The organism is Thermodesulfobacteriota bacterium (assembly GCA_026415035.1).
Classification (GTDB): Bacteria; Desulfobacterota; BSN033; order BSN033; family UBA1163; genus RBG-16-49-23.
In genome coordinates, this window is sequence record JAOAHX010000002.1 from 57,672 (window position 1) to 164,751 (window position 107,080).

The following is a 107,080-nucleotide window of genomic DNA, read 5'->3' on the forward strand; positions in this document are numbered from 1 at the left end:
TTCCGCCCCCTTCTTGCGAGGGAAGTCCTTTCCAATTTTAAGCCAGAGGAGGCGACCTCCCTCCTTGAGGGCGCGTCTCAAGGGATGGATGCTGAGCAAGATGGACGAGAGCGTGATCACCCAGAGGACCAGACAGATCGGTCGGGTGAAAAAGGGAATGAGATCGCCATCGGTCAGGACGAGGCCCCGGCGGAGGTTTTTGTCGAGGAGGTCGCCCAAGATGATTCCCAAGACCAGCGGTGCCATCGGATATCTCATGCGACGGAGGATATATCCCAGGATCCCGAAACCGACCATCACCCATATGTCGAAGATGCGGTTCGTGATGGCATAGGACCCGACCGCACATAGCACAAAGACGATGGGCATGAGACGGGTCCTCGGAATGGCCAGCACCTTGAGGAGGATTTTTGTAAGTCCCACGCCATAGATGAGGATGGCCAGGGTGGCGAAGAAGACCATGGCCACCACCTGGTAGACGAACTGGGGGGACTCCACCATGATCAACGGGCCAGGCCGGAGGCCATGGATGAACATGGCGGCCAGGAGGACCGCGGCCGGGGCTGATCCAGGGATGGCCAAGGTGAGTGCTGGGATGATGGCCCCGGGCACGACGGCATTGTTACCGGTCTCGGCCGCCATCAGCCCTTCCAAAGACCCTTTTCCGAACTTCTCTCGTTCCTTGCTCTTCCGCCGGGCAGCGGCATAGGAGACCCATGCCCCGATATCCTCCCCGACCCCGGGGATGATCCCGATGAAGGTCCCGATCAGGCCGCTCCGGATGATCGTGCGCCAGTATCGGAGGACATCGCCGAGCTTTGGCAGGATGCTGTCTTTGGGAGCGGCGGCCACTTTGGCCGGGGGGTTATACATCACGTTCAAGACCTCGGAAAAACCAAAGGCGCCCACCATGGCCGGGATGAGGGCAAAGCCACCCAAGAGCTCGGTCGTGCCATAGGTGAAACGCTCATAGGCATGAATGCCCTCCTGTCCGACCATGGCCACGAGAAGCCCTAAAAAGCCGGCGATCCAACCTTTGATCGGGTCCTCGAGGGCAGTCAGGTGGCCGGAGATCACGATCCCGAAGATGGCCAGCCAGAAGAATTCGAAGGATTGAAATTTCAAAGCGTAATTCCCCAGCCAGGGGGCGATGGTGGCCAGGAAAAACATCCCGATGAGGCTTCCGAGAACCGAACCGGTCGTGGCCACCCCCATCGCCCGACCCGCCAATCCCTGCATCGCCAGGGGAAAGCCATCCAGTGTCGTGGCCGCATTGGCCGGGGTTCCGGGGATGTTGATGAGGATGGCGGTCCGACTCCCCCCATAGATGGCTCCCACATAGACGCAGATGAGGACCAGGATGGCGAGGTTTGCCGGAAGCTTGTAAGTCAGGGTCGTGATAAGGGCGATGCCCATGGTGGCCGTCAGCCCTGGAAGGGCGCCGATGAGGATTCCGAGGAGGGTGGCCCAGGCGATGTGCAGGAGTGCCGCAGGGGTTATAAATCCAGCGATCGCATTCAGGAAATTGACCAAGTTATCGATCATCGGCGTCGAACCCTTTTGCCAACCTCACGGCAGAGATACCAGAAAGAGGCGCTCGAAGATCAAGGTGATGGCGATGGATGAAAGGGTGGCGATGGCCAGGGCCGAAAAGAGGGTCCTCCCCTTTCTCCCGGCGTTGCCAACAGGCTCCCATTCGAAGAGGAGGATGAAGGTGAAGATGAAGAGTCCTGTGGCCAGAGGGTAAGGGAGCCTCCCGATCAATAGGAGGGCATAGATCAGGCTCAGGAGGCCGGTCAGGAGAAGACGTTTGTTCTCGGGAGCCTTCAATGTCTGTGATAAGCCCCGCATCGAAATGCTCAGACGATGTCCCCCCCTCAAGGCGGACCGCAAGGTTAAAACGGCCCCAAAGACGAAGAGGACCGATGCGAGAAAGGAGGGCACCAATCCTGGAACGCTCAAGGGGTGAACCTTCAGGTGTTCCAGCCGAGGCATCCGGCCGGCCTCAATGATCACATAGAGGCTTAGGCCCATCAGCAACAAACCTGTCACGAAGTCGGCCTTTGGCATCTCGATCCTAACCCCCTGATTGTGAAAGAGAGGAAGGGGCGAGGATCCGGAGAAACCCACCCCTTCCTTTTCCCGAAATCAGGGCCTTGGCATGCCCACCTCGTCCGGCCTGATCTTGGCCTTTCCTCCGTCGTAGAGGCCCCAGGCCGCATTGACGATGGATGGCCAGGCCTTTTTAAGGGCCTCTTCTCCATAGAAGGGGGCGACGATCTGACCTCGAAGCCGCGCAAATTCCCTCAACGATTTCGAGTGGGCCACCTTCTCCCGCCACACCTTGTTCATGGTCTCCACCACTTCCTTGGGGGCGCATTTCGGAATCCAGATGCCGAAGTAGATGGGGTCGGCCGCCACCTTGGGAAGCCATTTCGTTGCGGAAGGGACGGTTCCGTATCCATCGATCACCAGGTCTTCCGGGGTGAGGGAAGCCAAGGGTCGGAGCTTTTTGGCCCGGATCATCTCGATCTGTTCGCTGAGCAACTGCGTGGTGGCTATGGTCTCTCCTCCCACCGTGGCGATCACGGCAGGCGCGCCCCCGTCATAGCTGACCAGCTTGTAGTCTCCTCCGTTGGCTCGCTTGATGGCCTCGATGGCGGAGTGACCGGCCGAGGGAATTCCCGCGATCCCCACGGAGATCTTTTTGGGATCTTTCTTCATGAGGTCGAGAAATTCGGCAAAGTCTTTGATCGGTGCATTGGGATTAACAGAGACCAAGGTCGCATTGGCGCTGTTGAGATAGACATGCCAGTCCTGGACTTTGGTCTCAAGGGTACCGGTGATGATGTAAGTTCCCAGGTCCTTGATCGCTCCAGAGGCCCAGGTATAGCCATCGCAGGGGGCGTCGAGGACGCTCTTCGTTCCGATGGCGCCTCCCCCTCCGGGCTGATTCACCACGACGATCTTCTGTCCCAGGGCCTCTTCGAGGTCCCCGACGATGGAACGGACCGCTTGGTCTGTGGACCCTCCTGCTCCCCAGGGGACAATGATCCGGATCGGTTTGGTCGGTTTCCAGTCTTGGGCAGAGACCCCACCGAATCCGGCCATGACCCCGAGGATGATCAACCCGATGACCCACATCTTCCTTCTCATCCTTTGTTCCTCCTTTCCTCCTTAAGATTTTTTGGGAAGACTACCACATTCCATTTCTGGGTGTCAAAGACGTAAAAGGGGTGCTCGCTGCCTTCCCAAACTACCTCTGGCCGATCACCTCGTAGACCTGAACCGTGCTTTCCGTGTAGAGGGCCTTGATCTTTGGAGAGAGGGCTTGATGATCTGCCGACCCCCTCCAGGCCGCAGCGGTTTCGAGGGACTGGAATCGGATGGCCATCTGATACACGGACTCCTTTTCATGCTCTTTTAAGAGGGTGACCGATACGAACCCGGGCTGACGGGACATGGCCACGCTATATTCCTCTCTGAAAAGGGTTTCAAAATCCTTCTCTTTCCCGGGTATGACATGGAAGGTGACGTGCCGCTCGATCATCTTTTTCTCCTCTCGGGTTTCTTCTTCAGGTTTTTTCGAAGATCTCTGGTCGTCTGAATGGGATACCGGCCACCTCCATCGTCAGGGTGGGGTAGAGGATGGGACGGGTGATCATCTCCGGCCCCCTTGAGGTGGCGAGAATCGTGTCCTCGGATTTGGTTCCGGTGAGCGAAGGATTCCAGGTGAAGGCCTGATTCTCCTGGATGACGTCGGGTGTGCTGAAATGGGTCCGGTAGTCCCTGCCCGTGTAACCGATCGATCCCCCCTGGTGGTGGAGCCTCCATTCTTCAGGATAGCCCATTTCACGATAGGCCTCGATGCCTCTCTGAAGCACCTCCCGGGCCGGGATCCCCGGCCGGGTGTGGGCCATCATCGTGCAGTCGATGAAGACATTGGCATGATACTTCTCTTTCAACTCTTCCGGTGTTTTTCCGAAGTGGACGAACCGGGTCAGCGAGACGATGAGCCCCCACTTTCGGGCATTGACCGAAACCATCAAGATCTTTTCAATTTGTTTCTCGGTGGGGATGGGGTGACGAAACTTCGAAATCCTCTCGTCGGCGGCCGACATCAGGGTGATCGGGTCGATCCGATCCTTCCAGAGTTCCTGGCAAAGTCTTCCGACGACCTCGGACTCTTTTTCTCCCTGCCTCGTCTCCATCACGGTCTTCTCAAGGGCGAGGGAGACCTTCTCCCCGAGCCATCGGTACCGCTCCTGTTCTTCAGGGGTCAAGGAGTACCGAAGCCGGGCGATCTCCTCCGGGAGGACCGTCGCCTTCGGAAAAGGGGCATCGCTTCCAAGGGGGCCGTCTCCGACCAGGTCCTGGACGATCGAGACTTCCCGATCCTCATGCCAGGGGAAGGTTTTTACCTTGAACCCCTGCTCCTCCAGCCTCTCCTCTTCGATCATCCGGGGCGCCTCGATGTTGTTGGAGATGAGATATTTTGAATCATCCGTGATGAGAAGCGAGGTTGCCCCGAACTCGGTGGTGATCCCTACGAGGTTCAGACCGCCGCAGGTCATCCAGCAGAAATTGGCCTGCCGTTTGAGGAGCAGGCCCTTGAGTCCTCTCGATCTCAGAAATTCCCTTACCCGTCTCTCTTTCTCTAAGATTTCCTCTCTCAATCCCATGGGTCGCCTCTTCAGGGTGGAGTCTGAGAACCTCGGGGTTGGGAGAAGAGGGAGCGAGGAAATTGGCTCCCCCTTCCCAGATTTTCCGATCCCTTTTCGCAGTTATTGGGCCAGCACCTCTGCCCAGGTGGTGACGGTCCACTGCGTCTTGAAGAGCTCGTTGACGGCCTCCTTTGCCTTCTCCCGGAAGGAGGCGGCATCGGGAATGATCACCTGCATGCCAAACCTCTGGAGTTCGACCAGGAGGGCGGCCTCGCCTGTCTTGATCTTGTTGAGGGCCCACTCCTCGGCCTCCTTCCCTGCCCTCACGATAAGGTCCTGGTCGGCTTTGGGCAGTTTGTCGAAGAAGGGCTTGTGGATCAGAAGCCCTGCGGTCTGGACCAGGTGATTGGTGATGATCAGATGGCTCTGGACCTCGTAAAGCTTGAAAGAGTGGATCTGGGGGAGGTCTCCCTCGGAGGCCTCGGCTTTCCCTTCCTTCAAGGAATTGTAGAGTTCGGGCAAAGGAATTCCGATCGGATCCGCGCCGATGGCCTTCCAGACCGCCATCCAGCTCGGGATGGGCGGAAGCCTCAATTTCAGGTTGTAGACGTCGGCCGGCGTATAGATGGGCCGTTTGGCCGTGGTCTGCCTCAGCCCCCTGTAGATGGTTCCCAAGAATTTCAGATCGTTCTTTTCGAGCTGGGCCCTGGCCTCTTGTCCGAGCCGGCCGTTCCAGACCCTCATGTAGTGATCGAAATCCCTCATGACATAGGGGCCGGTGAAGAAATAGTACGGGGGGGCATAGTATTCGAGAAAGGCGGTGCCGTTGGACTGCATCTCGATTTCGCCGTTTCGGTTCATCCTGTTGATGTCGATTTCGCTCTTCGTGCCGGCATCGATCTTCACCTCGATCCGGCCCCCAGTTCCTTTCTCCACGATCTCTTTGAACTTTTCAGCCGCCTCGACGACGATGCCGCCTTTGAAGGGGCTGGCCAGACGGATCGTCGTCTTCTCCTGAGCCCTGACGATGGGAATCGCCTGGATGGCGAAGAGAAAGGCAAGGAGAGCGATGGCGAGAAAGACCGAAACCCATTTGATCGCTTTCATGTCGTTAACCCCCTTTCCTCTAAAAGATTATTTTTTGATCTCCTTGACCAGTTTCCCATAGAACTCGTGGTCCTGGGCCATCAGTTTCCCGAAGGCCTCCGGCCCGAGATAGGAGAGGTTGACCGCCATATCCTTGGCCGTCTTCTGGAAGGCAGGGTCCTCCATCCCGGCTTTGAAGGCGTCATGGAGCTTCTTGATCACATCGGGAGGTGTCCCCTTGGGTGCGGCCAGGCCTCGCCACATCCCCATCGCAAAGTCGATGCCCTGCTCCTTCACCGTGGGCACATCCGGGAACATTTCCAAGCGCTTCTCTGCAAAGAGGGCGATGATCCGGAGTTTTCCGGCCTTCACGTGCTCGATGCCCTCCGGAGGGGAGACCGAGACGGCGTTGATGTGGCCGCCTAAGATGGCCGTCACCGAAGGCCCTCCGCCGGAGAAGGGGATATGGTTGAATTTCACTCCCGCCGCCTTTTCAAAGGCGAGGGCGACCAGGTGAACTCCACCACCTGCCCCGGAATTCCCGACGGTGATCATGTTCGGATTCTTCTTCGCATAGTCCACCAGTTCCCGGACGTTCTTCCAGGGCATATCCGAGCGGATGAGAAACATCGAGGGATCGCTCACCACGTTGAGGATCGGTTCGAAATCCTTATAGGTGTAGGCCGTCGTCACCTGATGGGGAAGGATGGTCAGGGGAGTGACCGCGGCCGTGAGCGTATAACCATCGGGTTTGGCTTTGGCCCCCTCAGTGTAACCGACCGCGCTCCCGCCTCCGGGACGGTTGACGACCACCACTGGCTTTCCCAGATGTTTGGCTGCATAGGGCGCCAGGGCACGGAAGATGAGGTCTGTTGCACCCCCCGCAGCCCATGGGATGATGATCTGGACCTCTTTTTCAGGAAATCCCGCTGCCTGAAGGGGGAGGATCATCATCAGGGAGAAGGCAAGAATCAGGGTAAAAAACCTTTTTATCATGGCCGCACCTCCTTTTGCTTTGAACGAAAGACTTTCACCTCACAGGATTACCCCAACCAGAGCACTCAGGATTTCAACCTCACCTCCTTTCCTTTTCGAAAGGTTCTGAAAAGGGTCTTCACCAATGGAAAGGCGAGGAAAAGGGCCGTTGCGACGAGAAAGACGAGGGAGATCGGCCGCCGGGTAAAGATGGCGAAATCGCCGTGGGAGATCATCAGGGATTGCCGAAAGGCCACCTCCAGCCTCGGGCCGAGGACCAGGGCAAGCAGAAGGGGCGCTCCCTCGTAGGCCCATTTTCGCAGCAGAAACCCGATCGCCCCGAACAGGAGCATGACCCAGATGTCGGGGATGGAGTTGTTCACCGTATACATGCCCGTGAAACAGAAGAGGATGACCAGGGGAAGGAGGATCCTTTTCGGGATCCTCAAGATGTTGGCAAAAAGGGGCACAAAGGGCAGGTTCAGGATGAGGAGGATGAAGTTGCCGATATACATGCTGGCGACCACCCCCCAGAAGAGCTCCGGATGTTGGCTGAGGAGAAGGGGGCCCGGAGAGACCCCGTGAATCAAGAGGGCTCCGAGAAGGATGGCGGTCGGTGGAGCAAAGGGGATTCCGAGGACGAAGAGGGGGATGAAGGCCGATTGGCAGGCAGAGTTGTTTGCCGACTCGGGACCCGCCACCCCTTCGATGGCTCCCTGCCCGAAGGCTTCGGGGTGTTTCGAGAGTTTCCTTTCCACCATATAGGAAGAGTAGGTGGCGATGACGGGCGCGGGTCCCGGAACCAATCCGACTCCGAATCCGATTCCCGCTCCCCTGAGGATGGAGGCAATCGATTGTTTGAGGTCCTGAAGAGAGGGGTAAAGGTCTCTCAAACGGGGGACGATCACCTTCTGATCGAGGAGTTCCTGGGGTTGGTGGACGTTGGTGAGGACCTCGCCAATTCCGAAGAGCCCGATGGCCACGGCCACGAATTCGATCCCGCCCAAGAGATAGGCCGAACCGAAGGTGAACCTGGCATCTCCGGTGACAGGGTCGAGGCCAATGGTCCCGATGATCAGACCGATGGTGGCCATCATCAGGGCTTTAAGCAGAGACGTCCCCGTGACGTTGCTCAGGACGATGAAACCGAAGATCATCAGCGAGAAATACTCCGGAGGTCCAAAGGCCAGGGCGGCCTGGGCCAGGGGAGGGGCCAAAAAGACCAGCCCGAAAAGGCCCAATGTCCCGGCGATGAACGAGCCAATCGCGCAGATGGCCAGGGCAGGACCCGCCCTTCCTTTCTGGGCCATTTTATATCCATCGATACAGGTGATGACGGAGGCGGTCTCACCCGGCACGTTGAGCAGAATGGAGGTCGTTGACCCTCCATACATGGCCCCGTAATAGATGCCGGCCAGCATGATGATGGCAGAGGTGGGATTGAGGCTGAAGGTGGCAGGGATGAGGAGGGCGATCCCCGCGATCGGTCCGATGCCTGGCAGCACCCCGATCAGGGTCCCGACCACCGCACCGACCAGGCAGTAGAGGAGGTTATGGAGGGTGCCGGCAATGGTAAACCCCGTAGCGAGATGTTGGAGCGATTCGAGCATCTATTCTCCTCTGATCCTATGCTATGCCCTGGGCCTCCTCCTCATAGTCCGATCCATCCCTTTGGCATGGGGATCTTCAACCATTGGACGAAAAGAAGATAGGAGACACAGGCCGTCACCAACGACAGGAGGACGTTGAAGGTCCACCGTTTCATCCCGAGGATCCTGAGAAGGGCCATCATCAGAAGGAAGGCCGTGAGGGGATATCCCAACGGGTCGAAGAGGAGGATGGCCAACGCCATGGCTCCAAGAAAGAGGGTCATCTGCTTTGTGGCTACAGACCCTTTGGGTGGCGCCCCTTCGGCAGGGGGCGTTTTTCTCTGAAGAAGGATCTGCTTGGCAATGAAAGCCGAGGAGAGGGCCATCAGGAGAAGCCCTAAGCAGAGGGGAAAGAGACCTGTTCCCGCCATCCGGAAGGTCCCGATCGGCATCCTCAGCGAGAGAATGGTGGTGATGGCTCCGAACAGGAAAATGGCGATCCCTACGAGGATCTCGTCTTTTTTCAATCCGTTCCCCTTTCCCCTCTCCCCTTTCCCACCCAGAGGGTGAGAGGCTAATCCATCAAGGCTCCCCCATTGACATCGAGGATCTCGCCCGTGATAAAAGAGGCCTCTTCCGAGACCAAAAAGAGGACCGCCTCGGCCACATCCTCGGGTTTTCCGAGTCGGCCGAGGGGAATGGAGGCAATGATCTCCTTTCGCCTCTGCTCCGACCACTGGGCACTCATCTCGGTCTCAATGGCATGGGGAGCCACGCCATTGACGTTGATCCCATAGGGGGCCAACTGTCTTGCCAACGTCTTTGTGAGGGCATCGATGCCGGCCTTTGAGGGGCCATACCCAGGGGCTGAGGTGATGTCTCCCATCTTGCCCGCGATCGAAGAGATGTTGATGATCTTTCCACTCCCCTGTTGTTTCATCGTCTCGACGACGGCCTTGGAACAGTTAAACGTCCCCTTGAGATTGACCTCGATGACCCGATCCCAGTCCTCTTCGGTCACGGTATCGATCGTCCCCCTTCGGATGATCCCCGCATTATTGACGAGGATGTCGATCCGGCCTCCGAAGGCCCTCTTCACCTGCTCGACCATCTCCTTGACCTGACCACTTTTAGAGACGTCGCAGGGGACGGCGATGGCCTCGCCCCCTTTCTTCTCGATCTCTCCCTTCAGGGCCATGGCTCCGTCTCGGTCGAAATCGACGATGGCCACCCGGGCCCCCTCTCGGACGAAGGTGAGAACGATAGCCCTTCCGATGCCCCTTGCCCCGCCGGTGACGATCGAGACCCTGCCTTTCAATCTCATCTCTCAACCCTCAGTAGACCTTCCCGAAGACGAGATTTGGAAGAAAGAGGACAATCTGGGGGAAGAAGATGAGCATCAGATCGACCAGCAAGATGGCCGCGATGAACGGGATCGACTCTTTGATGTAATCCTCCAGCCGGCAATCGAGGATGGAACAGACCGTGTACATGGATACGCCGACAGGGGGCGTCACCAATCCCAAAACGATGACCAGCATAAAAATAATTCCGAAATGGACGGGGTCCACCCCGACCTGTCTCACCAGGGGAAGGAGAATGGCCGTAAAGAGGAGGATGATGACGACGCTTTCGATGAACATCCCCGCGATGAGAAGAGCGAGGACGATGACGATCAACAATAATTGAGGATGGCTGACGATCCCCAGCATAAATCCTGAAAAGAGGTCCCCGATCCTTTCATACGCGAGGCCGTAACCGAATATCCCCGAAAGGGCGATGATGAGCATGATTGAGCCGATGTCCACAATGGTGTACTCAAGGGTCCTCTTAAACTTCTCCCAGGTGAGCTCTCTGTAAAAGAAGGCGCCGATCAATAAGGCATACACCGCGGCAAAGGCGCCTGCTTCGGTCGGCGTGAAGAGGCCAAACCGGATCCCTCCGATCAGGGCGATGGGGAAGAGGAAGGCCCAAATGCTGTCGATCAACGCCAAGACCACCTCTTTAAGGGAGGGAGGCTCCCGTTCGGGGAGATACCCTCTCTTCTTCGAGGTGATCGATACGGTCACCATCAGAAAGGCCATCATCATGAGCCCCGGGATGATCCCGGCCGTAAAGAGCCGGCCGATGGAGACCTCTCCGATGGTCCCGTATAGGATCAATCCGATGCTGGGCGGGATGATAGGGGTGATACAGGCGGTAATGGTCGTCACGGCGCTCGTATAGCCTTTGGAAAAGCCCTTTTTGATCATCTCCGTTCCGAGGATGCGGGCCTCCATGGCGGCATCGGCTATGGCGGAACCGGAGACGCCGCCCATGAGGGTGCTGAGGACGACGTTGGTCTGGGCGAGGCCACCGCGCATATGGCCGGCAAGAACAAGGGCCAGCCTGATCAGTCGGTTCGTCAATCCTGTTTCGTTCATCAAATTTGCGGCGAAGATGAAGAGGGGGATGGCGAGGAGGGGGAAATTCTGGGTCTGGGAGATGGCAAGCTGGATCGGCATGGTGAAGGGCAGTTGGGGGTTCTGGAGGAAGAAGACCATTCCTGCGATGCCGATGGCAAAGGCGACGGGCATCCCCATCACCAGTAAAACGATGAACACGATAAAAACCCAGAGCATAGGACGGACCTCATCAAGGGGGTTAAAGGGTATTCCGAACCTTTCAGCACCTGTCAAGACGAAGGAGACACAGTGGCCTGGCCGGCGATTTTTCCCCTCAATTTGAGCAGGGTGGTGATTACCATCAACGCACCGCCTACCGGGACGCTGATCGTCACCCAGGTGTAGCTAAATCCGGGGATTCCTTGAAACTGTCTGAACCGGGTCGTATAGGAAAGCCACGCACCGAAACCGATGAGGGTCAAGAGAAAGAGGAGGATGATCGATAAATTCACCACCTCCATCAGACCTTTATACTTCACCGGCAGTTTGTTGATGAAGTAGTCCACGCTCATCAGCTTGTTCTGCCTCATGGCCACATCGGCACCGAGGAAGGTGCACCAGGCAAAGAGGCAGACTGCCAGATCCACGGACCAGTTGATGGGATACCCCATATACCGGGTGCAGGCGGCCACGAAAATGAGTGCCACGAAGACGATCAGAAAGACCTTGATGATAAAGACCTCGCCTTTACAGATGTACTCATAGACTTTTTTCATAGAACGTTCTCGCCGACAGGGAGCGCATGAACCGATTCTCCCGCATGGGGAGATTCCGGTCCATGCGCTTTGGAAGTCCTCTTTTACATCGTGGGGCCTTTACTTCCTGAATCCCATCTCCTTATGGACTTTCTCCTTGACATCGGCGATCTTCAAAACCTCGTAGGCCTTCTCTCCAGCCCTCCGGAAAGCGGCGATATCGACTTTATCCGATAGAACCATTCCTCGCTTGAGGAGATCCTCCTTCACGTTCTTTTCGTTATCGAGGATCGCCCTGGAGGTCTCCATCCCGGCCTTGTCACATTCTTCGACCAGGATTTTCTGGTAATCCGGGGGCAGCGCGTTGAACCACTTGGCGCTGACGACCTCGAAGTTGACCAGCATGATATGCCCGGTCTCGGTGATGTATTTGAGGACCTCATAGAACCTTCCGGCCGGGATGTTGTGATAGACCAACTCGACGCCATCGATCACCTTTTGCTGAAGGGCCGGATACATTTCCCGGAAGGGAAGGGCCACAGGGGTCGCACCGAGGGCGCGGACAGATTCCTGCCAGATGGGCGCAGGGGGAGTGCGGATACGGAGCCCTTTTAGATCTTCTGGGGAGCGAACGGGCTTGTTGGTGAAGAAGTGTCGGTAGCCCTGAACCCAGCTGAAGGATAAGACCTTTATGCCGAATTTATTGGCAAGCTCGTCCAGCCAGGCCTGGACCGTCGGCATCTTCCTCAACCTTTCCACCCCTCCGAGGGTTTCAACAAAATAGGGGCCGTTCATGACCGCGATTCCGGGGACGTACATGCCCATCCTCGCCGAGTCGGTATTCTGACCGATGTTGGCCCCGGCCCTGATCTGCTCCAGGATGTCTTCTTCCACGCCGAGTTGAGCGCTGTGAAAGACCTCGATTTTGAGACCGCCCTTGGTTTTCTCCTCCACGGCCTTTGCCCACTTCTGAAATCCTAAGTGATACGGTTCGGTCGGTCCAAGGACATGGTTAAATTTTAATGTGTATTTGGCCTGGCCGAGCGCAGGTGTTCCGGAACACATCACTCCCAGCACCAGACCCATCACCATCATCATGGATAACTTTTGAAGGCATTTCATCTCTCTTTCCTCCTTACGCTTAAAAAATCTTCTTCCCTCGCTCATCCTTCGGCTTTCTACCTGTCAATGGCCTATGGCACTTCATCTCCCTTCCCGATAACCCAGACGCTGGGAGATCTTCGATGCCGTTTCCATCACCTCCTTTTTTAGGACTTCCTGGGCCAGTTTTTTGGTGATCCGAAAGGCAGGCCCAGAGATGCTGATGGCGGCCACGGGGCGGCCGGTCCGGTCATAGATCGGAGCGCCGATACATCGCACCCCTTTTTCGTTTTCTTCGTTATCAATGGCGTATCCCTGACTCCGGACTATCTTCAGGTGATCCTTGAGCTGGGCGACATCGGTGATCGTGTTTTCAGTCCTCTTCTGGAGCTCTTTTCCCTTCAAGAACTGGTTCAGCTCTTCCTCGGAGAAGTGGGCGAGGAGGACTTTTCCAACGGCGCTGCTATGGGCCGGATTGCGAAGGCCGATGCGGGAGGCCATTTTCAAGCCGCTGGGATTGTGATCCCCTTCGACCTTTTCGATATAGACGACCTCGTTATGATCGAGGATCACCATGTGGATGGTCTCCTTGGTCTTTTCGGCCAGCTCTTTTAAAAAGGGTTCGGCCTCTTTTCTAAGGTCCAGTTGGTTTAAGAGGATATTTCCAAGTTCCACCAGTTTGAATCCCAGCAAGTAATATCGGGTCTTTTCGTCCTGACGGACATATCCGAGATAGGCCAGAGAGGAGAGGAGACGGTGGGTCGTCCCTTTGGGAAGGTTGACCTTCGAGGAGAGTTCTCCGAGGCTGATGCCTTGAGGATTCTGTCCCAAGATATCGAGGATCAGAGACATCCGTTCGATGCTCTGGACGAGATTGTTGGGCCGGGAACTTGGCTGGGATGCCATGGTCATTCCGTATTATGAAACTTAATTCCAAATTATGGTAACAGGCTTGCTTAGGGATGTCAAGCCCCCGATTGCGGAAGCTTCTCTTCGCTGCGGTTTTGATTTATTTTCGGGGAATGTGTTAGGAAAAGGGAGCGGAAGGAGATCGGGGTTTCAGGAATGAAAATACCTAAAGAGGAGGAAGGAGGATGAAGGCCTATAAGGTCCTGCTCTATGAGGATATGCGTGAAGAAGGCAAGGAAGTCCTGAGGGAGAAGGCCGAGATCGTCTTTGCCAAAAACCTCGACGAAGCTACCCTGGTCGAACAGGTCAAAGAGGTGGACGGGATCGTCATCCGGGCCAATGGGAAGGTGACCCGAACGATGATGGAGGCAGCTCCAAGGCTCAAGGTGATCGGAAGGCACGGCGTCGGTGTGGAGAATATCGATGTGGAGGCGGCCACTGAGAAGGGCATCTGGGTGGTGAACACGCCCGATGCCAACGACCTCTCTGTCGCAGAACACTTTTTCGGTCTGGCCCTGATGCTTTCGAAGATGCTGAAGAAAGGGGATCTCGCCTTGCGGGAAGGCCGGTGGGAGGCCCGCTATCAATATATCGGCCGAGAGCTCCACGGAAAGACGCTCGGAATCCTCGGCTTCGGGCGTATCGGAAAGTCGATCGGCCGCATCGCCTCCCAGGGGTTCAAGATGCGAGTCCTCTATTACGATGCCTTTCGGTTTGAGGAGGTGGAGCGGGAGATCGGGGCGGTGAAGGCCTCTCTGGAGGAGGTCATGTCCCGGTCGGATTTTATCTCCATCAACCTCCCCCTCGTCCCGGCGACGAGAGGCCTCGTCGGGGAGAAGGAATTGAGGATGATGAAACCCACCGCTTATATCCTCAATCTCGCCCGAGGCCCCATTTGGGATGAAAAGGCCCTCTATCGGGTCTTAAAAGAGGGGGCGATCGCGGGAGCCGCGGCCGATGTCTTCGAGGTCGAGCCCGCCTCGAAAGACCACCCCCTGCTCGAACTGGAGAATTTCATCGGAACGCCCCATATGGCCGCCCATACCGAAGAGGCCCTGAAGAAGATGAGCCTGGTGACAGAAGACATTTTGAGGGTTTTCGAAGGGAAAGAGCCCCTCCATCCGGTGAATCGTCCAAGACGATAGGCGATGTCCAGGCAGGATCGTCCGGGCCCCCTGTTTCGGCATCTCAAAAAGGCCTGCTTCATCCGCCGCCCCAACCGTTTCTTGGTCGAATGCCGCCTCGGAGGCCGGCCCGTCCGTGCCTTTCTGCCCAATCCAGGACGGCTCCAGGAGTTGCTCCTACCCGGACGCACGATCTACCTCACCGCAGATCCTAAAACCCCGCATCGAAGGACCCGTTATACCGCCGTGGCCGTCCTCAGGGAAGGCCATCCCATCCTCCTTCACACCCACAAGACGAACGAGGCGGCTCGCTTTCTTATCGAGGAAGGAAGGATTCCTGGCCTGAAGGGAGCCCGAATCCTCCGGTCTGAAGTACGGATGGGCCATAGCCGATTCGACTTTCTCCTGAAAAGGGGCCGGCAAGATATCCTCCTGGAGGTGAAATCCTGTACCCTCGTCGGAGAGAAGGTCGCCATGTTTCCGGACGCGGTGACCGAAAGGGGAGCCCGGCATCTCAAGGAGCTTGCGGCCCTTGCTGAGAGGGGGGCGGAGACGATCCTCCTCTTTCTCGTCCACTGGCCCTTTGCCAAACTCTTCCTGCCCGACTACCACACCGATCTCGAGTTTTCGAAGGTCTTGCTCGAGGTCCGCAGAAAGGTAAAGGTGATCCCTCTCTCGATCGGATGGCGGAGGGACCTCTCGTTATCGCCTGAAGTCCATCGGCTTCGAATTCCCTGGAGTCTCATCGAGCAGGAGGCCCAAGACCGAGGGAGTTATCTGCTCCTCCTTAAACTCAGGCGAGATAGAAAACTCTCGGTCGGGAGTCTCGGTCGCCTTCCTTTCAAAAAGGGTTTTTATCTCTATGTGGGCTCTGCGATGTCCCAGCTCAGCCGTAGGATCGAGAGGCATCGCCGTTTGCGGAAGAGGCACCGCTGGCATATCGACTTCCTCAGGGAAAAGGCCCATTTCTGTTCGGCCTTACCCATCCGGTCCTCGGCCCGCCTGGAGTGTGAGATCGCGCAAGCCTTGGGTAAGGTCTCCGAATGGACGGTTGAACGTTTTGGATGTAGCGACTGCTCCTGCCGGAGCCATCTCTTCGGGATGTCGGAGGATCCTCTCCGATCCGAGGCCTTCCAAAAAGTCCTCCAGCATTTCAGAATGGATCGCCTTTTTGCCCGATCTCGTGGCGCCTAAATCCACGCCTACATCCAAAGCAGGAGGGCCGAGAGGGTTAAATCAGCGGCAGGGGATCGGTCCAGGCGAGGCCTCGGAGGTCGCCCATCGAATCCCAATCGAGTTGGGGATAGGAGATCTCAGGTTCGATCCACAAGGTCGAGAGATGGAGATGCGGGGGAAGGCCACGGCGCGGATCGGTTGGGGCCAAGGTGGCGATGGGTTCTCCTGCCCTGAGGATCTGTCCCACCTTTAAAGAGGGGGACGGGATCGTGTGGCCATAGAGGGTGATCCATCTCAAACGGTCCGTCCTGAAACCGTGATGTTCCACGACCACGGTCCTTCCGATGAAATCGTCCATCACTTTCACGACGATCCCGTCATAGAGGACCGGTATCTTCGTGTTTTCCCGTAACGCGTGAAGGGATCCCTCACGATCCGTAAAGAGGCAAAGATCGATTCCCTCATGAGGCCTCTGGCGTCTGCCCCGGTCGCCCCACCATTTCTCCGTTGCCCTGAATAACATGCCGGGATAAAAGAACCACCTTTTAAAACCCAGGGCATCGAGTCCGTTCTCCCGGATCAGGCAAGCCGTAAAGGGCGATCTCTCGATCGCTCCTTTTGCGAGGGGATCACAAGAGATATCCTGATTTCTCACCGCTTTATACGTTCCCCTTTCCAGGGGATTGTTCCTCTCCAGGGCTCTTCTTCGCTCTCCACCGTTCCTTCGAGACGATCCCCTATCACCCGACCGACGAAGGTCATCAGGACATCGCTTCCTTGGAGCCTGGGTCGAATTCCGAAGGTCAGTCGGTCTCCCAGGAGATGGGGGTTCATCATGGGGAGCCTCTGCCCCAGGATCGTCAGGGTCCCGCCGATTTTTTGATATTTCTGATGGATGGTCAACAGGCCTTGGGCCTCTCCCCCGGGGAGGGGGAGGTTCAACCGCCATTCTCCTTTCACCGTGGCTGGGATGACCCAGTAGAAGACGAATCGGTCCCGGATCTGGAACCGGTCGTCCGGTTCCCAGTCGGCCATGTCAAAGGTGTAGGAGACGACCCGCGCGCCTGGCCGGAGTTCACGAAACAGTTTGGGCCGAAGCTGGTAATTCAGATCGTTGAGCAAATAAAGGGTGACGACGGTCGCCTCCCGGATATCGGCCTGGAAGAGGTCTCCCTCGATAAACCTGGTCCGCTCGGCTACCCCGGCAAACTCGGCATTCTCTCTGCTCTCCTTGATGCGCGCGGGGTCGATATCGATTCCGACTCCCCGGGCGCCGAATTTTTTGGCCGCCATGATCACGAAACGACCATCGCCGCATCCGAGGTCATAGACCACATCCTCCGGGGTCACCCCTGCCCTCCAAAGCATGGCCTCCACCACGTCCATGGGCGTCGGATCGAAGTGGACATCGGGTGGCCGGCTCTGGGAGGAAGCGGAGCATGGTAAGAAGCTGATCGCCAGTAGGAGAAAGAGGGATCCGTACCTCCAAAAGGCCATGGCTCTTCCTCAAGCTCTCTTCATCTCCTCTAAAACCGATTTGGAGGCGTTGTACATGAAACCGATGTCCGTGGAGCAGGCGAGTACGGTCATGCCCCTGGCTCGCCACTTCCTCACCAGTTCGGTGTTTCCGATGTGGATGCCCGAGGCCTTTCCCCTCTTTTTGGCAACATCGATCACCTTCTCGATGGCTTGCGAGATCGCCTCGGATCCCAGTTGATCGGGGATGCCCAAGGAGATGGAGAGGTCATTGGGACCGATCAACCCCACATCGATCCCCTCCGTACCGAGGATGGCCTCGACGTTCTCGATCGCCTCGCGGGTTTCGATCTGGGCGATGATGAGGGTATGTTCGTTGGCCTCCTTCATGAACTCGACCGCCTTGAGGGGCTTGTAATCGGTCTGTCCGGTCTGGGTGCCGAATCCCCTCTGGCCGATGGGCGTATATTTGCTGTACCGGACGATGGCCTCTGCCTGCTCTTTCGTCGAGGTCATCGGGACCATGATCCCTTCGGCTCCGGCATCGAGGACCCTGGAGATGAAGAACGACTCGAGGTGGGGAACACGGATAATGGGAGCGATCCTTGCGGATTTGGCCCCCCGGATGAGGTCGGCCACCGTTTCCATACCGTAGTTGCCGTGTTCCATATCGATGAGGACGAAGTCATAACCCACCGAAGCGAAGACCACTGGCGCCCCCGGGTCACGGGCCTGCCGGATCATCGTCCCGTAGACGCATTCTCCTGCCAATACCCTTTTTCTCAGACCTGCCCAGCTCATAAGTCCCTCCGGAAAGAAGTTCGAAATTGGAATATCGAAATTGGAAACGACATTGATGTTGTGTCCTTGCGAGGAGCATTGCGACGAAGCCATCTCAAGACAGGATTGCCACACCCTTCGGGTTCGCAATGACTAAAATCACGGTGATTTGGTTTGTATCGTCTCGGTCCTTCGAATTTGTTTCGCCATTCGGATTTCGTGCCTCCGAGTTCACTCCTTCAGAGGAGCCCCATCTTCTTTAAGATCTCCTTCAATTCCTCCTTGGCCTTGGGGCTGATCTCTCCCACAGGTGGGATGCCCACCCCGGCCTCGATCCCGATGAGGTTGAGGGCCTCTTTGATGACCACGGGAAAGGTGCCGAGGTCGAAGGCCAGCCTGAGAGGGGCGAGGCGGTACTGGGCGGCCAGGGCTCTTCGATGGTCCCCCGCCAGAAAGGCCTCGTAGATTTCCACGATGATCTTGGGGGCCACATTGGCGGTGGCCGCAATGGCGCCTTTCCCCCCATAACAGAGGGTTCCGTAGATCAGGGTATCCCGCCCGGCAAGGACCGAAAATTTCTCGTCGGTCCGCCGGATATATTCGGCCGTCAGGGTGAGATCGCCGGAGGAATCCTTGATGCCGACGATATTTTCGATCTGGGAGGCCCGGACCACAAAATCGGCAGAGAGGTTCACATTGGTTCGAGCCGGGTTGTTATAGAGCAAAACCGGAAGGCGGGTGGATTTTGCGATGGAGGAATAAAAATCCATCAATTCTGCCTCATTGGGTTTGATGAAGAAGGGGGTCAGGACAGAGACGGCCTGGACTCCTGCGGCCTCGGCCATCTGGGTCAAGGCCACCGCCTCACGGGTCGTGATCGCTCCGGTTCCGGCATAGACAGGGACGCGGCCCCGGGTTTCATCGACCACGATCTCGATGATCCTCTTCTTCTCTTCGAAGGTGAGGGCGTAGAACTCTCCCTGACTTCCCACGGGAAAGAGGCCGTGGACGCCCCCCTCGATCAGATAGTTGGTGAGTCTCCGGAGAGCCGATTCGTTGAGTTTTCCATCTTTAGTGATGGGTGTCACCATGGCTGGGATGATCCCTTTGGGTTGAAAGTCCATGTCTTCCTCCATCGTTAGGGTCCGAGTTCCGTCCCAGCCCCGACCTTTTTGAGGATGGGGAGGGTTAAAAGCCCGTCCGGTATTAAAACCACCCTCGCCTGGGGATTCTTCTTCAGTTCCCGGTCGAAAGCCTCCTGGAGGGTGGGAGCCGATTCGAGATACAACTCTTTTAACGTCTCCTCCGGAAGAAGGCAATCGGTCATCACGATCCTGGCCTGTTTCAGAATCCACGCCAAGATGAGGGCCTTCTGTTCACCAGGGGCGAAACCTTCCTCGCGGGAGATGGCGATGATGTCCTCTACGTCCTCAGCCCTTCTCATGATCTCGCAGTATCCTGGATGTCCGCAGCCGTCTTCACAGGGGGCCGGGATCAGGATGGCCCCTCCTTGGGTGACCACTGGTTCGGGACCGAAGACGACCACATTGGCGGCACGGGTGGCCTGGTAGAGGTCGAGCGATTTCGGGTAACTGACCCCGCTCACGACGATCTCGCCGGGATGTTCGATCTCGACCTCGTAGAGTCGGCGGGCCACCTTCACCCCTTCGTTAAAGGCCTCCACTGGATCTCCGGCCACGACCTTCACCACCTCTTTCTTCCCCGTCTGAACCACATTGACGATGAAGTGGAGCCCAAGGGCGTGGGCCGCTTCGGTGAGAAATCTTCGGAAGAGGTTTCCCTCGGTCACCCCGAGGCGGGTCTGCTCGAGCATCGGGTAATTGTGGGTGGCAGCGATGGTCTCCTCACCTGCCACGCCCACCGCGAGGCTCTTGACCCCCCCACTGTAACCGGCGAAGAGGTGCGTCTCGATGACGCCGGTAGAGATGCGGAGGTCGGCCTCGGCCACGATCCGATTGAAGAGGAGCGGAATTCCGCTCGGCGTTTTACCCAGGTGAACCAGGGCGTTAGGGTCGTAAGGGTTATGATTGACGAAGGGAATCTTATCGACGATCTCTCCGAACTTGTTGCGTAGCTCCTCGGGGGTGTTCGGACGATGCGTGCCCGTGGCGACGACCGCGGTGATATCCCTTCTTCGGATGCCCCCTCGTTCGAGTTCATGGAGGAGCAGGGGGAGGATCGTCTCTTCTGGAAGCTTGCGGGTGATGTCGGTGACGATGAGCGCGACCTTCTGCCCTGGCCTGGCCAGGTCCCGCAGGCCCGGAGTTCCGATCGGGCGGGAGAGGGCCTCCTCGACGGCCTTTTTGACATCGGCTACCGGCGTCATGGGCTTGGATTCCACCCATTGAACCGGGACGAAGTCCGGGATCTTCAGGTCAATGATCTTCTTCCCGCAGGGGATCGGGTAGCGTCTCATGCCTATTCCTTCTTAGGGAGAGGTGGGTCATGTTCGGTCAACTATGGGGCCCCTTTAGAGAAGGCCGGCGATGGCTTTGGAGAATTGACGGAGGTCCTCAAGGTCTTTTTGAATCGTCTCATCAAGGACCTGGTAATCGACCTTCCAGTACATGTGGACGAGTAAATTTCGGAAAACGGGCCATCTTTTGTAACTTCTCTGATAATTCCGAGGGAGGAGGCCAGCCTCTCCTAAGATCGCAAAGCAATCGGCGTAATCCTCTGGCACCCTTTTGAGATGCTTTGCGGCGATGTGGAAACACAAACCAAGGGCAGCTTCCATGGCCACCAGAAGACGATAAGCCCCGATATCCTTCAGGTCCTGGTCCTTCAAAAATTCTTCTTTCGATATTTTTTAATTCTTTCAAGACGGTCTAAGGACTCTTCGATTTCTTGACAACGGGTTTTCACCAACCCTACGTTCAGTTTCATGACCCAAAGGCCTCTTTGATTCCCCTATGAAGGAGGGGTTTGATATCGAGGTACTTCCGGATGGCGTCCTCCACGATGGAAACGCGGAGCGCCTCGTTTCGTTCCAACATCAAGATTCCCCGGACCACCTGGTAAACAAATGAGATGGGGGCGAAGTTTAAAACTCGGACATCCAAGGGGACCTTCACCTCCTTGCTCAGGGTCTGGCTCAACGCAAGACCGAAAGAGGTCGCCTCTTCCTGCCCAATCTCCGAAAGATAGATGCCGATATCGACGTCATGGAAAGGGAGATTTTCCGCAAAAGACCCATAGAGATAGGCAAAGGCAATTTCGGGGTAGCCGATCAGCAACTCCCTGAGCTGTTCGGTCATCCTTTCTCTTTGAATCGGGTTCGGGGAGAAGACTTTTCGTCCCATGTCCTCATCTCAATCCCCTCCATCCTCCTATCACAAAGGAGGACACTTGACAACGTAGGCATTCAAACCTTCATCGGCAGCTGCCCTCTCTCATTTACCATCTCCCTGATCCGTAGGAGGCGCTCGAATTTGGCATCGGGAGGGGTCGTGTCGCTCACGCTCAGGATGAACCGGTCTCCCGGGGCGATCTCCTCGAAGAGCCTGGCCATGAAATTCTCAAACGCTTCGTCCGACATCGCCGATTCGAGGAGGGCGATGGAGGGGATGCCGCCAAAGATCGTGACCTTTCCCTGAAAGGCCTTGCGTGCCTCCGAGAGCGTCACCTTGGTCATGGGGTGAGGGCAGAAGGCCTCTGCGACGTCGATGCCGCTTTCGCGGATCAGGTCAAGGAGCCCCTGATTCTCGCCGTCGCAATGAGAGAGAAGGAACTTCCCATGCCGGTGCAACACTTCGGAACATCGTTGAAGCGTGGGCAGAAGATGCTCCCGGAAGAAGGGCGGATAGGTGATCATCTCGTCGTAGTTGGCTCCGAAGTGGACGACCTCGGCTGGAGAGAGGGCATGGATCCGGATGAGCTGCTCGAAGTAGGGTTCCATGTCCTCGCTGAGCTGTCTCAACTCTTTCGGGTGATCGTAGAGTTCGAGAAAGAAGGCGGCGGGCTCGAAAAAATGTTTCAAGATAGGTGCATCGGAGAGGCCGAGGGGCTTGCCCAGGCCACGACGAGCCCCTTCTCTCCCACCTCTCTCTGATATTGGGAGAAGGATTCATAGGCGGGATGGACCTTGATGTTCTTGAAGATATATCCCACCACCTTGTAGTCCTCTGGACGCCTGATCACGTGCTTTGCGATCCAGGTCTGGGAGATGCCGTCCCGTCGCATCTTCTCGGTATAGACCATCTCGCAGGAGACCGATCCCAGCGGGGTGTGATAGAGGACGGTGATGGTTTCTCCCTCCCGTTTGACCTCGCGATCGACCCCTACGAGTTCGGGTCGGCAGGCCATCTCTCGCAACCGGTAGATTCCGAGTCCCCGGTCGATCGTATCCTCCGGTGAGCGGGTGTTTTGAAAATCTGGGATCACCTTATGATGGCCTCCGCCGATGTAATCGGCCACCTCCTCGAGGGAGGTCTCTTTTCCAAAAGGGGGGGGCAGGGTCCCTCGATAACGATGGGCATTAAACCAGAGATCGATCCTCGGCACCCAGGGGAGATGGTCGCTCCACTCGCCCCGGATGGCCCTTAGCATCCGCTCTCTCATGGTTAGCGGTTCTTTCCCTGCCAATGGTTTACCTTTAAAAAGAGGCGAGTCGTTCCCTTTCTCGGGGAACGACTCGCCCTCTTTCCTTCCTTCCGTCAATCTCATTCCAATTTGATATTGAATTCCTTGATCAACCTCCCGTAGTGCTCAAACCCTTCCTGGAGGAATTTGGCGAAGGCCTCGGGTCCTTGGTACAAGACCGGTTGTCCGATCTCCTGCATGCTCTTGATGAACTCCGGATCCTCGCAGACCTTCTTGAACCGCTCGGCAAGGTACCGGATGACCTCGGAAGGCGTCCCTTTGGGAGCGGCGACACCCTTCACCGAGCCGGCGGTGACGACGTTATACCCCAGTTCCTTCAGTGTCGGGGTTTCGGGAAGGGCGGGATCCCTCTCCTCCAATGCCACGGCGATCGGGATCAACCGTTTCGCCTTGATGTGGCTGATGATTTCAGAGGGATGGTTTCCTCCGGTATCGGTCTGCCCTCCGACGATGGCCGTCACCGCCTCGGCCCCACCCCTGAAGGGGACGGTCACGATTTTTAGGCCGGTGGCCTTCCCGATGGCCTGAAAGGTGATATCCACGGACCCGGCCCTTGTGGAGACCGAGGCCGTGACCTGATCCCTCTTCTTCCCCCACTCGACCAACTCTTTAAAGGTCTTGTATGGGGCGTCCCCCCGGACGACGACGACTACCGAGTGGATGGAGAGGCGGCAGACCGCGATCAGATCTTTGAAGGTGTCGTAAGGGAGTTTCTGAAAATGGGGGGTGACCAGATCGTGTCCGGACCCGTACCCGAGGTAGAGGGTATATCCATCGGGTTTGGAACGGACCACCCCTTCCGTTCCCGTGACCCCACCTCCACCGGGTTTGTTGACGACCACGAGGGGTTGATCGAAATATTTGGGGGCATATTTGGCCACCAGACGGGCCAATACGTCTGTAGAGCCGCCCGCTGCAAACGGAACGACCAGCTCGATCGGCTTGGAGGGAAATTTTTCCGCTGCCGATCCTACGCTGGAGAAGGCCAAAAGCGACGTTAACAAAAGGCTTAGAAAAATCTTCTTCATCTTCTTCCTCCTCCTCTTTTAAAAAATTGGATGTCTCATCCCTTGCCAAAGAAAACCTCTGATCCCTTCACCTCCTTTATTGGCCCGGATCCGTTTTCCCCTGGATCCTCCCTTTGGTCCATCTCCGACGCAAGACCCACCCGATCTGAAGCAGGATGAAGAGAATGAGAAAGCCCATCATGGCCCCCGAGATCGGACGCTTGAAGAAAATCCCGGGATTTCCGGCGGACATGAGCAGGGCTTGGCGGAGCGACCGCTCGAGGATTGGCCCCAAGACAAAGGCGAGGATGAGCGGTCCGGGTTCGAGCTCCACCTTCCTGAAGAAGTAGCCGATGACCCCGAAGAGGCCCATGACCCAGATATCGAAGACGGAGTTTCGGATGCTGTAGACCCCCACACAGCAGAAGAGGACGATGATGGGGGCAAGGATGGCATAGGGAACCCGCAGAAGCTGGGCCCACATTCCTACGAGGGGAAGGTTGAGGATGAGGAGCATCCCGTTCCCGATATACATCGAGGCCACCACGCCCCAGAAGACATCGGGCCTCTCGGTGATGAGAAAAGGCCCGGGTTGAACCCCCTGGATGAGGAGCGCGGCGAAGATCATGGCGATGGCCGCATTGCCGGGGATGCCGAGGGTGAGCAGGGGGATGAAGGAGGCGCTCGCTGCGGAGTTGTTTGCCGATTCAGGCCCAGCCACCCCTTGAATGGCACCCTTGCCAAACTCTTCGGGATGCTTGGAGACCTTCTTCTCCACCGCATAGGAGACGAGGGAGGAGATGACTGCGCCGCCTCCAGGCAGGATCCCGATGAAGAATCCGATCAACGATCCTCGAACGATGGCCCATTTCGATTCGGCCCAATCCTTGAGGCTCGGCCAGAGATGGGTGATCTTCTGGGTGACGACCTCTGTTTTCAGCTTCCGTTCGAGATTATAAAGGATCTCTCCGATGCCGAAGAGCCCCATGGCCAGCGTGACGAAGTCGATCCCCTCCTGGAGCATGAAGAGGCCGAAGGTGAACCGGATGGCCCCCGAAATGGGATCCAGTCCGATCGACCCGAGGAGCAGGCCCAAGACGATCATGATCAGCCCCTTCAGGACGGAACTTCCTCCGAGGAGGGTGGCGAGGAGAAGCCCTAAAAGGGTGAGGGAGAAATATTCGGGCGGTCCAAACTTCAAAGCAAACTCGGCCAAAGGCGGGGCGACGAAGGTGATCCCGATCACCCCGACCGTGCCCGCGATAAAGGAGCCGATGGCGGCGATCCCAAGGGCAGGACCTGCACGGCCTTTCTGGGCCATCTTGTAGCCGTCGATGCAGGTGACGACAGAGGCCGCCTCTCCCGGGATGTTGACCAGGATGGAGGTGGTCGATCCTCCGTACATGGCGCCGTAGAAGATCCCGGCCATCAGGATGATGGAGGTGACGGGAGAACCTATTTTGAAACTGAGGGGGAGGAGGAGGGAGATGGTGGCTGCAGGGCCAAGTCCTGGGAGGATCCCCACCACCGTCCCCAGGAAGGCTCCCAGGAAGGCAAAAGTGAGATTGGTGAGCGTGAGGGCGATTCCAAAGCCGTTGAACAATCCCTGAAAGGTTTCAAGAATCTCATTCATCCAACGGATCCTTAACCCGAAAAGAAACCCATGGGGAGTGGGACTTCCAGGAGCTTCCCGAAGATCAGGTAGAGAGAGGCGGTCACGGCGAACGATAACCCGATCACTCGAAACCAGCCGAGTTGTTCGATCACCTTCATCCAGGCCAGCAGAAAGAGGAAGGTCGTCAGGGGAAACCCCAGCCGTCCGATGGCCAAGGCATAGGAAAAGAGGATGAGGACGGCGAGCAAGGGCCGAAGCCAGGTCCGTTCCGGCCAGAAGGGCTTGGACCCCTTCCCCTTCCCGAGGCGGGTGAGGATCAAGATCGCGGAGAGGACGATCAAGGCGATGGAAAGACTGAAGGGAAGAAACCCCGAACCGGGATGCCGGAGGCTTCCCATCTTGAGTCCCACCGAGCTTAAGGCGGTCACCACGCCGATGACGAAGAGGACCGCGCCGGTCAGCCTATCCCACTTTTCGATCGTGCTCACCTCCCCGGTCAGGTGACGGTATTGTAAATTAAATTCGGAAGGGGCGTCAATATCGATGAAGTCCAATAAGATTGCTTTCGGGGATGAGGAAAAGTTGGAACAAGGGGGTCTATTCTAAGCGTAATTTAAGAGAAACATGGGGTTCAATCTTTCAGGGAAAAGAAGGGAATCCTAAGACCCATCAAATGGACCGGGCCAGCTCCCCTTCCCTTTTCCCCTTTTCCGTGTTACAAATCATTTCATCTCTGTAGGGGTACTGGAGGACCCAGTTAGGCTTACTTACTCCGAAATATCTTTGCCCCCGCCTTTGCTTCATTTCAACCCCCATGGCGACCATCACGATATTTATCCTTTTATTCTTCCTCCTCATATTGATGATTCTTTCCTTCATCGCATGGAGGAGGTGGCGCAGAGGGGTCTATTTTAAAAGGCTCGATCAAGAGGTGGAGCGGATGCGCCCCCTGATCGGGAAATTTATAGAAGAGCCGAATTTGCCCGTCCCGGTCGAATGGAAATCTTCGCCAAACACGGTGAAGTGGCAGGCCATTGAGAGAGTGCTTTTGCGTTTGAGAAACACGGCCCCGGCGGACCGACAGGCCTCGGTCGAAAGACTTTTTCATCATTTGGGGTATGCCGAATTTTATCAATCCCTTCTCAGCAAGGGAAACCGGTGGAAGCGCGCCCTTGCCGCGGAGCGATTGGGAGCCATGGGAGCCTCTGCGGCTTCCATCGAAGCCTTAATCCAAGCGTTGAGGGACCCTTCCAAAGAGGTACGGTCCATCGCCTTACGCTCTCTCGCCCAGATGGCTGATGAACGGTCGATCTCCTTTCTGGTGAAGGAACTTCCCCGGATGGTTCATCCTGAGACAGGGGTTTATCTGGCGACGCTCAAAAATGCTATGATTCGCATGGGTGAGTCGCTCCTTCCCGTCCTTTTGCCCCACCTGGAGACCGATGATCCCCACGTGCTCTGTTTGGTGGCGGATGGTTTGGGAGAGATCGGATCGAAGGAGGCGACTCCCTATCTGATCCGCCTCTTAACCCATCCTGACCCCGAAGTGAGGGCCAAAACGGCCAAGGCCATTGGAAAAATCCATGATCCTTCTGCCGTCCCTGCCCTCCTGGCGATGGACCGGGAACCGGTCTGGTACGTTCGGCTTCAGGTGTGCCATTCTCTTGGCCTCTTAGGAGATGAAAGGGGAATTGATTTCCTGAAGGATCGGCTCGTTGATGAGAGCTGGCAGGTCAGGGCTGCGGCTGCCGAGGCCCTCATTAAAATCGGTCCGCCCGCCCTTCCCTCCGTTGTCAGGATGCTCCAAGAAAACAAGGATCGCTATGCGAGAGAGCAGATCGCTGAGGAACTGCAGCGGTCCGGCATGGTTGAGGAGTTGATCCACTCCTTGGGGGATCCTGACGATCCTCTGTTAGATTTAAAACGAAGCCTGTTCATGGCTCTGGTCTCCTTGGGGATGACGAATTTCTTAAGATGGGTCAAGGAGAACCATCCTTCGGTGGGGGTTCGAAGGGAAGTCTCCCTTCTCTTAGAATCCGCTGAGTCTTCGGAGGGAAGCTCCCACAGGAGGACCGAATGAACCTCTCCACCCCTGACCTCTTCATCCCGATCCTCCTTGGGTTCAACTATTTTGTGATCTTCTATTTTGGGTTCGTCAACACCATCTATTTTGCCCTGCTCCTCCTCTCCCTCTTCACCGCTCTTCAACAATTGAGGAGGAGCCTCTTTGCGGGATATCAAGAAATGGCTTCCTCCCCGGTGACTCCTCCGGTCACCATTCTCGTGCCCGCCCACAATGAAGAGTTGACCATTGTGGATACGGTTCGTTCCCTGTTAAAATTAGATTATCCATCCTACGAAGTGATCGTCATCGACGATGGCTCGACCGATAAGACGTTGGAGCAACTCATCCGACATTACCATCTCTATCCTGTCGATCTGATCTACCGACCTGTCATTCCCACCGGGCCCGTCAGCGGTTTCTATATCAACCCGAGATATCCAAACCTCACCGTGATCCAGAAATCTTGGGGGGGGAAATCAGACGCCCTCAACGTGGGGATCAATCTGGCTCGAAGCCCCTACTTCTGTTCGATCGATGCGGATACGATTCTCGAGGGAGACGCTTTGCTAAAAATTATGAAGCCTTTTCTCGAATCGGAAACCTTGGTGGCCAGCGGGGGGATCATCCGCATCCTGGATGGATGCACCGTGGAGGATGGGAGAATTGTCACCATCGATCTGCCTCGGAAGGATATCTTGATTTTCCAGGTGGTGGAGTATCTTCGCTCCTTTCTCTTTGGGCGAACGGGGTGGAGCACCTTGGGCTGTCTCCTTGTGCTTTCGGGCGCTTTTTCGGTGTTTCAAAAAAAGGCGGTCCAAGAGGTGGGGGGGTATGCCAGGGACACCGTCACCGAGGACTTTGAATTAATCGTCCGCCTTCATCGGAGGCTGAGAGAGCGAAAACAGCCTTATCAGATCTCCTTTATTCCGGAACCGGCTGCCTGGACCCAAGTTCCGGATCGATATAGGATCCTGGCCCGGCAGCGACGGCGATGGCAGAGGGGGTTGGCGACGACCCTGTTCTCCAATCTGCGGATGTTCTTCAATCCCCGGTATGGAAAAATTGGACTGGTGGCCTTTCCGACGACTTTTTTCATAGAGCTTCTGGGCCCCGGGATCGAATTGCTGGGCTATGGCGTAGTCGCTCTCTCCTTCTATTTCAATTTGATCAATCTTCGGATGTTCTGGCTCTTCCTCCTTTTTGCCCTCCTTTATGGGGTGTTTCTCTCGGTGGGGGCCATCTTGATCGAAGAGATGACCTACCGAAGGTATCCCAAATGGAGCTCCCTCTTGAAATTGTTGGTCTATGCCGTGCTGGAGAATTTTGGGTATCGACAGCTCAACGCCTGGTGGCGGGTCCAGGCCCTCTTTCAACTTTTGTCCGGAAAGAATGGCTGGGGGAGAATCACCCGACGTCGATTTGCCAGGATTCGGTCGAGGAGGCCTGGGGGAAGATGAAGGCTCGGCAGGAAGACCTCGGGTTTTTGGCCCTGCGAAATGGGGATCATCAGGAGGCGATCAACCTCTTCCTGAGGGCCCTTGAAAGGGGGCCGAGCGCCGAGGCCTATTATGGACTGGGGATGGCCTATCGCCAATTGGACAATCGCCCCAAGGCCCTTTGGGCTTTTCACAAGGCCATCGAAATCGATCCCCATCATGCCAAGGCCTCCCATGCCCTCGAGCTTCTTGAGATCGGATCAGAGGAAGGGATCGAGCCCCCCGTTCCTCTCAAGGCGTTCAACGTCAGGACGTCTTCCGATTACCTTGAGAGGGAGGAGGGAGGACATTGGGAGAAGTTCTTCATCAAGGGGATCAACCTTGGGTTGGGGCTGCCCGGTTATTTCCCCGGCGAGTTTCCCATTGAAAAAGGCACCTACCTCAAGTGGTTCGAGAAGATTTACGAACTCGGCATCAACTCGATTCGCCTCTACACGCTCCACCCCCCTTCGTTCTACGAGGCCCTCTACCAATTTAACCGTCCCCTTCCGAAACTCCGTTTAATTCAAGGGATCTGGGTTGAATTGCCCCCTAAGAACGATTTTTTCGAGTCCTCGTATCTGGAGGAAGTCCAGGAGAACGTTCGGCACACGGTGGATGCCATTTATGGGAAGCTGACCCTTCCGGAGAAGAAGGGAAGGCCTTCCGGTCGTTATCGCTACGATGTCTCTTCTTTAACCCTTGCCTTTTTGTTTGGCCGAGAATGGGAACCCTGCGCGGTCAAGGGCTTTAACGAGAGACAAAAGAGGAGGTTCAAAAGCTATCGGGGGAGTTTTTTGGCCATTGAAGAGGGGACCCCCTTCGAGGCTTGGATCACCGAGATGGTGGATTATGTGCAGCATTATGAGAAGGAGAGACATGGCCTCTCCCATCCAGTCAGCGTAATCAACTGGCCTACCCTCGACCCCCTAATTCATCCGGCGGAATCCACTTATGAAGAGAACCTGGAATTTCAGGGGATCAAGGTCAATCGGGCCCTCTGCAACGAAAATGAAGACGAAGAGACCCTGGATCTGACGAAGATCAAGACGCTTCGGGGACCCGGGTTCTTCGCCACCTATCACATCTACCCCTATTACCCCGATTTCATGGTCAATGGATATCTCCAGGAAGGACATCCCTTTTTGGCCTACCTCCAACAGCTCAAAGCCTACCACGGCCGCCAACCCGTTCTCGTTGGAGAATTCGGCGTCCCGAGCAGCCGGATCAACGCCCATTGGCATCCCAGGGGATGGCATCAGGGGGGACACTCTGAAAGGCAACAGGGAGAGATCAACGGGACATTGATGAGGGCCATTTATCAGGCCAAGATGGCAGGGGGGATCCTGTTTTCCTGGTTTGACGAATGGTTTAAGAAAAATTGGCTTTTTCTCCCTTATTACGATCCTTCGGATCGAAAACCCTATTGGTACAACCTTCAGGACGCCGAAGAGAACTATGGCCTCCTCTCCGCCTATCCTGGTTACCCGAGAAAAAGGGTCCATCTCTCGGGGGATCGCGCAGATTGGCTTGAAGGCCTCCTGCTTTACGAAAAGCAGACGGACCAGATGGTGTTTAAATTTCATGACGGGTTTGACGAGGCCCGATATTTAAAGAGGGTGATGGCTCAACACGACGAAGGCTTCTTCTACCTCTTTATCGAGACCCAAGGCCCCGTCGATTTTACGAAGGCCCATTATCTGGTGGGGCTCGATACGATCGAGCCTGATCGAGGAGAATTTGGCCTCCCCCTTAACACCCTTGTGAGGCTTCCCATCGGACTGGAGTTTCTCATTCACCTTGCCGGCAAGGAGAAGAGCCGGATGCTCATCTCCAAAGATTACGATAAGTATCTCAACGAAGATCGAGGGGAGATTCTTCCTCAGAGATCCGACCAGGGAGAATGGGTCCTCATGCTTCATAAGAGCAACGCCCGGAGAATCAGCAAAGACGGGAAGAGGTTCTTCCCTGCCCGGGTCCATTTGACCTCTCTGTTGCGATACGGGAGTTTGGATCCCAAACACCCAGACTATGACTCCCTGGCGGATTTCTACTTCGTGGACAACAGGATCGAAATTCGTCTCCCCTGGAGCCTTCTCCTCTTCACGGATCCCAGTTCGCGTAGGGTGCTTTGGAAAGATGGAAATTCCCAATCGAAAAAGACGGAGGGCATCCATGTCCTGGTCTTTTCCTATCGGCCCCAGGGGGGTCACCTCTTCGCCCAACCTACCGGGCAGAGAACGAATCTCACCGATTCTTTGCCGGAACGGCTCCGGCGGGATGCGATGAAGGCCTATACGTGGGAGGAATGGGATAAGCCAACCTATCATACCGCCCTGAAGCCGGCTTACCATCAATATCAAAAATATTTGCTCAATATCCCAGAGAGGATCGAATGACCCTCACACGAAGAGACTTTCTGAAAGGAACCTTGGGGGCCTTCCTGATCTCTCCCGGGAGGGGACGGGACAGGGAGGTGCCTACGAAGAGGATCCCTGTTCTGCTCTATCACGACATCTCCAACTCGGTCAAAGACGACTACACCCTCTCCCCCGCTCAATTCGCTGCCCAGATGGAATGGCTCTATTCCGAGGGGTACCAGGCCCTCCTGTTTCGTGAGGTTCCCTCCCTGCCCGAAGAGCAGCTGGAGAGGAAGGTCGTGATCACCTTTGATGACGGATACGCCTCTTTTATCGATTACGCCTTCCCTTTGCTCCAGAGCTATCAGTTCAAAGCCATTTTGAACCCCATCGGCGCCCACGTAGGGACCTTTATTCCTATGGGAACCAACCGGCCCCTTCTCAGCTGGGATGAGTACCGATATCTCTTGAAAACCGGGCTGGTGGAACTGGGATGCCACACTTATGAACTCCATCATTCGAAAGGGGCCCTATCTGTATCGGCATCGAGGTTGGAGAGCGACCTGCAGCGATTCCAGGAGGTGGCCCAGCGGGAGACCGGCCGGAGGGTTCAAATCTTGGCCTGGCCTTACGGATATTTTGATCGACAGAGTGTCCGGGTCGCCAAGAAGGTGGGATTTCAGTATCTCCTAACCTCGGAGGAAGGGCTCTTTGAGAGGGCTTCAGGATGGGATCGGATTCCAAGATTAAATATAAATTATAAGCTCGACCTGGTCTCCTTTAAGCAATATCTTGGGAGGAAAGAACAGTGAAGAATAAAGGGTGGGTCATCGGGCTCCTCCTTCTCTGGAAGACCTCCCTCTGCGGGGCTGACACACCGGGGGAGGTGTCCGGGGAAGGACCCTACGGAAAAGGGATCGAAACCCATCCCCCGGTCCTAAGATCGTCCCAGGAGGACAGGGAAGGGGCGAGGCGCCATTACGAGTTGGGCCGGGCATGGGCAATTCGGGAAGATTTTAGAAAGGCAGGAGAAGAGTATCTCAAAGCCCTCTCCCTCCATCGGATGGGTTTCACGGAGGAGGAGAGATTCCAGATGGCCCTTCACCTCTCCTGGGGGGGGTATCTTAAAGAAGCGATGGATCTGCTCTCCGAGATCCTCCGAGCCAATCCCGACCATCTCGATGCAAGGATTCATTTGGCCCGCTGCCTCTCCTGGGCAGGACGATTCCGAGACGCCTTAAGAGAAGCCGATTCCGTCTTACAAAAATACCCTGCCCATCGAGAGGCCCGATTCATTCAGGCCAATGTGTGGAGATGGAGGGGAGAGTTTCGAAGGGCCATTTCTCTTTACCACGAGTTGTTGAGAGAGAAAGAGGACTTCGATATCCGCCTGGGGTTGACCTACGCCCTGCTGCTCCGGGGGGATCGGAAGGGAGCTCAAGAGAGCGCGTCCCTGTTGAGGCCCAATTACCCTTACCAGGAGAGGGAATTAGCAAAGATTCGGGAGGAGATCAGGAAAAGAACGGCTCCTTTCTTAGAAGGACGTTCTCAATTCTATAGCGATTCGGATCACAACCGACTGCTACGATTCGCCCTCTCCGGAGGGGGATGGATCGATTCTTGGGAGGTGGCCCTCCATCTGACGGAAACCCATGCCCGAGACAAGTTCAGGGACCACCAGAGCGAGGAGGTTTCTTTTAGCGTCTATTCGAAGCCCTTTGAATCCCTGAGGGTAGGAGGGGGAATGGGGGTTACGCAACTCCGTCATCGGGAGTCGGATCATTACTTGGCCGGCGGTCTCAACGTCGATGTGGATCTTTTCCGCGGGACGATCGGGGCGAGGGTTTCTCGTGCCGTATTGGTGGATACCGCCCAGTTAATCGAGAATCGAATCCGGGTCACTCAAGGGAGCTTACAATGCTCCCAGAACCTGGGAGAGGGTATTTCCTTCTATGGTAGCTACACTTATCGGGATTATTCGGACCGCAACCATTCCCACGATGTTCAGTTGATTCCCCGGTATATCCTCCTGCAGAAAGACCCGAGGTTTGTCCTGGGTTATCGCTTCAGGTATCTCGATTTCGAGAGGCAGACCCGAAGGGGGTACTTCGATCCGGATCGTTTCCTTTCCCATCAACTCTTGGTCACTTTGGGGTTTGAGGGAGATCGCTATGCCCTCCTTCTCGAACCATATGTGGGGTATCAATCCTTTCGGCGATACGGGACCCCGCATCACGATCTTATCGTTGGCGGAGCAGGGAACTTCCAGTATCGTATCGGAAAGAGGTTCGACCTCCTTTTGGCCACCGAGGCCGGAAACGACGCTTTGGGGGCCGCCTCGGGTTTCAAATATTATCAATTCACTTTAGGGTTAAAGGCTCATTTTTAGAGCCCAGGGCCTTTTCCTCCCTCTCCCAGATGATTTTAAAGGAAAGAAGGTCACGGACCTTTGATAAAAGCCTCGAGCTCTTTTCTCGAGGGCAAGGAGGGTTGGGCGCCCAGTTTGGTGGTGGCGAGGGCGCCAGCGGCGTTGGCAAACCTCAATGCCTCTCGGATCGATTCCCCTTCCGAGAGGGCGCAAGAGAGGCCTCCCAAGAAGGCATCGCCTGCGGCCGTCGTATCGACCGCCTTCACCTTGAAGGCCTTCATCCGGATTTCCTCTTTATCGTTCTTGAAGTAAAGGCCTTTTTGGCCCAGCGTGACCACCACATTCTTCACACCCATCCTCAATAATCTCTCGGCGATCTTCGGCAGGTCCTGATCGCTCCTCATCCTCATTCCAGCCAGGGCCTGGGCCTCCAGCTCGTTGGGCACGAGGTAGTCGATCTTGGCGAGGACCTCCCCTGAAAGCGGGTGGGCGGGGGAGGGGTTGAGTAGCGTGAGGAGGCCGTGAGTTTTGGCTATGTCCAGGCTCAGGGATACGACATCGAGAGGGACCTCCAGCTGAAGGACGAGGAGGCGTGCCTTCGGAAAAAAGGGGGTGCATCGCCTGATGTCTTCCACCGAGAGTTGGGCATTGGATCCCTGAAAGACGACGATCCTGTTCTCCCCTTTCGGGTCAAGCTCGATGAAGGCCATCCCCGTGGGGACCTTCCGGTCCAGAAAGATCGTCTTCGGGTCGAGACCCTTTTCGACCAGGTAGCGGCGATAGGCTTTTCCGTAATGGTCGTTGCCCAAGCGGGTGATCAGGGCGACCTCGGCGCCCAGCAGTTTTGCGGCGATGGCCTGATTGGCGCCCTTTCCGCCGAAGACGGTCGCAAGGCCCTCGGCCCGGAGGGTCTCTCCGGGGCGGTTAAAGCGGGGGACCCTCAGGATGAAGTCCACGTTCGAACTGCCGACGACGAGAACGAGGTTCGACATCCTCCCGCCTCCAAGGGGATCAAGGGTTCAACCTTGAGATGAAAAGGCTTAAAAACCGCTCTCTCTCCACTCCGAGACAGACCCCAAGCTCCGGCCCCTGTCTCCCTTCCGTGATCCTTCCCCAACCCTCTCCTTCTTCGGTTTGGACGCAGAGGCGGAGTTTTTCCTTTGTGGCCAGTCCGGGATCGATCACGACGCCGACCGCGAGGGGGTCGTGAAGGAAGACCCTCTCCCTGTTTCGGAACCTCCTGGCCTTGGGGTCGTAGCCCGTGGCCTCCATGAGGAACTGGGAGAAGGGAGTTCCAATGGGTCGGATCCTTTCCTCCATCGCCTCGGGGGTGAGAAAGACCTGGTGCGTGACATCGAGGGGAACCAACGTGGTCGGAATTCCCGATTCGAAAACAATTTGAGCGGCTACTGGATCGGAGTAGATATTGAATTCAGCAAAAGGGGTCACATTGCCCCGCGTCCGGACCGCCCCTCCCATGAGGACGATCTCTCGGAGAAGTTTCATCCCCTCCGGGTCCTTCTCCATTGCCAAAGCTAGGTTGGTGGGCGGTCCGATGGCGATGAGGGTCACTTCTCGAGGATGTCGCCGGGCCATACGGGTGAAGAGTTCGTCTGCAGGTCCGGGAAAGAGGCTCCACCACGTCTCGTCCCCTTTGAAGTCGAGCGTGGCCTCGCCCAATCCCGTCTTCCCGTGAACCGAATGGGCGTATAGGGCCCTGCCTTTCAGGGGGCGGTCCGCCCCCTTAGCGATGAGCGGTTTGTGATCCGGTCGGATCAGGGCGAGGACCTTCTGGATGTTTTCAAAGACCGCCTCCAGCGGGACGTTCCCGTTCACGCCGCTCACCGCTAAGACCTCCAGCTCAGGGGAATGGAAGGCGAGGATCAGGGCGAGGGCATCGTCCACGCCGACGTCACAGTCGATGATCACTTTCTTGGCCATCGGGCCTCCTCTGAAAAAAATTCCGGTCTCGGGCCCGCCCTTCAGGGATGGGGGGAGACCGAAATCTCCATGGGCTTTCCCTCCCGGAGGATCAAGAAGAGGATCCCTTTTCCCGATCCGGTCCGGGTCACGGCGTCATGGAGGTCCTGCAATCTCAGGATTTCCTGTTCATTCACCCGGAGGATCCTATCGCCAGGAAGCAGCCCTGCCTTTTCTGCGGGGCTATCGGGCAAGATCCGTTCGATGAGCACGCCCGGGGTTTCCGAGGCCTTAAGAACGAGGCCGATCCGCGGCCTCCTCTTCTCAGGTGCAGAAGGGTGGGTGAGCCAGAGATAGTCAGCCGGGGGGCGGGAGATTTGGGAGAACATCGGGTCCTTCTGGATCTCTTTGCCCCATTCTCTTAAGAGGATCGTCTTGTAGGGAAGAGGGGACCTCCGGAAGAACCGCTCGGGGATCCCGAACCGATAGATGATATGGCCGGCGCCAGCGATCACGACGATCGTCTTTCCCTCTCCCTCGGGAGAGCTTAGAAAGTTCGAGAGGGTTTCGGCCATCCCTTCATCCCAGAGGACCTGGGCAAGATAGAACCGTTCGAAATCTTTCGCCAGTCCGCCTTCGTGACCCCGGTAGATGGATTCGATGTAGCTGCGGTGGAGCGGGTGGCCAAGGTCCATCTCCGGAAGGCCCTTCCTCTCTTCTTCCGAAAGGCTATCGATTCCTCCCTGGGCGGCTTTCCTCACCAGTTCCCTCGGGACATTGAGGGCAAGGACCTTGAGACCCCGGTCCCTCGCCTCGTCGAGGAGGCCTTTGTAGAGCCGATAATCCATCCCCCACGTGGTCTCCCACTCTATCTGGCGGAGAAACTCCTCCTCGCTGAGAAGCCCCTTGGTCCACCGATCGAGGAGGGGTTGTTGGGGCCTCTGGAACATCTCCATGGCGATGACGACCGCTTTTCCCTGGTCCACAAGCGCCCGGATGATCCTCCTCTGGATCTGGTGATGCTCCATCTGATCGTGGGATTCTCCGGTGAAGATCACCCTTGCCCCTCGCAACTCTTCCATCAATTGCGGAAAGGAGAGCCTCCCGCCATCCGAGAGCCTGAAGATCTCCTCCGCATGAGGGGGAGGGGGGTTAAGCGAGATCTTCGCAACCCAGGAAGGGGGAGAGGGTTTCAAACAACTGAGAAAGAGGAGGGGAAGAAAGGCGGTGAGGAGAAGGCCCGGGGATTTCATTAAATTCATTATAACATCCTCGGATAGACCACGGGTAGTCGAAGGAGGAGGCCTCTCCTTGAAGGCCGAGGGGAATTATGATATCCATCTTTTGAAGTCGCCCTCGGAGGAGAGAAGGATATGAGAAAGGGGCTGTTCGTGATCGGATGGGTTTGCTTCATCCTCTTGGGAGGGGGGAGCTTTGCGATCGGTCAGACCCCTCCGGGCCCATCTGAAGGGGTTTCCCTACAGAGATCCCAGGAAACCGTCAGGGCTTTGACCGAGAGGATCGCGACCCTTGAAGCCACCCTCTCCCAACTTTACACCGAGGTGGAGGCGCTTCGCAACGCCTTGCGGAGCCTCCAGATCCGACCTCCCCTGACCTCTTATAAACTACCGCGGGAGGTGACCCTATGCGGGGAGAGGATCCCTCTCGAAGAGCGATCGGTCTGGGAAAATCTCGACCGGGAATTCCTCATCGCCCTCGACAACCACGCCCAGATCCTCCTTTGGATGAAACGGGCCAGGCGGTACTTCCCGTTGATCGAAAAACGGCTCAAGGAGATGAATCTTCCCAGCGATCTCAAGTATGTCACCATCGTTGAGAGCGCTCTCAGACCCTATGCGGTCTCCTCCGCCGGAGCGGCTGGGATTTGGCAATTCATTCCAACGACAGGGGAGAAGTATGGGATGAGAAGGACCAAGGGGCTTGACGAGCGATTCGATTTTTTCAAGGCCACCGAAGGGGCCTTGAATTATCTGAAGGCGCTCTATGAGGAGTTCGGAAGCTGGTCCCTAGCCTTGGCGGCCTACAATGCCGGGGAAAAACGGATACGACAGGAGATCGACCTTCAGAAAACCACCCGTTACTACTCTCTCGATCTCCCCCTTGAGACCGAACGATATGTCTACAAGATTGCGGTAGCCAAGCTGATCCTCTCCGATCCCGGAAGGTTCGGTTTCCATCTGGACGAGGAGGACCTCTATGAGCCTCTCCGTCTGGAGCGGGTCCAGATCGAGCTATCGCAACCTCTCCCCCTGATCGAAGTGGCCAAGGCCATCGGAGCTTCCTACAAAGAGGTCAAGGAGATGAACCTCCACTTTTCGGCGGAGTCCATTCCCACGGGTCACCACTTTCTCAATCTGCCCCAAGGGACCTCGGAGCGGTTCCTGGGCTTCTTCTCCCAGTGGCAAAAGGAGGTTCAAAGGAAATAGGCCCGTTGGTCGGGTTGAATTTCTTGGCGAAAAGGCCTATCCTTGTTTCCGGAGGTTGTCGTTCCGTGCCAGAGAAGGAGAAGATCCTGATCGTCGAAGACGAATCCCTCGTTCGGGATATGGTGGCCTCCTATGTGACCCAGTTGGGATTCGAAGCCGTTACGGTTCAAAACGGCCTGGAGGCATTGGAACGATTGAGACAGGAGGCCTTCACCATCTTGCTCACCGACATCAAGATGCCGGGGATGGACGGTTTTGGGTTGATGAGGGAGGTCCGATCGGAATTTCCGGAGATTCCCATCGTTGCCATGACAGGCCATGGGGCCTCCTACACCTTTACCGATGTGGTCGAAGCAGGGGCGACGGATTACCTGACCAAGCCCTTCACCCTGGATGAGCTCAGGGCCAAGTTGAATCGGTTGCTCCGGGAGAAGGGCCTTCTCCGAGAGTTGCGACAGAAGTCGATGGAATTGGAGAGGGCGAACGAAGACCTCAAGCGGCTTGACAACCTGAAATCCCTTTTTGTCTCGAGCGTCTCTCACGAGCTCCGGACCCCCCTCACCGTCATCAAGGAATTTATCTCCCTGATGCTCGAAGGACACGGGGGCCCCTTGACGGAGGACCAGAAGGAATATTTGGGGATCGCCCACAAGAATATATTGCGGCTGACGAACCTCATCGATACCCTCCTCGATTTTTCGAGAATCGAATCCGGCAAAGGCCTCCAGTTGAAATTTGAACCCGCCCGGCTGATCGAGGTGGTGGAAGATGCCTCGATGACGCTCGCCCATACCCTCGAAGAGAAGCGGATTGCCCTCGAGAACCGGATCGATCCGGAAATCCCCCTGGTGTTGATCGATCGGAACCGTCTGGTGGAGGTCTTCATCAACCTTCTCAACAACGGGATCAAGTTCACCCCGGCCGGGGGGAAGATCACGATCGATACGCGAGGGGTCACCGAAAGGCGGGACTATCTGAAGGTGGTGGTGAGCGATACGGGGATCGGGATTCCCCCGGAGGATCTGCCGCGGATCTTCGACCGATTTTACCAGGGCCAGACCGGGGTCTCCATGGGGTCGGGTCTGGGTCTGGCGATTACCAAAGAGATCATCGAGGGACATCGGGGGGCCATCCATGCGGAGAGCCGTCTGGGGAGCGGGACCAACATCGTCTTCACCCTTCCTCTCCTTCAGGTGGGCAACATTTTTCGGCTCTTGATCGAGCCGATGTTGAACGAGGCCGAGCGAGACGGGCTCTCCTTTTCGGTCATCCAGATCCGATTGTGGGATCCGAGGCTCAAGCGGGAGCTCCTGTTGAGTCACGAGGTCTTGGGGAGCGTCAAGTATGCCATCCAGAAGATGGTCCGGACGGTCGACATCGTCGTTCCCTTCTCAGGCCATCTCATCTACCTCTTCAGCTTCATCGACGATCGTCTGGCCAGGGAGATCGGTGAAAGGATCCAAGTCAAACTGACCCAAGGGGGATATCTCCCCAAGGGGGCGGAGGTCCAGTTTAAAACCTATTCTTTCCCCCAGGATGCCCTTTCGAAGGAGGACTTCCTCAAGGGCTGTCGGCACCTCATCAAGGCGGAGTGACCGGAGAGGTGAGCCTGGGGAAAGGGAACGAGGGATGCCACTCATCCCCAAGTCTTGAGGGGGCGACGATGCGGAACTTACTTTTGTGCTTGGGTTTCCTCTTCCTTCTCCTGTCCTGCGAGGGGAGGCCCTCCTCTGCCCCGAAGGAGCCGCCCGCCGGACCCCCGCCCAAGGTGGTGGTGGAGAAGGAGAAGGTGGAGAAGATCGAGCCGCTTCCTCCTGAGGTGAAGATCCGATTGAAGCGGGACGGTAAGGAGAATTACTCTTGGGAGATCACCGGCTCGGATGTCAACGAGATCCTCAAGATCAACGAGAGGCTGAAGAAGAGCTTGGGTGGGGAATCCCAGCGGTGAAGGTCGGACGGCGTCGAGGCCCACCCCTTGGCGTGATCCAACGGCCGTCGAAGGGCTTTCGATCCTCCACTCCCATAGAAGGAGGCGCTGAAGAAGGATGGATGCATTTTTGGATCAGTTCTTTAAAGATCTCCCTTTCGGGCTCGGGGTCGCATTGCTCGTCTTTCTCGGGATCCTGCTGGTCATCTGGCTGCTCCTCCCGCTCTGGGTCCTCTTCATTCAGTGGAATACCGCCAAAATCCGCGACGAGATTCGAAGGCTGGCCGATCTGATGGAAGAAGGAGCTTGGGATGTGCAGAGGAAACCTCTCTCGGGGCCGAAGGATTAGTCTCTGCCTCTGTTTGGGATGGCTTTTTTCAACCTCCCTCTCTTTTTCCGAGTCCCTTCCGAAGGTCCCTTTATACATCCATGGATGGGAAATATGGGTGGAAGTCGCCCGAAGGCCGGAAGAAAGGGCGAAGGGGTTGATGGGAAGAAGGCATCTGGGAGAGGATGAGGGGATGCTCTTCGTCTTTGAAGAAGAGGGGTACCATAGCTTCTGGATGAAGAATACGCTCATCCCGCTCAGCATCGCCTTCATCGACAAAGACGGGCGGGTCGTCAAGATCGCGGACATGGAACCCCTGACCCTGACGTCCCATACCCCGCCCAAGCCGATCCTCTATGCCCTTGAGATGAATCGGGGATGGTTCAAAAAGAGAGGGGTGAGGGTGGGGGATGTGGTGAGATTTTCGAATTAATCTTCCCCCAACCAGCAATAGAGGCAGAGCTTCTCCCGCGGGAGGCCGATGGCCTCCACCATGTCTTCGATCCTCTGGTATCTCAGCGTCGTGGCCCCGAGTTCCTTACGAATCCATTCGACCATCCGTTCATAGCTTTTCGATCGGGGGTCGGTGTACTCCCTCACGTCTTCCACCTCCCGGCCTTCGATCGCCTCAATGGCCTTCCGGGCGACCAGTTCTTTGGTGGAACGGGTCGACAGGGCGAACCGGCAGGGGAAGAGCAGGGGCGGACAGGCCGGTCGCACGTGGACCTCCCTGGCCCCCGAATCCCAGAGCTTTTTAATCGTATAGTTTTTCAGCTGGGTCCCCCTCACGATGGAGTCTTCGCAGAGGACGATCCGGTTTCCCTCGATCACCGACCGGACGGGGATGAGTTTCATCGTGGCGACCAGATCGCGGATCTCCTGGGAGGGAGGGGTGTAACTCCGTCCGTAACCGGGGGTGTATTTTACCAAAGGTCTGCGGAAGGGGAGACCCGATTCCATGGCATATCCGATGGCATGGCCCACCCCGGAATCGGGAACCCCTGCCACAAGGTCGGCCTCGATCTCGTCCCTTCGGGCCAGCGCCCTTCCACACCGCTCCCGGACGAGCTCCACGCTGATGCCTTCGTAAGCCGAAGCCGGATACCCGGTATAGATCCAAAGAAAGGCACAGACCCGCTGCCTCTTCTGGCCTTTCGATACCTCCTCGAGCCCAGATTTTCCGACGAAGACGACCTCCCCGGGGTCAAGATATTTTTTGATTTGAAACCCCAAGTTGAGGAAGGAGCAAGTTTCGGTGGCGATGGCATATTCCCCCTCCCTCTCTCCCACCACCAGAGGGGTGCGACCCAGCCGGTCGCGGGCCGCATAAATCCCCTCCCTCTTCAGGAGGAGGAGGGAGGCGGAGCCTTCGATCCGGTCATAGACGGCCTCGATCCCTTCCAGGAGGGTGCGCCCCCGAGTGATGAGCTTGGCAATCAATTCCACCGAATTGATGCCACCGCTTGACATCTCGCCGAAGGTCTCTCCCTCTTTCAGGAGTTCGGAGGCCAAATCCTTTACATTTTCGATGAGCCCTGCCATGACGATGGCGAAATGGCCAAATTTGGATCCGATGATCAGGGGCTGTGGATCTCGATCGCTGATCACCCCGATCCCCATGGTGCCCCTCATCTGTTTATAATCGTCATAAAATTTGGATTTGAACTGGCTCTTTCGGATATCGTGGATGGAACGATAGAACCGCCTGCCCAGGACGGCCATCCCCCCATATTCGGTTCCCATATGGGAATGATAATCGGTCCCGTAAAGGAGGGTGTCCGCGCAATGCCTCTTCATGATCACCCCGAAAACCCCGCTCATGCCTTTCCCTCAGAAGAAGGCCTCTTGAAGCTCCATGAAGCCCATAACCGAACCTTTTTCCGTTGTCAATGAGCGGAGACCCTCCGCCAATTCCCATCGCTCCGTTTCCAGATCCGATTTGATTTTTTCTCCGGAGAGATTAAAATGGGTCTTATAGGGAGGTTCACGGTTTCCAAGAGGGATGGACGAGGATGAGCGAGGTGCGTTTGACGGCCACGGTGAAGAAGGCGGGCTGAGCGGCCAAGATCGGTCCAGAGGATCTGGATCAGATCCTAAAGGCCTTGCCCCTTCCGAAGGATCCGAGGGTGCTCGTCGGATTGGAGACCTCGGACGATGCGGGGGTGTTCCAGTTGACCGAGGAGATCGCGCTGGTCCAGACCGCGGATTTCTTCACCCCCATTGTCGATGATCCCTTTGCCTTTGGCCAGATCGCCGTGGCCAATGCCTTGAGCGATGTCTATGCCATGGGCGGCACGCCTCTGACCGGGATGAACCTGGTGGCGTTTCCGATCAAAACGATGCCCTCTTCCGTTTTGAGAGAGATCCTCCTCGGGGGGCTATCCAAGATGAACGAGGCGGGTGTGGCCTTGGTGGGGGGGCATTCCATCGAGGACCCGGAGATCAAATACGGCCTGGCCGTTACGGGAACGATCGACCCCAGAAAGATTCTCACCAACGCCAAGGCCGAGGTCGGGGACCGTTTGGTCTTGACCAAACCCCTCGGCACAGGCATCATCGCCACGGCCCTCAAAGGGGGGATGGCCTCTGAGGAGGCGGTGAGGAAGATCATCCGGAGCATGAGCACGCTGAATCGAGAGGCTTCCGAAAGGATGATCCAGTTCGGGGCCCACGCCTGTACCGATATCACGGGGTTCGGTCTGATCGGCCATGCCCTCGAGATGGCCACCGCCAGCCGGGTCGGCCTCGTCCTCCGGTCCGAGGCGATCCCGGTCTTTCCGGAGGCCCTCGAATATGCCCGGTGTGGCCTCGTCCCTGGTGGGGCCCAAGCGAATCGGCAGTTCTTCTCTTGCAAGGTCGAAAAAGCAAGGGGTGTCTCGGAAATCCTCTTGGACCTCCTTTATGATCCCCAAACCTCCGGAGGGCTTCTCATCTCCCTCCCAGGGGATCAAGCAGAGGGGCTCATAAACGCATTGAAGACGCAAGGACACCTCGAGACGGCTCTCATCGGGGAGGTCGTGGCCGAGCCCGAGGGGAGGATCCTCCTCGTCTGATCTTGTGGAACCGCCCCTTTCCGCCTTATATTGAATTTAAACGGGCATTGAAAGGGAAGCCAAAAAGGGGAGTCGGTCGAGCCGAGTAACCCAAGAGGCGAAGCCCAGGGGGACGTGAGGATTATGGAAATCGAAGTCAAACTCTTCGCGACCTTGAGGGATTACCTTCCGAAGGGAAGCGGCAGGTTTTCGTGCCGGCTGGAGATCGACGGGCAGACGACGGTTCAGGACGTTTTGGATCGGTTGAAGATCCCCGAGGAGATTCCCAAAATCATCCTGGTCAATGGGGTCCACGGCAAGAAAGGGCAACTGTTGAAGGCAGGGGATGTGGTTTCGATCTTCCCTCCGGTGGCGGGCGGGTGATTTCTTCGGGGGAATCGGCCGGGAAGCCCTCAGCCCAGCCTTTCGAAACGACGTTATTGGCTGCCCTTTCCTTTAAGCTCCTCGATCTTCTTCTTCAGGCGTTCGGCCTGGTCCGCCTTGGGATTCAAGGTCAGCGCCTTCTCGTAGAACTGTCGCGCCTTTTCCCATCGACCCAATTTGAAATATCCATCTGCCAGATGTTCGGTGATGATGGGATCGTCCGGAGACAACTGGTTGGCCTTTTCCAACTCCATCACCGCACGTTCGTAATCCCCGAGCTTGAAATAGACCCACCCTAAACTGTCCGTGATGTAGCCGGTATTGGGTTTCAGGACCATGGCCCTTTCGATCATCCGAAGGGCCTCTTCCAGATGGATCTCCTTTTCGGCATAAGAATAGCCGAGGTAGTTGAGGGCATCGGCATGGTCGGGATCGAGGCGCAACACCTCCTTCATCTGGGCGACCATCTTCTCAAACTCTCCCATCTTGTCGTATAGGGCGCCCAGCTGATAGAGGAGGTCGATGTTCTCTGGATGATGGGAGAGCCCCCGTCGGATCGTTTCGAGGGCCTTGGTGAGCTGCTCCTCCTTTTCGTAAAGGGCGGAGAGGAGGAGATAGAGCTCCACGGCCTTGGGCTTGGCCTGGAGGGCCTCCTCCACCACCTGGATGGCCTCTTCCCCTCGCTTCTGTTTATTCAGGGCGTGGACGATGCTTCGCCGGGCGTCGACGAAGAATTCCGATTCGGGGGGGATCTTCTTGAGTTCTTGGACCGCAAGGTCGGTCATCCCCTGCTCTCCGTAGGCCACCCCCAAATAGTAACGGACCCGATCGTCCCCCGGGGTGGCGCCGAGGACGAATTGGAATTCGAGGATGGCCTGGTCCGGTTTTCCCTGTTCGAGATGGATGAGGCCGATCTTGGTCCGGAGATTGAGATCCCCCGCGCTCGATCTCTTGAGTTCTTGAAATTGGCTTAAGGCTTCGTCCAGTCTCCTCTCTTTAAGGTAGGTTTGGGCCAGCCGGTTCCTTGCCGGCTTGTGATCGGGGTGGAGGGCGAGGATCTTCTGGTAAACCTCTTGGGCCTTGGCGATTTCGTTACGGATCTCATAAACGATCCCGAGGTCCATCAGGGCGGGCAGGTATTGGGGGTCGACGGCCAGGGCCTTCAAGAGATACTCTTCTGCCTTTTCGAAGGATTTGACCTCGGCGTAGAGCCTGCCGAGAGAATAAAGCGCCATCAGGGAATTGGGTTCGAACGTGAGAAACTGGAGAAGCGAGTGGATCGCCTGGGGATAGTCCTGCTTCTCGGCATAGAGGGAGCTGAGGTAGAGATAACTTTCGCGATGGTGGGGGGCAAGCTCGGTTGCTTTTCGATAGGCCTCAATGGCAAGGTCCGTCTTCTTCATGGAGGCATAGACCCCGCCCAAGAGGAGATAGGCGGAGAGCTCTGAGGGGTTGAATCGGAGAGCGGCCTGACACTCTTCGATCGCCTCCTGCATCCATCCCTTGTAGATGTAGAGGGAGGCGAGCTCCACCCGGAGCGCGGGCTCCCTCTCATCATAGGCGATCGCCTTGCGGATCTCCTCGATGGCCTCCTCCAGTTTTCCCTCCTTGAACCTGAGCTGGGAAAGCAGAAAATGGTAGTAGGCGCGTGGCTTGGGAGAAATCGGTCGGGGTTGGGGAAGAACCTGTCCTTGAGGAGGGGAGGTGGGCTGAAGGGAGATCGCTTCCCTGCCGCCCGCACAGGACGAGAAGAAGACCATCCAGAGGGTCACGAGGACCCATTTGGCCGTCCCAGCTCTCATAGTCCCTTCATAACACCGTTTCGATAAGGCGTCAATCGGGCGGGGCCGAGGCATTCAGCCGGGGGCGTCGCTTCCGGGGGGACTTCAAGGGATCTCTCTTTTCAAATCGGTAGAGGGTCCGGGGGTTGACCTTCAAGATCTCCGCGGCCATCTTTTTGTTCCCTTGGGTTTGCTTCAGCACCTGGGTGATATACTCGGATTTGATCTCCTCGAGCGATTTCTGATGCTGGATCCCCCGGCGGATGAGACGGGAGGTCCCTTGGATGAGATCCGCGGGGAGATCTTGAGGGGTCAACACCTCCCCCTCCGCCATGATGACCGCCCTCTCGATCGCATTCTCGAGTTCCCGGACATTTCCAGGCCAGTCATGGTCCATGAGGAGGGCCATCGCTTCTTTCGAAATGCCTTTGAGGCCCTTTCCGGCCTCCTTCGCATAGCGTTCGAGAAAGTGATAGGCGAGCAGCGGGATGTCCTCCTTCCGGTCCTTCAAGTCAGGGAGGAAGATGGGGAAGACATGGAGACGGTAGAAGAGGTCTTCCCTGAACTCGCCCCGCTTCATTTTGGCCTCGAGGTTTTCGTTGGTGGCGGCGATGACGCGCACATCGACCTTGATCCTCTCGGCGCTTCCGATCTTCATCACCTCTTTTTCTTGGAGGACCCTCAACAGTTTCACCTGAACCGAAGGCAGGATCGTCGAGATCTCATCGAGAAAGAGGGTTCCTCCGTTGGCCTCCTCAAAAAGCCCCTTTTTGGTCTGGACCGCACCGGTGAAGGCCCCCTTGACGTGGCCGAAGAGCTCGCTCTCCACCAGGGTCTCGGGGATGGCCCCGCAGTTGAACGGGATCATGGGGCCTTGGGCCCTCGGACTGTTATAATGGATGGCTTTGGCCACCAGTTCTTTTCCGGTCCCGCTACCTCCGTAGAGGATCACCGTGCTGTTGCTCGGGGCCACTTTTTCGATGAGGGAGAAGACCTTCTGCATATTGGGGCTCTTCCCGATGATCTGGGAAAACTCAAACTTCTTTCTCACCTCCAATCGCAGGAGGCGGTTCTCTTGGAGGAGGCGGTTTTCCTGAAGGACTTTGGCGATGCGGAGCTGGAGGTCCCTCAGATCCACAGGCTTGGTGATGTAGTCGTTGGCGCCGGTTTTCATCGCCTCGACCGCCGTTTCGATCGATCCGTAAGCCGTCATCATGATGATGGGGATTTCGGGCCGGATCCCTTTGAGGACCCGGAGAAGTTCCATCCCGTCCATCTCTGGCATCATCAGGTCGGTGAGGATGAGGTCGAAGATTTCTTTGTCGACCTTTTCGAGGGCCTCCTGACCGTCTTTGGCCACCTCGACGGTGTATCCCGCCATCTGGGTTAAGCCCCTCTGAATGATCTCCCGGAGGAAGGCCTCGTCATCGACGACCAAGATCTTTAAGGGCTCCATGGTGTGTCTCTCACAAGATCCTTTTTAGCAAAAAAAGGAGGGGGAATCAACTGTTCCGGAGGCCCTTCCCTCCGACGAAGGGTTGACTCCCGCCGATTTTCTTATAAAATAAAAGGACATATGAAGGAAGAGCGGATCCTGATCGTAGACGATGAAGAGGTCATCTGCAACGTATTGGAGCGAAGGCTGATCAAGGAGGGCTACCTCTGTGTCACCGCCCATAACGGAAAGGAGGCCCTCAGCCGTTTCTATAAAGAGAATTTCTCCCTGATCATCTCCGACATCAAGATGCCCGAGATGAACGGGATCGAGCTGTTGCAGAAGGTGAAGGCCATCGATCCCAAGATGAAGATGATCATGGTGACGGCCTATCCGGAGATCGATCTGGCCGTCAATGCGATGAAATTAGGGGCCTACGATTTCATCATCAAGCCGGCCGACCTCGATTTGATCGTGATGAGCGTGAGAAAGGCCCTTGAAAGCAAGCGGCTCGAAGAGGAGATCGAGGCCTATCAGAACCGACTGGAAGAACTGGTCGAGGAGCGGACCCTCAAGCTCCAGCAGGCCTACCGGACCCTGAAAAAGGCCCATCTCGATTCGGTCAAGGTCCTGGCCGAGGCGATCGATGCCAAAGACCCCTACACCCGGGGCCATTCCGACCGCGTGAAACGGATGAGCCTCGCCATTGCCCGGCACTTGGGATTTTCAGAGGTCCGTCTCGAAGCCCTGGAGTACGGCGCCCTGCTTCACGATATCGGGAAGATCGGGATCAAGGACGAGGTCCTTCAGAAACAGGGGCCCCTCACCGAGGAGGAATACGAGTATATCCGGGAGCATCCGCTGATCGGGGTGAAGATCGTCGAGGGCGTCGAATTCTTCAAGGACAAGATCCCCATGATCCGGCACCACCATGAATTTTACGACGGGAGCGGGTATCCGGATGGACTTCGGGGAGAAGAGATCCCTCTCGAGGCGAGGATCATCAGCCTGCCGGATGCCTTCGACGCCATGACCAGCGTTCGCCCCCATCGCGGGGTGATGCCCCTCCAGGATGTCCTTGCGGAGCTGGAACGCTGGAAGGGCAAACAGTTCGACCCCCTGGTTCTGGAGATCTTCCTCTGCGAGAAGATCTACAAGATTTGAGAGCCTTTTCCGCGACCGGAAGATGCCAGCCAATCTCACCCCTCAATATTTGGAAGCCGAGGCCAAGTTCAAGCAGGCCAAGTCGATCCCGGAGAAGATTAAGGCCCTTGAGGTGATGCTGGCGGTCATCCCAAAGCACAAGGGGACGGAGAAGCTTCGGGGACAACTCCGGGCGAAGATGGCCAAGCTTAAAGAGGAGCTCCACAAGAAACCCGCCGTCAGCAGGGCCGAGCAGGCCTTTAACGTGAAGAAGGAAGGGGCGGCCCAGGTCGTCCTGCTCGGCCTGCCCAATGCGGGAAAATCGACCCTCTTCACCCATCTCACCCACGCCCCCTCCGAGGTCGCCGATTATCCCTTCACGACCCAGAGACCGATCCCAGGGATGATGCGGTTTGAGAACATCCAGATTCAGTTGGTCGACACCCCGCCTCTTCAGCTCGACCGGGTGGAGCCGGGATTCCCCAACCTCGTTCGGAGCGCGGATGGCCTCCTCTTTGTCCTCGACCTGACCGATGATCCGGTCTTCCAGATGGAGGTGATCCTCGAGGAGCTCGGCCGGATGCGGGTCGTGGCGGCCGACCGGCAACCCCCAAGCCCCCTGGAGTTAGGTTGGGTGTTCAAGCGGGGGATCCTCATCGGAAACAAGGCCGATCTCGGGGCCGCCGCCGAGGGATACCGCTCGCTCCGAGACCGTTTCGAACGGGACTGGCTGATCCTTCCGGTCTCGGCCAAGATGGAGATGAATTTCGAGGAGCTGAAGAAGGAGCTCTATCGCCGCCTCGACATCCTCCGAGTCTACACCAAGGCCCCGGGCAAGGATCCCGACCTGACCGAACCCGTCATCCTGAAAAAGGGGAGCACGATCGAAGACGTCGCCCTTTCCATCCACAAGGATTTTGCAGCCAAACTGAGGTATGCCCGGGTCTGGGGATCGGGGAAATTCGATGGCCAGATGGTGAAACGGGACTATGAGGTGTGCGAGGGCGATGTGATCGAGTTACACATCTAAACTCCAAGGTCTCCTCCCGAGGGGGAATCCGGAGGAAGAAGACCATTTGATGACGAGAAGAGATCTTTTAAGATGGATGAGAGGGCTTCCTCTCTTCCTTGGTTTTCCCTTTTCTCTCCAGAAGGTCGTGGCCTCCTCGGCCTTTCCAGAGAAGGAGAAGAGGGTTTCCATCGCAGAACATTTCTCCGGAGAGGAGCTTTATTATGAAATCGGGTTCTGGCTCTTTAAAAAGGCGGCCTGGGGGAGGTTGAGCTTCAGAGAGACGGAGAAGAAAGGGCGCTATCTGGCCACCCTTCAGGGGGAGACCATGGGGGTGATGGGGTTGGCCACCGGGTACAGGGTCGATACCTACCGTTCCCTGATGGAGGAGGTGGAGGGCGGGAGACGCCTTCGGGCGATCTCTTTCGAGGAGGACGTTCGGATCGGAGAGAGGTTGAGAAGGCGAACCCACCTTTTCGATTATCAGAGGAGGAAATGGATCCGGATCAGGAGGAAGAAGGACGGGACCCTTGTCAAAACGGAAGAGGAAATCCCTCAGGGGCAACACTATGATGACTTTTTGACCGCCTCTTATAATTTCAGATTCGGGGTTTACGGAGAGATTGAGAGGGGCAAAAGGTTCACCGTCCCGACCTTTCCGAAAAAGGGGGCCTCCCGTTATGAGGTGGTGGTCGCCGGTCGAGAGGAGGAGGAGAGGCGGAGGAAGGCTGAAAAGAACAGGGAGGGGAAGGAGTACTATGTGACCCTTGCCCTCGATCCTGAAATCACCCATTCGAAGGAAGGGATCGTCGAGGGGTGGCTCTCGAAAGACCTCTATCCGGTCGAGGGGAAGATCCGGGATGTGATCCTCTTTGGAGACGTTACGGGGAGGCTCACCCACAAAACGCGGGTCCCTTGAGGGTTTCTGGGGAGGAGAGCCCCGAGGCCTTCAGGCCCGCCCTTCGAACTGGGAAACAGGGCCATGGATACTTCGTCACGCTACTTCCGGATTCGGAGAAAAGACATTGCCTATTTTAAATTCATCATCGAATCACACGAGGGGATGGCCGTCGTGAGGACCCTCGATCCCGGGCAGGCGATCGTGGAATTGATGATCGCCCCGGGTTGGGAAGAGGACGTCGAGAGGGTCCTGGGAGGTTTGGCCAAGGAGATAGCGATCGAACCTCTGCCTCCCTTTATCGAGACTCGAACCTTTTCGGAACGTAAGGTTGGAGGTGGCCTGGAGGGGAACGATGCTTAGCCCTGACCTTCCCTTTGAAAAAATCTTGAAAGAGTCGCTGAGGCATGGAGGGGACTTTGCCGACCTCTATTACGAACAGACTTATTCAGTGGCCATCATCTGCGAGGAGGACCGGATTGAGAAGATGATCTCGGGACATGACGTCGGGGTCGGGCTTCGGGTCCTCTTCGACCAAAGGACCTTTTACGGTTTTACCAACCGCCTTCAAGAGGAGGACCTCCTCCATCTGGCCCGGGTGGTCCACCGGGCCATTCAGGAAGACCGGGCAGGGGGCCTCTACCCCCTGCTCCATCCCGCAGGGCCCTCCCTCTCGGCCCCCTCTTTTCCTCCCTCCGTTTCAACCGTTCAAAAGGACCCGAGGTCGGTGGTCGTGGAAGAGAAGGTGGCGATGGTCAACCGGGCCAACGCCCTTGCCCGGCGGCTCGATCCGAGGGTGAAGCAGGTCAGGGTCCTCTACCGGGATGTGAGCCAGCGAATTTCGATCGCCAATTCCGAAGGCTCATGGATAGAGGGGGAGAGAATCGGGACGGTCTTCTCCGTTCAAGTGGTCGCCTCCCAAGACGGTCTCCTCCAGACCGGATACGAGCCGGTGGGCGGCACGAAGGGTTTTGAACTTTTCGACGAAATCCCACCCGAAACCGTGGCGGAGGTGGCGGCCAGGAGGGCCTTGAGGATGCTCTCCGCCAGGAAGGCCCCCATGGGAAAGATGACGGTCGTTCTTTCGAGCGAGGCCGGGGGAACCATGATCCATGAAGCGGTCGGCCACGGACTGGAGGCCGACCTTGCGCAGCAGGGCCTCTCCGTCTATTCGGGCAAGTTGGGGGAGAAGATCGCCTCCTCCCTGATCACGGTCGTGGACGATCCCACCCTGCCCCACCGAAGAGGTTCTTATGCCTTCGACGACGAGGGGGTTCTCTCCCGGCGGACCGTCCTGGTGGAGGAGGGGGTATTGAAAAATTATCTTTACGATCGTCTCAGTGCCCTCCGGGACGGAAAGACCTCGACCGGAAATGGCCGAAGGGAATCCTATCAGGCGAAGCCGATCCCGAGGATGAGCAACACCCTCATCCTGCCCGGGAAGACCAAACCCGAAGCGATCATCCGGTCCGTGGAGCGCGGGCTTTTCGTGAAGAAGATGGGAGGGGGGCAGGTGAACACGGTCAATGGCGATTTCGTTTTCGAGGTGAGCGAGGGCTACCTGATCGAAAAAGGCAGTCTCGGTGAGCCCGTTCGGGGGGCGATCCTCATCGGCAATGGCCCTCAGATCTTAAAAGAGATCGATATGGTGGGAGACGATTTGGGATTCGGGATCGGCACCTGTGGAAAGGATGGCCAGGGGGTGCCGGTGGCCGATGGCCAGCCCACGCTTCGGATTCCAGAGATCGTTGTCGGGGGGAGGGAGGAACCGGCCTCGAGGGAAAGATAGGGAGGTGCAAGACGTGGAAGGCCTCGGCTAACTCTCCGACCCGGGGCCCGGTAGCCTCTCCATTTTGACCTTGGAGATCCGCTGACCCACCATTTCAACGATGCGAAACCGTTTTCCTTCCACCTCGAGGGCCTCTCCAACGCTCGGTATTTTTTGCAGGGCAGACATGAGAAATCCACCCAAGGTTTCATACTCCGGAGATTCAGGCAAGACGATCTGATAGTCTTCTTTCAAATCCCTGAGGGTGATGGAGGGATCGATCAGGAAGGTCCCGTCTTTCAACGGGATCACCGGGCTTTCAGTGTCATGTTCGTCCCGGATCTCCCCCACGATCTCCTCCAGGAGGTCTTCGATCGTCACCAACCCGGAGATCCCCCCATATTCGTCCACGACCAGCGCCATGTGAGTCCTCCGCTTCTGCATCTCTTTTAAAAGGAGGCTGATGTTCATCGTCTCCGGCACGAAAAAAGGGGGCCTCAGAATTTTTCGGAGGTCGACCTCGCCGGTCTTGCCGTAGAGGGTGAGGAAGTCTTTCGCGTTGAGGATCCCTCGGATGTCGTTGAGCTCCTTCCCGTAAACGGGATAGCGGGAGAATTGTTCTTCCTCGATAAGGGCGAGGATCTCGCTGGGGGATCGGTCGATTTGGATGGCCACCATCTGGGTGTCCGGGACCATCACCTCTTTGACAGACATGTCGGCGAACTCGAAGACGCTCTGGAGGATCTTTTCTTCGGTGGGTTCGAAGATCCCGTGTTTGCCGGCCTCTTTGATCAAGAGTTTCACCTCCTCTTCCGTGATGTAGGCCCTCTCGCTGAAAGGTTTTCTGCCGAACGGGGCAAGGACCAGGGAGGTGCTGAAGGTGAGGACCCTGACGAAGAGGGAGGCGACCTTCGAGAAGGCCTCGATGGGCCTTGCGGTCCACAGGCCGATCGTCTCGGGATGGGCGAGGGCGACCGATTTCGGGACGAGCTCTCCCAGGATGACCGAGACGTAGGTGATGAGGATCACCACGATCCCGATGGCGATGGGTTCGGCCGCCAGAGAGATCGTCCCGATCGGAACCATCTGGAGGGCAGGTTTGATCACCTCGACGGCAGCCACCCCCCCGACCGCCGAAGCAAGGGCGCTCACCCCGGTGATGCCGATCTGAATCGTGGCCAGAAATCGGTCGGGATTTTCCTTCAGTTTGAGCAGGATATGGGCATTTTTCTTCCCGCTGGCCGCCAATTCCTGAACCTTGCTTTTTCGGGCGGTGACGACAGCGATTTCAGTGCCCGCAAGGTAGCCGTTGAGGAGGATCAAGAAGAGGATCAGGAGCCCTTCTCCGAGGAGTTCTTGCATAGCGACCCCCATCATGAAGTTGGAATGCGAAGGAGGAGGAAGCGTGGGAGAGAATTCCTTGGTGAGGTTCCATCGAGAGCGTCCAACCCCTTAGGAAGAGGAGACATCTTTCAAAAGCGGACCCGTTTGAGACGTTCGATGGCTTCTTGAAGCCTTGGCTCCGCTACGGTCAAGGCCATACGGATGTAACCCTCTCCAGCCTCCCCAAAGCCATTTCCCGGCGTGGCGACGATCCCGGCCTGTTCGATCAAGAGGGTTGCAAACTGGGAGGAGGTATATCCCCGAGGGACTTTGATCCAGAGGTAGAAGGTGGCCTTGGGAGGGTCCACCTCCAGGCCGATCTCCTGAAGGCCCTTGACCATGAGGTCCCTTCGGCCTTCGTAAATTCGCATGAGCTCGGGGATGGGTGTCTCATAGCGACTCAAGGCTTCGATCCCGGCCTCTTGGATGGCCTGAAAGAGGCCTGAATCGATATTGGTCTTGACCCGTCCCAACCCCGAGACAATGTCCGGGTTGCCCACGGCAAAGCCGATCCTCCAGCCGGTCATATTGAATGTTTTGGAGAGGCTGTGAAACTCGATTCCCACCTCTCTGGCTCCATCGATCTGGAAGAAGCTGAGGGGGCGGTACCCATCGAAGGCCAGTTCCGAGTAGGCGGCATCGTGGCAGACGATGATCCCGTATCGTTTGGCAAAGGCCACCACCTCCTCGAAGAAAGGTTTCTCGGCGATGGCGGCGGTCGGGTTGTTGGGATAGTTGAGGAAGAGGAGTTTGGCCCGCCCGGCCACCTCTTCTGGAATTTCGGAGAGTTTGGGGAGGAACCCGTTCTCTTTGAGGAGGGGCATGAAATAGGGGGTGCCCCCCGCAAAGAGGGTGGCCACCCGATAGACCGGATAACCCGGGCTTGGAACGAGGACGTAATCTCCTGGATCGACGAAGGCCAAGGGGAGATGGGCGATGCCCTCTTTGGTGCCGATGAGGGTGAGCACTTCGGTCGTGGGATCGAATCGGACGCCGAACCTCCTTTCGAACCACCGGGCCGCTGCGGTTCTGAACTCGATCATCCCCTCATAAGAGGGATAGTGGTGGTTTTTAGGATCCTGGATCGCTTCTTTCATGCGTTCGATGATGGGCTGCGGGGTTGAAAGATCGGGGTCTCCCACGCCCAGGTCGATTAAATCCATTCCCTTCTGCTTCATCTCCGCTTTCTTCTGGTCGATCTGGGCGAAGAGATAAGGGGGGATCTGTTGGATCCGTTTCGCCTTTTCGATTTTCATCCGCCGCCCTCCTTCCGATCCGGTTTCGATAGATGTATCCTAAGTTCCCTCGAAATTCAAGACGATCGGGACAGGCCTTTTGAGGGGGTCGTTATATTGACATCTTCCCCTTCGACCTATCATAATAGTTGTTTATCATGGTCGAAATCTTGCGATCCAGAAAACGGGTTCGTTCGCAACCCATCGCTCCGCCGATCGCCCTTCTCTTTCTCCTCCTCCTCAGCCTTTGGACCGGTTGCGCGAGCCAGGGAAAAGATCTTAAGACGATCAAGGGGGACCCCGAACTCCTCTATCGACAGGGGCTGGAGCGTTTCAACAAGAGGGATTACGCCGCAGCCCTGGAGATCTTCAATCAGATCAAATCGACCTTTCCCGACAGCCCGCCCTACACCCAATGGGCGGAGATCAAAGTCGGGGATTGCCACTTTTTCAAAAAGGAGTATGTGGAGGCCATCGCCGCCTACGAAGAGTTTAAAAAGACTCGTCCAACCCACGAAGACATCCCCTACGTCCTTTTTCAGATCGGGATGTCCTATTTCCACCAGATGCGGAGCCACGATCGGGATCAAACGTTCACCAAGAAGGCCCTTGCCAATTTCGAATATTTAGTGGCCAACACCCCCCCCAGCCTCTTCACCGAAAAGGCCCTCGAGAAGATCGAGCTCTGCAAGAAGCAGCTGGCCGATCATGAATTCTACATCGGTTCGTTCTATTTCAAGCAAGGGAGATTTCAGGCCGCGGCCTCCCGTTTCGAAGGCCTTTTGGAGAACTATCCCAAGTGGGTGGAGGCGGAAAAGACCCTCTACCTCCTCGGAAGATGTTATCTCGAACTCGACCAGTGGGAGAAGGCGAGGGTGATTTTTACAAGGCTCGTGGAGGAATATCCTAAAAGCCCCCACGCCAAAGAGGCCAGGACCTTTCTGAATCAATCGGAGGAGAGAGGCCGCCTCCTTCAAAAAGGAAAGGCGAAAGAGGCAAAGAGGAAGGAGAAGATCGAATCTTTCTCCCTCGTCAAGTACGAAGAAGAGGGAAGGCGACCCCTTGCCTTCGAAAGAACCCCGGTGGCTGTCTCCAAAAAGGAGACTTCTCCTCCCCCTTCCAAGCGACGAACCGAACGGACGGTTCCCCGAGGGGAGGAGAGGGAGCTCGCCCCGCCTAAAAAAGAGGAAGACGGAAAGGGGACGAAAGAGGCTTTGAAGATAGACCTTAAGCCCGAGGAGGAAAGGCGGGTGGCTGCCCTTCCACCTCCCGGGTTGCGGCCCGAACCGAAAGAGACGAGCCTGCCGGAGAGGGAGGCTAAACCGGGGTCAAGAGAGCTTCCCTTGGAGGGGATGGGAGAGCCCATCGACATCACCTCGGACCGCGTCGAGAGCTTTTCGAAGGAGAATCGGATCCTCTTCAAGGGGAATGTCGTCGCCCGGCAGAAGGACGTGGTGATCTATTCCGATTCGCTCGAAGCCCTGATCCTCGACGGTGGAAAGGGGATCGACAAGGTGATTGCCGGTGGGAACGTTAAGATTCAGCAGGGAGCCCGGATGGCCAGCTCGGAGAAGGCCGTTTTTCACAATCGAGATCAGAAGATCTTTCTCTCGGGAGATCCGAAGATGTGGGAAGGAGAGAATATGGTCACGGGCGAGGAGATCGTCTTCGATCTCGCCAAGAATCGGGTCGAGGTCCGGGGTGGGCCGGGGGGCAGGGGAAAGGTGAGGGTCCTGCCGGGTGGCGAAATGCCCATTCCCAAATAAAAATGAAAAGGCCGCGGGTGACCGACGATGTTCGATAGTCTCTCGTCAAAATTGGAGTCCATTTTTAAGAAGCTCCGGGGCCACGGAAAATTGACGGAGCAGAATATTCAGGAGGCCCTCAAAGAGGTGAGGGTCGCCCTTCTCGAAGCCGATGTAAATTTTAAGGTGGTGAAAGACTTCATCCAGTCCGTCCAGGCCAGGGCGATCGGCCAGGAGGTGATGGAGAGCCTGACGCCCGCACAGCAGATGATCAAGATCGTCAAGGAGGAATTGACCCATTTGATGGGCGGCCAGGAGCAGAGGATTCAGCTTTCCGGAAGCCCGCCCGTGCCGATCCTGCTGGTCGGACTGCACGGTTGCGGCAAGACGACCACTGCGGCCAAACTGGCCCGCTACTTCCAACAGATGAAGAAACGGCCCTACCTCGTCCCCGCAGATGTCTATCGGCCCGCAGCGATCGAGCAGCTTCAGAGATTGGGCGAGGAACTCAAGGTCGATTTTTACCGGCCGGGGCCCTCCCAAACCCCCGTCGAGATCTGCCTCAAGGCGAGGGAGGCAGCCCTTAAAGGTGGGTACGATCTGATGCTGGTCGATACGGCTGGGAGACTCCACATCGATGAAGCCCTCATGCTCGAATTGAAGGAGATCAAGACCCAACTCAAACCGAGGGAGGTCCTCCTCGTCGCCGATGCCATGACCGGGCAGGATGCCGTCAATGTGGCCAAAAGTTTCAATGAACGGCTGGGGATCGACGGGATCATCCTTACCAAAATGGACGGGGATGCCCGGGGAGGGGCCGCCCTTTCGATCAAGGCCGTGACCCAGAAGCCGATCAAATTTGTCGGGGTGGGCGAGAAGCTCGATGCCCTTGAGATCTTCCACCCCGACCGGATGGCCTCCAGGATCTTGGGGATGGGAGATATCCTCACCCTGATCGAGAAGGCCGAGGCCGCCTTCGATGAAAAGCAGGCCAAAGAGATAGAGAGGAAGATTCGAAAGGATGCCTTCACCCTCGAGGACTTTCGGGACCAGTTGCGGCAGATTCGCAAGATGGGCTCTCTCGAATCGATCCTAAGCATGATCCCGGGCCTGCCTAAGAGGATGAAAGGGCTGGCCGGCCTCGAGATCGACGAAAAAGAGCTGGGGAGAGTGGAGGCGATCATCAACTCGATGACCCCCGAGGAGAGGGCCAATTACACGATTATTAACGGGAGCAGGCGTCTCAGGATCGCGGCCGGCAGTGGAACGAGCGTCCAGGAGGTCAACCGCCTCCTCAAACAGTACGCCCAGGCCCGTAAGATGATGAAACAATTCACCAAGCTTAGCGGGAAGGGGATGGGAAGAGGACGCATGCCCTTCTTCTCATAGATCCCTCGGTTCAACACGGGTTGAAGCTCTGATGGTTTTTTAAGGACAATCCTTCGGAAGGAGGTGGGATCAAACCGCATGGCGACATCGATGAGATTGATGAGGTTTGGCAGCAAGAAGAGACCCTATTACCGGATTGTGGTGGCAGACCGCCGCTCCCCGAGAGATGGGCGTTTCATTGAACAGATCGGAACTTACGATCCTCGAAAGGACCCAGCGGAAGTCCGGATCAAGGAAGAGAAGGCCATCCAATGGCTGAAGCGAGGGGCTCAGCCCACTCCGACCGTCCGTCAGCTTCTGCTCCGCTCAGGGGTCACGAGCAGGCTGGGAGGGGAAAAAGCGGCTTAAAAAGGCTCTTCGCCTCGGCCTGACTCGGTAGGGATCTCTCCGGGAAGGAAGCAACGATAGGAGGTGGAAGGATGACGGGAAAAGAGCTGATCGAGTTTATCGCAAAGGCGTTGGTCGACCATCCGGAGCAGGTCAAGGTTTCTGAAGTGGAGGGCGAGAAGACCTCGGTGATCGAGCTTTCGGTCGCCAAGGAGGATTTGGGGAAGATCATCGGCAAGCAGGGCCGGACGGCGAGGGCGATCCGGGTGATCCTGGGGGCGGCCTCGGCCAATCTGGGGAAACGCTTCGTCCTCGAAATTATCGAATAGGCACCCATGGAGGAGGAGTTCCATCCCATCGGGAGGGTGATCAAACCCCATGGTGTGAGAGGCAAGGTCAAGATCGACTACTACGGGGAGACGGCCTCTCGTTTTCCTTATCGAAGGATCTTCATCCGAGACCTCACCGGAAAGCCGACCCCCTTCGAAGTCCTGGAGGTCATCCCTCACCCACCCCGGTTCATCCTGAAGCTGAAAGGGATCGAAACGATCGAGGAGGCCGAGCCGCTGCTCGGGAGGGAGGTCCTCCTCCCCCGCAGAGATTTTCCGCCGCTTCAAGAGGATGAATTTTACTGGTTCGAGATCATCGGAATGGCGGTGGAGACCGAAACAGGCAGAAGGATCGGAAGGGTGAAGGGAATCTTCCCGACCGGTGCCAACGACGTCTACATCGTCCAGGGAAAGAGGAGGGAGATCTTCCTGCCGGCCATCGAACCCGTCATCCGAGAGATCGATCGTCAGAAGAAGGTGATCCGGGTGGCATGGATGGAGGGGTTGTGGGAGGAAGAAGATGAGGTTTGACCTCCTCACCCTCTTCCCGGAGATGTTCACCTCGGTCTTCCAGGTCTCCATCTTGGGCAAGGCGATCGAAAGGGGAAGGATCCAGGTTCGAACGATCAACCTCCGGGATTTTGCCCAGGACAAACATCGCACGGTCGATGACACCCCCTACGGGGGAGGCCAAGGGATGGTGATGAAGGTCGAACCCATCGCCCGAGCGATCGAACAGGTCAAGGCCGAGGACCCTTCCACATGGGTGATCTACCTCACCCCTGAAGGAAAGGTGCTGACTCAGGAAAAGGTGAGGGAGCTGGCCTCCCGGAGCCACCTCCTTCTGCTCTGCGGGAGATACGAAGGAGTGGATGAGCGGGTCAGAGCGTTGTTCATCGATGAGGAGATCTCCATCGGAGATTATGTCCTTACCGGGGGAGAATTGGCTGCGATGGTGCTGATCGATGCCGTGGCCCGTCTGATACCCGGCGTTCTGGGATCAGCCCGTTCCGCCGAAGAGGACTCCTTCTCCCATTCTCTGTTGGAGTATCCCCAATATACCCGACCCCCGGACTTTAGGGGGCATCGAGTGCCCGAAGTCCTTCTTTCGGGGGATCACCAAGCGATCGCCCTCTGGCGAAGAAGGGAGGCCCTGAGGAGGACTTGGAGGCGGAGGCCGGACCTCCTGGGGAAGGCCACCCTGTCCGAGGCCGACCGGAAATTATTGGAGGAGATCAAGCTCGAAGAAGGAGGTCAACGGTAGGGGGGAAACGAGGCGATGGCGTCAAACCTCTACATCGGGTTGGTCCATTACCCGGTCTACGGGAAGAGGCGAGAGGTGATCGCGACCGCCGTCACCTCCTTTGACATCCATGACATTTCTCGGTGCGCCCGGACCTTTGGACTGGGAGGGTATTTTATCATCACTCCCCTTGAAAGCCAGATCGAATTGGTCCAAAGGATCCTCCGTCACTGGGACCAGGGCGAGGGGGCGCTCTATAATCCGACCCGAAAGGAGTCGCTCTCCCTCGTCAGGGTCTCTCGGAGTATCGAGGAGGCAGAGGAGGAGATTTATCGATGTCATCGGATGAGGGCGAGGACGGTTGCGACGGGGGCAAAACCCTATCCGGGGGCCGTTCCATTTGAGGCCCTGAAAGAGCTCCTCAAGCAAGGGGAGATCCCCTATCTTCTCCTCTTCGGAACGGGGTGGGGGTTGACCCAGGAGGTGAAGGAGCGGTGCGACTTGGTATTGGCACCCATCGAAGGGAAAGGTTATAATCACCTCTCGGTTCGATCCGCGGTGGCCATCATCTTGGATCGACTCCTGGGCGATCGTCCCAACCCTGACAGGGCTTCGCCTTCTGGAATCGGACCCAGGGGATGATCCCAGGCTAAACCCTATTCCCTCGCGAAGGTCGCCTTCGCGTTTTGCAGGAGATTGGAAGGGAGAGTCGTCATGAACACGATCGAGCTTATCGAAAGGGAACAGTTGAGGACGGACCTGATGCCCTTCAAGGTGGGCGACACGGTCAGGGTCCACGTGAAGATTGTCGAGGGAGACAAAGAGAGGATCCAGCCTTTTGAGGGTGTGGTCATTCGGAAAAAGGCCGGTGGGGTTCGGGCCAGCTTCACCGTACGAAAAGTCTCCTACGGCATCGGGGTCGAGAGGATCTTCCCCCTCCACTCCCCGAGAATCGACCGGATCGATGTGATCAACAGGGGCAAGGTGAGGCGGGCCAAGCTCTTTTATCTCAGAAAGCTGAAGGGCAAGGCCGCCAGGATACGGGGAGAAAAGAAGCAGGAGGGTTGACGACCTCATCCATGCTCTTCCCTGACCTTTCGAGGCAACCCACGGATTATTTCGAAAAGCTCTATCACGGTCGGGGATACCGCCGGATCGCAGGGATCGATGAGGCGGGCCGGGGCCCTCTGGCCGGTCCCGTCGTGGCCGCCGCGGTCGTCCTTCCAGAGGAGGGTCTCGATTTGAAACTCTTCGATTCGAAACAGATCCCCTCCAAAAAGAGGGATGAACTCTACCAGCACATCCTCGAGAGGGCCTTGGGAATCGGCATCGGGATTGTATCCCCTCACGAGATCGACCGGTTGAATATCCTCCAGGCGACGCTCAAGGCCATGGTCCAGGCGGTCGAGACGCTGCCCTTCGAACCCGACCTCCTCCTGATCGATGGCCGACACAGGCTCCCCCTCTCCATGCCGCAGCAGCCCCTCTGTAAAGGAGACAGGACGTGCAACTCCATTGCCGCCGCCTCCATCGTGGCCAAGGTGACCCGGGATGGTCTCATGATGGAAGGACATCGTAGGTACCCCCAGTATAATTTTGCCAAACACAAAGGCTACGGGACCGCCGAACACCGGAAGGCGATCGAACGATACGGGGTCTGTGAGCTTCACCGGAAAACCTTTCGGGGGGTCAAGGAATATCTGCGAGAGGCATAAGCCGAAAGATTTAAGGAGATGGAAAAGAAGGCACTGGGGGCGAAGGGCGAGGAGATCGCCCTTCGTTTTTTAAAAAAGAGGGGGTACCGCATCCTCGAGAGGAATTACGTTTGCAAAATGGGAGAGATCGATCTCATCGCCAAGGAGAAGGACACCCTCGCCTTCGTCGAGGTCAAGACGAGACGGTCCAGCCGATTTGGCCCTCCAGAGGAGGCCGTCGACCGGAGAAAACAGGAGCAACTCTCCAGGGCAGCCCTTTTTTATCTGAAGGAGAGGGGGCTTGAACAGGAGAAGGCCCGCTTCGATGTGGTGGCCGTCCAATGGGGGCCCGAGGGCCCTCAGGTCGAGCTGATCCGCAATGCCTTCGAGTTACAATACCTTTAAAAAAAGGGCGACGGTCGAGGTTTGGGCTTCTCCTATTTGACAATTGGTGGCCGTTCTGTAACAATAAGACCGAACATGCTAGGGGAGCTCGTTTGGGCTGAGAGTCCTTGTCCCTTCTAAAAAGGGCGGGAGACCCTTTGAACCTGTTTGGGTAATTCCAGCGAAGGGAAGCGGTGAAAAAAGGAAAGGCCGTAAGACCATTCATTGGAATTACGGCCTTTTTTAATCTGACGAGAGTTTTCTCTCCCGGCCCATGGGCCGGGGGACAATCAAACCTATGGAGGGAGGAGTTGGAGAGAGATGTCCATGATCCTTGAAGAGCGAATCATCACCCAGGCCATCGTCGACCGATATTTCCAGAAGCTCAAAGAGAATCTCTCCCTTGATGTCGCCGTCGTGGGAGGCGGGCCTTCGGGGCTGGTCTGTTCCTACTATTTGGCCAGGCAGGGGTGGAAGGTGGCCCTTTTCGAGAGGAAACTGTCCATCGGGGGCGGGATGTGGGGAGGAGGGATGATGTTCAATGAGATCGTCGTCCAGGAGGAGGGAAAGAGGGTGCTGGACGAATTCGGGATCCGAACGCTTCCCTATGGGAAGGGATATTACACCGCCGATTCTGTGGAGGCGGTCTCCACGCTCTGTTCGAAGGCCGTCCAATCGGGGGTGACCCTCTTCAATCTGATCAGCGTCGAAGATTTGATCATCCGGCAGAACCGCGTCGAGGGGCTGGTGATCAACTGGACTGCGGTCGAGATGGCCCAATTACACGTCGATCCGCTCACCATCGAGGCCAAGAGGGTGGTGGATGCGACAGGCCATGCGACGGAGGTGGTGGCCATCCTCCAGAAAAAGAACGATGTCCGATTGTTGACCGAGACCGGGAAGATCGTCGGGGAGAGGTCTTTATGGGCGGAGGCGGCTGAAAAGGATACCCTGGCCAACACCCGGGAGGTCTTCCCTGGCCTCTATGTCTGCGGGATGGCCGCCAACGCCACGTTCGGATCTTACCGCATGGGGCCCATTTTCGGAGGGATGCTCCTTTCGGGTGAAAAGGCGGCCTCCTTGATTGCGGAATCCCTTCGGAGGACGTGATGAAACGAATTCTGACGATCGCAGGTTCTGACTCCGGAGGGGGGGCCGGGATTCAGGCCGACCTGAAGGCGATCACCCTCCTCGGGGGGTACGGGATGAGCGTGGTGACCGCCCTTACGGCCCAAAATACCACAGGGGTCCAGGCGATCCATCCCGTCCCGGCCTCCTTCGTTAAAAAACAGATCGATGCGGTGCTCTCCGATATCGGAGCCGATGTGATCAAAACAGGGATGCTCGCCAACAAAGAGATCGTGGAGGTCGTTGCCAAGAAGATCGGGCAGTATGGAGTCCGGACGGTGGTGGTCGATCCGGTGATGATCTCCAAAAGCGGGGCCCCTCTGCTCCGGAAGGATGCCCAGAAAGCCCTCATCCAACGGTTGATCCCTCTGGCCACGGTTCTCACCCCCAACCTCCACGAGGCCTCCGCCCTCACGAACCGCCGGGTCCGGAACCTGGACGAGATGAGGCTTGCGGCGATCGACTTGTGGGCGATGGGAGCCAAGTTTGTGGTGGTCAAGGGGGGCCACCTGAAGGAGAAGGCGGTTGATCTCCTCTACGACGGGGCCAATTTTATCGAATTCGAACATCCCAAGGTCGCCAGCCGTAATACCCACGGAACGGGATGTACCTTTGCCTCGGCCATCGCCACGTTTCTGGCCAGAGGGGAGAGCGTTCCCGGAGCGGTCAGCCGGGCCAAAGATTTCATCACCTTGGCGATCCGGGCCGGGATCAACCTCGGCAAGGGAACGGGGCCTACCAATCCGACCGCCTATGCCCTCAACGAGATGGCCAGGTACGATGTGATTCAGGAACTGAAGGCCTCGATGGAGGTTCTACGGGAGAAGAAATTGGGTCACCTGGTTCCGGAGGTCTCCTCCAACCTGGGCTATGCCCTACCCTTTGCGGTGAAACGAGAGGATGTGGCCGCCTTTCCGGGGAGGATCGTCAGGTGGAGGGAGTCGATGGCCACCTTCGGGAGCCCCGAGTTCGGGGCGTCCCGACATGTGGCCAGCATCATTCTGACCGCCATGAGATTCAATCCCTCCTGTCGGTCGGCCATGAATCTCCGCTACTCGAAGGAGAACGTTTCTCGGATTGAGGAGAAGGGGTTCCTCGTTGGCCATTTCGATCGAAGGCTCGAGCCCAAGGAGGTCAAAGAGGAGGAAGGATCCACCCTGGAATGGGGGGTGAACGAGGTGATTCGAAGTCTGAATCGGATTCCGGACTTCATCTACGACGAAGGGGATATCGGTAAAGAGCCCATGATCCGCGTTCTCGGCCGGAGCCCGGCCGAGGTCGTCGAGAAGGTCTTGAAGGTCTTCGAAGAGGAGGCCGTGGAGGGTGGAACCGGGTCGGCTCTCCATCCTTCGCAGCCCTAAAAAGTTGAGGGAGATGTCGAATGACGCAGAGGATTGAAGCCCTCAAGGGCAGGATCACCAAAGAGATGCGGTGGGTAGCGGAGGAAGAAGGGGTCTCCCCGGAGTGGCTGAGGGAGAAGGTCGCCGCTGGCCGGATCGTGATCCCGATGAACCGAAATCGCCAAGGGGTCAGGCCCGTGGGCATCGGAGAGGGGCTCCGGATCAAGGTGAATACGAACATCGGCACCTCCTCCGATCACGTCGATCTGGATGTGGAGTTGGAGAAGTTGCGGGTTTCGATCGAGGCGGGCACTGACACGGTCATGGATTTAAGCACCGGGGGAGACATCGATGCCATCCGAAGAGAGATCCTCCGGCACACCCCCATTCCGTTGGGAACGGTTCCCATCTACGAGGCGGCCATCGAGGCGGCCAGAAGGCGGGGGTCTCTGGCCAAGATGGAGGTGGAGGATCTTTTCGAGGTGATCGAGCGTCAGGCCGAAGAAGGGGTCGACTTCATGACGCTTCACTGCGGGGTGACCCGGAACGCCCTGGAGCGGTTGAAACAGGCCCGCCGGCTCTTAGGGGTGGTCAGCCGAGGGGGGGCCTTCCTGGTGGAGTGGATGATCTACAACGACCGCGAGAATCCCCTCTATGAGCATTTCGATCGGGTCCTTGAGATCGCCAAAAAACATGATGTCACCCTGAGTCTGGGCGACGGGTTGAGGCCGGGCTGTCTGGTGGACGCCACGGATCGTCCACAGGTCTTGGAGACGATCCTTCTCGGAGAGCTGACCGAGAGGGCCTGGGCGGAGGGAGTGCAGGTCATGATCGAAGGTCCGGGACATGTCCCCCTTGACCAGATCGAAGCCAACATCCTCCTGGAAAAGAGACTGTGCAAGGGCGCTCCCTTTTATGTGCTCGGTCCCCTGGTGACCGACATCGCCCCTGGCTACGATCACATCGCATGCGCCATCGGCGGCGCCATCGCGGGCAAGGCAGGGGCGGACTTCCTCTGTTATGTCACGCCCTCCGAACATCTCAAACTTCCCACGCCCCAGGATGTCAGGGAAGGGGTCATCGCCACGCGGATCGCAGGCCATGCCGCGGATATCGCCCGGGGCCTTCGAAGGGCGATCGAGCGGGACATCGAGATGGCCAAAGCCCGAAGGGACTTCGACTGGGAGAGGCAGATCGAACTTGCCATCGATCCGGAGAAGGCGAGGCGTTACCACGAAGAGGGGAAGTCCCGAACCGAAGATGTCTGCACAATGTGCGGAGAGTTTTGCGCCATCAAGCGGGTGAAGGAGTTCTTCGATGGCGAGGCCAAGTGCTTTTAAACCTTCTTTAGGATCCCTTTGATCAGAAGGAGGGAGGCGAGTTTCATCTTCAGCACGAGCAGGGCCAGTTGAACCATCCATTTTTCCAAGGGGATCACCTTCCTTTCTTATTTCCCGATATTAAAAACCTCTGCAAAAAATATGCCTTTCTTTCGCTCCCTATTCGAAGCCACTAACCCTCTGTTTAAATGAGGAAACCGGGCGGATCGGGGGAGAGAAGGAGGGACCTACCGTTCAGTTTTTGACAAAAAAGGTCATCCGAGGAGTCAAGATTGACCCATGGGATGGGGAGAGGAGTTGTTTAGGACTCTCCGAGGTAGGCTTTTCGGACCATATCGTTGTGGCGAAGATTCTCAGCCAGGTCGCTTAAAAGAATCGTCCCGGTCTGAAGCACATAGCCCCGGTCGGCCACTTGGAGCGCCATCCTGGCATTCTGCTCGACCAGGAGAATGGTCGTTCCTTCTTGGTGAAGCTGACGGATGGTTTGAAAGATCAGGTCGACCAACACAGGGGCCAACCCCATGGAGGGCTCGTCCATCAACAATACCCGGGGGTTGGTCATGAGGGCCCGACCCGTGGCCAGCATTTGCTGCTCGCCACCGCTCAGCGTTCCAGCCAGCTGCTTCTCCCGCTCACGGAGCCTTGGAAAGAGGTGGTAGACACGGTCCAGGTTGGCGGAGATGGCCCGAGGATCGGAAAGGGTAAACGCGCCCATTTCGAGATTTTCCTTCACGGTCAGCCGACCGAAGATCCGCCGTCCCTCAGGGACCTGGACGACCCCTTTGGCCACGATCTCGTGGGGGCGATAACGGAGGAGGTTCTCTCCGTTTAAGAGGATGGATCCCTGGGCCGGCTTGAGCAGGCCGCTTGTGGTTTTGAGCAGGGTGCTTTTTCCCGCGCCGTTGGCTCCGATGAGCGTCACGATCTCTCCCCGATGGACGGTCAAAGAGACCCCCTTGAGCGCGTGGATTTGGCCGTAGTAGGTGTGGATGTTTTGGATGTCGAGCAGGGGGATTTCCATATGGGTTCCTGAGGATCCTCTCAATTCTGGGCCGGTCCCGATTCTTGGACCCCTCTGCCTAAATAGGCTTCGATGACTTTCGGATTTCGTTGAATCTCCGAGGGAGGTCCTTCGGCGATCTTCTCTCCGTAGTCCAGGACCGTTACGACCTCGGAGATGCCCATCACCACCCTCATCTGGTGTTCGATGAGGAGGATCGTAATGCCCAGGGCATCTCGGAGATGTTTGATGAAATCCATCATGTCCTGTGTCTCCCTCGGATTCATCCCAGCGGTGGGCTCGTCGAGGAGGAGCAATTTCGGACGGCAGGCCAGGGCCCGAGCGATTTCAAGGCGGCGCTGATCCCCATAGGGAAGATTCTTGGCCAAGAAATCGCCTTTTCCAGTCAGGTTGACGAACCGGAGGAGCCGCCTGGCCTCCTCGGCGGCCTCCTTCTCTTCCTGCCGGGTCCCGGGCGTGCCGAGGACGATGCTGAAGAAATTGGCCCTGAGATGGCTATGGAGACCGACCAGGACGTTTTCCAAAGCGGTCAGGTTGGGAAAGAGACGGATATTCTGGTAGGTCCTGGAGATCCCGAGACGGACGATCCGATCCGGAAGGAGGCCCACTAGGGAGCGGTTCTCGAAGAGGATCTCTCCCTCTTCAGGTTTATGGAAACCCGTGACGCAGTTGAAGAAGGTCGTCTTCCCAGCCCCGTTTGGACCGATGATGCTGTGGATGCTTTTCTCCCGCACGTCGAGGTCGAGGTTGGCCACCGCCACGAGCCCCCCAAACCTTTTCGTCAGATTACGGGTCGAAAGCAGGGTCATTTTCCCATCCCCTCAGGGAGCCTCCTCCTTGCCTGTCGCTTCCTCATGAAACTCCCGGCGGTGGACCGCCTCCGGCCAAAGTCCTTCGGGTCTGAGGAGCATCATCGCCACCAGGGCCGCCCCGTAGACCAGGAGCCGATATTCGGCAAATTCTCGCAACAGCTCGGGCAGGCCGACCAGGGCCGCTGCCCCCACGATCACGCCCGGGATCGATCCCATGCCGCCCACGATGATCACGCAGAGGATGTTGATGGAGATCATCACGTTGAAACTGTGGGGATAGACCGAACCCAATTTGGTTGCGAAGATGGCCCCGCTGATCGCCGAAAAGCCCGCGCCCGTGGCAAACGCCAGAAGCTTGGTGGCCACCAGGTTAATCCCCATGGCTTGGGCCACGTCCTCGTCCTCCCGCATCGCCATCCAGGCGCGGCCGAGTCTGGAATCCCTCAGTCTTAGGGAGACGAAGGCGACGAGGAGACATCCGGCCAGGATGAGGTAGTAGATCTGTTCCGGGCCGGAGAATTCGAAACCTCCGATCCTCGCCTTCGGGATCTTCCCGATGCCCTGGGCCCCGCCCAGCCATGGCCTGAGAAAGTCGGAAAGGACGAGGATGCGGATGATCTCGCCGAACCCGAGGGTGGTGATGGCGAGGTAATCTCCACGCATCTTTAGGACGGGGATGCCCAGCAAGACGCCGGAGATGATCCCGAGAAGAATGGCGAAGGGGAGGGCCTGCCAGAAGTTGAGGTTGAAGAATCCCAGTTCAGGAGAGGTCAGGACAGCCACCGTGTAGGAGCCGATGGCGAAGAAGGCGACATAGCCGAGATCGAGGAGGCCGGCATAGCCCACCACGATATTGAGGCCGAGGCCGAGGAGGACGTAGAGGCCGACGATGGTAAAGACCTCGCTCAGGAAGAGGCCGAGGACCCGTGGAAGGATGAGGAGGACGAAGATCAGAAGGAGGAGGCCAAAGATCTTCAGGCCCCGTTTCGAGACAGGAGGAAGGTGTCGGAACCGGGCCTGAATGGCACCCCCCTGTTTGTCCCAGAAGAGGACGAAGAGGGCGATGAGAAGAGGTAACCCGATGGCGCCCTGGATCGTCAAGCCGTTGGCCGTATAGATCCATTCGTTGAGGATCGCGAAGGGCCCCCAGAGGGCGATGGTCGGCCGGATCAAATCCTGTAGGACCCCTGCGCCGATCAGGCTTCCCAGGGAGGTGAGCAGAACCCTTCGGATGGTCTTGGGCGAGAGGAGGAAGAGGCCCCCGATCAACCCGGTGGCGGCCCCGAGGCCCAGAAGGAGGAGGATCCCCTGGCTTATCCCCTGGCCAAAGAGGAGGAGCTGGTAAAGGAGAGGCGAGGCATTGATAAAGACCTTTCGAAGGGGGACCAGGCTTCCCATCCATACCAGGAAGGCCAGCAGAAGGGAAACGAGAAGTCCGGAGAGAAGGCCATTGGCCATCGGCCCGAGGGCGTTTCGGCCAGAGGCCCGTCTGGCCGCAAGGTAGCTCATGAGGAAAGTGACCACCAAAAGGAGGGTGTGGCCCATGGAGACCACATTGGCGACGATGTAGCGCTGGCTGAAGGCCTCCACCATCCCCACCAAGCAGAGGAGGACGGCGACCACGCCGCCGACCGATCCGATTTTCAGGGTCTGTGTCAGCCTCTCCATCTCTCCGTCCTCCCGGTTATGCCTTTTTCACGGCAAGCCGCTCTCCCAGGATCCCCGTGGGCCGGAAGATCAGGACGAGGACGAGCATGGTGAAGGCGATGGCATCCTTCAGCTGGTAAGGCGCCACGATCCCCAACCCGTCGAGAAAGAGGCTCGGGCCCACCGATTCCACCAGGCCGAGGAAGATCCCGCCCAACATCGCACCCGGGATATTCCCGATGCCCCCCAAGACGGCGGAGGTGAAGGCCTTGATGCCGGGGATGAATCCCATGAAGAAGTGGACCTGTTTGAACATGATCGCATAGAGGACACCGGCTGCGCCCGCGGACATCCCACCGATGACGAAGGTGGTGACGATCATCCGGTCGATGTCGATGCCCATCAGGGCCGAGGCCTCTTTATCTTCGGAGACGGCGCGAATCGCTTTCCCCAAACGGGTCCGCTGGACGAAGGAGTAGAGGGCTACCATCAAAAGGGCGGCGGCCACGATGACGACCGCCTGAAACTTCAGAATCCGGAACGGTCCGAAGGTCCATTGTCCCTCGAGGATTTTAATGACGGGGTAGGCCTGGAACCCGGAGCCGTACAGGCCCCGGATCGTATATTGAATGAAAAAGGAGGCCCCGATGGCGGTGATCAGCGGGATCAACCGGGGGGCGGTCCGAAGGGGGCGGTAGGCAATCCGTTCGAGGAGGAAGGCGACGAACGTGGAGGTGGCCATCGAGACCAGAAAGATGACGATCAGACTGAAGACGGGTTGTCGGTCGAGGAAGCCGGAGGAGGAGAAGGCGGCGGCCACAAAATAGGCGGTGTAGGGTCCGCACATGAAGACTTCGCTGTGGGCGAAGTTGATCATTCGAAGGATCCCGTAGACCATCGTATATCCCATGGCGATGAGGGCATAGATGCTCCCTTGGGCTAAACCGAAGATGATGAAATCAAACCAGTGATGGGCGGTGTAGGTTCCTTCGGCGAGGGTCGCGGTCGAGCCCCAAAGGATCATCCACAGGATGGCCCCCCCGATCAACCACATGATGAGGTCTGTCGGGGTGATTCTCTCCCACCAGCGTTTGAGCATGACTCTCTCTCTTTTCGAAGGACGGGATGGATGAGATCCCCCTTCCTGTTCCCTCCGAGAGGGAAAAGGGCAGGGGGATCGATCCTCCGGTCACGAAACCTTACTTCTTTTTTGGAGCGGGTTTGGCCATCGCAGGAGACCAGATGGGTTTATCCGGGATCACTCCCTTCTTGACGTTCTCTTCCGTCATCTGGTAGATGGCGATCATGGGATCGGCACAGTCTCCTGTTTCGGTGCACGTGAGGTTTCCGGTCAATCCTTTGAAATTCTTCGTCTTATAGAGGGCGTCCCTCAGGGCCTTTCGGCCAATATGAAGGGTCCCATCGGGCGCGACCTTCCCCACCTTCTCGATGGCGGCGAAGATCATCATGGCCGCATCGTAGGCATGGGCATGGAACGGGGCGATCGGTTTCTCTCCGTACTTCTTCTGATGTTTTTCGAGGAAGGCCTTGTATCCCTCGCCGAAGGCGGAGAAATCCGGGCTGGAATGGTACATGCCGATGGCCGCATCGCCAGCGGCTTTGATGAAGTCAGGCGAGAAGGTCCCATCGGCGCTCATCAATTTGACCTTCTCGAGGCCCTTCACCTCTTTCACCTGGCGAGTGATGTGTCCTCCCGCGGAGATGAAGATGGGATAATAGATGAGATCGGGTTTGCCCGTGGCGATCTTGGTGAGCACGGGCCGCATATCCGAATCGGTCGGGGCCACGGCCTCCTGGGCCGTGATGGTCCCGCCGAGCTTCTTGAAGGTTTCGGCGAAGACGGCCTGAAGCTGTTCGGCATAGGGGCTTCCATCGTGGATCGTCGCGGCCTTCTTCACCTTCAGCTGTTTGATGGCGAACTCAGCGGCCACAGCCCCTTGGACTTTGTCGTTATGGGCGGTCCTCAGATAGCCGTCGTATTCCGGTCCCCGTTTCGGGTCGGTGAGGAAAGGAGCGGTGTTGGAAGGGGAGACGGTGGCAATCCCGGCCTTCCAGAGAATGGGAGCCCCGGGTTTGGCCTCGCTCGAGCAGTTGGACCCGATGGCTGCGACAATGGTCGGGTCAGCCGCCAACTTGGTCGCGGCCGCCTGCCCCCCCTCGGCATTACACCCCGTATCCTGCACGGTCAATTTGATGGGAAAACCGAGGACTTTTCCCCCCTTGTCATCGATGGCGATCTCGACCCCCCGTTTGGTATCGGTTCCCAGAGAGGCATCGGGACCAGCCACCACCATCCAGCAGGCAATGTGAACAGGTTCCCCTTTTTTGATCTTCACAACCCCAATGGGGTCGTCGTACTTAAACTCCCCTTTTTTGGTCTGCGAAAAGGCAGGGATGGCCACCCATCCGATGGCCAAAAGGCATAGGATCGAAAGCGTGAGGATTCGTTTCATAGGCCCCTCCTTTGATCGAAGGTTTTGAGTTGAGATTTAAAGACGATTTCCTTCAACTGAATCGGTGCCCATCCATCTTCAGGCCGATCACCCCCTTTTTCGTCCATTGATCGCAAGAAAGTGCTACGTTTCTCCCTGAGACGGAGGAGAGTTTCGAGGGTATTATTTTTTATGATGGGAGGAACCCCGTTGTCAAGCCTTAAGTTGAGCTTTTCTTGGGGGTTGCGGCGAGATGGAGCAAAGGGTTGGCCCTCAGGATTTCGATTTTGACAACTTCAATTTGAGCCGTTCGTTCGGATAAATTCGGTCTTTCCCCTCGAGTTGATTCCAGAGTTTGAGCTCTGCGACGCTTATTTTAAACCGGTTGGCGATGCTCCAGAGAGAGTCGCCCGGCTGGACGACGTAGATGATCTCGTCCTTCTCCTTTTCGAGAGGAGGGGGGGGAGAGGGAAGAGGGTCGCTCACCTTTATCTTGATCTTATCGCCCGGCATCAGCTTCCCCTCCGGCTGGAGTTTGTTCCAAGCGCTGAGGGCTCCGATATTGACCCCCATCTCATTGGCGATGCTCCACAGGGTATCGCCTTTTTTGATCGTATAGGTGATCTCTCCCGATTCAGAGAACCTTCCATTTCCCTGAGGAGCGGCGGCGGAGAAGGCACTGGCCTTCTCGTTCGGGAGGGGGAGGAGGAGGTTCATCCCCGCTTGAAGCCGGCTCCTCCGGTCCAATCGGTTCATCTCGAGAAGGGGTTCCAGATCCACACGATGGAGGCGGGCGATTTGCTGGAGGGTCTCTCCTCTTTTCACCCGGTGGGTCTTGAAGGTGGTGGGGGCGCTGGCAAAAACCGATTCGAAATTTTTCAAGAAGACCTCGGTCTTTCCGAAGGGGATTTTAATTTCATATTCGGGGACATTGGGGGGCGTACACCATCGCCGTAATTCAGGATTGAGTTCTTTCAACTCCTCCACGGAAATGTCACAGGCCTTAGCGATGATTCGAAGATCCATGCCAGGAGGAACCCTCACCTTATCGTATTGAAGGGGCTCCTCATAGTCGATCCCGACGAAACCATATTTTTCAGGGTCCTTGGCCAGCAGGGCTGCCGCGATCATCTGGGGGACATAGTCCTTCGTTTCCTTTTTCAGGTAGCGGTATTTGGTCAGCTCCCAGAAATCTTCCGTCCGGTATCGTTTCATTCCGTTGGCGATCTTGTTCTCCCCGGCATTGTAGCCTGCGGCCGCAAGGTACCAGCATTCGAACATATCGTAGAGGTCCTTGAGGTAACGGGCCGCCGCGATGGTCGATTTCTCCGGGTCTCGCCTCTCGTCCACCCACCAGTCCGATTTCAATCCATAGCGCTTTCCGGTCAGATAGATGAACTGCCAGGGGCCGAGGGCCTTGCTTCTCGAGTAGGCATAGGGATTGAACCCGCTCTCGATCATGGCGAGGTAGACGAGATCTTCTGGCAGGCCGTTGGCCTTCAACACCTCCCTCATGAAGGGAATGTATTTCCCTGATCGGGCAAGCCAGTTGGAGAAGAGCTTTCTTCCCGTGGTCTGAAAATAGTTGAGAAAATGTTCCACCTTTTCATTGATGACGATGGGGATGTCAAACCTCTTCCGTTCGTCTCCCCCGGAAGAGAGGATTTCGAGACAGAAGTCGTCACTCGGCTCATCGCTGATCGGAAACTGGAAAGCGCCTCCCCCCTTTTGGCCCTCCCCAGAGAGGGGCGGAGCCAAGGCGGTCTCCTCCTCGGTCACCCCGGCAGGGGGTTGGGAAAAGAGGGCTTCCAATTCAAGACGGCTGAAAAGGGAGAGGTTGTTCTCCTCCTGTCCGATGGGGTGAGAGCTGGCCGAAAGGGGAGGGAGGGCGAGGCGGGGATGGCAAGCGGAGGCGAGCATCAGAATCACTCCGGCTATGAACATTCGCTCCATGATCGGCACTCCTTCCCGTGCTCACAGCTGATTTTTTCAAGTAAAATATGCCAAAAAATGGCATAAGGGCTTTCTTTTTGTCAAGTTAAAAAAATTTTTAATTCACAGGAAGATGACGACCGACAGGGAAGATTCCGGATATTTTTTCGCCCTTGAGTCTGGAGAGGGCTCCATCAAGACCTTTCCCCGCTCCTACATTTTTATACAATTTACTCGGGTTTACCGGAATTGATCCTTTCGGTCTTCCCCTGAATTTGCAAAGGATGTGCCAACATGATCCTAAACCGTGCGAGTAAAGATTAATCTTGGGAAGAGGGCCTCAGGGAGTTTATGGGTCAGGTCCTGTCTTGACGGGAAGGCTAAGATCGGCCGACCACTCCACCCAAGAACCTCGATAAAGGCGAACGGTAGGATAACCGAGGAGGTATCTCAAGGTAAAATAGAGATGGGAGGCCTCCCTGCCGGTGCGGCAATGGACGATGACTTCTTTCTCTCTGGTGATGCCCGATTCCTGAAGGAGTTTTTCGAGCTCCCCCCTTTTTCTCCAAACCTTGATCTCCTCTCCTTCGAGGCTCGTCTCCCAGTAGAAATGCCTCGCCCCCGGGATGTGGCCCCGCCGGATCTCTTCTCCCTCCTCTCCGGTATATTGCCTGAATGGCCGGGCATCCACGATGACCGAACCTTTCGAAGAGAGGCGACCCAGCACCTCTCGCTTCTCGATGAGGACCTCCGGATTGAGTTTGGCGAAGAATTTTTTGGGCTGGAGAGAGGGATAGGTTTGGGTCAACGGTAGCTTCTCGGCTTTCCATCGTTCCAGGCCTCCGTTGAGAATGCCAAACTTCCTATGGCCTAAATGATCGAGGACCCAGGCCAGCGATGTGGCATTGGGGTTCGACCTTTCAGAATAGAGGATCACCCACATGGCGTTGGAAAGCCCCAGGTGCTCTCCGGCCAATTTCTCGAGCAAGAGCCGATCGGGTCCTTGGGCGGGAATCCCCTTTTTCGGGAGCCGAAGGCTTTCGAAATGGAGATAGACGGCGTTCGGGAGATGTTCCGAGAGATAGTCGAGAAGGGAACTTCGCATGTCAACGATCCGGACCGAGGGATGGTTGACGAAGGGGACCAACTCGGAGGGGTCGATGAGCCGCGGGAAGGAGAGGTTCTTAAAAGGGTGGGGCTCGGCGCATAGGAGAACGGGAATGAAGAGGGAACTTAAAACGAGGAAGAAAAGGGCTCCTCTCGTTTGAGGCCTTGCGGTCCTTCTTGCTCTCACTTTAACGACCTCCTTGCCTCTTCCTCATGGCTTTTCGATACAGTTCGAGATAGGCTTCGGCGGACCTCTGCCAGGAGAAGTCCGAGGCCATCGCATTCCGGACGAGTCTCCTCCAGTGCTCCGGTTGATGAAAGAAGCTCAGGGCGATCTTGATCTGGTCGAAGAACTCCTTGGCATGATAATTTTTGAACTTGAACCCGTTTCCCGTCCCGGTGGCGGGATCGTAAGGGGTGATCGTGTCGTCCAGGCCACCCGTGGCCCGGACCACCGGAATGGTCCCGTATTTGAGGCTGTAGATCTGATTGAGGCCACAGGGTTCGTATTTGGAGGGCATCAAGAAGAGGTCGGCCCCGGCCTCGATCTTGTGGGCGAGGCGGTTATCGTAGGCGATCCGGATGCCCACCTTTTGGGGATATTGCCTTGCAACCCGTTGGAAGAGGTCGTGGTATTTCTGCTCTCCCGTCCCTAAGAGAACGAATCCGATCTCGAGGCTGAGCAGCTCTTCGAGGATCTCGGCCAGGAGGTCGAACCCCTTCTGATCGGCCAGTCTCGAAATCATCCCAAGCAGAGGGGCGTTTTCGAGGGCCGCGGGGAGGTTGAACTCTTTCAAAAGGTCTTTCTTGCACTCCTTCTTCCCCGAAAGGTCATTCCTGTCGTATCGCGCCACGAGGTAGGGGTCCGAGGCAGGATCCCAATCCTGATAATCCACGCCGTTGAGGATCCCGTATAGGTCCTCCCCCCTTTTTCTCAGAATCCCCTCCAGACCGTACCCGTACTCCGGTGTCTGAATCTCCTGGCTGTATTTCTGGCTGACCGTGTTGATGAGGTCGGCATAGACGATGCCCGCCTTCATCAGGTTGATCCGCTCCCAAAATTCGATCCCCTCCGGATTGTACATCTCCGGGGGAAGCCCGGTGAGTGCAAACTTCTCCCTCTTGAACAAACCCTGATAGGCGATGTTGTGGAGGGTGAAGAGGGTGGCCGTGTTGGCCAAATAGGGATCCTCGGTGTAAAGCGATCGTAAATAGGCAGGGATCAATCCGGTCTGCCATTCGTGAAGGTGGATGACATCTGGAGAGAACCGGAGGTGCCGCGCCAGATGGAGGACGGCCCTCGAGAAGAAGATGAAGCGTTCGGCGTTGTCGAAATAGTCTCCTTTCGGGGTGCTGTAGAGGTATTCCCTGTCAAAGAACTCATCCCTGCCGATGAAATAGACGGGGATCGTCCCGGCGAGGTGGCCCTGATAGAGCTCGGCCCGAAGGATCTCATTTCCCAGGGGGACCTCGATCTCCTCTCCGAGATATTGAATCGGACACCCCGAGGTCTTGACCATCCGGTAATAGGGCATCACCAGGAGGATGTCACATCCGAGAGGGCGGAGGTATTTGGGAAGGGCCCCGGCGACGTCCGCAAGCCCCCCGGTCTTGGCAAAGGGCACTGCCTCCGGAGTGGCGAATAGAATTCGAAGGGGTTTTTCCATCATGGTCTAAGGAGCTCCGATGGCTCAATTGGGAATTTCTCCTCTCCCCTGCCCCGTGTTGAAATCGGCCGAGCGATCCGTTTCAATTTTTTGTTTAAGGGTTTCCCGGGGAGGCTGGAGGAAGCGGGGTCTTGGCTCTTTCCCCTCCCTTTTGCAGGGGTTCTCCCCACAACAACACCCGATGGGGATAGGGCAGTTGGAGGCCCAGCTCATCGAACCGTTTTTTGATCCTCCGCCTCAATTCCCTTCCCACATCCCACTGCTTCAGCGGGGCCGTCTTCACCATCATGCGGATCACCATCTGGGATTCGTCGAACCTTTCGACCCCAAGGATCTGAAGAGGCTCGAGGATGGCGCTCTTGAAGGGTTCTTCCGATTCGAGCTCCCTCCCGACGGCGGTGAGGATCTCCATGATCTGGTCGATGTCCTCCTGATAAGAGACCCCCAGATCGAGAACGACCCTGGACCACTCCTTGGAAAGGTTGCTCACCACCTTGATCTCTCCATTCGGGATGAAGTGGACCCTTCCCTGGAGGTCCCGGAGGACGGTCTTTCTCAGGCTGACGGACTCCACCAGGCCCGAGACGCCCGACACCTCGATCACGTCTCCGATCCGATATTGGTTCTCGAAGATGATGAAGAACCCACTGATCACATCTTTGACGAGACTCTGTGCCCCGAACCCGATGGCCAGGGCGCCGATCCCGGCCGTGGCCAGCAAGGGGCCCACCTGAATTCCCAGCTCCCCGAGGATCATGAGGGCCGCCACGAAGACCAGCAGGATGAGGAGGGCATGGCGGAGGATGCTTCCCAGGGTGTGGGCCCGCTTCTTCGCCTCGGAGGCGAGCAGGGGGTCCTTTTCGGAGACGAATCGTTCGATCCAAATTTCGATCCACCGCGAAAGCAGGGTGATGACGAGGAGGGCGGCCAGGATCCCCCCGATCTTCATCACCGGTGCGGTCAGGTAAGAGGTGAAAGATTTGAATATCTCTGCCATCGGGAGTTCAAAACGGAACGGACCTTCCTCCTTGCCCTAAAACCTCGACAGGCCCTCCCGGGAGGGCGTTCGGAGACCTCATACCCCCTTTTCCGTTTTTCGGATGGCCTTCTCCAGACGGTCAAGGGCATCGGCGGTCTTTTCCCTCAGGGCATCGGTCATGGCCGTCAGGGCCTCGATCTGTCTTTTCAAATCCTCGGGATGTTCAGCCGTCTCGATCTTCTTCTTCAGGTCGAGGGTCACCCCTGTTCGGTGAAGGGCAAGGATGGAGAGGCCGAGGGAGATGAGGGAGAGGATGAGGGCCACCGGGGCGCCCATCCCCGCCCCGATCGCCACGATGATGGAGAGGATCAGCGCAACCCCAGCGATCAGGATGAACAAGAGAAGCATCGTTTCAGGACCCCCCTTCGATCTTTAAATTAGGATAAACCGGCCTTTGCTCTTTTTCAAACGATTTCTGGGCCGCCACAGGCTCGGAGAGGGAGACCGAGAGACGGGCAGGGGTGACGATCCCCACCGACATGACCGCCTTGATGGCCTCTTCGATCGTCAGCTGGGAGGGGATGACCTTCTCTCGGGGGAGGAAGAGGGTGAAGCCCTGGGGAGGGATGAAGGCCGTGGGGACGAAGACGGTGATCTTGCTTCTGGAGGTGAGGTCGGAGAACTCGTTCGTGATAAATCCGAGGACGAAGTTCCCAGGTTGGGGAAACTCCACAAAGACCGCCTGCCGGAAGGAGCCCTTTCGGCTCGTGGAGAAGGCCTCGGTCAGTTGTTTGGAGGAGAGGTAGATGTTTTTTACAATCGGGAGGTTGGTTAAGATTCGGTCGGTCCATCCGACGAGCTTTCGGCCCATCACATTGGTGGTGATCACCCCGAGGAGGTAGAGGAGGAGGAGAAAGATGATGATGCCCAACCCCGGGAGGTGAATCTCCCTTTGGAAGAGAAATTGGGTGACCCTGGGCCCCAGGGGTCCGACCAGGTCGTCGAGGGCTGTGAAGACAAATTTTAAGATGAAGACGGTGATCCCCAGGGGGAGGATGACGAGCAGCCCTGCGATGATTTTCGTCCGGAGATGTCTGAGGAGCCTTTTCATGCCGTTTCCTTTTCCTGGGGCTGCAGGATCTTCTTCAGCTCGGCCTCCTCGATGACCTCCTTTTCGAGGAGCAGACGAGCCAGCTCCTCCAGTTTCTCCTTCTTCGAGAGGAGAAGCGATTTGGTCCGCTCGTAGGTCTGGTCGATGATCTTCTTGATCTCTTCGTCGATCTTCCTCGCGGTCTCCTCGCTGTAATCCTTGGCCGAAGTCAGCGCGGAGGGGAGAAAGAGGGGCTTCTTCTCCTTTTCGAAGGTGACATAACCGAGGGTCTCGCTCATCCCGAACTCCTTGACCATGCTGGTGGCGATGTCGGTGGCCCTCTGGAGGTCGTTGTGAGCCCCCGTGGAGATCTCTCCGAAAATGATCTCTTCGGCCACGCGGCCGCCGAGGAGGACGGCCAGACGGTCGAGGAGCTCGGACCGGGTCATCAGGTATCGATCCTCGGTGGGGAGCTGGAGGGTATAGCCGAGGGCGGAGATCCCCCTCGGGATGATGGAGATCCGGCGGACCGGATCGGCGCCCGGCAGGGCCATGGCCACGATGGCATGGCCGGACTCGTGAAAGGCGACGATCTCCTTCTCTTTTTTCGACATCACCCGCCTCTTCTTCTCCAGGCCGGCCACGACCCGGTCGATGGCCTCTTCGAGATCGGCCATCTCCACCCATTCCTTGTTCTTCCGTGCCGCCAACAAGGCGGCCTCGTTGACGATATTGGCGAGGTCGGCCCCCACGAACCCTGGGGTCCTCGAGGCGATGACCTTGAGATCGACCTCGGGAGAGAGCTTGATGTTCTTCGTGTGGATTTTGAGGATCTCCTCCCTTCCAACGATGTCCGGACGATCCACCAGGACATGCCGGTCGAACCGGCCTGGCCGGAGCAGGGCGGGGTCGAGGATTTCGGGTCGGTTCGTGGCGGCCATGATGATGACGCCCGTGTTGGGATCGAATCCGTCCATCTCCGCGAGCAGTTGGTTGAGGGTCTGCTCCTGTTCATCGTGGCGGGCTACCGGGTTCACCCCGCGGGCCTTTCCAAGGGCGTCGAGTTCGTCAATGAAGATGATGCAGGGCGCGTGGTTCTGGGCCTGAGCGAAGAGGTCTCGGACTCGGGCGGCCCCCACGCCGACGAACATCTCCACGAAATGGGAGCCGCTGATGGAGAAGAAGGGAACATTGGCCTCTCCTGCCACGGCCTTGGCTAGCATCGTCTTTCCGGTCCCGGGCAATCCCACCAGGAGCACCCCCTTTGGGATCTTGGCCCCGAGGCGTTGGAACTTCGCCGGATTCTTGAGGAACTCGACCACCTCCTTGAGCTCCTCTTTGGCCTCGTCGATCCCGGCCACATCGGCGAAGGTGACCTTTTTATCCTTCTCGGCGTAGATTTTCGCCCGGCTCTTACCAAAGGACATCACGCTCGTCTCGGGCCCGATCCTCGAGAAGAGGAACCTCCAGACGAGGATGAAGAAGATCAGGGGAAGGATCCAGGAGAGGATGTTGGTCAACCATTTGCTCTCGACCTTTCCGGTATATCTCACCTTCTGGGCATCCAGCTCCTTGACGAGCTCCGGGTCCTCAACGCGGACGGTTTGAAATTTCCTGTTCCCTTTGTCGGTGATCCACTCGCCCGTGATCGATTCCGGAGAGATCGTCAGATCCTTGATCCTGCCCGCCCTCAAGGCCTCCTTGAATTCGCTGTAGGGGATGACGTCCTCCGCCCCTTTGGTGAAGAAGTAGTGTTGGATGAGGAGGATGATGAGGAAGGCGATGACGAAATACCAGATCGTAAAATTGGTCTTCTTGAAGAGAGGGTTCTTCCCTCCCTTGTCCGGAGGCTCCTTGAGTTTGAGAAGATCCCTGAGATGGGGGGGCGCTTTCTGATCTTTTTTCATTTAACCTTCACCGAAGACCCTCTGAAAGATGTGGTCGATGTGCCGAAGATGGAGGCGGACGTCGAAGGCCTCCTCCAGTTCCTCCCGGGAAAGCAGCCTCCCGATCGTCTCGTCCAGGAAGATCAGGGCCTTGAACTCTCCTCCTCCCTCCCAAGCCCTCAGGGCGTTCCTCTGGACGAGGGCATAGGCCTCCTCTCTCGAGAGCCCTTTCTTTGTGAGGAGGAGGAGGACGGCCTCTGAATGGATGAGGCCTCCCATCTTTTCGAGGTTGGCCTTCATCTTCTCCGGATAGACGATCAGATGCTCCACGAGAGAGGTGAACCGGTGGAGCATGTAGTCGATGAGGATCGTGGCGTCCGGGCCGATCACCCGTTCGACCGAGGAATGGCTGATGTCCCGCTCGTGCCAGAGGGGGATGTTCTCAAGGGCCGCCATGCTGTAGGCCCGGACCAAGCGGGCCAGGCCCGAAAGGTTTTCAGCGGAGATGGGATTTCGTTTGTGGGGCATGGCCGAGGAGCCCTTCTGCCCTTTCGAAAAGAACTCTTCGGCCTCCAGAACCTCGGTCCGTTGCAAATGTCTCAGCTCCACGGAGAACTTCTCGATGGAGGAGGCGAGGAGGGCGAGGGTGGTGAAGAACTCGGCGTGATGGTCCCGTTGGACGATCTGTGAGGAGATCGCCGCGGGCCGAAGCCCCAACCGTCTGCAGACCCGCTCCTCGACCGAGGGAGGGACATGGGCGAAGGTGCCCACGGCGCCCGAGATCTTCCCGACGCCGATCGCCTCTCGGGCCCTCTCCATCCGGAGGCGGTTCCGCTTCATCTCGTCATACCAGAGCGCCATCTTGAGGCCGAAGGTGATGGGCTCGGCATGGATCCCGTGCGTCCGGCCGATCATCAACGTCTCTTTATACTGGAACGCCTTCTGCTTCAGAACGGACAGAAGGCGGTCGATGTCCTGAAGGATGAGATCAGAGGCCTCTTGGAGGAGGAGGGCGAAGGAGGTATCGAGGATGTCCGAGGAGGTGAGGCCGTAATGGAGGTATCTCGACAGGGGGCCGATCGACTCTCCCACGTTGGTGAGGAAGGCGATGACGTCGTGTTTGGTCACCTTCTCCAACTCGTTGACCCGATCCACCTGGAAGGCCGCCTTCTTTCGGATCTCCGTCGCCGCCTCGGCCGGGATCTCCCCAAGCTCCGCAAGGGCATCGCAGACCTCAAGTTCGATGAGGAGCCAGGTCTGATACTTTCGCTCGTCGGTCCAGATGTGGGCCATTTCCGGCCGGGTGTATCGGGGGATCATTCCTTCCTCGGTGATGAACGTCTAACCTCATTTTACTGGTTAGATGGGTAATGTCAACCCTCCGACCCCTTCCCAATATTGACAACCCCTCTGAAGGAAAGGCATATTTGAATTTGTGATCATTTTAAAATCGACGAGGGAGATCGAACAGCTCCGGAAGGCGAATGGGATCGCCGCCGAGGTCTTTCAGAAATTGAGGCCGATGGTGGTCCCCGGAGTGACGACCCAGGAACTCGATCGCATCGCGGAGGCCTTCATTGTCTCGAAGGGGGCATTGCCCGCCTTCAAGGGGTACCGGAACTACCCCGCCACCCTCTGCATCTCGATCAACGAAGAGGTCGTCCATGGCATCCCCGGACCGAGGCGATTGAGGGAGGGCGACATCGTCAGCATCGATGTGGGGGTCAACCTCAACGGCTACTTCGGGGATGCGGCCATCACGCTGCCGGTCGGGGAGGTGGACGAGGGGGCAAAGAGGTTGATGGCGGTGACGGAGAGGGCCCTCTATCTCGGGATCGAGGTGGCCAGGGTCGGAAATCGGCTCTACGACATCTCCCACGCCATCCAGACCTACGTGGAGGCCAACGGGTTTTCGGTGGTCAGAGAGTTCGTAGGCCACGGGGTCGGCAAGAGCCTCCATGAGGAACCGCAGGTGCCCAACTTCGGATCCCCTGGTCAAGGTCCGAGGTTGGAGAAGGGGATGGTCTTCGCCCTCGAACCCATGGTGAACGAAGGGACCTATGAGGTGCGGATCCTCGCGGATGGTTGGACCGTGGTGACCGCCGACGGCAAGCGTTCCGCCCATTTTGAACATACGATCGCCATCACCGACGGGAAGGCCGAGATCCTGAGCCGGTTGTGATTTCCGGTGGGCCCTGCGTTGACCCCCGGGGCAAGAAGACCTTTTGGATCCACCCCGTCAGCGTTCTTTTTCGAGGAGGCGTTTGGGTCATGATGTATCGGGTCGCCAAGGACATGATTGACCTGGTGGGGTACACGCCGCTCGTGAGAATCAACCATATCGTTCCGAATAAAAAGGTAGAGGTCTATGCGAAGCTCGAGCGATACAATCCCGCAGGTTCGGTCAAAGACCGCATCGCCAAGTACATGATCGAATATGGCGAACGGGAGGGCCTCCTCACCAAAGACAAGATCGTCATCGAACCGACCAGCGGCAATACCGGCATCGCCTTGGCCATGGTCTGCGCGGTGAAGGGATACCGGCTTGAGCTGGTGATGCCGGAGACGATGAGCGTCGAGAGACGGAAGATCCTGACGGCCTATGGGGCGAAGATCATCCTGAGCCCTGGCTCGAGGGGCATGGACGGTGCGATCGACCTGGCCGAGGAGATTGCGAAGGACCCCAAATATTACATGCCCCACCAGTTTGAGAATCAGTACAACGTCCTGGCCCATTACGAGACGACGGGCGAGGAGATCTGGAGGGCCACGGAAGGAAGGGTGAAGGTCTTCGTGGCGGGGATGGGCACGACCGGGACCCTGATGGGGGTCTCCAAAAGGCTCAAGGAATATAACCCCGAGGTCAGGATCGTCGGCGTGGAACCCTATCCTAACTCGAAGATCCAAGGGCTGAAGAACCTTGAGACCCATTATGTCCCGGAGATTTACGATCCGAGCCGGCTGGACGAGAAGATCAACGTGAAGGACGAGGACGCCTTCGAAATGGCCAGGGTCCTCACGATTCGAGAAGGGATCTTCTGCGGGATCAGCTCAGGTGCGGCCATGTGGGGAGCCCTGCAGAAGGCCATGGAGATGGAGGAGGGCGTGCTGGTCACGCTCTTTCCGGACGGAGGGGAGAGGTACGTGAGCACGCCCCTCTATGAGCCCAGCAAATGCTTCGAGTGTTTAAAGAAGCATAAAATCCCTACCTGCCTCACCGAAGAATATATTCACTCCCTCGAGTGTCTGGTCAAAGGCGAGCGCTGAGGAACACGGCCTCTCCCAAACCCGACCCACCCTATAGCCGGGCGGACCCGCCTTAAAGTTTATATTTCAATTTTCTTAAAAGCTCTTTCCTCCATGAGATCCCCTCCCCTTCTTCGATCCCCTTGGGTGAGGAGCCATCGATCACGCCGAGGACGCCCCGGCCCTGTTCGGACTGGGCCAAGACGACCTCCACGGGGTTCGCCGTGGCGCAGTAAAGGGTGCAAACCTCTTGGCACATCTTGATCGCATTGAGGACGTTGATAGGAAAGGCATCCCTCAAAAAGATGAGGAAGGTGTGGCCGGCTCCTATGCGGTAGGCATTCTTCATGGCCGCCTCTTTAAGGGCTTCGTCATTCCCTTCCCCCCGCACCAGACAGTGGCCCGAGGCCTCGCAGAACCCGATCCCGAACTTGATGTTGGGCACCGATCCGACGAGCATCTCGTAGAGGTCTTCCACCGTCTTGATGAAATGGGACTGCCCGAAGATCACGTTGCATCCCTCTGGGATTTCGATTCGTTCCAGTTTCAGTTCCATCTCTTTCCTCCTGTGGTGAATGGATTAGATACCGCCATCGTCCTCCCTTTAAAGGAGCCTCCGTCCCCTCTTCCCCGGGAGGGCCAAACACGATCGGAGAAGGAGTTCATTTGATCGGGATCACCCGGCCGCCGGTCATCTTCACCAGGTCTTCGGGCGAAAGCTTAAAGACGGCCCGGGGAGTGCCAGCTGCGGCCCAGATCTCGTCGTATTGGAAGAGATCCTCATCGATGAACATTTCGGCCCTCTCGAGGTGACCCACCGGGGGCACACCGCCGATGACGAATCCCGTCTTTTCCCGGACGAAGGTGGCATCGGCTTTGACGAGGGGTTCGGAGACCCAGGGCTCGACCTTCTTCTCATCGACGCGGTTCGATCCGCTGGCCATCACCAGGATCGGACGGCCCGTCAGGCTCCCACGGAAGACGATGGTCTTTACGATCTGCTCCACCCTGCACCCGACGGCCCGAGCGGCCTCTGCGGAGGTCCGGGTGGTAACCGCGAGTTCTACCACCTGGTTCGGGAATCCGAGGGTTTTTAAGGCCTCTTGGACTTTGGATGCGCTCGGACTCAAAAGGGGACCCATCGAAAAAAATGTAGAGAATTTGTTTAAAAAAGTCAATTTCAACGGGCCATTGACTTTTTCGGCCCAATCCACTAATTCATAGCTGGCGGGATGGGTTTTTAAGCTTAAGCCTTAGCTTTGCCTTTGAGGCAAGGCCGACCAGGCTCAAAAGCGGGGCGGTCACCCCTTGGCAGGAACCGTCTCGAGCGGGGTCGGTAGAAGAAGGGAGAATGAACGATGACCCAGGTGATGATCAGACCGATGGAGCCGGAGGATATCAACGGCATTCTTGAAATTGACCGGAAGATCAGCGGAATGGACAGGGCGGTTACCTACCAGGGCCTGGTCCGGAAGGGTTTGGGGGGCGAGGTCGACATGAGCTTCGTGGCCGAGGTCGGCCAACAGCTCGTCGGTTTCCTTCTCGCCTACCTTTCCTACGTTCGGGAGGAGCTTTCCGAGGCCTGCGTGATTCAGATCTTCGGTGTGGATCCGGCCTTCCAGAGGCAGGGCATCGCCTCAAAACTCATCCAGGCCCTGATCGAAAGGTGCCAGGCCAGAAAGATCAAATTGATTCGGGTGATGGTGGCCGAAAGGGATGGCGATCTTCAAGGGTTCTTCAAACGATTCGGGTTCGAACGAGGGCGATATATCGAATATTCAAAAAATCTCTAAGGGGTTGTCCTGACCCTTGAAGGCTCTTTCCTAAGGGCCCTCCCTCACCGAGGTCCGGATTTCCAGCCTCCTTCCGTCCGTCCGGACCACGATGGCCCCATGCCGATCCGTCCTCAGGATCTTCGCTCCCAAGGCTTCGTACCGCTGGAGGACCGACGGATGGGGAAGCCTTCCGGCGGTCCCTTTCCCCACACTCATAATCGCATAGTCCGGTTTCACCCTTTCGAGGAAGGGGAGGCTGCTCGAGGAGTGGCTTCCATGGTGGGGGACTTTGAGCACCTGTGCCCGAAGCCCATGGCCCTTTCTCACCATCCTTTCCTCAGCCTCGGCCTCCACATCTCCCGGCAGGAGGAAGAGGACCTCTTTGAATGTGATCCTCAACACGAGGGATTGGTTGTTAAGCCAGGTGGAAAACCGCTTTCGATCCGTCGGAGGGGTGAACGCCGGAGGATTGAGGAAGGCGATCTCCACCCCGTTCACCCAAAGGGGATCGGACTGTTCATTGTGGGATCGGTGCGGGATCTGCCTTTGGCGGAGCGTCTTCCATAGAGGGGCAGAGGCCTCCATGCGTTGGGTAAGCCCGTTGTCCCAGAACTGGCCGATGGTGAATTGGGAGGCGATGAAGAGCAACCCCTTCCAATGGTCCGGATCCGGGTGGGTGAGGACGAGGTAATCCATCTTTCGGATCTTCTTCTTCCACAGGAAGGGGGCGAGCACCCTCTTTCCGATATCGAAGCGGCCCTCGAAAGATCCCCCTCCATCGATCAGCATCCTCTTGCCCCTTGGAAACTCGATCAGGATCGAATCTCCGTGACCCACGTCGAGGAAGGTGATTTGGAGGTCTTTTCGGAGAACGTCCTTGAAGCCCCAGTAGAGACCATTGGCGATGAGGAGGAGTATGGCCGAAGCGAAGAGCCAACGGAGGCCTCTTCCCCTTCGAAGGTGGACTCCCAAGAAGACGAGAAGGTAGAAGAGCAGGACCTCCAAGGCGGTGGGGGTGGGAAGGTAGAGGGAGGCGAGCGGGATCGAGGCCAAGGCTCCGAGGACTCTGAGAAGAAGGTCTGTCAGGGATTGGGCGAGGGCGATGAGAAGGCTTGCCAGGGGAGAGAAGACGAAGGAGAGGAGACAGGCGATCAAGGCCAGGGGGACGATGAGGAACCCAACCCAGGGGACGATCAGGGGGTTGGCCATCCACCCGATGAGGGAAATCCGGTTGAAATGGAGAACCACGATGGGAGCGGTCCCGACGATGGCGACGACCGTGACGAGGAGGGAGAGCATCCCATATTGAAAAATCTTCCGTTTGTGGGAAACCCCAGAGGGGAGGAGGGGTATCCTTAAAACGTTCTGATAGAGGCGCGGCACGAGGTAGAGGATGGCCAGGACTGCCGAGAAAGAGAGCTGGAAGGAGACGTCGAAAAGGGAAGGGGGCGAGAAGAGGAGGATGACGAAGGCGGCCAGGCCGAGGGAATGGAGGAGGTGTCTTTGGCGGTCGGTCACGATGGAGAGGAAGAGGGCAAAGACCATGATCGCAGCCCGGATGACGGAAATCCCCCCACCTGCAATGAAGACATAGAGGAGGAGGCAGGGGAGGGTGAGCCCAGCAGCCCATTTTTTGACCGAAAGGGAGAGGAGGAGAAACTCCGAACGCTTCATCAATCCGAAGAAGAGGGAGAAGGTGAGGAGGGCGACGATGCCGAGGTGATCGCCAGAGATGGCCAAGAGGTGTGCCGTGCCTGTGGCGACGAAGGATTCTCGAACCTCTTCCGGGATCCTTCCTTGTTCTCCCAGCACGAGGGCCTGAAGGATGGAGGAGGCGGGGGGTTGGGTCTCCTTCTCTATAAACGCCCTTATATGGTCCCGCCAGGCCTCGATCTTCGAAAGCAGGGGGTTTCCAAATCCATCGCCCGTTTTGACCCAAAGCCTCTCGTCGGACAGGTATCCGATGGCATAGATCCTCTCGTGGGCGAGATAGCGTTCATAGGAGAAAACCCCGGGGTTTCGGAACCCCGTGGGCCGTTCCAGCCTGCAGAGGAATCGGATTCGATCTCCGTAACCCACGGCCGGGTCCGGATCCTTCAAGTCCAAGAGGAGGCGACCTTCCACCGAGGCCAGATGGTTTTCAGACCGGACCGTTCGGGCTTCGATCCTCAGACGGGTCCCCTCGGGCCTTCGCTCTGGCGGCCGGACGATCGTTCCCTCGACCAAGACCCGATCGGCACGGGTGAACCGGGAGATATGGTGGTGAGGGAGATCGGGATAAACGTAGGACTGCATCGAGGCCATCCCCAGGCCGAAGAAGAAAAGGAGGCCGAGCCAGGAGCCTTTCCGTTGCCATCTCAGGAGGAGGAAGAGAAGCCATAAGCCGAGGAGGCCCAGGAGGAGGAAGAGGGCCAAAGGGCCCTTCAGAGGAAGCTCGAACTGTCCGAACCAGATCCCGGCCGCATAGAAGAGAACGGCTGGAAGCAGGGGGAGGCGGAAGACCGATCCCATCTTTTCTCATGGTCCTCGTGGGTCAATCGTCAAGGAATCATACCGCCTCGGGAGGGGGAGATCAACGGGAGGACGAGAAGGGGTTGGAACGGCCTTTTTTGGGGCCGATCGTCGGGTTGACAAGGCCTTTGACTTTATTTTAAAAATTTTTATAATTTAAAAATTATATGCCAAGAGGAAAGGAGGGTGAAGATGGATGCCAGACGTTCGGATTAAGGAGAACGAGTCCTTCGAAAACGCGCTTCGTCGGTTCAAAAAACAGGTGGAGAAGACAGGGATCCTTTCCGAGATAAGAAAGCGGGAACATTACGAGAAGCCGAGCATCAAACGGAAGAAGAAGGCGTTGGCTGCGAAGAAGCGGATGATGAAGAGGATGAGGAAGCTCGCCGAGAGAGGATGAGATGTCCCTGGAAGAGAAGATCACCGAAGAGATGAAGCAGGCGATGAGGGCCAACGATAAGGTTCGGCTTTCGGCGATCCGGATGATCCGGTCATCTCTCAAGAACAAGGAGATCGAACTGAGGAGAAGACTGGAGGATGAGGAGGTGATCAAGGTCATCCAAGGCATGGTGCGCAAGGCCGAAGAGTCGATCGAGCAGTTTCAGGCGGGGGGGCGGACCGACCTCGTGGAGAAGGAGCGGGCGGAGATCGAGGTCATGAAATCGTTTCTCCCGCAGCCGATGAGCCGGGAAGAGCTCCTCAAGGTCATCGACGAGACGATCCGGGAAACCCAGGCCTCGTCCGTGAAAGATATGGGAAAGGTGATGAAGGCGGTGATGCCCAAATTGGGGGGGAGGGCCGATGGCAAGGTGATCAATCAGCTGGTCAAAGAGAGACTGTCCCCATAACTTCCCTCCTCTTAACGATCTCACCCCAACACGCTATGGATCATCGTTCCCTCAAGGTTTTAGAGTATGACACCCTCTTGGGCTTCTTAAAAGATTTATCCATCTCACCCCTGGGCCAGAGGCGATGTCTCGGCCTGAGGCCCCTGACGGACCCCCTCCTGATCGAATCGAGGTTGAACGAGGTGATGGAGCTGAAGGAGATCCTCCAAACCGTGGGGGATCTCCCCCTCGGAGGGCTGAAGGATATCGGCGATCTCCTAAGGCGTTTGGACGTGGAGGGGACCGTCCTCGACGTCCAGGAGATCCTCAGCCTCTCCGCCATGATCGCCCTTTCGAAAGGGCTGAGGAAGTTCTTCCAGAGGCCGGAGATCCGGGCCCCGATCCTTCGAGAGAAGGTCTCGGGCCTGGCCTCCCATAAGTCCCTTGAAAGGGAGATTCTCCATGCGGTGAGCCCCAAGGGCGAAATCCTCGATCGGGCAAGTCCCCAGCTTTCGGCCCTCCGCCATCGCCTGGCAGAGGTGAGGCAGAGGGCGAAGGAGACGCTCGAACGCCTCCTTCGCCGGGAAGACCTTCAGCCCATCTTCCAGGAAGATTTCATTACGTTGAGAAACGGGAGATATGTCCTCCTGGTCAAGGTGGAGTTCAAAGGCCGGCTCGAGGGGATCATCCACGATCAATCCCAGAGCCGGATGAGCGTCTACTTCGAACCCCTTCAGGTCGTCCCCTTCAACAACGAGATCAGTGTCCTTTACGCGGAGGAGAAGGAAGAGGAGTATCGGATCCTCTCCGATCTCTCCCGGCAGATCCGGGCAGATTTGCCCTCCCTCTGGGCCGATTACGAAATCCTCGGTGAACTCGACTGTCTCTATGCCATGGCCCGATTGAGCCTCCTCCTCAACGGGACCAAACCGGCCCTGAACGAAGAGGGGAGGATCCTCTTGAAGGAGGCGAGAAACCCCTTGCTCAGCCTCCGACAGGTCGAAAAGGTCGTTCCGGTCGATCTCCGGATGGAAGGAGGGGTGCGGACCTTAATCATCAGTGGCGCCAACGCGGGGGGAAAGACCGTCGCTCTCAAAACCCTTGGGCTTTTGACCCTGATGGTCCAAACGGGGCTCCCCATCCCCGTGGCCGAAGGCAGCGAGGCAGCGGTCTTTCGAGAGGTCTTTGCCGTGATCGGCGACGAACAGAGCCTCACCGAGAACCTGAGCAGCTTCTCCGGCCATCTCCTTCATGTGAACGCCATCCTCGAGCATTCCGGGCCGCATTCCTTGGTGCTCCTCGACGAGCTGGGTGGGGGGACGAACAGCTCCGAGGGGGCGGCGCTGGCCATGGGATTTCTCGACCTGTTCAGGGAGAAGGGGGCCTCCGTCGTCGTCACCACCCATTTCGACGGCCTTAAGGCCTATGGCTTTCTCCATCCCGATGTCGAGAATGTCTCGGTCAGGTTTGACGAAAAGACGATGGAGCCCCTCTACCTGCTCTCTTACGGAACGACCGGGACGAGTCATGCCCTGATGGTGGCCGAAAGGTTGGGGATCTCCGAGAAGGTGCTGAGACGGGCCCGACAACATCTGGTCGGAGGTGGAGAGGAGCTGACCCAGGCCTTGAAGGGGCTCGAAGAGGCGAGGAGGGAGGCGGAGCTTCAGCGCCATGCGTGGGCCAAGGCGAAGGAAGAGGCGGAGCGAGAGCGGAAGAGGTTCCGGGAGCTCCTCCAGAAGATCCAGGAGGGAAGAGAAGCGATCCTCCGCAGGGCCGAGGAGAGGGTGAGAAAGTCGGTCCAGATGGCAGAGGAGGAATTAAAAAACTGGCTGAGGTCACAAAAAGAGAGGCCTCCCTCTCAAGTCCGTCCAAGGGAGATCCAGAAGATCAAAGCGACGTTTCTCACCCCTTTCCAGAAAAAGAGATCCAGGGTCGGATCAAGTGGATTCACCACGGGGGAACGTGTTAGAATTGAGAGCCTCGGCAAAGAGGGCGTCCTCGTCCAAGTGGAGGAGAAGGCCAATCGGGCCGAGGTCATGACGGAGAAGGCCAGATGGATCATCCCCCTCCACGATCTCGCAAGGGTTTCCAAGACCGAGCCCGGGGGTGAGGGAGGAGGGCGGGAAACCCTTCGTCCTTTCACGCCCCCTTTTGAGAAGCCCCCAGAGGAGGCTCTCACCGAGTTGAATGTGATCGGCCTGACCATCGACGAAGCCCTGCCGCTGGTGGACAAGTTCATCGATCAAGCGCTCCTTCACGGGAAAGAGAAGGTCCAGATCATCCACGGGATCGGATCGGGAAGGCTGCGGGCCGCCATCCAGCGATATTTGAACGAACACCGAGGGGTCAGACAGGTCTCCCCGGCGGACCTGAGACATGGGGGTGCGGGGGTGACCGTGGTGGAGCTGAGGTAACCTCCTTTGACCAATGGATTTCTCTCGCCCGAGAAGATTGGAGAGATCCGAAATCGAGCCAGCCTCCTTGAAGTGGTTTCGGACTACGTCAGCCTGAAGAAGGCGGGGAGGAACTTCAAAGGGTTATGCCCTTTCCACGCAGAGAAGACCCCCTCGTTCATGGTGAACGAGGAGAAGCAGATCTTCCACTGTTTTGGTTGCGGGGAAGGCGGCGATGTCTTCGCCTTTTTAATGAAGGCAGGCCATCTCACCTTCGTCGAGGCAGCCAGGGAGCTGGCCAAACGATATGGGGTAGCCCTCCCCCGTTCCGAACCCTCCCGTGCCGCCTGGAAGGAGGGGGCCAAGCGGGAGACCCTCTTCCAAATCAACCAGATGGCCGCCGACTACTTTCATGACCTTCTCGTCCGGAGAAGAGAGGGGGAGGAGGGACGAGATTACCTGGCCCAAAGAGGCGTGAGCCAAGAAGTGATCCAGGAATATCGATTGGGCTATGCAAGCGCCCAGTGGGAGGGCCTGGTGGAACACCTCAGGGAGAAGAAGGCCCCTCTGGAACTGGCGTGGGAAGTGGGGTTGATCCTTCCGAAGCGAAAAGAGGGATGGTACGACGCCTTTCGAAGGAGGATCATCTTTCCCATCCTCGATCTCCAGAAACGGGTCGTCGGATTCGGAGGCCGTGCGCTCGGAGATGGGCAGCCCAAGTATCTCAACTCCCCGGATTCGACGGTCTATCACAAGGGCGAGGTCCTTTACGGCCTCCATGTGGCAAGGCGCTTTATCCCGGATCGCCAAGGGGCCATCCTCGTCGAAGGGTATTTCGATCTCCTCACCCTCCATCAATACGGTTACTCCCAGGCCGTTGCGACCCTTGGCACAGCCCTGACGGCCCAGCAGATCCGGATCCTAAAGCGATATACGGAAATGCTCTTCTTGGTCTACGATTCCGATCGGCCTGGCCTTCAGGCGATGCTCCGCACCTTGCCCCTCCTCCTTGAGGAGGAGATGCTGGCCCGGGTGGTCCTCCTTCCCCCAGGGGAGGATCCGGACAGCTTCCTGAAAAAAGGAAACCGGGGACTTTTTGAGGAGAGGTTGGCCCGAGCCCCTTTCTTGCTCGACTTTTTCTTCGACTGGTTGATGGGGCTTTATGACCCGAGGTCGATCGAGGGGAGGGTGAAGATCGCCAAGGAGGGGATGGCGATGGTCCAGAGGATTCAGGAACCGGTCCGGAGGGCCCTCTATGTCAGGGCCTTGGCGGAACGTCTCGACCTCAAGGAGGAGGATCTCCTTAAGGCGGTTCGGTCGGTTCTTCCTCCCAAAGCCCCATCTCAAGGAGGTTCTCGGGAGGCTTCGGGAAGCCCCCTTCCCAAATCGGAGGAGACGCTCATCCGCCTCATGATCCAACATCCCGAATCCATCCCGGTGATCTCCAGAGAAGGGATCTTGAAGGAGTTCGAAAGCCCGTTGTTGAAAAGGATGGGCGAGCAACTGGAGTCGATCTACCAGAGGAAGGGGAGGCTGGAACTTTCGGAGGTCGTTGGCGAGGTGGAAGAGGAGTTGAGGGAGAGGCTCTGCCACTATGCCTTTGAAGAAGGGGGGGAATGGAACGAGGCCTCGAAACGAATTTTGAAAGATTGTATCGAAAAGATTCGGCGCAAAAAACTGAGCCAGGACGAGAAAGACCTCCTCAGGCGGATTCAGGAGGCGGAGCGGCGAAACACCGAAGAACTCGAAGGCCTCCTGAGGAGGCGGCAAGAATTGGCCAGGCAGAAGGAGCTTTTGAGGAGCATGGGTCGCAAGGCTTGAGAGGTCAAGATGGCACGAGGGGCAGAGGGGAACAGCATGGAAGACGTCCTCTCTTTGGGGGAAGAAAAGCCGTACGCCCCCTTCAACGATGCGAAGGGATCTGCCTTGGAGGAGCTCACCTCCGCCGATCCCATCGACGATGTCTTCCTAACCCTGGACGAGATCGATCTGGAGGGGACCGAGGACGTGACAGGACCGGAGGTCGAACCGGATCGCCTCTGGGAGGCCGAAGAGGAAGAGGAGGAATGGACTCATGGGGGAGGCAGCAACGATCCGGTTCGGATATATCTCCGGGAGATGGGGGCCGTCTCCCTCCTCAACCGGGAGGGCGAGGTGGAGATCGCCAAAAAGATCGAGGAGGGAAAGAGAGAGGTCCTGAGCGTCGTTCTGAACTGTCCCATGGCCGTCAAGGAGATCCTCCACTTGGGACAGGCCCTCAAATCTGGAAAGGTCCATATCCGAGAGGTGACCAGTGCCATCGACGAGGACGAGACCAATGCGGAGGAGGTGCAGAGTCAGAAGAGGAGGGTCTTGGAGCTGATCGACCGAATCCGGCGCAGTCAAACGGTGGGTCAGAGGACCGCGCCGAGAAGAGGCCCCTCGGAGAAGAGGGGCGGGGGTGGTCGCGCACGGGGGAAGCCCGAGGAGACCATCGAGTGGCTGAGGGCGATCCATTTGAAAGAGAGTCAGATCCACCGGATCATCCAGAAGATGAAACATCTCCTCGGCCGGATGGAGAAGGCGGAACAGGAGATCAAAAGGTTGGAAGATCAGATGGGGATCACGGTCCGGGAGGCCAGGGCCCTTTTGAAGAAAAGAAGGGCGAGAAAGGAGCAGGAGAGGGCCTCCCATCGAGATCGGTCTCTGAGTTGGGCCGATCTCCAGGAGATCGATCGGGCCGCCAAGGCCTATGAGAAAAAGATCGCCCGTTGGGAGGCCGAGGCCGGTCTCTCCACCCACCAATTAAAGGGGGCTGTGCAGGCCATTTTGGCCGGCGAAGCCAAGGCAAAAGAGGCAAAGGCCGAGCTGGTCAAGGCCAACCTGAGGCTGGTCGTCTCCATCGCGAAAAAGTATATGAACCGGGGGTTGCAATTTCTCGACCTGATCCAAGAGGGGAACATCGGATTGATGAAGGCGGTGGACAAGTTCGAATACCAGCGGGGATATAAGTTCAGCACCTACGCCACCTGGTGGATTCGGCAGGCCATCACCCGGGCCATCGCAGACCAGGCCCGGACGATCCGCATCCCAGTCCACATGATCGAGACGATCAACAAACTCGTCCGGACCTCCAGGGCCCTGATCCAGGAGATCGGCCGTGAACCGACCCCCGAGGAGATTGCCGAGAGGATGGAGATCCCCCTGGAAAAGGTCCGCCGGATCTTAAGGGTGGCCAGGGAGCCCATCTCCCTCGACACCCCTGTGGGGGATGATGAAGAGAGTCATCTGGGAGACTTCATCGAAGACAAGAACCTCACGTCGCCGATCGATGCCGTCATCCACATCAATTTGGCGGAACAGACCCGGAAGATCCTTTCGACGCTCACCGCAAGGGAGGAGAAGGTCTTGAGGCTTCGTTTCGGCATCGACGAAAAGTATGATCGAACCCTCGAGGAGGTGGGGCAGGATTTCGAGGTGACCCGTGAGCGGATCAGGCAGATCGAGGCTAAGGCCTTGCGAAAGCTCCGTCATCCGAGTCGGGCCAAAACGTTAAGGCCTTTTATCGAGACCTGATTCCGGAGGGGTAGGAAAGAAGAGGCCGAGAACAGGGATGAGACGCTTAACCTCAAGGTCTCCGGAGGGGAGGAACGCCAAGGGGTCGAAGGTTGACACCCCGAAGGGATGGAATATAATCAGAAGAGGGCCCATAGCTCAGCTGGAAGAGCCACCGGCTCATAACCGGAAGGTCCCTGGTTCGAACCCAGGTGGGCCCATTGGAACGGAAGAGGGTGGTATCCATCGGTCTCAATGTAAGAAGCTCCACTATGGGTTTTGGCCGGAAAAGAGTGCACCCTCCGGTGCACTCTTTTTCATTTTAGGATGAGAGAAACCTTTTCCCCCCGAGAGACCATCACCGGGGGATGGTGAGACGGGAGGTTACCCTTGAAGGAAGATCTCGAACTCCTTTGGGAACTTCAGAAGATCGATCTCGAATTGAAGATGATCGAGGAAGAGCGAAAACGGTATCCCAAGGAAATCCTAAAGCTTGAAGAGAGACAGAGGCAGGAGAGGGAGAAGGTGCTCAAGGAGAGGGAGAGGCTCGAGGCCCTCGAGAAGGAGAGGAGGCAGAAAGAGAGGCACCTCCTCGGAGAGCAGGATCGGATCAAGCGGTCCGAGGGGAAGATGATGGAGGTCAAGACGAACAAGGAGTATCAGGCCCTTCTGGCCGAGATCGATGCCCTGAAGGAGGCCGCTGGCCGGACCGAGGAGGAGATCCTGCTGCTGATGGAGGAGCTGGAGGAGATGAAGAAGCAGCTGGCCCGCCGGGAGAGGGAAATGGCCCATACCCTCGAGCAGGTCGAGGCCGAGAAGAGGGCGCTTCTGGAGAGATTGAGCCGGGGGGAGGAGCTCTATAAAGAGAAGATGGAACGAAAGGAAGTCCTTTCAAAACAGGTGGAGTCGAAGCTCTTCAATCTCTACAATACGCTGAAGGAGAAACGGCAGGGCATCGGGATCGTGAGCGCCAAGAACGAGACCTGCCAGGGCTGTTTTGTGAACGTCCCTCCCCAGCTCTTCATCGAGGTCCAGAAGAACAACGCCCTCATCCGGTGTCCCAACTGCAGCCGTATCCTCTACTGGGAGGGGAACGGGGAGAAGAAATGATGCCAAAGGCCGGAGGGAAAACCCGCGAGAGAATCGAGGAGCTTTTCATCTTCATCGACGGCGCCTCCAAGGGCAATCCGGGTCGTGCAGCGGCAGGGGTCTACATCACCGATCGGGAGGGGAACGCGATCCTTAAAAAGGGAAAGTTCCTCGGCCACCGGACCAATAACGAAGCAGAATATGAGGCCCTTCTTTTAGGGATGGAGGAGGCGAGAAAACTCGGGGGGAGGACCGTTTCGGTCTATACCGATTCGGAATTGGTTCAGAGGCAGGTGGAAGGTCTCTACCGCGTCCGGGAGCCCCATCTGATGGCGCTCCATGCGAAGGTGATGGAGAGGAAGAAGGCCTTCGAGACCTTCAGGATCGAGTCGATTCCGAGGGAAGAAAACCAAGAGGCGGACCTTCAGGCCAACTTGGCCCTGCGAAAGGGATTCCAAAGGGAGAAGAGAAAGGGGGGGATCGGAAGGGAATGAGATGGTCGCCCCGCCTCCTGTCCCAAGGACCCGGAGGTGGGGAGGAAAGTCCGAGCTCCACAGGGCAGGGTGGTCCGTAACACGGACAATTCCGTCTCCCAAGAGGCGGAAGAAGGAAAGTGCCACAGAAAAGATACCGTCCCGCCCCGCGGGATAAGGGTGAAAAGGCGAGGTAAGAGCTCACCAGCGCCCCGAGCGATCGAGGCGGCTTGGTAAACCCCACCCGGAGCAAGACCAAATAGGTCCCGTTTCTCCTTGCACCAAAGCAGGGAGAGGAGAAAGGCCCATTCAACTCCCCCTCCAACCCGGAGGGGAGACGGGACGGGTAAGGTCGCTTGAGGTCCTGAGCAATCAGGATCCCAGATACATGACCATCCCTCCGGTCCCGTCCCTGGCGGGGCCGGAGGACAGAACTCGGCTTACGGTTCTCTCCGCTCCCCCTCGAATTTCCCTGCGGCCGTCGGAATTTTCCAATCCCATGGGAAGAAAGCTTACCCCCGAACAGCGAAGGCGACGGAACGAGCTGATCCTCATCGGGGTCATCTCGGTGGTGATCGTCGTCCTGACCACCGTCGAGATGAAGATCCCCCAGGTGGCCGAACAGGTGCCGATCGCCAACAACATCATCATCTTCACCCTCATCAACATCAACATCATTCTGATCCTCCTGCTCATCTTTTTGGTGATTCGAAACCTGGTCAAATTGGTCTTCGAACGGAAGCGGGAGGTCCTCGGGGCGAAGTTGAGGACCAAATTGGTGATGGCCTTCATCCTCCTGACCCTCGTCCCGACGTTCCTTCTCTTCTTCGTGGCCGCGGGATTCATCACCAACAGTGTCGAGCACTGGTTCAAGGCTCAGGTCGAGCAGTCCCTTCAGGTCTCCTTGGAAGTCGCCCAGACCTACTATCGGGATTTTTCTCAAAATACGGTCTCCTCCGCACGGCAGATCAGCCGCGCCCTCACCCAACAGGGCCTTTTCAAGCGCGAGCCCGACTGGCCCTCCCTCAAGCGGCTCTTGGAGGGGAAACGCCAAGAGTACCATCTGAGCGCCTTGGGACTTTTCCTCAAAGGAGAGAGGGGGGCCCTTCGAACGGAGGACCCCGCCTTGAAGGGGCTTTGGTTTTCGTTGCCCAAGGACATGGTGGAGGTCGGGTATGCGGGAAAGGAGATCTCGAGGACCCTCCCTGTGGGGGAGGGGGAGATGATCACCGGGGTTGCTCCGGTCTTCGATCCCACGGAGAGGGGCGAGGTCGTCGGCATCCTCGTAGCCTCCTACTTTTTGCCGAAGAGCCTGTCCGAAAAGATGAAGGCGATCTCCCAGGCCTCGGTCGATTACAGACAGTTGAAGGCGTTGAAGAGGCCGATCAAGTTCAGCTACATGATGGCCCTGTTGATGGTCACCCTCCTCATCGTCTTCTCCGCCATCTGGTTCGGGATTCGGTTGGCCAAGGACATCACCGTCCCCATCAAGGAGCTGGCGGAGGCCACCCACCGGATCGCCGAAGGCGACCTCAATGTCCGGATCGAGATGAAGGCGGCCGACGAGATCGGGAAGCTCGTCCAGTCCTTCAACCAGATGACGAGGGACCTCCAGGTGAGCCGGGCCGAGCTCGAGCAGAGGAGGAAGTACATGGAGATCGTCCTGAAGAATGTGGCCGGGGGCGTCCTCTCCATCGACGATCAGGGCGTGATCACCACGATCAATACCTCTGCCGAAGAGATCCTCGGGATCAAAGCCGAGGAGGCCCTGGGGAGACCTTATGCCGAGGCCCTCGACCGGGCCTACCAAGAACAGCTTGCCGGCCTTTTAGACGAACTGAAGTCCTCCCAGAAGGATTCGATCGAGAGGCAGGTCACCGTCACAAGCCGCGGAAAGGCCTTCTCCCTGTTGATCCACCTTGCGACGTTGAAGGATGAGGAGGGGAGACCCCTGGGGTTTGTGGCCGTCTTCGATGACCTGACCCAGTTGATCAAGGCCCAGAGGATGGCGGCCTGGAGGGAGGTGGCCCGCAGGATCGCCCACGAGATCAAAAACCCCCTGACCCCGATCCAGCTCTCCGCCCAGAGGTTGAGAAAACGTTACCTGGAAAAGCTCGGAGACGACGGAAAGGTCTTCGACGAGTGCACCCGCACGATCGTCAAACAGGTCGAGGAGCTAAAGGGGATGGTGAACGAATTTTCGAACTTCGCCCGGATGCCGGCCTCGAATCCCACCCCCAATTCGCTCAACGAGATCATCGAGGAGGCCCTTCTCCTCTTTCGAGAGGCCCACCGGGAGGTGAGGTTTCTGTTTACTCCGGAGCAACTTCCGGTCCAATATCTGGATCGGGAGCAGATGAAGCGGGTGTTGATCAATCTCATCAAGAATAGCCTCGCGGCCATCGAACAGGATGGCGAGATCCACATCCGGACGAGTTATGACCCGAACCTCCAGATGGTGCGGTTAGAGGTGAGCGACAACGGATGTGGGATCCCGGATGAGGACAAGGGCAGGCTCTTCGAACCCTACTATTCGACGAAAAAGAGCGGGACCGGCCTGGGACTGACGATCGTCAACGCCATCGTCTCCGACCACCACGGATACATCCGGGTCCGCGACAACCATCCCAAAGGCACCACCTTCCTCATCGAACTTCCCGTCAGGGCATAGGATCGATCACTTGAGCCTGGGCAGCCAGGTGGCGATCTCGGGAAAGAGGATCAGAATTCCCACGGCGATCAGCTGGATGATCATGAAGGGGATCACCCCCCGGAAGATGTGGTTCATGGTGACCCCCGGAGGGGCCACCCCCCGGAGGAAGAAGAGGCTGGCTCCGACCGGAGGGCTGAGAAAGGCGGTCTGGAGGTTCATGGCGATGAGGACCGCATACCAGAGGAGATCGATCCCGACCTGCTGGGCTGCCGGCACGAGCAAGGGGACGGCGATCAGGCTGATCTCGAGGAATTCGAAGAAGATCCCGAGGAGAAAGATGAGGATCATGCTGGTCACGATGAAGCCGACCTTCTCTCCGGGAAGGTTGAGAAGCCACCCCTTGACCATCTCCTGACCCCCCAGACCGATGAAGACCATTCCGAAGGCGCTTGCGCCGATGACCACCAGGAAGACCATGCAGGTCAGGAGCATCGTCCCCTGCATCACCTCATAAAGCATCCTGAGGCTGAGGCGACGGTGCAGTCCGCAGAGGATGAGGGAGCCGAGGACGCCGATCGAGGCCGATTCCGTAGGGGTGGCGATGCCGAAGAAGATGGAGCCCAGGACCGCGATGATGAGACAGGACGGCGGAAGGACCGATTTGAGGACTCGCAGGGCGATCTGCCTCCGGGAGAGGGTTGAAGGGATGGGAGGAGGGGAGAGTTCGGGTTTGAGGTAAGCGATGACCCCGATGTAGAGGATATAAAGAATAACCAAAAGGATTCCGGGGAGGAAGGAGGCGGCGAAGAGGTCGCTCACCGAGAGGCCCATGACATCGCCCAGCACGATGAGGACGATGCTCGGGGGGATGATCTGGCCCAGCGTGCCGGCCGCGCAGATCGTGCCCGTGGCGAACTCCGGAGAATAGTGATGGCGGAGCATCGTGGGAAGGGCGAGCAACCCCATCGTGACGATGATCCCTCCCACAATGCCGGTCGAGGCGGCCAGCAAGGCCCCCACGATGATGACGGAGATGGCCAGGCCTCCCCGAAGGGGTCCGAACATGACGGTCATCATCTCGAGGAGTTCGTCGGCTATGCCGGAGCGTTCGAGGATGAGTCCCATCAGGACGAAGAGGGGAACCGCGATCAGGGTCATGTTGGTCATCAGACCCCAGACCCGGAGAGGGAGGAGGGAGAAGAGGTCCAGTCCGAAACCGATCAGGCCGAAGAAGAGGGCGGTCGATCCGATGGCGAAGGCCACATGGGTGCCCAGCAAGAGAAGGACGGTCAAGGAGATGAGCATCAGGATGCTCAGGGATTCCATCAGGGTTCCCCCTTTTGAGGGTCTTGCCTCCGGGCCGAGGGAGGGTGAAAGAGAATGTGGATGCTTTTGATCAGTTCAGAAAGTGCCTGCAGGAGGAGAAGGCCGAACCCAACGGGAATGGCCGCCTTGAGCACCCATCGAGCGGGGAGGCCTCCAGGATCTCCGGACCGTTCGGCGATCTGGTAGGCCGTGAGCATGAATTTCCAGGAAAAGCCGATCATCAGGAGACAGAAGGGGATGACGAGGATGAGGAGGCCAAAGAGGTTGACGCCGGCTTTCATCCGGGGGGACATCCGGTCGTAGAAGATGTCGACCCTCACATGGCGATCGTATTTCAAAGTGTAGGCCAGGCCGAGGAGGAATAAGAGCGAATAGAGGTGCCAGGTCGTCTCCTGAAGGGCGACCGAGGTGATCCGAAAGAGATACCTCTGGATGGTCTCATAGGCCGTGACGGCAAATAAGATCAGGGCGAGCCACATGACGACCCGCCCTGACCACTCGTTGATGAAATCGATCAGGCGAACAAGCCAATGCATCGCTTCCGCCCACGCCCTATTTTAATTCCTCAGCCTTGAAGTAGGCCCTCGCCGCGATCTCTCCCCAGGGATCCACATCCTTTCGGAATTTCAGATAGGCTTCATAGACCTTCTTGAAGGCGCCGGTTTTGTCGGCGGCCGCCTCCTCGGCCAGGACATCGTGGGTCAACTTGCGGAAGGCCTTGAGGACGTCGACCGGAAATTTGACGAACTTCACGTCGGGGAATTGTCTCTTGATTTCGGCCATCCCCTTGGCATTCTCCATCTCGAATTGGGCGTAGGACCAGTTGTTCACCTCATAGGCAGCCGCCCGGACCACGGCCTGGAGGTCTTTGGGAAGCTCGTCCCATTTCTTCTTGTTGATCATCAGTTCGCACTGGGACCCCGGCTCATGCCAACCGGGATAGTAGTAGAATTTGGCCACTTTGGGAAATCCGAGCCTCAAATCGTGGGCCGGGCCGACCCATTCGGCCGCATCGACCACCCCTTTCTCAAGGGCCGGGACCCTCTCCCCCCCGGGCAGGAGGACGACGGAGACGCCCGCCTTGGCCATCACTTTCCCTCCCAATCCCGGGATGCACATCTTCAAACCCTTCAGATCGTCCATCGTCTTGATCTCTTTCCGAAACCATCCGCCCATCTGGACCCCCGTGTTCAACATGGGGATGGCCACGAGGTTAAAAGGAGCATAGACCTCGTTCCAGAGTTCGAGCCCGCCGCCTCCGTTGAGCCAGGCGGTCATCTCATCGAAGGTGAACCCGAAGGGGACGGCCGTGAAGAACTGCGCAGCCGGGACCTTTCCCGGCCAGTAGTAGGAGGCGCTGGATCCCATCTCCACGGTTCCGGCCGAAATGGCGTCAAAGCCCCCCAGGGCAGGGATGAGCGTTCCGGCAGGGAAGACATCGATCTTCATCCGTCCCCCGCTCATCTCCTCAACCCGTTTGGCGAAGAGCTCCGCTCCCTCCTGAAGGATGGGAAACTTCGGGGGCCAGGAGGTCACCATCTTCCATTTCACCGAGGCCCGGGAGACCTTCACCGACGAGAGCGTGGCCAGGGCGGCCGCCCCACCGACCCCTGCATATCTCAAAAAGTCCCTCCGTCTTACCATGACGATCCCTCCTTTGGAAGTATGATTGACAGACATTACAACCTAACTTCCCACCCGTGTCAAGACGCCCTTCACCCGCCCTCTTCGTTTTCGGTTTTGGGTTGACAACTCCTTGGAAATTTGTAAAGATTTACCCATCTCAAAAGGGAAAGGAGTTTTTTTGGGTCTATCACCTCGATAAATCTTTCCAGAAAGGAGGCTATTATGAAGAGGATTAATCGTCGGACGTTCATCAAATATTCGGCCGCCGTGGGCGCCTCTGCGGTCCTCCCCGGAGTCCCCACCTTGTTGAGAGCCCAGCCTCCGGAAATCAAGATCGGTTCGATCCAGCCCGTCACAGGGGTCATCTCGGATATCGGGATCGCCATGAGACGGGGAAACCAGATGGCCGTCGATGACATCAATGCCAAGGGAGGCATCAAATCGATGGGAGGGGCGAAGCTGAGGCTCCTCCTGGGGGATTCAGAGGCCAAAGAAGACGTGGCCCGATCCGAAGCGGAACGGTTAATCAAGGAAGGGGCGGTCTGTCTGGTGGGTCCCTTCTTGAGCGGTAATGCCATGGCCATCGCCACCCTCTGCGAGCAGAGGGGCGTCCCCTTCGTGATGGACGTGGCGGCTGCGGATGACATCACACAGAAGGGCTTCAAGTATACCTTCCGGGTCTTTCCCACGACGACCAAGTTTGCCGACTCGATGCTCTTCTACATGGACAAGATCATGAAGGATAAGAATATCAGCAAGTTGAGGGGGGTGGTGACCAATACGGGGGATCTTTTCGGCAGGGTTCAGGGAGCCACCTTCATCAAGGCGGTCCGGGAGAAGAAGTTTCCCATCGAGATTTTGGGTCACATCGAATATCCTCTCGGGATTCAGGATCTGTCGGCAGAGGTTTCGAAGATCAAGGCGCTCAAGCCCGATGTGCTCTTTCCGGTGGCCCGGCCCGGGGATGCGAAGTTGATGATTCGGGAGCTTTATAAGCAGCGGGTGGAGCTTCAGGGGATCATCAGCCCGGGCAGTCCGGGGTGGTATGAGCCGGAGTTCATCCGGGACATGAAGGTGTTGGCCGATTTCGTGATGGACAACGTGCCCTGGTACAACCCCATCGGCAAGATGTATAAAGAGGTCAACGCCGCCTTCATGAAGAAGTACCCCGGAAAGTATATCGACACCAACTCCGGCTATGCCTACCTCGGCGTGCTGGTGATCGCCGATGCCCTGGAGCGTGCCAAATCGACGAAGGCCGATGACATTGTGGCGGCCCTGAGGAAGACCTATTTCAAACAGGATCTGATGGTGGGCCTGGCGGTCTCTTTCAACGAGCGAGGCGACAACGTGAACGCGGATACCGCCATGATCCAGGTGCTCGATCAGACGATCAAGGTGGTCCTCCCGGAAAAGGCGGCCGAGGCGAAGTACGTCTATCCCATGCCCAAGCAGCTCTGGGAGCGAGGCGTCTAACAAGTATGGACGTCAACCTTATCCTTCAACTGGCGGCAAGCGGATTTCTCCTGGGAGGGGTCTACAGCCTGATCGCTTTAGGCCTCTCCCTCATTTTTGGCGTGATGAAGGTGATCAATTTTGCCCATGGGGCCATGCTCGTCTGGGGCATGTACGTGGCCTTCACCTTGATGACATGGACCGGCCTCGACCCCTTCTTCTCCTTCCTCATCAGCGCAGGGGTCCTCTTTGTCATGGGATATATCGTCCAGCGGACCGTTGTGAACCGGATCATCACCTTTCACGAGTCGATGCAGGTGATCGCGATGGTCGGGGTGATGATGATCCTGGAGAACAGCGCCCAGCTGATCTGGGGTCCCGATCCCCACAGCCCCCACACCAAGTATTCCCTGAGCACCCTCTGGTTGGGCGGCGTGATGATCGACCTTCCCAGGTTCCTGGCCTTTTCCCTGGCCATCCTGATCGCCGCGGCCGTCTTTCTATTTTTGAAATACACGGACATCGGAAGGTCGATCCGCGCCGCGGCGGATAACCGAACCGGTGCCCTCATCGTGGGGACCGATGTCAACAAAGTCTATGCGGTCTGTTTTGGCGTGGGGGCCGCCTGTGTGGGTGCGGCCGGTTCCCTCCTCGTCCCCCTCATGCCCATCTCCCCCCATACCGGCTTTCCTTTTAAGTTGACGTCCTTCGCCATCGTCATCCTCGGTGGCATGGGCAGCCTTCCGGGGGCGATGGTGGGGGGGCTTTTGATCGGGGTGGCCGAATCTCTGGGCACCGCCTTTATCCCGAGCTCCCTCAAACAGGTGATCAGCTTCGGGATCATGGTCTTGATCCTGCTCTTCAAACCTCAGGGACTTTTCGGAGGGAAGGCCACGTGAAGAAACTCTACCTCCTGCTCGGATTTCTCTTGTTCGTCCTGTTGCTCCTCCCCAGCCTGGTGAGCGACTATATCCTCGGCGTCTTCGTCCTGATCTTTTTTTATGCCTACATGGGTCAGTGCTGGAATATCCTCACCGGATATGCGGGCCCGATCTCCCTCGGCCACTCCCTCTACCTCGGCATCGGGGCCTATCTCTCGACGAAGCTGGCCATGGACCTCGGGCTGACGCCGTGGATCGGGATGTGGGTCGGTGGCATTGGGGCCTCTCTGGTGGGATTGGCGATCGGCTTTTTAGGATTCCGGTTCGGATTGAGAGGGGTCTATTTTGTGTTGCTGACCATTGCCTTTGCCGAGATCGGACGGCTGGTGGCCCTCCATCTGAAGCCCTTGGGTCATATGATGGGCCTCTTCGTCGACTTCAAACCGGGGTGGGTCAATTTTCACTTCCGGGGGAATCTCCCCTATTACTACATCGCCCTCGGCTATGTCCTCTTTTCCTTGATCGTCGTCCGGATGCTCGAGGTGTCGAAGTGGGGCCGCTATTTTTTGGCGATCCGGGAGGATGAAGATGCGGCCGAAAGTTTGGGGATCAATGTCTTCAAATACAAGATGATCGCCATCGGCCTCAGTTCCTTTCTGACCGCCCTGGGCGGGACGTTCTATGCCAATTACATCTTCTATCTCCATCCCACGAGCGTGATGTCGATGTGGGTCTCGATCGAGATCATCATGAGGCCCATCATCGGAGGCATCGGGACGCTCTTCGGCCCCCTCATCGGCTCCCTGCTGCTCACCCCCCTCTCGGAGATCTCGCGTTCCTATTTCACCAAGGCAGGGCTGGAGGGGATCCACATCGTGATCTACGGCCTGCTTCTGGTGATCGCGGTCCTCTTCTTCCCGGGGGGGATTTACGCCTATATCAAGAGAACGCTTAAGCCGATCTTAGAAACGTCCGGAAGCCATGGAGGTTGAAATTGGCCCTTTTGACGGTCAAGGCAGTGAGCAAGAACTTCGGCGGATTGAAGGCGGTCTCCCAGGTCTCGTTCGAGTTACAGACCGGAGAGATCTTGGGGATCATCGGTCCGAACGGGGCCGGCAAGACGACCCTCTTCAACGTCATCACGGGATTTTTAAAGCCTGATTCAGGAGAGGTCTGGTTCAATGGAGAGAATCTGGTGGGGTTGAAACCCCATCAGATCTGTCAGCGAGGAATGGTCCGAACCTTTCAGCTGGTGAAGCCCTTTGCCGAGTTGACGGTCCTGGAGAACGTGGTGGTGGCCGCCCTCAACCGGGCCAGGACGATCAAAGAGGCGAGGGAGAAGGCCATCCGAACGATCGAATTGGTGGGCCTGAAGGAGAAGATGAACGCTCAGGCCTCGGGTCTCACCATCGGCCAACGGAAACGCTTGGAGTTGGCCCGGACCTTGGCCACCGAGCCGAAACTGCTCCTGCTGGACGAGGTCATGGCCGGATTGACCCCGACGGAAGTGGACGAGCTCATCCATCTGTTGAAAGAGGTGAACCATCGAGGGGTCACCATCCTGCTGATTGAGCATGTGATGCGCGGGTTGATGGCCCTCTCCAGACGGGTGGTCGTTTTAAATTACGGGCAGAAGATCGCCGAAGGGGTGCCGACGGAAGTGGTGAGGGATCGCCAGGTGATCGACGCCTATTTGGGGGAGGAGTTCGCAAGTGCTCAGGGTTAATGGGATCGATGTCTTCTACGGAGACCTCCAGGCCCTACGAGGGGTCTCCTTCGAGGTCCAGCCGAAAGAGATTATCGCCATGGTCGGCTCCAACGGGGCCGGAAAATCGACGACCCTGATGACCCTCTCGGGAATCCTCCGGGCCAGGGCAGGGGAGATCTTCTTCAACAACAACCCGGTGCATCAGCTCTCCTCCTCCCGGATCGTCGAGATGGGGATCGTTCAGGTGCCCGAGGGACGACAGCTCTTTCCCTCCCTCACCGTCCTCGAAAACCTCGAGATGGGGGCCAGGTTTGCAAAGGCCAAGCGGGAGAAAGGCCGGACGATGGCATGGGTCTTCCAACTCTTTCCCCGGCTTGAGGAGAGGAAACGCCAGTTGGCCGGGACGCTCAGCGGCGGGGAGCAGCAGATGCTGGCCATCGGACGGGGGTTGATGGCCTGCCCCTCCCTCCTGATGCTCGACGAACCTTCTCTGGGCCTTTCTCCCCTTCTCGTCAAGACCATTTTTAATATCATCAAAGAGATCAACGAGCAGGGAACGACCATCCTCCTGGTGGAACAGAATGTGTTCCACTCCCTCACCCTCTCGCACCGGGGATACGTCCTCGAAAACGGCGCCATCGTGATGAGCGGGCCCAGCCAGGACCTCCTCAAAAACCAGCACATCCGGCAGAGCTACCTGGGCCTTTAAGGGATGCGGTCGGACCTTTTGGCCCCTCCCTCTCTCTCCGAACCCAGGAGGAAAGATTGAGAACGATGACCGTGAAGGTTCCCCAGCTACTTTGGTATGGCCAGACGGAGATGGAGCTCGAGTTCCCCAGAGGTTGGTCCGTCTCCTACTGCCCGATGAAGGGGGCCGAAAGGAGGAAGCTCACCCCCGACGAGATGGAGCAGGCCTTTCACCATCCCATCGGTTCGAAGCCGATCTCCGAACTGGCCAGAGGAAAGAAAGAGGTCGCTATCCTCTTCGATGATATGGCGAGGCCCACACCGGTCCATGAGATCGTCCCCTTTCTGTTCCGGGAGCTGGAGAAAGGCGGCATTCAGGATCGGCAGGGGCGCTTCATCGCAGCCCTCGGCGCCCATGGGGCGCAGACGGCAAACGACTTTAGAAAGAAGCTGGGGCAGGAGGTCCTGGACCGATTTCCAATTTACAATCACCATCCCTTCGATTATTGTAAGTTCATCGGGAAGACGAGCCACGGCACCCCGGTCTCCATCAACCAGGAGGTGATGGCCTGCGATTTGAAGATCGGGATCGGCTGCATCGTCCCCCACTCCTTCTCTGGTTATGGAGGGGGCGGAAAGATCCTGCTGCCGGGGGTGGCCCATATCGAATCCATCCGGGCCAATCACGGGCTGATCAAGAAGTATCCGGAATGCGTCGGCCTGGGAAAGATCGAGGGGAATATCCCCCGGCTCGATATCGAAGAGGCGGCCCGGATGGCGGGGTTGGACCTCAAGATCGATGCGATCCTCAATCTCCGAGGAGAGATCACCGGCCTTTTCGTCGGAGATCCGATTCTGGAACACCGTGAAGGGATGAAATGGGCGCGGGAAGCCTATGCGACCCGCCCGGCTCGAGACATGGATGTGGTCGTGGTCAACACCTTTGCGAAGGCCAACGAGTGTGCGATCGCTCCCTTCATCGGCATCCCCTCGTTGAAAGAGGAGGGCGGGGATCTGGTCATCATCGCCAACGAGCCTGCGGGCCAGATGGTCCACTACCTCTTCGGAGAATTCGGGAGATGTGGAGAAGGAGGAATGAAATTGCCTCAACCCATGTCCAAGAAAGTGAGAAGAATGATTGTCCTTTCCCCTTTTAGGGAC

At 57.4% G+C, this 107,080-nt stretch carries 103 protein-coding genes, 1 tRNA gene, 1 other RNA gene and 1 riboswitch (1 of these 106 running past the window's edge); of the genes, 51 read left to right on the plus strand and 54 right to left on the minus strand.

Going from position 1 to position 107,080, the window contains the following annotated elements; all coding sequences use genetic code 11:
* The 14 genes from N3G78_01760 to N3G78_01825 all read right to left on the minus strand — a co-directional run.
* On the minus strand, positions 1–1,545 hold the 5' portion of the coding sequence (locus N3G78_01760; protein ID MCX8116643.1) for a tripartite tricarboxylate transporter permease. Its footprint begins 12 nt before the window's first position; 1,545 of the gene's 1,557 nt are visible here — the first part of the coding sequence; the start codon lies at positions 1,543–1,545; its stop codon lies off the left edge, out of view.
* Positions 1,546–1,569: 24 nt separating this feature from the next.
* Positions 1,570–2,070: a tripartite tricarboxylate transporter TctB family protein gene (locus N3G78_01765; protein ID MCX8116644.1), complete on the minus strand. Its 501-nt coding sequence runs from the start codon at positions 2,068–2,070 to the stop codon at positions 1,570–1,572.
* 78 nt (positions 2,071–2,148) lie between these two features.
* The gene (locus tag N3G78_01770) at positions 2,149–3,156 is read right to left on the minus strand and encodes a tripartite tricarboxylate transporter substrate binding protein (GenBank protein MCX8116645.1); all 1,008 of its coding nucleotides are present in this window, start codon (positions 3,154–3,156) and stop codon (positions 2,149–2,151) included.
* 100 nt (positions 3,157–3,256) lie between these two features.
* Complete coding sequence (locus N3G78_01775) at positions 3,257–3,550, minus strand: antibiotic biosynthesis monooxygenase (protein MCX8116646.1); 294 nt, start codon at positions 3,548–3,550, stop codon at positions 3,257–3,259.
* 25 nt (positions 3,551–3,575) lie between these two features.
* Positions 3,576–4,682, minus strand: a complete 1,107-nt coding sequence (locus tag N3G78_01780; protein MCX8116647.1) for a M24 family metallopeptidase — start codon at positions 4,680–4,682, stop codon at positions 3,576–3,578.
* A 102-nt stretch (positions 4,683–4,784) separates the two neighbouring features.
* Positions 4,785–5,771 carry a TRAP transporter substrate-binding protein gene (locus N3G78_01785; GenBank protein MCX8116648.1) on the minus strand — a complete coding sequence of 329 codons (987 nt, stop codon included), beginning with the start codon at positions 5,769–5,771 and terminating at the stop codon, positions 4,785–4,787.
* A 27-nt stretch (positions 5,772–5,798) separates the two neighbouring features.
* Positions 5,799–6,746: a tripartite tricarboxylate transporter substrate binding protein gene (locus N3G78_01790; protein ID MCX8116649.1), complete on the minus strand. Its 948-nt coding sequence runs from the start codon at positions 6,744–6,746 to the stop codon at positions 5,799–5,801.
* Between the two features lie 65 nt (positions 6,747–6,811).
* Positions 6,812–8,335: a tripartite tricarboxylate transporter permease gene (locus N3G78_01795; GenBank protein ID MCX8116650.1), complete on the minus strand. Its 1,524-nt coding sequence runs from the start codon at positions 8,333–8,335 to the stop codon at positions 6,812–6,814.
* Positions 8,336–8,376: 41 nt separating this feature from the next.
* Positions 8,377–8,841, minus strand: a complete 465-nt coding sequence (locus N3G78_01800) for a tripartite tricarboxylate transporter TctB family protein (protein MCX8116651.1) — start codon at positions 8,839–8,841, stop codon at positions 8,377–8,379.
* A 47-nt stretch (positions 8,842–8,888) separates the two neighbouring features.
* Positions 8,889–9,638, minus strand: coding sequence for an SDR family oxidoreductase (locus tag N3G78_01805; GenBank protein ID MCX8116652.1), 750 nt, complete (start codon positions 9,636–9,638; stop codon positions 8,889–8,891).
* A gap of 10 nt (positions 9,639–9,648) precedes the next feature.
* Positions 9,649–10,935: a TRAP transporter large permease gene (locus N3G78_01810; GenBank protein MCX8116653.1), complete on the minus strand. Its 1,287-nt coding sequence runs from the start codon at positions 10,933–10,935 to the stop codon at positions 9,649–9,651.
* A 53-nt stretch (positions 10,936–10,988) separates the two neighbouring features.
* Positions 10,989–11,474, minus strand: coding sequence for a TRAP transporter small permease subunit (locus N3G78_01815; GenBank protein MCX8116654.1), 486 nt, complete (start codon positions 11,472–11,474; stop codon positions 10,989–10,991).
* 99 nt (positions 11,475–11,573) lie between these two features.
* A complete protein-coding gene (locus N3G78_01820) occupies positions 11,574–12,575 on the minus strand; it encodes a C4-dicarboxylate TRAP transporter substrate-binding protein (GenBank protein MCX8116655.1) in 1,002 nt (333 codons plus the stop codon).
* An 81-nt stretch (positions 12,576–12,656) separates the two neighbouring features.
* Entirely contained in the window at positions 12,657–13,460 is an 804-nt protein-coding gene (locus N3G78_01825) for an IclR family transcriptional regulator (protein MCX8116656.1), read from the minus strand.
* Between the two features lie 188 nt (positions 13,461–13,648).
* Here N3G78_01825 and N3G78_01830 point away from each other — a divergent pair, with 188 nt between their 5' ends.
* On the plus strand, positions 13,649–14,608 hold the full coding sequence (locus tag N3G78_01830; protein ID MCX8116657.1) for a hydroxyacid dehydrogenase: 960 nt from the start codon (positions 13,649–13,651) through the stop codon (positions 14,606–14,608).
* 3 nt (positions 14,609–14,611) lie between these two features.
* Positions 14,612–15,781 (plus strand): DNA/RNA nuclease SfsA, encoded by a 1,170-nt coding sequence (gene sfsA / locus N3G78_01835; GenBank protein ID MCX8116658.1) that lies wholly within the window; start codon positions 14,612–14,614, stop codon positions 15,779–15,781.
* Positions 15,782–15,818: 37 nt separating this feature from the next.
* Here the strand turns inward: sfsA and N3G78_01840 are convergent, their stop codons facing one another.
* The 13 genes from N3G78_01840 to N3G78_01900 form a co-directional block, all read right to left on the minus strand.
* Positions 15,819–16,418: a M23 family metallopeptidase gene (locus N3G78_01840; GenBank protein ID MCX8116659.1), complete on the minus strand. Its 600-nt coding sequence runs from the start codon at positions 16,416–16,418 to the stop codon at positions 15,819–15,821.
* Positions 16,415–17,260: a class I SAM-dependent methyltransferase gene (locus N3G78_01845; GenBank protein MCX8116660.1), complete on the minus strand. Its 846-nt coding sequence runs from the start codon at positions 17,258–17,260 to the stop codon at positions 16,415–16,417. The genes N3G78_01840 and N3G78_01845 overlap by 4 nt, the downstream gene beginning before the upstream one ends.
* 9 nt (positions 17,261–17,269) lie before the next feature.
* Entirely contained in the window at positions 17,270–18,040 is a 771-nt protein-coding gene (locus N3G78_01850; protein MCX8116661.1) for an aldolase/citrate lyase family protein, read from the minus strand.
* Positions 18,041–18,258: 218 nt separating this feature from the next.
* Positions 18,259–19,155 (minus strand): 4-hydroxy-tetrahydrodipicolinate synthase, encoded by an 897-nt coding sequence (dapA, locus tag N3G78_01855; protein MCX8116662.1) that lies wholly within the window; start codon positions 19,153–19,155, stop codon positions 18,259–18,261.
* Between the two features lie 2 nt (positions 19,156–19,157).
* Positions 19,158–20,456 (minus strand): nickel-dependent lactate racemase, encoded by a 1,299-nt coding sequence (gene larA / locus N3G78_01860; protein ID MCX8116663.1) that lies wholly within the window; start codon positions 20,454–20,456, stop codon positions 19,158–19,160.
* Between the two features lie 54 nt (positions 20,457–20,510).
* Positions 20,511–20,846 (minus strand): DUF86 domain-containing protein, encoded by a 336-nt coding sequence (locus N3G78_01865; GenBank protein MCX8116664.1) that lies wholly within the window; start codon positions 20,844–20,846, stop codon positions 20,511–20,513.
* A gap of 76 nt (positions 20,847–20,922) precedes the next feature.
* Entirely contained in the window at positions 20,923–21,342 is a 420-nt protein-coding gene (locus N3G78_01870; protein MCX8116665.1) for a nucleotidyltransferase domain-containing protein, read from the minus strand.
* A gap of 62 nt (positions 21,343–21,404) precedes the next feature.
* Positions 21,405–22,019, minus strand: a complete 615-nt coding sequence (locus N3G78_01875) for a hypothetical protein (GenBank protein ID MCX8116666.1) — start codon at positions 22,017–22,019, stop codon at positions 21,405–21,407.
* Complete coding sequence (locus tag N3G78_01880; GenBank protein ID MCX8116667.1) at positions 22,016–22,588, minus strand: hypothetical protein; 573 nt, start codon at positions 22,586–22,588, stop codon at positions 22,016–22,018. The genes N3G78_01875 and N3G78_01880 overlap by 4 nt, the downstream gene beginning before the upstream one ends.
* Positions 22,589–22,701: 113 nt before the next feature.
* Positions 22,702–23,670, minus strand: coding sequence for a tripartite tricarboxylate transporter substrate binding protein (locus N3G78_01885; protein MCX8116668.1), 969 nt, complete (start codon positions 23,668–23,670; stop codon positions 22,702–22,704).
* Positions 23,671–23,746: 76 nt separating this feature from the next.
* A complete protein-coding gene (locus N3G78_01890) occupies positions 23,747–25,282 on the minus strand; it encodes a tripartite tricarboxylate transporter permease (GenBank protein ID MCX8116669.1) in 1,536 nt (511 codons plus the stop codon).
* 11 nt (positions 25,283–25,293) lie between these two features.
* Positions 25,294–25,818 carry a tripartite tricarboxylate transporter TctB family protein gene (locus N3G78_01895; protein ID MCX8116670.1) on the minus strand — a complete coding sequence of 175 codons (525 nt, stop codon included), beginning with the start codon at positions 25,816–25,818 and terminating at the stop codon, positions 25,294–25,296.
* A gap of 115 nt (positions 25,819–25,933) precedes the next feature.
* A complete protein-coding gene (locus N3G78_01900) occupies positions 25,934–26,143 on the minus strand; it encodes a hypothetical protein (GenBank protein MCX8116671.1) in 210 nt (69 codons plus the stop codon).
* 61 nt (positions 26,144–26,204) lie between these two features.
* Between N3G78_01900 and N3G78_01905 the strand changes: the two genes are divergently transcribed.
* The 5 genes from N3G78_01905 to N3G78_01925 all read left to right on the plus strand — a co-directional run bounded on the left by N3G78_01905 (position 26,205) and on the right by N3G78_01925 (position 33,553).
* On the plus strand, positions 26,205–27,344 hold the full coding sequence (locus N3G78_01905; GenBank protein ID MCX8116672.1) for a HEAT repeat domain-containing protein: 1,140 nt from the start codon (positions 26,205–26,207) through the stop codon (positions 27,342–27,344).
* 164 nt (positions 27,345–27,508) lie between these two features.
* Positions 27,509–28,786, plus strand: coding sequence for a glycosyltransferase family 2 protein (locus N3G78_01910; GenBank protein ID MCX8116673.1), 1,278 nt, complete (start codon positions 27,509–27,511; stop codon positions 28,784–28,786).
* Positions 28,783–31,203, plus strand: coding sequence for a tetratricopeptide repeat protein (locus N3G78_01915; GenBank protein ID MCX8116674.1), 2,421 nt, complete (start codon positions 28,783–28,785; stop codon positions 31,201–31,203). The genes N3G78_01910 and N3G78_01915 overlap by 4 nt, the downstream gene beginning before the upstream one ends.
* Positions 31,200–31,976 carry a polysaccharide deacetylase family protein gene (locus tag N3G78_01920; protein MCX8116675.1) on the plus strand — a complete coding sequence of 259 codons (777 nt, stop codon included), beginning with the start codon at positions 31,200–31,202 and terminating at the stop codon, positions 31,974–31,976. The genes N3G78_01915 and N3G78_01920 overlap by 4 nt, the downstream gene beginning before the upstream one ends.
* Positions 31,973–33,553, plus strand: a complete 1,581-nt coding sequence (locus tag N3G78_01925; protein ID MCX8116676.1) for a tetratricopeptide repeat protein — start codon at positions 31,973–31,975, stop codon at positions 33,551–33,553. Before N3G78_01920 ends, N3G78_01925 begins: the two co-directional genes overlap by 4 nt.
* Positions 33,554–33,603: 50 nt before the next feature.
* Here the strand turns inward: N3G78_01925 and rbsK are convergent, their stop codons facing one another.
* Genes rbsK through N3G78_01940 form a run of 3 tightly spaced genes read right to left on the minus strand, consistent with a single transcriptional unit; the run spans position 33,604 to position 36,714 of the window.
* Entirely contained in the window at positions 33,604–34,524 is a 921-nt protein-coding gene (gene rbsK / locus N3G78_01930; protein MCX8116677.1) for a ribokinase, read from the minus strand.
* A gap of 19 nt (positions 34,525–34,543) precedes the next feature.
* Positions 34,544–35,473, minus strand: coding sequence for a nucleoside hydrolase (locus N3G78_01935; GenBank protein MCX8116678.1), 930 nt, complete (start codon positions 35,471–35,473; stop codon positions 34,544–34,546).
* Between the two features lie 41 nt (positions 35,474–35,514).
* Positions 35,515–36,714, minus strand: a complete 1,200-nt coding sequence (locus N3G78_01940) for a ChaN family lipoprotein (protein ID MCX8116679.1) — start codon at positions 36,712–36,714, stop codon at positions 35,515–35,517.
* Positions 36,715–36,825: 111 nt separating this feature from the next.
* On the opposite strand from N3G78_01940, the gene N3G78_01945 reads away from it, so the two are divergent.
* The 5 genes from N3G78_01945 (at position 36,826) to N3G78_01965 (ending at position 40,587) form a co-directional block, all read left to right on the plus strand.
* Positions 36,826–37,899: a transglycosylase SLT domain-containing protein gene (locus tag N3G78_01945; protein ID MCX8116680.1), complete on the plus strand. Its 1,074-nt coding sequence runs from the start codon at positions 36,826–36,828 to the stop codon at positions 37,897–37,899.
* A gap of 65 nt (positions 37,900–37,964) precedes the next feature.
* Positions 37,965–39,494: a hybrid sensor histidine kinase/response regulator gene (locus N3G78_01950; protein ID MCX8116681.1), complete on the plus strand. Its 1,530-nt coding sequence runs from the start codon at positions 37,965–37,967 to the stop codon at positions 39,492–39,494.
* A 68-nt stretch (positions 39,495–39,562) separates the two neighbouring features.
* Positions 39,563–39,847, plus strand: a complete 285-nt coding sequence (locus tag N3G78_01955; protein MCX8116682.1) for a hypothetical protein — start codon at positions 39,563–39,565, stop codon at positions 39,845–39,847.
* A 97-nt stretch (positions 39,848–39,944) separates the two neighbouring features.
* Entirely contained in the window at positions 39,945–40,175 is a 231-nt protein-coding gene (locus N3G78_01960; GenBank protein MCX8116683.1) for a hypothetical protein, read from the plus strand.
* A gap of 97 nt (positions 40,176–40,272) precedes the next feature.
* The gene (locus N3G78_01965; GenBank protein ID MCX8116684.1) at positions 40,273–40,587 is read left to right on the plus strand and encodes a DUF192 domain-containing protein; all 315 of its coding nucleotides are present in this window, start codon (positions 40,273–40,275) and stop codon (positions 40,585–40,587) included.
* Here the strand turns inward: N3G78_01965 and N3G78_01970 are convergent.
* Positions 40,584–41,975 carry an amidophosphoribosyltransferase gene (locus tag N3G78_01970; GenBank protein ID MCX8116685.1) on the minus strand — a complete coding sequence of 464 codons (1,392 nt, stop codon included), beginning with the start codon at positions 41,973–41,975 and terminating at the stop codon, positions 40,584–40,586. The genes N3G78_01965 and N3G78_01970 overlap by 4 nt on opposite strands.
* 191 nt (positions 41,976–42,166) lie before the next feature.
* On the opposite strand from N3G78_01970, the gene selD reads away from it, so the two are divergent.
* Both selD and N3G78_01980 read left to right on the plus strand, forming a co-directional pair.
* Entirely contained in the window at positions 42,167–43,207 is a 1,041-nt protein-coding gene (gene selD, locus N3G78_01975) for a selenide, water dikinase SelD (protein ID MCX8116686.1), read from the plus strand.
* A 123-nt stretch (positions 43,208–43,330) separates the two neighbouring features.
* Positions 43,331–43,570, plus strand: coding sequence for a MoaD/ThiS family protein (locus tag N3G78_01980; GenBank protein MCX8116687.1), 240 nt, complete (start codon positions 43,331–43,333; stop codon positions 43,568–43,570).
* Between the two features lie 53 nt (positions 43,571–43,623).
* Here N3G78_01980 and N3G78_01985 read toward each other — a convergent pair whose 3' ends face one another.
* Positions 43,624–45,372 (minus strand): tetratricopeptide repeat protein, encoded by a 1,749-nt coding sequence (locus N3G78_01985; GenBank protein MCX8116688.1) that lies wholly within the window; start codon positions 45,370–45,372, stop codon positions 43,624–43,626.
* Positions 45,373–45,403: 31 nt separating this feature from the next.
* Positions 45,404–46,807, minus strand: coding sequence for a sigma-54 dependent transcriptional regulator (locus N3G78_01990; protein ID MCX8116689.1), 1,404 nt, complete (start codon positions 46,805–46,807; stop codon positions 45,404–45,406).
* A 120-nt stretch (positions 46,808–46,927) separates the two neighbouring features.
* Here N3G78_01990 and N3G78_01995 point away from each other — a divergent pair, with 120 nt between their 5' ends.
* From N3G78_01995 to N3G78_02015, 5 genes are all read left to right on the plus strand, one after another.
* The gene (locus tag N3G78_01995; protein MCX8116690.1) at positions 46,928–47,950 is read left to right on the plus strand and encodes a response regulator; all 1,023 of its coding nucleotides are present in this window, start codon (positions 46,928–46,930) and stop codon (positions 47,948–47,950) included.
* 22 nt (positions 47,951–47,972) lie between these two features.
* Positions 47,973–48,959 carry a 50S ribosome-binding GTPase gene (locus tag N3G78_02000; GenBank protein MCX8116691.1) on the plus strand — a complete coding sequence of 329 codons (987 nt, stop codon included), beginning with the start codon at positions 47,973–47,975 and terminating at the stop codon, positions 48,957–48,959.
* A 49-nt stretch (positions 48,960–49,008) separates the two neighbouring features.
* Complete coding sequence (locus N3G78_02005; GenBank protein ID MCX8116692.1) at positions 49,009–49,857, plus strand: DUF3108 domain-containing protein; 849 nt, start codon at positions 49,009–49,011, stop codon at positions 49,855–49,857.
* A 63-nt stretch (positions 49,858–49,920) separates the two neighbouring features.
* Positions 49,921–50,199: a DUF4911 domain-containing protein gene (locus tag N3G78_02010; protein ID MCX8116693.1), complete on the plus strand. Its 279-nt coding sequence runs from the start codon at positions 49,921–49,923 to the stop codon at positions 50,197–50,199.
* Complete coding sequence (locus N3G78_02015) at positions 50,192–51,625, plus strand: TldD/PmbA family protein (protein ID MCX8116694.1); 1,434 nt, start codon at positions 50,192–50,194, stop codon at positions 51,623–51,625. The genes N3G78_02010 and N3G78_02015 overlap by 8 nt, the downstream gene beginning before the upstream one ends.
* A 27-nt stretch (positions 51,626–51,652) precedes the next feature.
* Here N3G78_02015 and N3G78_02020 read toward each other — a convergent pair whose 3' ends face one another.
* Positions 51,653–52,966 carry a hemolysin family protein gene (locus N3G78_02020; GenBank protein MCX8116695.1) on the minus strand — a complete coding sequence of 438 codons (1,314 nt, stop codon included), beginning with the start codon at positions 52,964–52,966 and terminating at the stop codon, positions 51,653–51,655.
* A gap of 110 nt (positions 52,967–53,076) precedes the next feature.
* Complete coding sequence (locus N3G78_02025) at positions 53,077–54,237, minus strand: LL-diaminopimelate aminotransferase (GenBank protein MCX8116696.1); 1,161 nt, start codon at positions 54,235–54,237, stop codon at positions 53,077–53,079.
* Positions 54,238–54,380: 143 nt separating this feature from the next.
* Here N3G78_02025 and bamD point away from each other — a divergent pair, with 143 nt between their 5' ends.
* The 13 genes from bamD to thiC all read left to right on the plus strand — a co-directional run bounded on the left by bamD (position 54,381) and on the right by thiC (position 65,141).
* A complete protein-coding gene (bamD, locus tag N3G78_02030; protein MCX8116697.1) occupies positions 54,381–55,988 on the plus strand; it encodes an outer membrane protein assembly factor BamD in 1,608 nt (535 codons plus the stop codon).
* Positions 55,989–56,015: 27 nt separating this feature from the next.
* Positions 56,016–57,356 (plus strand): signal recognition particle protein, encoded by a 1,341-nt coding sequence (gene ffh / locus N3G78_02035; GenBank protein ID MCX8116698.1) that lies wholly within the window; start codon positions 56,016–56,018, stop codon positions 57,354–57,356.
* Positions 57,357–57,434: 78 nt separating this feature from the next.
* Positions 57,435–57,704, plus strand: a complete 270-nt coding sequence (gene rpsP / locus N3G78_02040; protein ID MCX8116699.1) for a 30S ribosomal protein S16 — start codon at positions 57,435–57,437, stop codon at positions 57,702–57,704.
* A gap of 71 nt (positions 57,705–57,775) precedes the next feature.
* Complete coding sequence (locus N3G78_02045; protein ID MCX8116700.1) at positions 57,776–58,012, plus strand: KH domain-containing protein; 237 nt, start codon at positions 57,776–57,778, stop codon at positions 58,010–58,012.
* A 6-nt stretch (positions 58,013–58,018) separates the two neighbouring features.
* Entirely contained in the window at positions 58,019–58,543 is a 525-nt protein-coding gene (rimM, locus tag N3G78_02050) for a ribosome maturation factor RimM (protein ID MCX8116701.1), read from the plus strand.
* Positions 58,533–59,276 (plus strand): tRNA (guanosine(37)-N1)-methyltransferase TrmD, encoded by a 744-nt coding sequence (trmD, locus tag N3G78_02055; protein MCX8116702.1) that lies wholly within the window; start codon positions 58,533–58,535, stop codon positions 59,274–59,276. Before rimM ends, trmD begins: the two co-directional genes overlap by 11 nt.
* A gap of 15 nt (positions 59,277–59,291) precedes the next feature.
* On the plus strand, positions 59,292–59,897 hold the full coding sequence (locus N3G78_02060) for an RNA methyltransferase (GenBank protein ID MCX8116703.1): 606 nt from the start codon (positions 59,292–59,294) through the stop codon (positions 59,895–59,897).
* 72 nt (positions 59,898–59,969) lie between these two features.
* Positions 59,970–60,323: a 50S ribosomal protein L19 gene (gene rplS / locus N3G78_02065; protein ID MCX8116704.1), complete on the plus strand. Its 354-nt coding sequence runs from the start codon at positions 59,970–59,972 to the stop codon at positions 60,321–60,323.
* A gap of 11 nt (positions 60,324–60,334) precedes the next feature.
* Complete coding sequence (locus N3G78_02070) at positions 60,335–60,970, plus strand: ribonuclease HII (protein MCX8116705.1); 636 nt, start codon at positions 60,335–60,337, stop codon at positions 60,968–60,970.
* An 18-nt stretch (positions 60,971–60,988) separates the two neighbouring features.
* Positions 60,989–61,354, plus strand: a complete 366-nt coding sequence (locus N3G78_02075; GenBank protein MCX8116706.1) for a YraN family protein — start codon at positions 60,989–60,991, stop codon at positions 61,352–61,354.
* 70 nt (positions 61,355–61,424) lie between these two features.
* Positions 61,425–61,540, plus strand: a riboswitch (TPP riboswitch).
* A gap of 120 nt (positions 61,541–61,660) precedes the next feature.
* The gene (locus tag N3G78_02080; protein ID MCX8116707.1) at positions 61,661–62,443 is read left to right on the plus strand and encodes a sulfide-dependent adenosine diphosphate thiazole synthase; all 783 of its coding nucleotides are present in this window, start codon (positions 61,661–61,663) and stop codon (positions 62,441–62,443) included.
* Positions 62,443–63,822 carry a bifunctional hydroxymethylpyrimidine kinase/phosphomethylpyrimidine kinase gene (locus N3G78_02085; GenBank protein MCX8116708.1) on the plus strand — a complete coding sequence of 460 codons (1,380 nt, stop codon included), beginning with the start codon at positions 62,443–62,445 and terminating at the stop codon, positions 63,820–63,822. Before N3G78_02080 ends, N3G78_02085 begins: the two co-directional genes overlap by 1 nt.
* A 20-nt stretch (positions 63,823–63,842) precedes the next feature.
* Positions 63,843–65,141, plus strand: a complete 1,299-nt coding sequence (gene thiC, locus N3G78_02090; protein MCX8116709.1) for a phosphomethylpyrimidine synthase ThiC — start codon at positions 63,843–63,845, stop codon at positions 65,139–65,141.
* 301 nt (positions 65,142–65,442) lie between these two features.
* Here the strand turns inward: thiC and N3G78_02095 are convergent, their stop codons facing one another.
* The 13 genes from N3G78_02095 to purB all read right to left on the minus strand — a co-directional run bounded on the left by N3G78_02095 (position 65,443) and on the right by purB (position 81,055).
* Complete coding sequence (locus N3G78_02095; protein MCX8116710.1) at positions 65,443–66,156, minus strand: ABC transporter ATP-binding protein; 714 nt, start codon at positions 66,154–66,156, stop codon at positions 65,443–65,445.
* Between the two features lie 26 nt (positions 66,157–66,182).
* A complete protein-coding gene (locus tag N3G78_02100; protein ID MCX8116711.1) occupies positions 66,183–66,971 on the minus strand; it encodes an ABC transporter ATP-binding protein in 789 nt (262 codons plus the stop codon).
* 12 nt (positions 66,972–66,983) lie between these two features.
* Positions 66,984–67,952, minus strand: coding sequence for an ABC transporter ATP-binding protein (locus N3G78_02105; protein MCX8116712.1), 969 nt, complete (start codon positions 67,950–67,952; stop codon positions 66,984–66,986).
* Positions 67,953–68,658: 706 nt separating this feature from the next.
* Positions 68,659–69,720 (minus strand): branched-chain amino acid ABC transporter permease, encoded by a 1,062-nt coding sequence (locus tag N3G78_02110; protein MCX8116713.1) that lies wholly within the window; start codon positions 69,718–69,720, stop codon positions 68,659–68,661.
* 100 nt (positions 69,721–69,820) lie between these two features.
* Entirely contained in the window at positions 69,821–71,095 is a 1,275-nt protein-coding gene (locus N3G78_02115; protein MCX8116714.1) for a branched-chain amino acid ABC transporter substrate-binding protein, read from the minus strand.
* 252 nt (positions 71,096–71,347) lie between these two features.
* Positions 71,348–73,027, minus strand: a complete 1,680-nt coding sequence (locus tag N3G78_02120) for a LysM peptidoglycan-binding domain-containing protein (GenBank protein ID MCX8116715.1) — start codon at positions 73,025–73,027, stop codon at positions 71,348–71,350.
* A 328-nt stretch (positions 73,028–73,355) separates the two neighbouring features.
* Complete coding sequence (locus tag N3G78_02125; GenBank protein ID MCX8116716.1) at positions 73,356–74,300, minus strand: sulfurtransferase; 945 nt, start codon at positions 74,298–74,300, stop codon at positions 73,356–73,358.
* 1 nt (position 74,301) lies between these two features.
* Positions 74,302–75,783 carry a glycogen synthase GlgA gene (glgA, locus tag N3G78_02130; protein ID MCX8116717.1) on the minus strand — a complete coding sequence of 494 codons (1,482 nt, stop codon included), beginning with the start codon at positions 75,781–75,783 and terminating at the stop codon, positions 74,302–74,304.
* Between the two features lie 91 nt (positions 75,784–75,874).
* Positions 75,875–76,777: a mechanosensitive ion channel family protein gene (locus N3G78_02135; protein ID MCX8116718.1), complete on the minus strand. Its 903-nt coding sequence runs from the start codon at positions 76,775–76,777 to the stop codon at positions 75,875–75,877.
* 78 nt (positions 76,778–76,855) lie between these two features.
* Positions 76,856–77,167, minus strand: a complete 312-nt coding sequence (locus tag N3G78_02140) for a hypothetical protein (GenBank protein MCX8116719.1) — start codon at positions 77,165–77,167, stop codon at positions 76,856–76,858.
* A gap of 4 nt (positions 77,168–77,171) precedes the next feature.
* Positions 77,172–77,870 (minus strand): DUF502 domain-containing protein, encoded by a 699-nt coding sequence (locus N3G78_02145; protein MCX8116720.1) that lies wholly within the window; start codon positions 77,868–77,870, stop codon positions 77,172–77,174.
* The gene (gene ftsH / locus N3G78_02150) at positions 77,867–79,756 is read right to left on the minus strand and encodes an ATP-dependent zinc metalloprotease FtsH (GenBank protein ID MCX8116721.1); all 1,890 of its coding nucleotides are present in this window, start codon (positions 79,754–79,756) and stop codon (positions 77,867–77,869) included. The genes N3G78_02145 and ftsH overlap by 4 nt, the downstream gene beginning before the upstream one ends.
* Positions 79,757–81,055, minus strand: a complete 1,299-nt coding sequence (gene purB / locus N3G78_02155; protein ID MCX8116722.1) for an adenylosuccinate lyase — start codon at positions 81,053–81,055, stop codon at positions 79,757–79,759.
* A 115-nt stretch (positions 81,056–81,170) separates the two neighbouring features.
* On the opposite strand from purB, the gene map reads away from it, so the two are divergent.
* Positions 81,171–81,917 carry a type I methionyl aminopeptidase gene (gene map / locus N3G78_02160; GenBank protein MCX8116723.1) on the plus strand — a complete coding sequence of 249 codons (747 nt, stop codon included), beginning with the start codon at positions 81,171–81,173 and terminating at the stop codon, positions 81,915–81,917.
* A gap of 92 nt (positions 81,918–82,009) precedes the next feature.
* Entirely contained in the window at positions 82,010–83,002 is a 993-nt protein-coding gene (locus tag N3G78_02165; protein MCX8116724.1) for a cysteine synthase family protein, read from the plus strand.
* Between the two features lie 52 nt (positions 83,003–83,054).
* On the opposite strand, the gene N3G78_02170 is transcribed toward N3G78_02165, so the two are convergent.
* Both N3G78_02170 and N3G78_02175 read right to left on the minus strand, forming a co-directional pair.
* Positions 83,055–83,537: an adenosine-specific kinase gene (locus N3G78_02170; GenBank protein MCX8116725.1), complete on the minus strand. Its 483-nt coding sequence runs from the start codon at positions 83,535–83,537 to the stop codon at positions 83,055–83,057.
* 106 nt (positions 83,538–83,643) lie between these two features.
* Complete coding sequence (locus tag N3G78_02175) at positions 83,644–84,123, minus strand: YbaK/EbsC family protein (protein MCX8116726.1); 480 nt, start codon at positions 84,121–84,123, stop codon at positions 83,644–83,646.
* Positions 84,124–84,339: 216 nt separating this feature from the next.
* Here N3G78_02175 and N3G78_02180 point away from each other — a divergent pair, with 216 nt between their 5' ends.
* Positions 84,340–84,774, plus strand: a complete 435-nt coding sequence (locus tag N3G78_02180; protein ID MCX8116727.1) for a GNAT family N-acetyltransferase — start codon at positions 84,340–84,342, stop codon at positions 84,772–84,774.
* 30 nt (positions 84,775–84,804) lie between these two features.
* Here the strand turns inward: N3G78_02180 and N3G78_02185 are convergent, their stop codons facing one another.
* Positions 84,805–87,267 (minus strand): DNA internalization-related competence protein ComEC/Rec2, encoded by a 2,463-nt coding sequence (locus N3G78_02185; protein MCX8116728.1) that lies wholly within the window; start codon positions 87,265–87,267, stop codon positions 84,805–84,807.
* 196 nt (positions 87,268–87,463) lie between these two features.
* On the opposite strand from N3G78_02185, the gene rpsU reads away from it, so the two are divergent.
* The 10 genes from rpsU (at position 87,464) to N3G78_02235 (ending at position 98,254) form a co-directional block, all read left to right on the plus strand.
* The gene (gene rpsU, locus N3G78_02190) at positions 87,464–87,667 is read left to right on the plus strand and encodes a 30S ribosomal protein S21 (GenBank protein ID MCX8116729.1); all 204 of its coding nucleotides are present in this window, start codon (positions 87,464–87,466) and stop codon (positions 87,665–87,667) included.
* Position 87,668: 1 nt separating this feature from the next.
* Positions 87,669–88,115, plus strand: a complete 447-nt coding sequence (locus tag N3G78_02195; protein ID MCX8116730.1) for a GatB/YqeY domain-containing protein — start codon at positions 87,669–87,671, stop codon at positions 88,113–88,115.
* Between the two features lie 35 nt (positions 88,116–88,150).
* Positions 88,151–90,508 carry an endonuclease MutS2 gene (locus N3G78_02200; GenBank protein ID MCX8116731.1) on the plus strand — a complete coding sequence of 786 codons (2,358 nt, stop codon included), beginning with the start codon at positions 88,151–88,153 and terminating at the stop codon, positions 90,506–90,508.
* 6 nt (positions 90,509–90,514) lie between these two features.
* Positions 90,515–92,308: a DNA primase gene (dnaG, locus tag N3G78_02205; GenBank protein ID MCX8116732.1), complete on the plus strand. Its 1,794-nt coding sequence runs from the start codon at positions 90,515–90,517 to the stop codon at positions 92,306–92,308.
* A gap of 9 nt (positions 92,309–92,317) precedes the next feature.
* A complete protein-coding gene (rpoD, locus tag N3G78_02210; GenBank protein MCX8116733.1) occupies positions 92,318–94,042 on the plus strand; it encodes an RNA polymerase sigma factor RpoD in 1,725 nt (574 codons plus the stop codon).
* Positions 94,043–94,169: 127 nt separating this feature from the next.
* Positions 94,170–94,242 (plus strand) — tRNA-Ile (locus N3G78_02215).
* 169 nt (positions 94,243–94,411) lie between these two features.
* Positions 94,412–95,131: a C4-type zinc ribbon domain-containing protein gene (locus N3G78_02220; protein ID MCX8116734.1), complete on the plus strand. Its 720-nt coding sequence runs from the start codon at positions 94,412–94,414 to the stop codon at positions 95,129–95,131.
* A complete protein-coding gene (locus tag N3G78_02225; GenBank protein ID MCX8116735.1) occupies positions 95,131–95,604 on the plus strand; it encodes a ribonuclease HI family protein in 474 nt (157 codons plus the stop codon). The genes N3G78_02220 and N3G78_02225 overlap by 1 nt, the downstream gene beginning before the upstream one ends.
* Positions 95,593–96,041, plus strand: an RNA gene (gene rnpB / locus N3G78_02230) — RNase P RNA component class A. The genes N3G78_02225 and rnpB overlap by 12 nt, the downstream gene beginning before the upstream one ends.
* A gap of 41 nt (positions 96,042–96,082) precedes the next feature.
* Entirely contained in the window at positions 96,083–98,254 is a 2,172-nt protein-coding gene (locus tag N3G78_02235; protein ID MCX8116736.1) for an ATP-binding protein, read from the plus strand.
* Between the two features lie 6 nt (positions 98,255–98,260).
* Here N3G78_02235 and N3G78_02240 read toward each other — a convergent pair whose 3' ends face one another.
* From N3G78_02240 to N3G78_02250, 3 genes are read right to left on the minus strand one after another with little or no spacing between them, the layout of a single operon-like run.
* Positions 98,261–99,562: a TRAP transporter large permease subunit gene (locus N3G78_02240; protein MCX8116737.1), complete on the minus strand. Its 1,302-nt coding sequence runs from the start codon at positions 99,560–99,562 to the stop codon at positions 98,261–98,263.
* A complete protein-coding gene (locus N3G78_02245; protein MCX8116738.1) occupies positions 99,562–100,098 on the minus strand; it encodes a TRAP transporter small permease subunit in 537 nt (178 codons plus the stop codon). Before N3G78_02245 ends, N3G78_02240 begins: the two co-directional genes overlap by 1 nt.
* Before the next feature lie 16 nt (positions 100,099–100,114).
* Positions 100,115–101,206 carry a TRAP transporter substrate-binding protein gene (locus tag N3G78_02250; protein MCX8116739.1) on the minus strand — a complete coding sequence of 364 codons (1,092 nt, stop codon included), beginning with the start codon at positions 101,204–101,206 and terminating at the stop codon, positions 100,115–100,117.
* A 204-nt stretch (positions 101,207–101,410) separates the two neighbouring features.
* Here N3G78_02250 and N3G78_02255 point away from each other — a divergent pair, with 204 nt between their 5' ends.
* The 6 genes from N3G78_02255 to N3G78_02280 all read left to right on the plus strand — a co-directional run.
* Entirely contained in the window at positions 101,411–102,664 is a 1,254-nt protein-coding gene (locus N3G78_02255; protein ID MCX8116740.1) for an ABC transporter substrate-binding protein, read from the plus strand.
* Positions 102,665–102,669: 5 nt separating this feature from the next.
* Positions 102,670–103,542 (plus strand): branched-chain amino acid ABC transporter permease, encoded by an 873-nt coding sequence (locus N3G78_02260; protein MCX8116741.1) that lies wholly within the window; start codon positions 102,670–102,672, stop codon positions 103,540–103,542.
* Positions 103,539–104,516, plus strand: coding sequence for a branched-chain amino acid ABC transporter permease (locus tag N3G78_02265; GenBank protein ID MCX8116742.1), 978 nt, complete (start codon positions 103,539–103,541; stop codon positions 104,514–104,516). Before N3G78_02260 ends, N3G78_02265 begins: the two co-directional genes overlap by 4 nt.
* 2 nt (positions 104,517–104,518) lie before the next feature.
* Complete coding sequence (locus N3G78_02270) at positions 104,519–105,250, plus strand: ABC transporter ATP-binding protein (protein ID MCX8116743.1); 732 nt, start codon at positions 104,519–104,521, stop codon at positions 105,248–105,250.
* The gene (locus N3G78_02275) at positions 105,237–105,941 is read left to right on the plus strand and encodes an ABC transporter ATP-binding protein (protein ID MCX8116744.1); all 705 of its coding nucleotides are present in this window, start codon (positions 105,237–105,239) and stop codon (positions 105,939–105,941) included. Before N3G78_02270 ends, N3G78_02275 begins: the two co-directional genes overlap by 14 nt.
* A gap of 65 nt (positions 105,942–106,006) precedes the next feature.
* A partial coding sequence (locus tag N3G78_02280) for a lactate racemase domain-containing protein (GenBank protein MCX8116745.1) occupies positions 106,007–107,080 on the plus strand: 1,074 nt, incomplete at its 3' end.

What these genes read in the sequence shown, in the direction of transcription:
- N3G78_01765 (MCX8116644.1), bottom strand. Translation starts at nt 2,070, where the DNA reads ATGCCAAAGGCCGACTTCGTGACAGGTTTGTTGCTGATGGGCCTAAGC.
- N3G78_01770 (MCX8116645.1), bottom strand. Translation starts at nt 3,156, where the DNA reads ATGAGAAGGAAGATGTGGGTCATCGGGTTGATCATCCTCGGGGTCATG.
- N3G78_01775 (MCX8116646.1), bottom strand. Translation starts at nt 3,550, where the DNA reads ATGATCGAGCGGCACGTCACCTTCCATGTCATACCCGGGAAAGAGAAG.
- N3G78_01780 (MCX8116647.1), bottom strand. Translation starts at nt 4,682, where the DNA reads ATGGGATTGAGAGAGGAAATCTTAGAGAAAGAGAGACGGGTAAGGGAA.
- N3G78_01785 (MCX8116648.1), bottom strand. Translation starts at nt 5,771, where the DNA reads ATGAAAGCGATCAAATGGGTTTCGGTCTTTCTCGCCATCGCTCTCCTT.
- N3G78_01790 (MCX8116649.1), bottom strand. Translation starts at nt 6,746, where the DNA reads ATGATAAAAAGGTTTTTTACCCTGATTCTTGCCTTCTCCCTGATGATG.
- N3G78_01795 (MCX8116650.1), bottom strand. Translation starts at nt 8,335, where the DNA reads ATGCTCGAATCGCTCCAACATCTCGCTACGGGGTTTACCATTGCCGGC.
- N3G78_01805 (MCX8116652.1), bottom strand. Translation starts at nt 9,638, where the DNA reads ATGAGATTGAAAGGCAGGGTCTCGATCGTCACCGGCGGGGCAAGGGGC.
- N3G78_01810 (MCX8116653.1), bottom strand. Translation starts at nt 10,935, where the DNA reads ATGCTCTGGGTTTTTATCGTGTTCATCGTTTTACTGGTGATGGGGATG.
- N3G78_01815 (MCX8116654.1), bottom strand. Translation starts at nt 11,474, where the DNA reads ATGAAAAAAGTCTATGAGTACATCTGTAAAGGCGAGGTCTTTATCATC.
- N3G78_01820 (MCX8116655.1), bottom strand. Translation starts at nt 12,575, where the DNA reads ATGAAATGCCTTCAAAAGTTATCCATGATGATGGTGATGGGTCTGGTG.
- N3G78_01825 (MCX8116656.1), bottom strand. Translation starts at nt 13,460, where the DNA reads ATGGCATCCCAGCCAAGTTCCCGGCCCAACAATCTCGTCCAGAGCATC.
- N3G78_01830 (MCX8116657.1), top strand. Translation starts at nt 13,649, where the DNA reads ATGAAGGCCTATAAGGTCCTGCTCTATGAGGATATGCGTGAAGAAGGC.
- sfsA (MCX8116658.1), top strand. Translation starts at nt 14,612, where the DNA reads ATGTCCAGGCAGGATCGTCCGGGCCCCCTGTTTCGGCATCTCAAAAAG.
- N3G78_01845 (MCX8116660.1), bottom strand. Translation starts at nt 17,260, where the DNA reads ATGGCCTTTTGGAGGTACGGATCCCTCTTTCTCCTACTGGCGATCAGC.
- N3G78_01850 (MCX8116661.1), bottom strand. Translation starts at nt 18,040, where the DNA reads ATGAGCTGGGCAGGTCTGAGAAAAAGGGTATTGGCAGGAGAATGCGTC.
- dapA (MCX8116662.1), bottom strand. Translation starts at nt 19,155, where the DNA reads ATGGAGGAAGACATGGACTTTCAACCCAAAGGGATCATCCCAGCCATG.
- larA (MCX8116663.1), bottom strand. Translation starts at nt 20,456, where the DNA reads ATGAGACGCTACCCGATCCCCTGCGGGAAGAAGATCATTGACCTGAAG.
- N3G78_01870 (MCX8116665.1), bottom strand. Translation starts at nt 21,342, where the DNA reads ATGGGACGAAAAGTCTTCTCCCCGAACCCGATTCAAAGAGAAAGGATG.
- N3G78_01880 (MCX8116667.1), bottom strand. Translation starts at nt 22,588, where the DNA reads ATGCTAAGGGCCATCCGGGGCGAGTGGAGCGACCATCTCCCCTGGGTG.
- N3G78_01885 (MCX8116668.1), bottom strand. Translation starts at nt 23,670, where the DNA reads ATGAAGAAGATTTTTCTAAGCCTTTTGTTAACGTCGCTTTTGGCCTTC.
- N3G78_01890 (MCX8116669.1), bottom strand. Translation starts at nt 25,282, where the DNA reads ATGAATGAGATTCTTGAAACCTTTCAGGGATTGTTCAACGGCTTTGGA.
- N3G78_01900 (MCX8116671.1), bottom strand. Translation starts at nt 26,143, where the DNA reads ATGAAGGAAAGAATCATCAATATGAGGAGGAAGAATAAAAGGATAAAT.
- N3G78_01905 (MCX8116672.1), top strand. Translation starts at nt 26,205, where the DNA reads ATGCGCCCCCTGATCGGGAAATTTATAGAAGAGCCGAATTTGCCCGTC.
- N3G78_01910 (MCX8116673.1), top strand. Translation starts at nt 27,509, where the DNA reads ATGGCTTCCTCCCCGGTGACTCCTCCGGTCACCATTCTCGTGCCCGCC.
- N3G78_01915 (MCX8116674.1), top strand. Translation starts at nt 28,783, where the DNA reads ATGAAGGCTCGGCAGGAAGACCTCGGGTTTTTGGCCCTGCGAAATGGG.
- N3G78_01920 (MCX8116675.1), top strand. Translation starts at nt 31,200, where the DNA reads ATGACCCTCACACGAAGAGACTTTCTGAAAGGAACCTTGGGGGCCTTC.
- rbsK (MCX8116677.1), bottom strand. Translation starts at nt 34,524, where the DNA reads ATGTCGAACCTCGTTCTCGTCGTCGGCAGTTCGAACGTGGACTTCATC.
- N3G78_01935 (MCX8116678.1), bottom strand. Translation starts at nt 35,473, where the DNA reads ATGGCCAAGAAAGTGATCATCGACTGTGACGTCGGCGTGGACGATGCC.
- N3G78_01940 (MCX8116679.1), bottom strand. Translation starts at nt 36,714, where the DNA reads ATGAATTTAATGAAATCCCCGGGCCTTCTCCTCACCGCCTTTCTTCCC.
- N3G78_01945 (MCX8116680.1), top strand. Translation starts at nt 36,826, where the DNA reads ATGAGAAAGGGGCTGTTCGTGATCGGATGGGTTTGCTTCATCCTCTTG.
- N3G78_01955 (MCX8116682.1), top strand. Translation starts at nt 39,563, where the DNA reads ATGCGGAACTTACTTTTGTGCTTGGGTTTCCTCTTCCTTCTCCTGTCC.
- N3G78_01960 (MCX8116683.1), top strand. Translation starts at nt 39,945, where the DNA reads ATGGATGCATTTTTGGATCAGTTCTTTAAAGATCTCCCTTTCGGGCTC.
- N3G78_01970 (MCX8116685.1), bottom strand. Translation starts at nt 41,975, where the DNA reads ATGAGCGGGGTTTTCGGGGTGATCATGAAGAGGCATTGCGCGGACACC.
- N3G78_01980 (MCX8116687.1), top strand. Translation starts at nt 43,331, where the DNA reads ATGGAAATCGAAGTCAAACTCTTCGCGACCTTGAGGGATTACCTTCCG.
- N3G78_01985 (MCX8116688.1), bottom strand. Translation starts at nt 45,372, where the DNA reads ATGAGAGCTGGGACGGCCAAATGGGTCCTCGTGACCCTCTGGATGGTC.
- N3G78_01990 (MCX8116689.1), bottom strand. Translation starts at nt 46,807, where the DNA reads ATGGAGCCCTTAAAGATCTTGGTCGTCGATGACGAGGCCTTCCTCCGG.
- N3G78_01995 (MCX8116690.1), top strand. Translation starts at nt 46,928, where the DNA reads ATGAAGGAAGAGCGGATCCTGATCGTAGACGATGAAGAGGTCATCTGC.
- N3G78_02000 (MCX8116691.1), top strand. Translation starts at nt 47,973, where the DNA reads ATGCCAGCCAATCTCACCCCTCAATATTTGGAAGCCGAGGCCAAGTTC.
- N3G78_02005 (MCX8116692.1), top strand. Translation starts at nt 49,009, where the DNA reads ATGACGAGAAGAGATCTTTTAAGATGGATGAGAGGGCTTCCTCTCTTC.
- N3G78_02010 (MCX8116693.1), top strand. Translation starts at nt 49,921, where the DNA reads ATGGATACTTCGTCACGCTACTTCCGGATTCGGAGAAAAGACATTGCC.
- N3G78_02015 (MCX8116694.1), top strand. Translation starts at nt 50,192, where the DNA reads ATGCTTAGCCCTGACCTTCCCTTTGAAAAAATCTTGAAAGAGTCGCTG.
- N3G78_02020 (MCX8116695.1), bottom strand. Translation starts at nt 52,966, where the DNA reads ATGCAAGAACTCCTCGGAGAAGGGCTCCTGATCCTCTTCTTGATCCTC.
- bamD (MCX8116697.1), top strand. Translation starts at nt 54,381, where the DNA reads ATGGTCGAAATCTTGCGATCCAGAAAACGGGTTCGTTCGCAACCCATC.
- ffh (MCX8116698.1), top strand. Translation starts at nt 56,016, where the DNA reads ATGTTCGATAGTCTCTCGTCAAAATTGGAGTCCATTTTTAAGAAGCTC.
- rpsP (MCX8116699.1), top strand. Translation starts at nt 57,435, where the DNA reads ATGGCGACATCGATGAGATTGATGAGGTTTGGCAGCAAGAAGAGACCC.
- N3G78_02045 (MCX8116700.1), top strand. Translation starts at nt 57,776, where the DNA reads ATGACGGGAAAAGAGCTGATCGAGTTTATCGCAAAGGCGTTGGTCGAC.
- rimM (MCX8116701.1), top strand. Translation starts at nt 58,019, where the DNA reads ATGGAGGAGGAGTTCCATCCCATCGGGAGGGTGATCAAACCCCATGGT.
- trmD (MCX8116702.1), top strand. Translation starts at nt 58,533, where the DNA reads ATGAGGTTTGACCTCCTCACCCTCTTCCCGGAGATGTTCACCTCGGTC.
- N3G78_02060 (MCX8116703.1), top strand. Translation starts at nt 59,292, where the DNA reads ATGGCGTCAAACCTCTACATCGGGTTGGTCCATTACCCGGTCTACGGG.
- rplS (MCX8116704.1), top strand. Translation starts at nt 59,970, where the DNA reads ATGAACACGATCGAGCTTATCGAAAGGGAACAGTTGAGGACGGACCTG.
- N3G78_02070 (MCX8116705.1), top strand. Translation starts at nt 60,335, where the DNA reads ATGCTCTTCCCTGACCTTTCGAGGCAACCCACGGATTATTTCGAAAAG.
- N3G78_02075 (MCX8116706.1), top strand. Translation starts at nt 60,989, where the DNA reads ATGGAAAAGAAGGCACTGGGGGCGAAGGGCGAGGAGATCGCCCTTCGT.
- N3G78_02080 (MCX8116707.1), top strand. Translation starts at nt 61,661, where the DNA reads ATGATCCTTGAAGAGCGAATCATCACCCAGGCCATCGTCGACCGATAT.
- N3G78_02085 (MCX8116708.1), top strand. Translation starts at nt 62,443, where the DNA reads ATGAAACGAATTCTGACGATCGCAGGTTCTGACTCCGGAGGGGGGGCC.
- thiC (MCX8116709.1), top strand. Translation starts at nt 63,843, where the DNA reads ATGACGCAGAGGATTGAAGCCCTCAAGGGCAGGATCACCAAAGAGATG.
- N3G78_02100 (MCX8116711.1), bottom strand. Translation starts at nt 66,971, where the DNA reads ATGACCCTGCTTTCGACCCGTAATCTGACGAAAAGGTTTGGGGGGCTC.
- N3G78_02110 (MCX8116713.1), bottom strand. Translation starts at nt 69,720, where the DNA reads ATGCTCAAACGCTGGTGGGAGAGAATCACCCCGACAGACCTCATCATG.
- N3G78_02115 (MCX8116714.1), bottom strand. Translation starts at nt 71,095, where the DNA reads ATGAAACGAATCCTCACGCTTTCGATCCTATGCCTTTTGGCCATCGGA.
- N3G78_02120 (MCX8116715.1), bottom strand. Translation starts at nt 73,027, where the DNA reads ATGGAGCGAATGTTCATAGCCGGAGTGATTCTGATGCTCGCCTCCGCT.
- glgA (MCX8116717.1), bottom strand. Translation starts at nt 75,783, where the DNA reads ATGATGGAAAAACCCCTTCGAATTCTATTCGCCACTCCGGAGGCAGTG.
- N3G78_02135 (MCX8116718.1), bottom strand. Translation starts at nt 76,777, where the DNA reads ATGGCAGAGATATTCAAATCTTTCACCTCTTACCTGACCGCACCGGTG.
- N3G78_02140 (MCX8116719.1), bottom strand. Translation starts at nt 77,167, where the DNA reads ATGCTTCTCTTGTTCATCCTGATCGCTGGGGTTGCGCTGATCCTCTCC.
- N3G78_02145 (MCX8116720.1), bottom strand. Translation starts at nt 77,870, where the DNA reads ATGAAAAGGCTCCTCAGACATCTCCGGACGAAAATCATCGCAGGGCTG.
- ftsH (MCX8116721.1), bottom strand. Translation starts at nt 79,756, where the DNA reads ATGAAAAAAGATCAGAAAGCGCCCCCCCATCTCAGGGATCTTCTCAAA.
- purB (MCX8116722.1), bottom strand. Translation starts at nt 81,055, where the DNA reads ATGATCCCCCGATACACCCGGCCGGAAATGGCCCACATCTGGACCGAC.
- N3G78_02165 (MCX8116724.1), top strand. Translation starts at nt 82,010, where the DNA reads ATGTATCGGGTCGCCAAGGACATGATTGACCTGGTGGGGTACACGCCG.
- N3G78_02170 (MCX8116725.1), bottom strand. Translation starts at nt 83,537, where the DNA reads ATGGAACTGAAACTGGAACGAATCGAAATCCCAGAGGGATGCAACGTG.
- N3G78_02175 (MCX8116726.1), bottom strand. Translation starts at nt 84,123, where the DNA reads ATGGGTCCCCTTTTGAGTCCGAGCGCATCCAAAGTCCAAGAGGCCTTA.
- N3G78_02180 (MCX8116727.1), top strand. Translation starts at nt 84,340, where the DNA reads ATGACCCAGGTGATGATCAGACCGATGGAGCCGGAGGATATCAACGGC.
- N3G78_02185 (MCX8116728.1), bottom strand. Translation starts at nt 87,267, where the DNA reads ATGGGATCGGTCTTCCGCCTCCCCCTGCTTCCAGCCGTTCTCTTCTAT.
- rpsU (MCX8116729.1), top strand. Translation starts at nt 87,464, where the DNA reads ATGCCAGACGTTCGGATTAAGGAGAACGAGTCCTTCGAAAACGCGCTT.
- N3G78_02195 (MCX8116730.1), top strand. Translation starts at nt 87,669, where the DNA reads ATGTCCCTGGAAGAGAAGATCACCGAAGAGATGAAGCAGGCGATGAGG.
- N3G78_02200 (MCX8116731.1), top strand. Translation starts at nt 88,151, where the DNA reads ATGGATCATCGTTCCCTCAAGGTTTTAGAGTATGACACCCTCTTGGGC.
- rpoD (MCX8116733.1), top strand. Translation starts at nt 92,318, where the DNA reads ATGGCACGAGGGGCAGAGGGGAACAGCATGGAAGACGTCCTCTCTTTG.
- N3G78_02225 (MCX8116735.1), top strand. Translation starts at nt 95,131, where the DNA reads ATGCCAAAGGCCGGAGGGAAAACCCGCGAGAGAATCGAGGAGCTTTTC.
- N3G78_02235 (MCX8116736.1), top strand. Translation starts at nt 96,083, where the DNA reads ATGGGAAGAAAGCTTACCCCCGAACAGCGAAGGCGACGGAACGAGCTG.
- N3G78_02240 (MCX8116737.1), bottom strand. Translation starts at nt 99,562, where the DNA reads ATGGAATCCCTGAGCATCCTGATGCTCATCTCCTTGACCGTCCTTCTC.
- N3G78_02245 (MCX8116738.1), bottom strand. Translation starts at nt 100,098, where the DNA reads ATGCATTGGCTTGTTCGCCTGATCGATTTCATCAACGAGTGGTCAGGG.
- N3G78_02250 (MCX8116739.1), bottom strand. Translation starts at nt 101,206, where the DNA reads ATGGTAAGACGGAGGGACTTTTTGAGATATGCAGGGGTCGGTGGGGCG.
- N3G78_02255 (MCX8116740.1), top strand. Translation starts at nt 101,411, where the DNA reads ATGAAGAGGATTAATCGTCGGACGTTCATCAAATATTCGGCCGCCGTG.
- N3G78_02260 (MCX8116741.1), top strand. Translation starts at nt 102,670, where the DNA reads ATGGACGTCAACCTTATCCTTCAACTGGCGGCAAGCGGATTTCTCCTG.